Source organism: Alteromonas sp. ABH4_457, from assembly GCF_056160625.1.
This window is the reverse complement of the sequence record NZ_JBSWXN010000010.1, coordinates 1-115,343: the sequence shown is the minus strand read 5'-3', so window position 1 is coordinate 115,343 and position 115,343 is coordinate 1. Positions and strand designations below refer to the sequence as shown.

Annotated in this window: 106 protein-coding genes, 1 rRNA gene, 1 pseudogene and 1 other annotated feature (1 of these 109 running past the window's edge); of the genes and pseudogenes, 40 read left to right on the top strand and 68 right to left on the bottom strand. The window is 48.2% G+C overall.

Going from position 1 to position 115,343, the window contains the following annotated elements; translation table 11 throughout:
• Together ACXAGR_RS23195 and ACXAGR_RS23190 are read left to right on the top strand one after the other, a co-directional pair.
• On the top strand, positions 1–68 hold the 3' portion of the coding sequence (locus tag ACXAGR_RS23195) for a methanol/ethanol family PQQ-dependent dehydrogenase (RefSeq protein ID WP_474852797.1). 1,780 nt of this gene lie to the left of the window's left edge; only the last 68 of its 1,848 coding nucleotides appear in the window; the start codon falls outside the window, past its left edge; its stop codon occupies positions 66–68.
• A gap of 43 nt (positions 69–111) precedes the next feature.
• Positions 112–759 (top strand): pentapeptide repeat-containing protein, encoded by a 648-nt coding sequence (locus ACXAGR_RS23190; RefSeq protein WP_474852795.1) that lies wholly within the window; start codon positions 112–114, stop codon positions 757–759.
• Between the two features lie 38 nt (positions 760–797).
• On the opposite strand, the gene miaE is transcribed toward ACXAGR_RS23190, so the two are convergent.
• Together miaE and ACXAGR_RS23180 are read right to left on the bottom strand one after the other, a co-directional pair.
• Positions 798–1,550, bottom strand: a complete 753-nt coding sequence (gene miaE, locus ACXAGR_RS23185; RefSeq protein ID WP_474846632.1) for a tRNA isopentenyl-2-thiomethyl-A-37 hydroxylase MiaE — start codon at positions 1,548–1,550, stop codon at positions 798–800.
• A gap of 107 nt (positions 1,551–1,657) precedes the next feature.
• Positions 1,658–2,227, bottom strand: a complete 570-nt coding sequence (locus tag ACXAGR_RS23180) for a histidine phosphatase family protein (protein ID WP_474846634.1) — start codon at positions 2,225–2,227, stop codon at positions 1,658–1,660.
• 149 nt (positions 2,228–2,376) lie between these two features.
• On the opposite strand from ACXAGR_RS23180, the gene ACXAGR_RS23175 reads away from it, so the two are divergent.
• Positions 2,377–3,054, top strand: a complete 678-nt coding sequence (locus ACXAGR_RS23175; RefSeq protein WP_474852793.1) for a 2'-5' RNA ligase family protein — start codon at positions 2,377–2,379, stop codon at positions 3,052–3,054.
• 250 nt (positions 3,055–3,304) lie between these two features.
• Positions 3,305–3,904 carry a Yip1 family protein gene (locus tag ACXAGR_RS23170; protein WP_349587618.1) on the top strand — a complete coding sequence of 200 codons (600 nt, stop codon included), beginning with the start codon at positions 3,305–3,307 and terminating at the stop codon, positions 3,902–3,904.
• 78 nt (positions 3,905–3,982) lie between these two features.
• Here the strand turns inward: ACXAGR_RS23170 and purF are convergent, their stop codons facing one another.
• The 11 genes from purF to fabB form a co-directional block, all read right to left on the bottom strand.
• On the bottom strand, positions 3,983–5,506 hold the full coding sequence (purF, locus tag ACXAGR_RS23165; protein ID WP_474846638.1) for an amidophosphoribosyltransferase: 1,524 nt from the start codon (positions 5,504–5,506) through the stop codon (positions 3,983–3,985).
• Between the two features lie 14 nt (positions 5,507–5,520).
• The gene (locus ACXAGR_RS23160; RefSeq protein WP_119501821.1) at positions 5,521–6,009 is read right to left on the bottom strand and encodes a CvpA family protein; all 489 of its coding nucleotides are present in this window, start codon (positions 6,007–6,009) and stop codon (positions 5,521–5,523) included.
• A gap of 165 nt (positions 6,010–6,174) precedes the next feature.
• A complete protein-coding gene (locus ACXAGR_RS23155) occupies positions 6,175–6,756 on the bottom strand; it encodes an SPOR domain-containing protein (RefSeq protein WP_119501822.1) in 582 nt (193 codons plus the stop codon).
• 9 nt (positions 6,757–6,765) lie between these two features.
• A complete protein-coding gene (folC, locus tag ACXAGR_RS23150; protein ID WP_474852791.1) occupies positions 6,766–8,049 on the bottom strand; it encodes a bifunctional tetrahydrofolate synthase/dihydrofolate synthase in 1,284 nt (427 codons plus the stop codon).
• On the bottom strand, positions 8,050–8,895 hold the full coding sequence (accD, locus tag ACXAGR_RS23145) for an acetyl-CoA carboxylase, carboxyltransferase subunit beta (protein WP_417507931.1): 846 nt from the start codon (positions 8,893–8,895) through the stop codon (positions 8,050–8,052). It abuts the gene before it with no gap.
• Between the two features lie 165 nt (positions 8,896–9,060).
• The gene (gene truA, locus ACXAGR_RS23140) at positions 9,061–9,852 is read right to left on the bottom strand and encodes a tRNA pseudouridine(38-40) synthase TruA (RefSeq protein ID WP_119501825.1); all 792 of its coding nucleotides are present in this window, start codon (positions 9,850–9,852) and stop codon (positions 9,061–9,063) included.
• A 77-nt stretch (positions 9,853–9,929) separates the two neighbouring features.
• Entirely contained in the window at positions 9,930–13,958 is a 4,029-nt protein-coding gene (locus ACXAGR_RS23135) for a FimV/HubP family polar landmark protein (protein ID WP_474852788.1), read from the bottom strand.
• 17 nt (positions 13,959–13,975) lie between these two features.
• Positions 13,976–14,134 (bottom strand): hypothetical protein, encoded by a 159-nt coding sequence (locus ACXAGR_RS23130; RefSeq protein ID WP_161599157.1) that lies wholly within the window; start codon positions 14,132–14,134, stop codon positions 13,976–13,978.
• Positions 14,135–14,339: 205 nt separating this feature from the next.
• Positions 14,340–15,356 (bottom strand): aspartate-semialdehyde dehydrogenase, encoded by a 1,017-nt coding sequence (locus ACXAGR_RS23125; protein WP_474852786.1) that lies wholly within the window; start codon positions 15,354–15,356, stop codon positions 14,340–14,342.
• 32 nt (positions 15,357–15,388) lie between these two features.
• On the bottom strand, positions 15,389–16,540 hold the full coding sequence (locus ACXAGR_RS23120) for a 4-phosphoerythronate dehydrogenase (RefSeq protein ID WP_474852784.1): 1,152 nt from the start codon (positions 16,538–16,540) through the stop codon (positions 15,389–15,391).
• Between the two features lie 137 nt (positions 16,541–16,677).
• A complete protein-coding gene (gene fabB / locus ACXAGR_RS23115; protein WP_474852782.1) occupies positions 16,678–17,892 on the bottom strand; it encodes a beta-ketoacyl-ACP synthase I in 1,215 nt (404 codons plus the stop codon).
• 270 nt (positions 17,893–18,162) lie between these two features.
• Between fabB and mnmC the strand changes: the two genes are divergently transcribed.
• Entirely contained in the window at positions 18,163–20,151 is a 1,989-nt protein-coding gene (gene mnmC, locus ACXAGR_RS23110) for a bifunctional tRNA (5-methylaminomethyl-2-thiouridine)(34)-methyltransferase MnmC2/FAD-dependent 5-carboxymethylaminomethyl-2-thiouridine(34) oxidoreductase MnmC1 (RefSeq protein WP_474852781.1), read from the top strand.
• Positions 20,152–20,313: 162 nt separating this feature from the next.
• Here the strand turns inward: mnmC and ACXAGR_RS23105 are convergent, their stop codons facing one another.
• From ACXAGR_RS23105 to ACXAGR_RS23080, 6 genes are all read right to left on the bottom strand, one after another.
• A complete protein-coding gene (locus ACXAGR_RS23105) occupies positions 20,314–21,186 on the bottom strand; it encodes a FlgO family outer membrane protein (RefSeq protein WP_474852779.1) in 873 nt (290 codons plus the stop codon).
• Between the two features lie 4 nt (positions 21,187–21,190).
• A complete protein-coding gene (locus ACXAGR_RS23100; RefSeq protein ID WP_474852777.1) occupies positions 21,191–21,943 on the bottom strand; it encodes a FlgO family outer membrane protein in 753 nt (250 codons plus the stop codon).
• The gene (locus tag ACXAGR_RS23095; protein WP_119501833.1) at positions 21,943–22,566 is read right to left on the bottom strand and encodes a FlgO family outer membrane protein; all 624 of its coding nucleotides are present in this window, start codon (positions 22,564–22,566) and stop codon (positions 21,943–21,945) included. Before ACXAGR_RS23095 ends, ACXAGR_RS23100 begins: the two co-directional genes overlap by 1 nt.
• A gap of 190 nt (positions 22,567–22,756) precedes the next feature.
• Positions 22,757–23,056: a YfcL family protein gene (locus tag ACXAGR_RS23090; RefSeq protein ID WP_119501834.1), complete on the bottom strand. Its 300-nt coding sequence runs from the start codon at positions 23,054–23,056 to the stop codon at positions 22,757–22,759.
• A gap of 9 nt (positions 23,057–23,065) precedes the next feature.
• On the bottom strand, positions 23,066–24,193 hold the full coding sequence (locus tag ACXAGR_RS23085) for an ATP-NAD kinase family protein (RefSeq protein ID WP_474852774.1): 1,128 nt from the start codon (positions 24,191–24,193) through the stop codon (positions 23,066–23,068).
• Positions 24,190–24,756, bottom strand: a complete 567-nt coding sequence (locus ACXAGR_RS23080; protein ID WP_474852831.1) for an elongation factor P hydroxylase — start codon at positions 24,754–24,756, stop codon at positions 24,190–24,192. The genes ACXAGR_RS23085 and ACXAGR_RS23080 overlap by 4 nt, the downstream gene beginning before the upstream one ends.
• A gap of 141 nt (positions 24,757–24,897) precedes the next feature.
• Here ACXAGR_RS23080 and ACXAGR_RS23075 point away from each other — a divergent pair, with 141 nt between their 5' ends.
• From ACXAGR_RS23075 to ACXAGR_RS23065, 3 genes are read left to right on the top strand one after another with little or no spacing between them, the layout of a single operon-like run.
• Positions 24,898–25,608: a DUF8198 family protein gene (locus ACXAGR_RS23075; RefSeq protein ID WP_474852772.1), complete on the top strand. Its 711-nt coding sequence runs from the start codon at positions 24,898–24,900 to the stop codon at positions 25,606–25,608.
• Positions 25,592–26,050, top strand: coding sequence for an acyl-CoA thioesterase (locus ACXAGR_RS23070; protein WP_474852771.1), 459 nt, complete (start codon positions 25,592–25,594; stop codon positions 26,048–26,050). The genes ACXAGR_RS23075 and ACXAGR_RS23070 overlap by 17 nt, the downstream gene beginning before the upstream one ends.
• Positions 26,047–27,153: a retropepsin-like aspartic protease family protein gene (locus ACXAGR_RS23065; protein ID WP_474852769.1), complete on the top strand. Its 1,107-nt coding sequence runs from the start codon at positions 26,047–26,049 to the stop codon at positions 27,151–27,153. Before ACXAGR_RS23070 ends, ACXAGR_RS23065 begins: the two co-directional genes overlap by 4 nt.
• A gap of 40 nt (positions 27,154–27,193) precedes the next feature.
• On the opposite strand, the gene ACXAGR_RS23060 is transcribed toward ACXAGR_RS23065, so the two are convergent.
• Positions 27,194–29,218 (bottom strand): oxidoreductase, encoded by a 2,025-nt coding sequence (locus tag ACXAGR_RS23060; RefSeq protein ID WP_474852767.1) that lies wholly within the window; start codon positions 29,216–29,218, stop codon positions 27,194–27,196.
• Between the two features lie 143 nt (positions 29,219–29,361).
• Here ACXAGR_RS23060 and ACXAGR_RS23055 point away from each other — a divergent pair, with 143 nt between their 5' ends.
• A complete protein-coding gene (locus tag ACXAGR_RS23055; protein WP_474852765.1) occupies positions 29,362–29,970 on the top strand; it encodes a TetR/AcrR family transcriptional regulator in 609 nt (202 codons plus the stop codon).
• Positions 29,971–30,010: 40 nt separating this feature from the next.
• Here ACXAGR_RS23055 and ACXAGR_RS23050 read toward each other — a convergent pair whose 3' ends face one another.
• Complete coding sequence (locus ACXAGR_RS23050; RefSeq protein WP_474852764.1) at positions 30,011–31,627, bottom strand: GMC family oxidoreductase; 1,617 nt, start codon at positions 31,625–31,627, stop codon at positions 30,011–30,013.
• 113 nt (positions 31,628–31,740) lie between these two features.
• Between ACXAGR_RS23050 and ACXAGR_RS23045 the strand changes: the two genes are divergently transcribed.
• Positions 31,741–32,469 carry a DUF4403 family protein gene (locus ACXAGR_RS23045; protein WP_474852762.1) on the top strand — a complete coding sequence of 243 codons (729 nt, stop codon included), beginning with the start codon at positions 31,741–31,743 and terminating at the stop codon, positions 32,467–32,469.
• Between the two features lie 19 nt (positions 32,470–32,488).
• Here ACXAGR_RS23045 and ACXAGR_RS23040 read toward each other — a convergent pair whose 3' ends face one another.
• The 3 genes from ACXAGR_RS23040 to ACXAGR_RS23030 are packed head-to-tail and all read right to left on the bottom strand — an operon-like array spanning position 32,489 to position 35,801.
• A complete protein-coding gene (locus ACXAGR_RS23040; protein ID WP_474846476.1) occupies positions 32,489–33,925 on the bottom strand; it encodes a wax ester/triacylglycerol synthase domain-containing protein in 1,437 nt (478 codons plus the stop codon).
• The gene (locus ACXAGR_RS23035; protein ID WP_474852760.1) at positions 33,925–34,590 is read right to left on the bottom strand and encodes a TetR/AcrR family transcriptional regulator; all 666 of its coding nucleotides are present in this window, start codon (positions 34,588–34,590) and stop codon (positions 33,925–33,927) included. Before ACXAGR_RS23035 ends, ACXAGR_RS23040 begins: the two co-directional genes overlap by 1 nt.
• 2 nt (positions 34,591–34,592) lie before the next feature.
• Complete coding sequence (locus ACXAGR_RS23030) at positions 34,593–35,801, bottom strand: DUF445 domain-containing protein (RefSeq protein WP_474852758.1); 1,209 nt, start codon at positions 35,799–35,801, stop codon at positions 34,593–34,595.
• Between the two features lie 195 nt (positions 35,802–35,996).
• On the opposite strand from ACXAGR_RS23030, the gene ACXAGR_RS23025 reads away from it, so the two are divergent.
• Together ACXAGR_RS23025 and ACXAGR_RS23020 are read left to right on the top strand one after the other, a co-directional pair.
• Positions 35,997–37,448, top strand: a complete 1,452-nt coding sequence (locus tag ACXAGR_RS23025; protein WP_474852829.1) for a DUF3336 domain-containing protein — start codon at positions 35,997–35,999, stop codon at positions 37,446–37,448.
• A gap of 49 nt (positions 37,449–37,497) precedes the next feature.
• Entirely contained in the window at positions 37,498–38,883 is a 1,386-nt protein-coding gene (locus ACXAGR_RS23020; RefSeq protein WP_474846482.1) for a hypothetical protein, read from the top strand.
• 81 nt (positions 38,884–38,964) lie between these two features.
• Here the strand turns inward: ACXAGR_RS23020 and ACXAGR_RS23015 are convergent, their stop codons facing one another.
• The 5 genes from ACXAGR_RS23015 to fadR form a co-directional block, all read right to left on the bottom strand.
• The gene (locus ACXAGR_RS23015) at positions 38,965–40,707 is read right to left on the bottom strand and encodes a PAS domain S-box protein (RefSeq protein WP_474852756.1); all 1,743 of its coding nucleotides are present in this window, start codon (positions 40,705–40,707) and stop codon (positions 38,965–38,967) included.
• A gap of 130 nt (positions 40,708–40,837) precedes the next feature.
• On the bottom strand, positions 40,838–41,419 hold the full coding sequence (locus ACXAGR_RS23010) for a hypothetical protein (RefSeq protein WP_474852754.1): 582 nt from the start codon (positions 41,417–41,419) through the stop codon (positions 40,838–40,840).
• Between the two features lie 78 nt (positions 41,420–41,497).
• Positions 41,498–41,857 (bottom strand): phasin-related domain-containing protein, encoded by a 360-nt coding sequence (locus ACXAGR_RS23005; RefSeq protein WP_119501850.1) that lies wholly within the window; start codon positions 41,855–41,857, stop codon positions 41,498–41,500.
• A gap of 78 nt (positions 41,858–41,935) precedes the next feature.
• Positions 41,936–42,316: a VOC family protein gene (locus ACXAGR_RS23000; protein WP_119501851.1), complete on the bottom strand. Its 381-nt coding sequence runs from the start codon at positions 42,314–42,316 to the stop codon at positions 41,936–41,938.
• A gap of 225 nt (positions 42,317–42,541) precedes the next feature.
• On the bottom strand, positions 42,542–43,252 hold the full coding sequence (gene fadR / locus ACXAGR_RS22995; RefSeq protein ID WP_474852752.1) for a fatty acid metabolism transcriptional regulator FadR: 711 nt from the start codon (positions 43,250–43,252) through the stop codon (positions 42,542–42,544).
• Positions 43,253–43,537: 285 nt separating this feature from the next.
• Here fadR and nhaB point away from each other — a divergent pair, with 285 nt between their 5' ends.
• Genes nhaB through ACXAGR_RS22980 form a run of 3 tightly spaced genes read left to right on the top strand, consistent with a single transcriptional unit; the run spans position 43,538 to position 46,207 of the window.
• Positions 43,538–45,121, top strand: a complete 1,584-nt coding sequence (nhaB, locus tag ACXAGR_RS22990; protein WP_474846491.1) for a sodium/proton antiporter NhaB — start codon at positions 43,538–43,540, stop codon at positions 45,119–45,121.
• Between the two features lie 16 nt (positions 45,122–45,137).
• Entirely contained in the window at positions 45,138–45,659 is a 522-nt protein-coding gene (dsbB, locus tag ACXAGR_RS22985; RefSeq protein ID WP_119501854.1) for a disulfide bond formation protein DsbB, read from the top strand.
• On the top strand, positions 45,656–46,207 hold the full coding sequence (locus tag ACXAGR_RS22980) for a GNAT family N-acetyltransferase (protein WP_474846494.1): 552 nt from the start codon (positions 45,656–45,658) through the stop codon (positions 46,205–46,207). The genes dsbB and ACXAGR_RS22980 overlap by 4 nt, the downstream gene beginning before the upstream one ends.
• A gap of 7 nt (positions 46,208–46,214) precedes the next feature.
• On the opposite strand, the gene ACXAGR_RS22975 is transcribed toward ACXAGR_RS22980, so the two are convergent.
• From ACXAGR_RS22975 to ACXAGR_RS22915, 13 genes are all read right to left on the bottom strand, one after another.
• Positions 46,215–46,706, bottom strand: a complete 492-nt coding sequence (locus tag ACXAGR_RS22975; protein WP_474846496.1) for a YcgN family cysteine cluster protein — start codon at positions 46,704–46,706, stop codon at positions 46,215–46,217.
• The gene (locus ACXAGR_RS22970; protein ID WP_119501857.1) at positions 46,706–47,368 is read right to left on the bottom strand and encodes a fumarylacetoacetate hydrolase family protein; all 663 of its coding nucleotides are present in this window, start codon (positions 47,366–47,368) and stop codon (positions 46,706–46,708) included. The genes ACXAGR_RS22975 and ACXAGR_RS22970 overlap by 1 nt, the downstream gene beginning before the upstream one ends.
• Position 47,369: 1 nt before the next feature.
• On the bottom strand, positions 47,370–48,368 hold the full coding sequence (locus ACXAGR_RS22965) for a lytic murein transglycosylase (protein WP_474846498.1): 999 nt from the start codon (positions 48,366–48,368) through the stop codon (positions 47,370–47,372).
• On the bottom strand, positions 48,368–48,664 hold the full coding sequence (locus tag ACXAGR_RS22960; protein WP_303575399.1) for a YcgL domain-containing protein: 297 nt from the start codon (positions 48,662–48,664) through the stop codon (positions 48,368–48,370). The genes ACXAGR_RS22965 and ACXAGR_RS22960 overlap by 1 nt, the downstream gene beginning before the upstream one ends.
• Before the next feature lie 20 nt (positions 48,665–48,684).
• Positions 48,685–49,845 (bottom strand): ribonuclease D, encoded by a 1,161-nt coding sequence (gene rnd / locus ACXAGR_RS22955; RefSeq protein WP_474852827.1) that lies wholly within the window; start codon positions 49,843–49,845, stop codon positions 48,685–48,687.
• 63 nt (positions 49,846–49,908) lie between these two features.
• On the bottom strand, positions 49,909–51,561 hold the full coding sequence (fadD, locus tag ACXAGR_RS22950; RefSeq protein ID WP_119501860.1) for a long-chain-fatty-acid--CoA ligase FadD: 1,653 nt from the start codon (positions 51,559–51,561) through the stop codon (positions 49,909–49,911).
• A gap of 123 nt (positions 51,562–51,684) precedes the next feature.
• On the bottom strand, positions 51,685–52,524 hold the full coding sequence (locus ACXAGR_RS22945) for an alpha/beta hydrolase (protein WP_474852750.1): 840 nt from the start codon (positions 52,522–52,524) through the stop codon (positions 51,685–51,687).
• 82 nt (positions 52,525–52,606) lie between these two features.
• Positions 52,607–53,335 carry a Slp family lipoprotein gene (locus ACXAGR_RS22940; RefSeq protein WP_232373368.1) on the bottom strand — a complete coding sequence of 243 codons (729 nt, stop codon included), beginning with the start codon at positions 53,333–53,335 and terminating at the stop codon, positions 52,607–52,609.
• 126 nt (positions 53,336–53,461) lie between these two features.
• The gene (locus ACXAGR_RS22935) at positions 53,462–53,767 is read right to left on the bottom strand and encodes a hypothetical protein (RefSeq protein WP_303575407.1); all 306 of its coding nucleotides are present in this window, start codon (positions 53,765–53,767) and stop codon (positions 53,462–53,464) included.
• 138 nt (positions 53,768–53,905) lie between these two features.
• Positions 53,906–54,580, bottom strand: a complete 675-nt coding sequence (tsaB, locus tag ACXAGR_RS22930) for a tRNA (adenosine(37)-N6)-threonylcarbamoyltransferase complex dimerization subunit type 1 TsaB (RefSeq protein ID WP_474852748.1) — start codon at positions 54,578–54,580, stop codon at positions 53,906–53,908.
• 11 nt (positions 54,581–54,591) lie between these two features.
• Positions 54,592–56,505 carry a DNA repair helicase YoaA gene (locus ACXAGR_RS22925; RefSeq protein ID WP_303575410.1) on the bottom strand — a complete coding sequence of 638 codons (1,914 nt, stop codon included), beginning with the start codon at positions 56,503–56,505 and terminating at the stop codon, positions 54,592–54,594.
• 95 nt (positions 56,506–56,600) lie between these two features.
• Complete coding sequence (locus tag ACXAGR_RS22920; RefSeq protein WP_474852746.1) at positions 56,601–57,908, bottom strand: alpha-amylase family glycosyl hydrolase; 1,308 nt, start codon at positions 57,906–57,908, stop codon at positions 56,601–56,603.
• 69 nt (positions 57,909–57,977) lie between these two features.
• Positions 57,978–58,877 carry a sulfite exporter TauE/SafE family protein gene (locus ACXAGR_RS22915; RefSeq protein WP_474846508.1) on the bottom strand — a complete coding sequence of 300 codons (900 nt, stop codon included), beginning with the start codon at positions 58,875–58,877 and terminating at the stop codon, positions 57,978–57,980.
• Between the two features lie 139 nt (positions 58,878–59,016).
• On the opposite strand from ACXAGR_RS22915, the gene ACXAGR_RS22910 reads away from it, so the two are divergent.
• The 8 genes from ACXAGR_RS22910 (at position 59,017) to arsB (ending at position 66,094) form a co-directional block, all read left to right on the top strand.
• Complete coding sequence (locus tag ACXAGR_RS22910) at positions 59,017–59,907, top strand: TraB/GumN family protein (RefSeq protein ID WP_474852744.1); 891 nt, start codon at positions 59,017–59,019, stop codon at positions 59,905–59,907.
• A 189-nt stretch (positions 59,908–60,096) separates the two neighbouring features.
• Positions 60,097–62,016: a methyl-accepting chemotaxis protein gene (locus ACXAGR_RS22905; RefSeq protein WP_474846512.1), complete on the top strand. Its 1,920-nt coding sequence runs from the start codon at positions 60,097–60,099 to the stop codon at positions 62,014–62,016.
• Between the two features lie 227 nt (positions 62,017–62,243).
• Positions 62,244–62,810, top strand: a complete 567-nt coding sequence (locus tag ACXAGR_RS22900) for a lipid-binding SYLF domain-containing protein (RefSeq protein WP_303575479.1) — start codon at positions 62,244–62,246, stop codon at positions 62,808–62,810.
• A 50-nt stretch (positions 62,811–62,860) separates the two neighbouring features.
• Complete coding sequence (locus tag ACXAGR_RS22895) at positions 62,861–63,373, top strand: nucleotidyltransferase family protein (RefSeq protein WP_474852742.1); 513 nt, start codon at positions 62,861–62,863, stop codon at positions 63,371–63,373.
• A 125-nt stretch (positions 63,374–63,498) separates the two neighbouring features.
• Entirely contained in the window at positions 63,499–63,837 is a 339-nt protein-coding gene (locus ACXAGR_RS22890; RefSeq protein WP_474846516.1) for a metalloregulator ArsR/SmtB family transcription factor, read from the top strand.
• A gap of 21 nt (positions 63,838–63,858) precedes the next feature.
• The gene (locus ACXAGR_RS22885) at positions 63,859–64,332 is read left to right on the top strand and encodes an arsenate reductase ArsC (protein ID WP_474846518.1); all 474 of its coding nucleotides are present in this window, start codon (positions 63,859–63,861) and stop codon (positions 64,330–64,332) included.
• Entirely contained in the window at positions 64,332–65,066 is a 735-nt protein-coding gene (arsH, locus tag ACXAGR_RS22880; RefSeq protein ID WP_474852740.1) for an arsenical resistance protein ArsH, read from the top strand. The genes ACXAGR_RS22885 and arsH overlap by 1 nt, the downstream gene beginning before the upstream one ends.
• 11 nt (positions 65,067–65,077) lie before the next feature.
• On the top strand, positions 65,078–66,094 hold the full coding sequence (gene arsB / locus ACXAGR_RS22875; protein ID WP_474852738.1) for an ACR3 family arsenite efflux transporter: 1,017 nt from the start codon (positions 65,078–65,080) through the stop codon (positions 66,092–66,094).
• A 151-nt stretch (positions 66,095–66,245) separates the two neighbouring features.
• On the opposite strand, the gene ACXAGR_RS22870 is transcribed toward arsB, so the two are convergent.
• Positions 66,246–68,963 (bottom strand): M16 family metallopeptidase, encoded by a 2,718-nt coding sequence (locus tag ACXAGR_RS22870; RefSeq protein ID WP_474852736.1) that lies wholly within the window; start codon positions 68,961–68,963, stop codon positions 66,246–66,248.
• A gap of 109 nt (positions 68,964–69,072) precedes the next feature.
• Positions 69,073–69,396, bottom strand: a complete 324-nt coding sequence (locus ACXAGR_RS22865; RefSeq protein ID WP_474852734.1) for a hypothetical protein — start codon at positions 69,394–69,396, stop codon at positions 69,073–69,075.
• Positions 69,397–69,630: 234 nt separating this feature from the next.
• Positions 69,631–69,747, top strand: a sequence feature (His leader region).
• Positions 69,748–69,793: 46 nt separating this feature from the next.
• Between ACXAGR_RS22865 and hisG the strand changes: the two genes are divergently transcribed.
• The 8 genes from hisG to hisIE are packed head-to-tail and all read left to right on the top strand — an operon-like array spanning position 69,794 to position 76,894.
• Positions 69,794–70,696, top strand: coding sequence for an ATP phosphoribosyltransferase (gene hisG, locus ACXAGR_RS22860; protein ID WP_474852732.1), 903 nt, complete (start codon positions 69,794–69,796; stop codon positions 70,694–70,696).
• Positions 70,697–70,702: 6 nt separating this feature from the next.
• Positions 70,703–72,010, top strand: coding sequence for a histidinol dehydrogenase (gene hisD / locus ACXAGR_RS22855; protein ID WP_474846529.1), 1,308 nt, complete (start codon positions 70,703–70,705; stop codon positions 72,008–72,010).
• Entirely contained in the window at positions 72,007–73,089 is a 1,083-nt protein-coding gene (hisC, locus tag ACXAGR_RS22850) for a histidinol-phosphate transaminase (RefSeq protein ID WP_474846531.1), read from the top strand. The genes hisD and hisC overlap by 4 nt, the downstream gene beginning before the upstream one ends.
• On the top strand, positions 73,086–74,156 hold the full coding sequence (gene hisB / locus ACXAGR_RS22845) for a bifunctional histidinol-phosphatase/imidazoleglycerol-phosphate dehydratase HisB (protein ID WP_474852730.1): 1,071 nt from the start codon (positions 73,086–73,088) through the stop codon (positions 74,154–74,156). The genes hisC and hisB overlap by 4 nt, the downstream gene beginning before the upstream one ends.
• The gene (gene hisH, locus ACXAGR_RS22840; protein ID WP_474852728.1) at positions 74,156–74,758 is read left to right on the top strand and encodes an imidazole glycerol phosphate synthase subunit HisH; all 603 of its coding nucleotides are present in this window, start codon (positions 74,156–74,158) and stop codon (positions 74,756–74,758) included. Before hisB ends, hisH begins: the two co-directional genes overlap by 1 nt.
• Positions 74,758–75,495: a 1-(5-phosphoribosyl)-5-[(5-phosphoribosylamino)methylideneamino]imidazole-4-carboxamide isomerase gene (hisA, locus tag ACXAGR_RS22835; RefSeq protein ID WP_474846537.1), complete on the top strand. Its 738-nt coding sequence runs from the start codon at positions 74,758–74,760 to the stop codon at positions 75,493–75,495. The genes hisH and hisA overlap by 1 nt, the downstream gene beginning before the upstream one ends.
• On the top strand, positions 75,477–76,262 hold the full coding sequence (gene hisF, locus ACXAGR_RS22830; RefSeq protein ID WP_474852726.1) for an imidazole glycerol phosphate synthase subunit HisF: 786 nt from the start codon (positions 75,477–75,479) through the stop codon (positions 76,260–76,262). The genes hisA and hisF overlap by 19 nt, the downstream gene beginning before the upstream one ends.
• A gap of 11 nt (positions 76,263–76,273) precedes the next feature.
• Positions 76,274–76,894, top strand: a complete 621-nt coding sequence (hisIE, locus tag ACXAGR_RS22825; RefSeq protein ID WP_474852724.1) for a bifunctional phosphoribosyl-AMP cyclohydrolase/phosphoribosyl-ATP diphosphatase HisIE — start codon at positions 76,274–76,276, stop codon at positions 76,892–76,894.
• On the opposite strand, the gene ACXAGR_RS22820 is transcribed toward hisIE, so the two are convergent.
• Positions 76,860–77,606 (bottom strand): substrate-binding periplasmic protein, encoded by a 747-nt coding sequence (locus ACXAGR_RS22820; RefSeq protein WP_474852722.1) that lies wholly within the window; start codon positions 77,604–77,606, stop codon positions 76,860–76,862. The genes hisIE and ACXAGR_RS22820 overlap by 35 nt on opposite strands.
• Before the next feature lie 180 nt (positions 77,607–77,786).
• Here ACXAGR_RS22820 and lepB point away from each other — a divergent pair, with 180 nt between their 5' ends.
• The 3 genes from lepB to ACXAGR_RS22805 all read left to right on the top strand — a co-directional run bounded on the left by lepB (position 77,787) and on the right by ACXAGR_RS22805 (position 79,632).
• A complete protein-coding gene (lepB, locus tag ACXAGR_RS22815; protein ID WP_474852720.1) occupies positions 77,787–78,434 on the top strand; it encodes a signal peptidase I in 648 nt (215 codons plus the stop codon).
• 152 nt (positions 78,435–78,586) lie between these two features.
• Positions 78,587–79,036 carry an Hsp20 family protein gene (locus ACXAGR_RS22810; protein WP_474852718.1) on the top strand — a complete coding sequence of 150 codons (450 nt, stop codon included), beginning with the start codon at positions 78,587–78,589 and terminating at the stop codon, positions 79,034–79,036.
• A gap of 140 nt (positions 79,037–79,176) precedes the next feature.
• The gene (locus ACXAGR_RS22805; protein ID WP_474852716.1) at positions 79,177–79,632 is read left to right on the top strand and encodes an Hsp20 family protein; all 456 of its coding nucleotides are present in this window, start codon (positions 79,177–79,179) and stop codon (positions 79,630–79,632) included.
• A gap of 60 nt (positions 79,633–79,692) precedes the next feature.
• On the opposite strand, the gene ACXAGR_RS22800 is transcribed toward ACXAGR_RS22805, so the two are convergent.
• On the bottom strand, positions 79,693–80,589 hold the full coding sequence (locus ACXAGR_RS22800; protein WP_474852714.1) for a LysR family transcriptional regulator: 897 nt from the start codon (positions 80,587–80,589) through the stop codon (positions 79,693–79,695).
• A gap of 113 nt (positions 80,590–80,702) precedes the next feature.
• Between ACXAGR_RS22800 and ACXAGR_RS22795 the strand changes: the two genes are divergently transcribed.
• Complete coding sequence (locus ACXAGR_RS22795) at positions 80,703–81,554, top strand: SDR family oxidoreductase (protein ID WP_474852711.1); 852 nt, start codon at positions 80,703–80,705, stop codon at positions 81,552–81,554.
• Between the two features lie 4 nt (positions 81,555–81,558).
• Here ACXAGR_RS22795 and ACXAGR_RS22790 read toward each other — a convergent pair whose 3' ends face one another.
• From ACXAGR_RS22790 to ACXAGR_RS22745, 10 genes are all read right to left on the bottom strand, one after another.
• Positions 81,559–82,692: an alanine racemase gene (locus ACXAGR_RS22790; RefSeq protein WP_474852709.1), complete on the bottom strand. Its 1,134-nt coding sequence runs from the start codon at positions 82,690–82,692 to the stop codon at positions 81,559–81,561.
• Positions 82,693–82,695: 3 nt separating this feature from the next.
• Positions 82,696–83,091, bottom strand: a complete 396-nt coding sequence (locus ACXAGR_RS22785) for an MAPEG family protein (RefSeq protein ID WP_119501890.1) — start codon at positions 83,089–83,091, stop codon at positions 82,696–82,698.
• Between the two features lie 131 nt (positions 83,092–83,222).
• A complete protein-coding gene (gene adk, locus ACXAGR_RS22780; protein ID WP_303575456.1) occupies positions 83,223–83,867 on the bottom strand; it encodes an adenylate kinase in 645 nt (214 codons plus the stop codon).
• 310 nt (positions 83,868–84,177) lie between these two features.
• On the bottom strand, positions 84,178–86,100 hold the full coding sequence (gene htpG, locus ACXAGR_RS22775) for a molecular chaperone HtpG (protein WP_474852707.1): 1,923 nt from the start codon (positions 86,098–86,100) through the stop codon (positions 84,178–84,180).
• 160 nt (positions 86,101–86,260) lie between these two features.
• Positions 86,261–86,860: a recombination mediator RecR gene (gene recR, locus ACXAGR_RS22770; RefSeq protein WP_474852705.1), complete on the bottom strand. Its 600-nt coding sequence runs from the start codon at positions 86,858–86,860 to the stop codon at positions 86,261–86,263.
• Positions 86,861–87,026: 166 nt separating this feature from the next.
• Complete coding sequence (locus ACXAGR_RS22765) at positions 87,027–87,887, bottom strand: DUF3037 domain-containing protein (RefSeq protein ID WP_474852703.1); 861 nt, start codon at positions 87,885–87,887, stop codon at positions 87,027–87,029.
• Positions 87,884–88,615, bottom strand: a complete 732-nt coding sequence (locus tag ACXAGR_RS22760; RefSeq protein ID WP_474852701.1) for a HipA family kinase — start codon at positions 88,613–88,615, stop codon at positions 87,884–87,886. Before ACXAGR_RS22760 ends, ACXAGR_RS22765 begins: the two co-directional genes overlap by 4 nt.
• A gap of 127 nt (positions 88,616–88,742) precedes the next feature.
• Positions 88,743–90,587: a hypothetical protein gene (locus tag ACXAGR_RS22755; protein WP_474852699.1), complete on the bottom strand. Its 1,845-nt coding sequence runs from the start codon at positions 90,585–90,587 to the stop codon at positions 88,743–88,745.
• 569 nt (positions 90,588–91,156) lie between these two features.
• On the bottom strand, positions 91,157–97,051 hold the full coding sequence (locus ACXAGR_RS22750; RefSeq protein WP_474852697.1) for a DUF4011 domain-containing protein: 5,895 nt from the start codon (positions 97,049–97,051) through the stop codon (positions 91,157–91,159).
• A gap of 414 nt (positions 97,052–97,465) precedes the next feature.
• Positions 97,466–97,612, bottom strand: coding sequence for a hypothetical protein (locus tag ACXAGR_RS22745; protein WP_474852695.1), 147 nt, complete (start codon positions 97,610–97,612; stop codon positions 97,466–97,468).
• A gap of 117 nt (positions 97,613–97,729) precedes the next feature.
• On the opposite strand from ACXAGR_RS22745, the gene ACXAGR_RS22740 reads away from it, so the two are divergent.
• Both ACXAGR_RS22740 and ACXAGR_RS22735 read left to right on the top strand, forming a co-directional pair.
• Positions 97,730–98,704: a hypothetical protein gene (locus ACXAGR_RS22740; protein WP_474852693.1), complete on the top strand. Its 975-nt coding sequence runs from the start codon at positions 97,730–97,732 to the stop codon at positions 98,702–98,704.
• A gap of 1,289 nt (positions 98,705–99,993) precedes the next feature.
• Positions 99,994–100,287 carry a hypothetical protein gene (locus ACXAGR_RS22735; RefSeq protein WP_474852691.1) on the top strand — a complete coding sequence of 98 codons (294 nt, stop codon included), beginning with the start codon at positions 99,994–99,996 and terminating at the stop codon, positions 100,285–100,287.
• Between the two features lie 410 nt (positions 100,288–100,697).
• Here ACXAGR_RS22735 and ACXAGR_RS22730 read toward each other — a convergent pair whose 3' ends face one another.
• The 3 genes and pseudogenes from ACXAGR_RS22730 to ACXAGR_RS22720 form a co-directional block, all read right to left on the bottom strand.
• Entirely contained in the window at positions 100,698–101,546 is an 849-nt protein-coding gene (locus ACXAGR_RS22730) for an esterase/lipase family protein (protein WP_474852689.1), read from the bottom strand.
• A 238-nt stretch (positions 101,547–101,784) separates the two neighbouring features.
• Positions 101,785–103,371, bottom strand: a pseudogene (rpsA, locus tag ACXAGR_RS22725) (30S ribosomal protein S1); the annotation flags it as partial.
• Positions 103,372–103,744: 373 nt separating this feature from the next.
• Positions 103,745–104,146: a hypothetical protein gene (locus ACXAGR_RS22720; protein ID WP_474852687.1), complete on the bottom strand. Its 402-nt coding sequence runs from the start codon at positions 104,144–104,146 to the stop codon at positions 103,745–103,747.
• Positions 104,147–104,398: 252 nt separating this feature from the next.
• Here ACXAGR_RS22720 and ACXAGR_RS22715 point away from each other — a divergent pair, with 252 nt between their 5' ends.
• Together ACXAGR_RS22715 and ACXAGR_RS22710 are read left to right on the top strand one after the other, a co-directional pair.
• Positions 104,399–104,740 carry a hypothetical protein gene (locus ACXAGR_RS22715; RefSeq protein ID WP_474852685.1) on the top strand — a complete coding sequence of 114 codons (342 nt, stop codon included), beginning with the start codon at positions 104,399–104,401 and terminating at the stop codon, positions 104,738–104,740.
• 349 nt (positions 104,741–105,089) lie between these two features.
• The gene (locus ACXAGR_RS22710) at positions 105,090–106,454 is read left to right on the top strand and encodes a tyrosine-type recombinase/integrase (protein WP_474852683.1); all 1,365 of its coding nucleotides are present in this window, start codon (positions 105,090–105,092) and stop codon (positions 106,452–106,454) included.
• Between the two features lie 123 nt (positions 106,455–106,577).
• Here the strand turns inward: ACXAGR_RS22710 and ACXAGR_RS22705 are convergent, their stop codons facing one another.
• From ACXAGR_RS22705 to ACXAGR_RS22670, 8 genes are all read right to left on the bottom strand, one after another.
• Positions 106,578–106,904: a YbaB/EbfC family nucleoid-associated protein gene (locus ACXAGR_RS22705; RefSeq protein ID WP_119501895.1), complete on the bottom strand. Its 327-nt coding sequence runs from the start codon at positions 106,902–106,904 to the stop codon at positions 106,578–106,580.
• Between the two features lie 35 nt (positions 106,905–106,939).
• A complete protein-coding gene (dnaX, locus tag ACXAGR_RS22700; protein ID WP_474852681.1) occupies positions 106,940–109,576 on the bottom strand; it encodes a DNA polymerase III subunit gamma/tau in 2,637 nt (878 codons plus the stop codon).
• Positions 109,577–109,591: 15 nt separating this feature from the next.
• A complete protein-coding gene (gene apt / locus ACXAGR_RS22695) occupies positions 109,592–110,128 on the bottom strand; it encodes an adenine phosphoribosyltransferase (protein WP_119501897.1) in 537 nt (178 codons plus the stop codon).
• Between the two features lie 15 nt (positions 110,129–110,143).
• Positions 110,144–110,266 carry a hypothetical protein gene (locus tag ACXAGR_RS22690; protein WP_269748644.1) on the bottom strand — a complete coding sequence of 41 codons (123 nt, stop codon included), beginning with the start codon at positions 110,264–110,266 and terminating at the stop codon, positions 110,144–110,146.
• A gap of 116 nt (positions 110,267–110,382) precedes the next feature.
• Positions 110,383–111,123: an HvfC family RiPP maturation protein gene (locus ACXAGR_RS22685; protein WP_474852679.1), complete on the bottom strand. Its 741-nt coding sequence runs from the start codon at positions 111,121–111,123 to the stop codon at positions 110,383–110,385.
• Positions 111,120–111,977 carry an HvfB family MNIO-type RiPP peptide maturase gene (locus ACXAGR_RS22680; RefSeq protein WP_474852677.1) on the bottom strand — a complete coding sequence of 286 codons (858 nt, stop codon included), beginning with the start codon at positions 111,975–111,977 and terminating at the stop codon, positions 111,120–111,122. The genes ACXAGR_RS22685 and ACXAGR_RS22680 overlap by 4 nt, the downstream gene beginning before the upstream one ends.
• Before the next feature lie 69 nt (positions 111,978–112,046).
• Positions 112,047–112,490 (bottom strand): HvfA family oxazolone/thioamide-modified RiPP metallophore, encoded by a 444-nt coding sequence (locus tag ACXAGR_RS22675; protein WP_474852675.1) that lies wholly within the window; start codon positions 112,488–112,490, stop codon positions 112,047–112,049.
• A 110-nt stretch (positions 112,491–112,600) separates the two neighbouring features.
• On the bottom strand, positions 112,601–114,145 hold the full coding sequence (locus ACXAGR_RS22670) for a methyl-accepting chemotaxis protein (protein ID WP_474852673.1): 1,545 nt from the start codon (positions 114,143–114,145) through the stop codon (positions 112,601–112,603).
• A 319-nt stretch (positions 114,146–114,464) separates the two neighbouring features.
• On the opposite strand from ACXAGR_RS22670, the gene ACXAGR_RS22665 reads away from it, so the two are divergent.
• Positions 114,465–115,067, top strand: coding sequence for a hypothetical protein (locus ACXAGR_RS22665; RefSeq protein ID WP_474852672.1), 603 nt, complete (start codon positions 114,465–114,467; stop codon positions 115,065–115,067).
• A 193-nt stretch (positions 115,068–115,260) separates the two neighbouring features.
• Here the strand turns inward: ACXAGR_RS22665 and rrf are convergent.
• A 5S ribosomal RNA gene (rrf, locus tag ACXAGR_RS22660) occupies positions 115,261–115,343 on the bottom strand; the annotation flags it as partial.

The window sequence follows — 115,343 nt, the reverse complement described above, 5'->3', positions numbered from 1 at the left end:
CTGTCGCACAAGGCGGTTCATTCTGGGTATTCAAATTACCAAATTTCGACAAAGTCGCTAAACGTTAATCATACACGGCGGGGCTGCCGCCCCGCTTCCATGGAGTGACTTATGAAACCCTTGTATTTTCTGTTCTGCTTTGCTGCCACACTGAGCCACGCAGAGCCTTTGCCTTTTGATGATGACGTGGCCGAAATTGACGGTTGCAAACTGACTCAGGGAACACAATGCAATAATGCTGATTTGTCCGGTGCTGATTTGCGCCACATGGATTTGTCCGGCTCCGTGTTCACAAATGTCAACTTCAGCGGTGCAGATCTGCGCCATGCTGATCTCAGCTACGTAACCTTCAAAAAGAGTAAACTGGACAAAGCAAACCTGGCGATGGTGTCGTTGAATCACAGTGATCTACGTACTTCCACCTTAACTGAGGCCAATCTTGAAGGAGCCACCGGCTTCTCCCTGTTCGCTCAGGGCGTTAATTTCAACGGCGCAGACCTGACAGGCGTCAATTTCGACCAGGCGAGAATGTCAGGCGCAAAACTCAACGGAGTGACTCTGCGGAATGCCCGCATGGAAAGGGTCTGGATGAATAAAATTCAACTCGCAGGCGCCGATCTGACGAACGCAAACATTCAGGAAGCCAAGCTGAATGACGCCAATTTGTCCCGTGCTGACTTAACCGGTACACGTATTCATTACGCCACTTTTCAGGGAACATACATGGCAGACTGCACAAATTGCCCCGTAGACTGGTGAAGGTATTCTTGCTGCCGAAGCCTGCAGCCGGGGTTTCTCTATACGGGCAAACCGCTGTGGAATTTAAAATCCTCATCCGGTGAGGTTATCAGTTCACCTTCTACCTCACCGAAAAAAGCAATACGTTCAGCAATATCCTCACCGGCAATCTCTTCTGCCAGTGTCAGATAATCCTGATAATGTCGGGCTTCCGAGCGAAGTAACGAAATATAGAAATCGCCCAGACGCTTATCAACATGGGGGGCCAATTTAGCAAAACGCTCACAGGAACGGGCTTCAATGTACGCGCCGCAAATGAGTTTATCTGTGAGGGCAGCCGGCTCATGAGTACGCACGTGACGCAGCAGTCCTTTTGCATAGCGGCTTGAAGCGATATTTTCATAAGGAATGTCGTACTCATTCATGATTTCCAGTACCTGGAAAAAATGATGCAGTTCCTCTTTGATAAGCAGCACCATTTTATCAATGAGATCCTGGCCGTAAGGTGTGCCGGACTTGGGAATAATCGATTTCGACAATTTGTTATGTTTAAGCAGTGACTGCCAGTCACCTTCTTTCCGGTAAGCAAAGTCTTCAAAAGGCTTCAGCCATGCCAGTAAGGCATCACCACTTTCCTTATCCACCGCATAGCGACGGATAAGAAACATGGCGCTTTGCGCAGCTTTAAGCTCGCAAATTAAATGATCAGTCAGTACCACCGCCAGATTGTCTTTTTCCGCGGCTTTTTCAACCCAGGGATCAGGGGTTTCACACTGTAAAAATGAATGGATAGGTGTGAGTAATTCGTTCATCTGCGGCCAGCACTGCTTTTTCAGGTTAATTCATATCAGTTAAATAAAGACAACGCCCTTAAGGGCGCCGCCGGGCGCGGATCCTATCACAAATCCGCTGAGTATATTTAGTCGATCCACTGCTGCCAGTGCAGTTTACCGTTTTGCCAACCCAGCAACATGCCGCCACAATTATCAATAGTACGGCCTTCACCGAAACTGCGGGCGATACAGGCCATCGCATCACCATGACTGACAATAAGAATACGGGAAGCCGTTTCGCTGTTCACCAGTGAGTGAAAGGTTGTCATAAAACGTTCGGTTACCATGTTGGCACTTTCACCGCCGTTGTCAGGCATAAGATCAGGACGGGTATACCGGTGTTCTTTAAACGCCTGATAGGCTGCAAGTCCGCTGGTTTCCTTTCCCTGCCATTCACCAAAGTTACGTTCGCAGAAACCTTGGTACACTTTATGGGACTGCCCCAGCGAGCTGGCACAAATTGCAGCGGTATCTTTCGCGCGGCCAAGGTGTGAGCTGACCACAAGATCAATATCCCAGTTCCCGGCCTTCGCTGCCAGCTCAGCCGCCTGTGCCCGTCCTTTTTCTGTCAGCGGACTGTCCAGCTGACCCTGCAATTTCTTGTCACGGTTCCACTCAGTCTGACCATGACGGCACAAGAAAATGTGTTTTTCCATGTTTATCCTTAGCATTCATTGAAGTATCAGACTTGTGGGAAAGCGCTGTTTCAAGTAGCGTTGATGCCTGCCACTCCCTGCTGATCACCAACAGATTGACTGCCGGTATTTGAAAGGGTTTTCGTTATTCTACATCATGAGATAAGCCGTTGAAATTAAGTGCGTCCATTATTGCAATCTTGTCAGGTTGTTTACTGTCTTTTGCTGCGCTGGCAAAAAGTGTGTCTGTTAATGTTTTTGCTGTACCTTCGGCAGACATAGAGCAGACGGTTGCCTCGGTAAGCGATAAACTGAAGCAGAACGGTATAGAGAGCTTTTACGAACAGGGATTTCCTGTTCATATTACGTTGTACCTCACCACTTACGACGAAGCCGCGATTCCCGGTTTACTGGCGAAAGTGGAAATGCTCACAACCACACAACCGGCAGTGCCCCTGAAAGCTGAGGGATTTACGGTAACCGCAGGGAACTGGGTATTTGTCGATGCGGTGAAAGAAACTGAACTACAACATCTGGCAGATAAACTGACAAATGCCTTGTCCCCGTTAAGAGATCTTTCAGCGCCACTGCCTGCGTGGGTTAATGCCTATCCGCAAAAGAAAGTGGTGTTCGAACAATATGGCAGCCCTAATGTATTTGCACAATTTGAGCCGCATATGACATTGCTGGCCGCAGAAGCATCACCCGCCCTGCCAGCAATGAAAAAGTATTTTGCTGCCTCTCCCCCCTCTGCTACCGGTTATGTAAAAGCTGTGGGCGTGGGACTGGCGAATGAAAAAGGCCAGATAACCAAAGTTCTCGGACATTTTCCGCTCAAGCAGCCGTAAACAACGTCTGTTTCTTCCCATCTAACCAATTCGGGCCGGATGATTCCTTACGGCCCCGATTTTCTGCGCTTTAATATCTTCAGCAAATTCAACCACTCACAAAGCTGAACATTTTTTAAGCAAAAAATATTTGACCCTGCACCAAACATGATCAACACTCATTGTAAAATTAATGTTAATTATATTAACCATAAACAAACATCAATATGATCAACGCTGCACGCAGCGCCGGTAACAATAAGGTGAAAATATGATATTGAATCACTTGCTCGGCATATACACTCATCCCCGTGAAGAATGGCAGGACATAGACAGACGACATGAAAGTTGCGTTTATGCCCTTAGTCATATCGGGGTTATTGCGTTGATCCCTTCACTGGTCACGTATTATTCCGGCGCACACCTTGGCTGGAGTATCGGTGCCGGTGATCTAATAAAACTGACCGAACAAAGCGCAGCGATGCTGGCTGTAGGTATGTATTTTGGCCTGATAGCCGGTGTGCTTATTCTTACCTACATGATTCATGAGCTTGCGAATGCGTTTGACGCCAAGCCCAATTATACCGAGTCTTTAGATCTTGCCGCGTACACTGCGACACCGTTATTTATGACGGGGTTTGCTGGTCTTTATCCGGAACTCTGGTTCGTGATGGCTGTAGGTCTGGTCGGACTCGCCTACTCTGTATACCTGCTTTATTCAGGTACGCCAATTATGATGCATATACCTGATGGCAAAGGGTTCATTTATGCCAGTTCTGTAGTGACGTGCGGACTGGTACTTCTGGCTATTTTAATGGCCAGCACCGTGATCATGTGGAGTATGGGCTTCGGTCCGGTATACGTGCACTGATCACTAAATTTCATCCATATCCGAAAGCAAAAGACCGCTCTGAGAGCGGTCTTTTTATTTGATGCGCGGATTTCCGGCTTAGTTGTCAGAATCCATATTGTGCATTTCCAGATTAGACAATTCTGCCTGCACCACAGGACCGCTCTTTGACGCTTCACCACGGGCAATATCGATACGCTCAAGATAATCCTGGTCAATATCAGCAGTAATGTAATTACCGTCGAATACTGACGTCTCAAAGCGCTGAATTTCAGGGTTCTCTTCCCGTACCGCTTCAACCAGATCTTCAATGTCCTGGAAAATCAATCCGTCAGCCTGAATAAGATCAGCAATCTGGTCAATCTCACGGCCGTAGGCAATCAGTTCGTTGGCAGACGGCATATCGATACCGTACACATTCGGGAAACGGATCTCAGGAGCAGCGGAAGCAAAGTAAACTTTCTTCGCACCGGACTCACGGGCCATTTCGATGATTTGACCGGACGTGGTGCCCCGCACAATAGAGTCATCTACCAGCAGTACGTTTTTGCCTTTAAATTCTGAAGAAATTGCGTTCAGTTTACGGCGTACAGACTGCTTACGCATGGTCTGTCCCGGCATAATGAAGGTACGGCCGATATAACGGTTTTTCACGAAGCCCTGACGGTACGGTAACTCAAGGGTATTGGCGATTTGCAGCGCCACATCCATGGAGGTTTCCGGAATAGGAATGACCACATCGATATCGAGGTCGGCCCACTCGCGGGCAATTTTCTCACCCAGCTTACGCCCCATGTTGACGCGGGAAGCATAAACAGAAATACCATCGATGAATGAATCAGGACGGGCAAAGTAAACAAATTCAAAAATACACGGGGAAGTGGCCGGTACTTCAGCACACTGCCGGGTATGCAGTTCACCTTTTTCGGTGATGTATACACATTCGCCCGGCGCTACGTCACGGATGAAAGTAAAACCTACTGCATCCAGAGCCACGCTTTCAGAAGCAACCATGTATTCTTCGCCCATTTCTGTAATGCGCTTGCCCAGCGCCAGAGGACGGATACCGTTAGGGTCACGGAAAGCTACCAGGCCCTGTCCGATAATCGCAGCAACCACGGCATAGGCACCGCGGATCTTCTTATGGACGGTTGTGACCACTTTGAAAATATCTTTTGCAGTTACGGTTAAGTCGGCAACCTGCTGCAGTTCATGAGCCAGAATGTTTAATAACAGTTCAGAATCTGAAGAGGTATTAATGTGACGGCGGGCAATACGGAACACTTCGTCCTGCAGTTCGTGTGCATTGGTAAGGTTACCGTTATGCGCAAACGCGATACCGAAAGGTGAGTTCACGTAGAAAGGCTGTGCCTCAGCAGAGCTTGATGTGCCTGCGGTGGGATAACGGCAGTGACCGATACCCATATTTCCTGACAGACGCTTCATATGGCGTGTGTGGAAAACATCCCGCACCAGGCCATTTGCTTTTCTCAGATTAAATCGATTCTGTTCGATCGTAATGATACCAGCAGCGTCCTGTCCGCGATGCTGTAACACTGTCAGTCCATCATAGAGTGACTGAGCAACAGGTGTTTTACCAACAATTCCGACAATACCACACATTTGCTTTACCTATATCAAGCGGGTTTTAGAAAACTGGAGCTGCCTTTCACGAAGGTGAAAAACCACTCTATGATGACACCAAATTCCGGTATCAGCAGAGACTGGCTCCACCAAACGGCTTTTGCTGCATCGGTAAACGTATCCATAAAGAACAATAGTGCGCTTACAATCAGTACGCCACGTAAAGCGCCGAAAATTGCGCCTAACGCCCGGTCTGTGCCGGATAATCCTGAAGCTTGTACTAACTGGCCGACAACGTGGTTAAATAAACCACCCAGTACCAGCGTAACAATAAAGAGAACAACGATTGCAGCACCATTGCGCAGCACCTCGTCGTCTATTTGCGTGAAATAGACAGCAAGATCGGCATGAAATTCACTGGCAATAAAAAGTGCACCGAACCAGACAACCAGGGAAATGGCTTCTTTCACAAAGCCACGCATCAGACTTATCAGCGTTGAAACCGCGATAATACCGAGAATGGAAAAATCAACCCAATTCATGAAGCGTTATACTATCCGTCTGTCGTTAAGCACGCAGTGTGACTGCCCCGCTGCGAGATGGCGCGCATTCTAACAGAAGCCCCGGAGATTACCAATGTGTAATCTTAACGCGGACCGGGTAACTTCCCGCCTGAGTAAGAAAAACTTGCCACCTGCCGCCGGAAGCTATTCGGCGTTGAATGTAGCCACCTTCCCTTTCAGTCCGGTGATCTCCTGCAAATGCGGCACTGCTTTTTGTAATTTTGCTTTGTCGGTATCTGGTCCGACGAACACTTTCGTCAGCGGACCGGAACGGGTTTCCACAGGGCGGCTGAAGGCACGGTAGCCGGCCTGTTCAAGTTTTACGAGTAATTGCTTTACGTTTTTCTGGTGGCGGAAGCTGCCAAGCTGCACCACCCAGCTGCCTTCGACGGCTTCCGGCGCAGGCTGCTCCACCACTGTCTGACGGGCCAGGTCGTCTTCAATAGCTTGCTGTGCTTTTTCTGACGATGCAGCAACCTGTGCAGCTTCATCATCAACCGCAGGCTCATCGACCACCTCCAGCGGTCGTTGGGTGACGCCCGCAACGCGGTCTACAGGAAACGGTTCGGGATCCACAATAGGCTTTTTCGCCGGCGTAGCCGGCACACTGACAAATTCGTCCTGATTCGTTTCTTTTTTTCTGTCGAGAAAATCTGGCAGGAAAATGACTGCCAGCGCGACCAGAATAACGGTGCCGACCAGTCTGTTATGTAACGCCGGGGTCACTGTTTACTCCTATTGGATACTACTGTCCTTGTGAAACGTTAATACATCCGCAACGGTAAGAAAAGAACCAAATACCAGGATGCGGTCGTTCTCAATTGCTGCTTCACGGGCTGCTTTATAAGCGGCGGTTACCGAATCAAATGCATTGGCATGTGCCCGCTGATGTGGCTGTAAGTGAGACATTAAAGTACTGCCACTTAAGCCTCTTGGCCCGCTGGTATTACCAAGGTACCACTTCGCCTTTACGCCCGCCAGTTCATCCAGCGTGGCGGCCAGTGATTTATCTGCCAGCATACCGGCAACAATATGCAGTTCACCGTCTAATCCGCTGTCAGCCCAGTCGCGCATTAATGCACAGGCTTGTGGATTATGGGCCACATCAACCAGCACTTCAGGGGATTGGGACAAGATTTGTCTGCGTCCGGGCACATTCACAGTACTGACAAGCTCTTGCAGTGCGGTGTTGTCAGGAAACAACCCCAGCCGCTTCAATGTTGCCAGTGCTGTCGCCACGTTTTGCAGCGGAATTTGCGGCATGGGCAACCAGGCTGTCTGCTCAACTTCATGATACCAGCGCCACATGTCACCCTGCTGCTCTGTACCGAAAGTCCGGCCGGCCCACCAGGTATCAACCTGATGTTCACTGACGTACTCATCCAGCGTTGAAGGCGGCTCGCGCTCTCCTACTACCGCAATGCCGTTATTGCGCATGATACCGGCTTTCTCAATGGCGATGGCTTCACGGGTATCTCCCAGCCAGTCCATATGATCCAGACCGATGGTCGTGATAACAGCAACAGACGGTTCAACGATATTGGTTGCATCCAGCCGGCCACCAAGACCTACTTCAAGAATAGCGATGTCGACACCGGCATTCACCATCATGAGCATGGCGGCAAGCGTACCAAATTCGAAATAGGTCAGGCTGATATCACCTCTGGCCTGTTCAATTGCAGCGAAGGCTTCACAGTACAAGCGTTCTGCTTCAATGTCGCCATTTATGCGTACACGCTCACGGTAATCCAGCAGATGTGGAGAGGAATACACACCTGTGGTTTTACCCTGCGCCAGGCAGGCTTGTTCGATGAAGCGGCAAGTAGTGCCTTTGCCGTTTGTACCGGCAACGGTGATGACAGTCTGGTTTGAAAAACCTAAGGCGAGTTTGTCAGCGACCTGCTTCACCCGCGTCAGCCCCATATCGATGGCTGTGGGATGAATGGACTCAAGGTAGGCCAACCACTGCGTCAGAGAGTTATCCGCTGACGCAGTAAAAGAAGGTGATTGTTTATTCACTTAATTCGGGCGATGCATCTTTTCTAACAGGCCGTGTAATTTATCACGCATTTTACGACGGTCAACAATCATATCGATGGCACCTTTTTCCAGCAGGAATTCACTGCGCTGGAAACCTTCAGGCAAGGTTTCACGAACGGTCTGTTCGATAACCCGCGGGCCTGCGAAACCGATAAGTGCTTTCGGCTCGGCAACGTTGACGTCACCCAGCATAGCCAGACTGGCCGAAACACCACCCATTGTAGGGTCGGTAAGCACAGAAATGTAAGGTAAACCCTTTTCGCTCATTTTTGCCAGAGCAGCAGAGGTTTTCGCCATCTGCATTAATGACATCAACGCTTCCTGCATACGGGCACCGCCGGAAGCAGAGAAACAAATCAGTGGCATGTTGTGTTCAAGGCAGGCATTAACAGCAGCCACGAAACGGGCACCGACAACAGAAGCCATAGAACCGCCCATGAAGGCAAATTCAAAGCTGGCAACCACAACCGGCATGCCTTTCAGTTTGCCCTGCATCACGATTAATGCGTCTTTCTCGTTAGTGCTTTTTTGTGCTGCAACGATGCGATCTTTATAGCGCTTGGAATCTTTGAATTTCAGAACGTCCTGAGGTTCTAAATCTCCGCCCAGTTCTTTACGGTCGCCGGTATCCAGAAACGCATCAATACGCTTACGGGCGCTGATACGCATATGGTTGTCACACTTGGGACACACTTCCAGCAGCTTTTCCAGTTCCTGCTTGTACAGCACAGCCTGACAGCTTGAACATTTCGTCCACACACCTTCCGGTACGTTACCTTTCGTGGACGTTTGAGTTTTAGGCAGAATTTTTTGAATCCAGCTCATAGTAAGGAGAATCCTTGTTATCTGTAACTATGCTTCGTTGGTCTTTATTTGTGCACAGTGTTAAAAGAACGCGATTTAGCCATGTATTAGACCACATATCCGCACCCGGTAAAAAGTAAAACTGGTCTAAGAAGTCAAGCCACTCACCGACTGCTCATCAGGCTTTCAGGTTTCCGGCAGAAACAACGGCCCGGCCGGTTGGCGGGGAATGCCGAATGTGTCCGGGTAAGTCACATCGACCAGGTACAGTCCGTTCGGTTTTGCTGTTGCAGCCGCCTGTGTACGGTCTTTCGCGGCTAACAGTTCTGCAATCCAGCTTACCGGCTGTTCGCCACACCCTACTTTAATGAGTGAACCGACAATATTGCGCACCATATGATGCAAAAATGCATTTGCACGTATTTCGACAATTACATAGCGCCCCTGACGAAACACAGATACACCGGTAACATTACGAAACGGCGTTTTTGACTGGCAGTGAGCAGCACGGAATGAGGTGAAATCCTGTTCGCCGATCACTGCCTGAGCAGCCTCGTGCATCAGTGATGCATCCAGTTCCTGATATTCGTGGGTGACGCCGTTCAGCAGAATCGCCGGGCGCAGCGGCGAATTATAAATCACATAGCGGTAGCGACGGTGGGTTGCAGAGAAGCGGGCGTGAAAGTCATCACTGACGGTTTTTACCCAGCTCACAGCGACAGAATCAGGAAGGTTGGTATTCACACCCATTGTCCAGGCACGGTCCGGACGTTCACCGTCGAAGTCGAAATGCACCACCTGACCGGTGGCATGCACGCCGGCATCAGTACGACCGGCGCATTGCACATCAATGGGTTGATTGGCTACCACAGACAGTGCTTTTTCCAGATATCCCTGCACACTGGGTAATTCACGCTGACGCTGCCAGCCATAGTGTGCTGCGCCATCATACTCGACGCCCAGGGCGATTCTTGCCATGAAAATTCTGCTCCCGCTAAAAAACCGGCTAAGTGTAGTCAGCCACTTAGCCAGATGCAAGCGTTAGCGCGCAGACACTAACTTAAACCGGCGAGGATTGTTTTGGCTTCTTCAATCTGATCTTCGCTACCCTTTTCAAGGACTTCGTTCAACAGTTCTCTGGCAGCGGTAAAGTCATCCATTTCGACATAAACACGGGCGAGGTCAAGATTTGCACTCTGACCGGCATCCTTGTCGATATCGATAACATCATCATCTTCGCCAATCCCGGAGAAGTCAGACAGGCTGACATCCAGGTCCAGCGGGGCATCATCATCAATGGCACTGTCGTCATCACTGTCATTGATGAGGGTTTCCACATCAAGAAAGTCATTTTCTTCGGTGTCATCGTCGATGCTTTGTTGCGGATCAGACAACAACGCTTCAAGGTCAAGATCCGGGTTGCCCAGCGACATGTCCGGCTTTTCCTGAGGTGCCGGTTCACTGTCTGCGGCTGTGTCCGGAGCTATCGGCGAAGTGCCGGCCTGTGCTTCTTCGTCATCGCCCAGTCCACCCAGCAGGTCATCAAAATCAGCTTGTTCAAGCTCATCCAGTAACTTGTGATCTTCACTGTGATCCTGTGACAGCCAGTCATCCAGACCCGGCAAGTCAGACAATTCATTGTATTCTTCTGACACAGGTTTTTGTGGCAGTTCACCGTCCTGCTCCTGCTCGAGGCTGAAGTCATCGATACTGTCGTCTGTGTCACCGGCAGGTTCCTCCGGAGCTGAACGCTCAGAAGACGCAGGCGTGTCCATACTGGCGAAAGAAGGAATATCGTCCATCATCTGCCGGTCGAACTCTGCCAGTGCCTCATCAAGTGCACTGCCGTCATTCGACTCTTCCGGCTCCGGCTCTGGCTCTGGCTCTGGCTCTGGCTCTGGCTCTGGCTCTGGCTCTGGCTCTGGCTCTGGCTCTGGCTCTGGCTCTGGCTCTGGCTCTGGCACAAGGCTATCGTCATCGTCGATGCCGGCAAGTAATTCTTCTACATCCGCAGGCGTGGACTCTGCTTCTGCTTCTGCTTCTGCTTCTGCTTCTGCTTCTGCTTCTGCTTCTGCTTCTGCTTCTGCTTCTGCTTCTGCTTCTGCTTCTGCTTCTGCAGACACATCGTCGTCAGTGCCTTCCAGTTCGGCAAGTAATTCGTCAGCTAATGCATCAACTTCTTCAGGCTGATATTTCTCTGCCTGTGCATCTTCCTGACCTGCTTCAGTGGACTCAAAAGCAGGCTCTTCTTCTAGGTCATCTTCTGAAGGCTGAGGTTCTGCCTCATCGTCGTTATCGATTTCAGCTTCTGCTTCCTGCTCATATTGCGCATTTTCAATTTCAGCAATAAGTGCGTCAGCATCTGACGATAAAGAATTCTCTTCTTCAGCAGGTTCCGGCTCTTCTGAGATTTCATCATCAGATAAAGTTACATCTTCAACAGAATCTTCGTTGTCTGGCAACTCATCGTCCTGTGAAGGTGCTTCTTCAGCGGCTAGTTCATCACCGGTAAATTCACCGGATGCAGAATGTTCTTCAGCATCCGGTAGATTTTCTTCCGGTGCAGACCCGTCTTCTCCGGTAACGGCTGCTTCTGCGAATTCTTCATCAACAGGCAGCTCTTCCGAATCTGCAGTCTCTTCTCCAAAAGGTTCATCCAACTCCGGCAGCGTATCAGAATCGTTTGTTTCAACGTCTGAAGTCAGTTCGCTTTCCGGCTCAGCCTCATCAGCGACGTCGTCTTCAACGGTTGTGTCTTCGTTCTCAACGGCTTCTTCTGGAAGGTTTTGCTCTTCCGCACTTTCATCTGTCAGGCTCTCTTCTGCCAAGTCATCTTCAGCTACGTCACCTTCTGCTGTGATATCTTCTGCAGGGTCCTCTGTTTCGCCCTCAGACTCCAGTTCTGCCAGCAGGTCATTGGTCAGGTCGTCATCAATATCTGCCTCAAATTCACTGTCTTCGGAGTCTTCCTGCAATAATGTCTCATCAGCAAGCGCATCTTGCTCACCGGATAATTCTTCGGCTTCCAGTTCGGCCAGTAATTCATCTGATAAGGTATCTACTTCATCATCTTCAGCTTCAAGCTCAGCCAGCAGTTCATCGGCAAGTGCGTCGTTTGCATCGTCAACGCCGGTGTCATCCTCGTCACTGTCCTGTTCGCCCTGGAGCTCTGCGATGAGGTCATCAGAAAGCGGGTCAGTAAACTCGCCGGCATTCTCCATATCCTCAACGTCAATTTCGTCCAGGTCTTCGCTGAATGCGTCAAGATCCTGAATAGCCTGAGGTGAAGGCGCTGATTCTGTAGTGATCTCGTCTTCTTCATCCTCATCGTCGCCCAGCATATCCGCCATCTGGTCGAGTTGGTCCATTTCCGTAATGATGTTGTCTGTGAGACGGTCCAGCTCCTGATTCTGATCATTGATTTCACGGTCAATTTTGCCCAGCATGTCGTCATCAACTTCGCCGTTATCACTGCCCATGACAGAATCAGGCTGATGTTCGTCGAGCAAATCGTCGATATCAATTTCCGGCTTGTCTTCTTCGTCCGCTGACGGCGCTTCAAATTCAGCCAGAATGTCGTCCGGGTCGATATCCCCGTCATTTTCCTCTTCTGTTGCAGGCTCTTCAGCTGTGCCTGAATTTGCATCCAGCAATGCATCGATATCAAAATCATCAACGTCTGCTGCGCTGTCAGCAGCATCTGTTTCTGCACTACTTTCTTCTGCCGCATTATTGTCAACAGAGTTTTGTGCCAGCAGCGCATCAATGTCATCGTCAGCAACCATTTCAGCAGCCGGCTCCGCAGGTGCTTCCTCTGTGGAAGCGTCTGCACTGTCATCGTCATCACCGGACAGATCAATGCCGTCCAGATCGTCCACATCAGGCACCAGTGAATCATCAGATAACGGCTCATCATCGAACAAACTGTCCAGTTCATCCTGACCTAACTCGGAATCACCGTCTTCGAAAGCAAAATCGTCATCCGGCACCAGCATGTCATCATCAAGGTCAGCGAAGCTTTCGAGATCATCGTCCAGTGATTCTTCCAGTTCGTTGGATAACACATCATCTAACAATTCATCATCGTTAAAGAGTTCGTCATCTGACAATTCCGGCGTGTCATCCAGCTCAGGCACAATCGCTGCCGGGGCGGCAGCAACAACCGGTGCGGTGTCGGCGGTAGAGACCTGCGCCACAGGCTGCATGGGATCATCTTCTTCTTTCTTACCCCGTTTGAGGAACCAGGCAACCAGTCCGCCCACCAGTAATAACGTGAGGATACCCGAGCCGATGATGAGGCTCATGGGTTGCATCAGTGTATTCATAAACGACGCGTCTTTTTCAGCCTGACGCTCCGCCTGTTCCTGCTGCATCATTTGCAATAACTGCTTTTGTAACGCAGTTTGCTCGTCCATCTGATTCTGCACGTCCCCTTCCACCTGGGTACGCAGAGACGCTAAATCATCGTTAACCTGTTCAACACGGGTATATAGTTTGCGGTTTTCATCCAGAATGGCCTGCACGTTTTCCAGCGAGGCAGCAAATTGCTGCCGTAATTCATCAAATTGCTGAGTTTGCTGACTGTCCAGACGGGTAATTTTGTCTTCAATTGCGGAGCGGGTAGAACTGAGATCCTGCTGGTTTACCAGCGGCACCGGCGGTTTAAGATTATTCAGGCTGCTGCCGGGCTTGCTTTCCATACGGGCAAAGCTGTCATCATCCTGCTCGGCACGTTGTTTCGCTCTCACAGGATCAATGCGGGCAACATAACGCTCAGACGGCAGTTTCAGAACAGCGCCGTCAACCAGTAAATTAAGGTTTTGCTGCTCAAAAGAATCAGGGTTCAGTTCATAAATAGCTACCATCACCTGGTAGACAGAAAGGTTCTTATTTTGACGGTAGCGGTCGGCTATACGCCAGAGGGTATCGTTGTCGTCTATAGGACCATAAACATTGCCGGAGAACTGACTGGTGGCACCTTTCGGCCCGCGGATGGCAGTTTCCCGTTCCTGAGCCTCACCGGAATCAGGGATTGCCGTCAGCAGCAATAAAAAAATAAGCAAGCCCGTAACATGCGATTTCATAGCGTTCCTATATGCCCTCAAGCGTCTACCATGACGGTGTCATGGTGGCCAGGCCATGTGGTGTAGCCAGTACACGGACAAGCCGGCACACCGCTGCCTGTTATTCTTATAATGCCGGAGCCTGATGCTCCGGGCGTGCCGGATTGCTTCCGGCGAGTCAGAAAACCGTCACTCACAGAATAAAACCTGTGGTTTCACGGGGTTATGCAAGCTTTAATCCATGATGACAAGCCCGCACAGGTTACTTACCAAAACTATAAACCAGTTAACGGTAACTATCTAGAAAAAGGCCGTTTTCTTCTGCCGATGACAGTCTGTAAAACAGCCTTTTCATTGTTTTATCGGCACAAAGGCGCAGAAGTTTACCTCTGCGCCGGGTGTTTACAGATAGTCTTTAATCAGGGTTTCAGCAATCTGAATGCTGTTCGTTGCCGCCCCTTTACGTACGTTATCAGACACCACCCACATATTCAGGCCGTTGGGATGAGAAATATCATCACGGATGCGGCCCACGTGCACCCAGTCATTGCCACTTGCACTGCTCACCTGAGTGGGGAACGCTTCTCTTTCTTCGTACACCTTCACGCCGGGCGCCTGTGCCAGCAACCCTTTCACTTGCAGGGCATCCACCGGCATGCGGGTTTCCAGATGGATGGCTTCACCGTGACCGTAAAAAACCGGCACGCGCACAGCAGTAGCATTCACCAGCACACTGTCGTCACCGAGGATTTTTTGCGTTTCCCACACCATTTTCATTTCTTCTTTGGTGTAATCGTTGTCCATGAAGGCGTCGATTTGCGGGATGGCATTAAAAGCAATCTGACGGCTGAATGCTTCCGGCGTAACCGGCCGTGTGTTCAGCAGGTTGGCGGTTTGCAGTGCCAGCTCTTCCATTGCACTTTTTCCGCCACCGGAAACAGACTGGTAAGTGCACACATTAATACGTTCAATGCCGGCGATTTCATGGATGGGCTTCAGGGCCACCATCATCTGAATGGTTGAGCAATTCGGATTGGCAATAATATTCCGGTTGCGGAAGTCTGCCAACGCATGGGGGTTCACTTCAGGCACAACCAGCGGTACATCCGGCTCGTACCGGAAATGTGAGGTATTATCGATAACGATACAACCGGCATCTGCCGCAACCGGAGCAATACGGGCAGAAATATCGCCGCCTGCAGAGAAGAAACCAAACTGTACCAGCGTCCAGTCAAAATCATCGGCATTCAGTACTTCAATTTCTTTGCCTTTGAAGTTAATGGTTGTACCGGCAGAACGTTCACTGGCCAGCGGATACAGGGTTCCTACCGGAAATTTACGCTCTTCGAGCAACTCAATCATGGTTTGTCCGACCAGGCCTGTTGCGCCCAGTACCGCCACATCAAAAACTTGTGACATTATTCTTTTCTCCTGTCGGTACGCTGAAAGTTTCAGCGCACAAAATTAAATTGAAAACCCAGGCCACTCAGTTGCTCTGTTATGCCTTCTGAAACCGGTGCTGCAAGTCGCAGAAAACCGGCACTGCATTCCCTTCTGGCAGGATAATGCTTACGTAAATTAAGAAACCCTTCTTTACCGGTATCACGGCGAAACAGCCCGTCGTCTTTGTTGACGTCGTATACAGACAAGATCAGGTCAGACAACGTATCCCAGTCCAGCGCTTCGGCTGTGGCATCCGGCACGTCAAAATGACGGGCTTCCGGCGCGGTTAGAAAATCTTCCATTGTGAGTTCAGGTGTTACCCCCATGGCTTCACACACATGTTCATATGCCATTTGCGTTCCCCGCAGCTTACCTTCAACGGAGTGACCGGCAATGTGAGGCGTGGCAAACCACAAATACGGCAACAATGCCTGATTGATCTCAGGTTCATTGCGAAACACATCGAGGACCACCAGCGGTGCCTCAGGTTGTTGTAAACGTGTCAGCAACGCCGGTTCATCAATGACTTCACCGCGACAGGCGTTAATCAGTAACTGCCCTGCCCGCAAACCGCTTATACGTTCTGCATTAAGCAAATCAACGGTGGGATGAGGTCCGTCTTTGACAAAAGGCACATGCAGGGTAATGACATCACAGGTCATGATGGTGTCCATACCGGTAAAATGCCGGTTGTCACCGGCGGCCTCAAGAGGCGGATCGCACAGTACATGGGCAATGTTAAGTGCATGCAGTCTTTCTGCCAGAGCACTGCCTACATGTCCGGCGCCGACTACGCCAACAGTAATACGGCTTAAATCCAGCTTGCCCTGACGGTGAGCGTTCATCAGTACACTCACCACATACTCGGCAACGGCTACTGCATTGCATCCACCGGCAGAGCGCCATGGCACCCCCGCCTGTTCAAGGGCGGTTTTATCCAGATGATTTGTGCCCGCCGTCGCCGTAGTTACCAGCTTTAACTGCCCGGCACCGGACAGCAGCGCTTCGTTCACTTTGGTGGTGGATCTGACCGCCAGATAGTCAGTACCAAAAAGCGCTTTTGCATCCAGCGATGGACCATGAAACGGTGAAGCATCGCCGAGCGCTGAAAAATAGGCCATTCCCTGAGGGATACTTTCTTCGAACAAAATGCGGGTCATATCAAACACTGTCAGACTTGCTAAGGCCGGTATAATACTGGAACGTAACGTAATTCACAAAACGAAACGCCCGCAGCGGTTAACCGGTGCGGGCGTTTATCATTTATAGTGATATAAACAGTCTTCTGACTGATTGCTTATCCGTTGTAACGCTGCATAACCAGCGTAGCGTTTGTACCGCCGAAACCAAAGCTGTTAGACATAATGGTATTCAGGGTTGCTTCACGGGTGGCTGTCACAATGTCCAGGCCCGCCGCTGCATCGTCCAGCGTATCAATGTTGATAGACGGCGCGATGAAGTTGTTCTTCATCATCAGCAAGCTGTAAATCGCTTCATTCACACCGGCAGCACCCAGAGCATGACCAGTCAGAGACTTGGTTGCACTGATTGGCACACCGGACTGACCGAAGACTTCCTGAATAGCAGCCAGTTCTTTCACATCACCCACCGGCGTAGATGTACCGTGAGTGTTCAGATAATCGATAGGTGCATTAACATTCTGCATCGCCATCTTCATACAACGTACCGCACCTTCACCGGAAGGCGCGACCATGTCGTAGCCGTCTGACGTGGCGCCGTAACCGACCACTTCACCGTAGATGGTTGCACCACGGGCCAGAGCATGTTCCAGCTCTTCTACAACAACCATACCGCCACCAGCGGAGCTGACGAAACCATCGCGGTTAGCATCATAAGTACGGGAAGCAACAGACGGGTTGTCATTGTATTTCGACGACAACGCTCCCATGGCATCAAACTGGCTGGACAGTGACCAGTGCAGTTCTTCACCGCCACCGGCGAATACCACATCCTGTTTACCCAGCTGGATCAGTTCCAGGGCATTACCAATACAGTGAGCACTGGTCGCACACGCTGAAGCGATAGAATAGTTCACACCTTTAATTTTAAACGGTGTTGCCAGACAGGCTGAAACTGTAGAGGCCATACAACGGGGAACCATGTAAGGACCCATACGTTTTACGCCCTTCTCACGAAGAATGTCTGCTGAAGCAACCTGATTTAATGATGACGCACCGCCGGAGCCGGCGATAATACCAGTGCGTTCATTTGAAATATCTTTTTCTTCCAAACCGGAATCAGCGATTGCCTGTTGCATTGCCACATAAGCATAAGCAGCGGCATCACCCATAAAGCGCATAACTTTACGGTCGATGTGCTCTGATAAATCAATGTCCACGTTACCCCATACCTGGCTGCGCAGACCCATTTCAGCGAATTGCTCTGAAAAAGTGATACCTGATTTGCCTGCTTTCAATGAAGCCAGCACTTCGTCCTGATTTACACCAATGCTGGACACGATGCCCAAGCCGGTAATAACTGCTCTTCTCATAACTAACCCTTTATTTTGATGGGGCATATGGTAACGATTTTCATCCGTAAACTGGTCTGCTCTTTTTACTTAACGTTTTTCCCATACCGTTTACACGTACCCTGCCCCGTCATTTGTGTCTTATCTGCCCCTGCTATGATTACCAAAAGCCGAAAACGTTCAGCTTTTCATCAACACAGAGAAAACAGGCTTCAACCCCGCGTGTTTGCTTTGCTCAATGTATCATGCAAGGTATGATCACCCAATGTTTGTCTTGCAGAATATCAAAACGTGAAATCCCGCACTGCGCAAGTTTATTTTAATGACAGCGGCACTCCGGTTGCTGACGACTTCGATGACGTCTATTTTTCCAACGACAGTGGCATTGATGAAACCCATCATGTGTTTATTGCCGGTAACGATATTCCGGCGCGCTGGCTGGCACATACCCGCCGCGACTTTGTTATTGCTGAAACCGGCTTTGGCACCGGCCTGAATTGCCTGGTGGCGATGCAGGCCTTCGCTGCGTTCAGAACGGAGCATCCTGAGCACCCGCTGAAACAACTTTTTATCCTCTCAACAGAAAAATTCCCCATGGCCAGAGACGATCTGGCCCGCGCACTGACCGCATTTCCGGTATTAGAGGGGGCAGCAAAGGCGCTGTTGAATAACTATCCCCTATCCATTCAGGGTTGCCACAGACTTCACTTCGATGAATTTCACACCACGCTGGATTTATGGATTGGCGATGTGCATGAATTGCTGCCCCAATGGCACGTACCGCCCCGCGGGTTGATTGATGCCTGGTTTCTGGACGGTTTTGCGCCCGGTAAAAACCCGGACATGTGGACGGAGGCTTTGTTTTCACAAATGGCCAGAGTGTCCAGACAAGGCGCGACCTTCGGCACGTTTACCGCAGCAGGGATTGTGAAACGGGGCCTGAGAGACGCCGGTTTTGTTGTTGAAAAACGTAAAGGTTTTGGCCGCAAGCGCGACATGCTGGGCGGATATTTTGATGGCCAGCACTCTGCTCCGGCTGCACCGCCTTACTCCCGTTTTAATAACGAAGCAGTCACGGCAAACCACCGCCTGGCAATTATCGGCGGCGGACTGGCAGCAGCAACTCTGGCCCGGAGCCTGAGCCGTACAGGGATATCTGCCACTGTCTTGTGTGCAGATGAAACCCTTGCTCAGGGCGCATCGGGTAATCCTCAGGGTGGTTTTTATCCGCAGCTTCACAGTGAGGCGAGTATTGCCAGTCAAATTCAGGCTCACGGTTTTTTATACGCCAGCCGGGTGTACCGGCAGTTACCGGAACCGTTCACACATGAATGGTGTGGCGTACTGCAACTTAATTTCAGCGAAACGGTAGGTGAGCGGCAGGCTAAATTGCTGGACAGCGAAGTCTGGCCAGAAGCGCTTGTATGCGCCATATCTCAGCAGGATGCCAGTGATTTTGCCGGTGTTCCGTTGCCCGCCGGCGGACTGCACATACCGTTGGGTGGCTGGGTTTGCCCGCCGGAACTGGTCAGTGCGTTAATTGGCGGCTGCGACGAAAATATCCGGGTTCAAACCGGCGCAACGGTCACTGCTGTTACTGAACAGGAAGATGGCGTCACCCTTTGTGTTAACGGAAAAGAACAGCACTTTGATTACGCGGTCATTGCCACCGGTGCTGACAGTATCCATATTCCGCAGATGACGGCATTGCCACTTCGTCCCGTGCGGGGCCAGGTAGAAGCTATTCCCGGCCAGCCTTTAGTCAGTGCATTGCGAACCGTACTTTGTCATAAAGGCTACATGACACCACAAATGGACAACCGCCATGCTCTGGGGTCTACCTATGGAAAAGATGATACCCGGTGTGATGTGCGTGAAAGCGACACACAGACAAATCTGGCGACACATAAAAAAGCAATGGGGGCAGACAGCTGGGTAGCGCAGCTTCAACACGACGGACAAGCCAGAGCAGCAATCCGTCTGACATTGCCGGATCACCAGCCCGCCAGCGGACAACTGTTGAGTAATGACGCGTTGTACGAACAATACCGCGCCCTGAGCACCGGAAAGCCACTCAGCAGCCAGACACAGCCGCCTGCCGGCAGACTGTTCACTTTAACCGGACTCGGCTCAAGAGGGTTAACTACGGCGCCGTTAATGGCGCAAATTTTGACAGGCCAGTTAACCCATACACCGCTGCCGGCACCGGAGTCTTTACTTCAGGCAACCGCACCGCAAAGGTTTGCTATCAGAAATTCAATCAGAGGAGTGGCGCCCTGAGCCGGGCAGAGTGCTATGGAGATGGTTGAGTCATAACACCATGCCGGCGCAGAGCGGCAATTTGAATGTGGCATTCAAACGCCAGTATGAATAATAATCCAGCCTGCCCCGATAGGAAAGTATTTATCGGTGGCCGGCGGGAAATCTCATACTAAAAGATGACTATTTTCCGGTTTGGCTGCCGCTGTTCAGCGCAGTAACCATAAAAGACGGAATAAGCAGACTGGTACTGGCGACAACCTGATGCTTATCAACGGACACAATACGTGCATTGACCCGCACGCCTCTGGGCTCTTCGATAAGGGTACCGGTGAGAATATGATCCATCTGCATTGAGCGGCTCTGTATTTCGCCGGTCCGTGTCATGGCCAGATCGCCAAAAGGCGTGACTGTCAACGCATCAGCCATTTTAAAATCGACAATACCCACACCAAAACTCTGCAATTCTGCGATGAGCAGTTCAGCCAGCTGATTTCCCATCACTGTGGTTTCCTGCAGCGTCCGGTTGAGTCTTACGAAGCTTGCCACACCGATTAAATCGTTGCTGCTAAGCTCTGTCGCAGAGTCCATCAGTTGCATCGCCAGTTGAGATGCATAGTCAGCCAGCGCTTTGTGTGTTCTGTCCGGCTGATAGCCGGTTACAAGAGGATCGTGCCACTCAACCGCTACCGGCCCTGTCTGTTTACTGGCCTTTAGGTTACGGTCACGGGAATCAGGCCGGTATTGCCATTGTGCTGTCTCCGGCACCGCTGCCATGTCCACCGGTGCCTTGCTCTCAGATGCAATGACCTCTGGTGCAGCATGTGTCACTACATCAGCCTGCGGATAGGAAGTCGCTTCTGACGTTGAAGATGAAGCCGCACTGTCACCCGACGGTTGCGCAGGCTGCGTGTGAGCATCACCCTCACCATCCATGTAAGCATGGTAGTGTTCATCAATGGTGGTACAGGCGGAGAGCCCGGCTACCAGCATAACAGCCAGTAAACGGCCTGATATTACTGTGATAGCCGGAACTGAAGGTTTGGCAAACGTCATCGTCTTAACCCCGTGTCAGCTTCACACCATCCCGGATGCCACTTTTACCGTTGCTGTCGCTGGGAATAAGCGCATCCACGACATAAAACGGTATAAGTAACTGGGCTGTCGCCACCACAGCGCGGCTTTCTATGCCGAGAATACGCGCGTTTACCAGTACCCCGCCCTGATGCTTCGCCATCGTGCCGGTGAGAACGTAATCAATGGGCAGGCTGCTGTTTAAGTCGAGATAGTCACGGCTCAGCAGAAAATCACCGCTGTCTGTTACTCTGATGTAATCTGTTGCTTTAAAATCCACTACCGGAATGCGATATTTATGCAGTTCGTGCATAAACGATTCAGCCATCTGATGACCCAGTAAATTGGTGTGCTGGAGATCAGAGTCCAGCATAGCGAAATTGGTTACCGCCACCGGCGTTTTATTGGTGACGTACTCCATGTTGGAAACCAGATCCTGAGTCATGTTCTTGACATAATCGCCAACATGACGGTTCAGAGGACGACCCTGATACGCCCCCTGCACACTGCTGTACAGAGGCGGCTGGCCAATAGCACCGAAACTGTCAGCTTCGTCTTCAGGCTCTGCGGCGACAACTTCAGCGCGATCTTCAGCACGCACATCAATGACATTCATCACCGGCTCAGCTGCACCCGGCTGCGCTTCTGCGGTCTCTTCATCGCTGAGCAGAGAGCAACCTGAAATACTGACCAGCATTGCTGCCATGGCAATCATATTGCGTTGAAAAGTCATTGGCATTACCCCTTATCCTCAGTTCTGTACAGCCGCCCATTCCGGGTCGTGATCTTTTCTTCTTCCCAGAACAAGCCTTCAGGAAAGAAACGTGTCGCAGCAGCCACGACATCTTTTGTTCTGGCGTTTATCACTCTGGCGTTAACCATAGCACCGGCCTGCTGGCGGACAATGGTGCCGGTGATATAAAAATCCACCCGTTCGATGCCGGGAAGTTGTTCGATATCCCGGGTGAGTACGCGGTCTGCATACTCTCCCATTATTATATCGTCCGTGAGCTTAAACTCTTGAGTGGTAAAGCCCCGTTTTGCGGCTTCAGTGATCAACCCCTCTTCAAGTTGATGGCCAAGCATCATCAGCGGGTCCTGCTGTTTGCTGTTCCAGCTCATGGTATCTGCCGGCACAAAACCGGTAACGGCATATTTCGCCTGACGTGAAGGACGCAGCTGCGCAAACAGCTCATTCGCCAGTACGTAAGTGTGGTACTCCATATTGCCTAATGCAGGTAACGCCATATTTTCTTCCTGCATCACCACCGAAGGACTCTCTCCGGCACAGCCTCCGAGCATCAAACTGCCTGCTGCCAGCCATGCTGCAGGGACTGTCTTTTTCAGATATTTAGTACTCATTACTCCGGCCCGTTAACCCGCCATATATTGTCTGCTGAGGTATTCGCAATTTTCGTACCATGTGGGAACGTCAAAGATGTGGCGGCGCAGAGGGGAATTCAGTAACCGGTAAGCGGGTTTTAAGGCGGCGGGAAAGAGGTGAAGCGGCAAGAGTCTGCCGCTTCAGGGAAAAGTTGTCAGCAGGGAGTCGCTATTTTGCACTGGCAAGAAGACGTTGCCAGAGCGCCATAACCAGCCGCTGATCCTCTTCTTCCAGTTCTTTATTATCAAAGGCGGCTTGTAAACTGCCCTGCATGGCTTCGTCCAGGGTGGCCAGGCTCGCATCAGGCTGCATTTCCTGTTGTCTGGCAATCACCGCAAAATGACCTTGCAGGTAGCTGGCAATAAACAGTTCATCGTCACTACCATGATCAACAACACCATCCAGCGCGTCTTCGATGTGTCCGGATTGCCCGATAAATTCAGTGGGGGCGGCGGCGGGAAATTCCATAAAGTCTCCTTATTTTGCAGGATACAGCACTTTGTCCCGGTATCCGGTGATCACCGGAAAATAGCCGGCAAGTGCGGTATCTAATTCAGCGTCACCGGTATCGAGCCGCAGAGGGCGGCCATCCAGAGACTGTAATTTGGTTTTTGTAGCGGTGATCAGCACATTTTCCTTCCCTGTATGGCGGATAAATGACGGTGAGAGTTGCTGGTTCCCACGGCCAAAAATATGCCCCTGACCACCAATCACTGTAATGACCAGTTTAACCGGCTGACCGTCAGTAAGTTCAAGCAGCTGTGCCGCTGTCACATCCGACGCCACCAGTTCTCCGTCTTTCACGACGTCGACGCCCAGCAGCGTATTATCCAGACCCATTGAATCCATAATTGCGGCCACGGTGGAACCCGATCCCATCACAAAAAACGTGTCCGGCTCATCTTCAATGGCTTCACGGATAAAGGCTGCGATATCTTCCAAAACCAGTTCATCACTTTCCTTGCCGCCGGCTTTGACGGCCTGAACGTAGGTGAGTGAATCCGGTACTCTCATTTCGCCGAAATGCTTTGCCAGTACTTTGCCCTGACGAAATGCCTCTTCGTCAATGTCACGGACTTCCGCCGGGGCTTCACTCACCAGCTCCCCGCGAACCATCATAGCCACCACTTCACCGGCGGCTACGGGGGTTACTGCATATACACCGGAGTGGATTTTACACCCGGCCGGTACGCCCAGCACAGGCGTTTGCAGCTCTGCAATCTGACACACATTTCGTGCAGTGCCGTCACCGCCGGCAAATAACAGTAAGTCGATCCCCTCAGCAAGTATGGCTTCCACCGCAGCTTCTGTATCTTCAGCTTCAGTCTGTGCCTGTGCGGGTGTGTATACCACCTTTGCTGTCAGACCGGCCTCACGGGCACTGTTTTCACCCATTTCAGCGGAGGCGGTTATCACAGTTATCTGACCGGCAAGCGAACTGAGTACATTCAGCGCGCGGGTCATTTTAATACCCGCAAGTTGTTCCGCTCCGGCCGCCAGCGCCTGTTCACGTACCGCAGCACCGTCGCTGCCTTTGAGTGCCACCGCACCGCCAATGCCGGCAAACGGATTAACCACCACGCCCAGACGAAATTTATCGCTCATGCTAATGCCTCTGCCCGTTCTGTAGTTACCGGCGCCGTTTTAAAATGCGCCTGCAGTACTGTCATCAACATACCGGCACGGGGTGGAAATCCAGTACGGGTATATTGCACCAGTTGCTCATGCACAGCAGCGGTGAACGCTTCACGGTCAGGCTCTGCCCCGTTCAGATTATCCGTACTGACCCGGAATTGGCGCCCGGCACTGAGCGTCAGAGCCCATTCCACTGCCTGCGGTTTAATTTCAACCTGTTCAAAAGCTTTCTGCTGACTGGCGTCACGGCCGTCAGGACAATACCAGTAACCATAATCTTCCAGCAGTCGCCGTTTATCACCGGCGATACACCAGTGCGCAATTTCATGCAACGCACTGGAGAAAAAACCGTGGGCAAAAACGATGCGGTGAAAAGGCACTTCATCCCCCGCGGGCAAATACACCGGCTCATCATCGCCGCGCACAAGACGGGTATTCCAGTTTTCAGCGAAGGTGGCGTCAAACAGGCGGATGAGTTCGTCCACTTGCGGATCGGTATCGTCCTGCAGGGTAAACTGCATTTTTGGTTGCATCGTATTTAAGGCTGAATTTTGTTGCTGCATCCAACTCACTGACAAGCCTGAAAAGAAGTTGCGCATAGTACCAAATGCCGGTCATTCCGCCAAATCTGAGGATGAATGTGATATGTTGATGTGAACATAAGGAGAGCAGATTTGAACACCACGTCCGGTATTGTCAGACACATCCACCGCGTGAATGCGTTGAAAAACATGGCAGAAAAGATGGGCCAGTTGCCGGCTATCCATGCCCTGCAACAATGGCAGTGTGAACGTTTGCTGGTGACTCACGCAGATCTGGCGGCTCAGCCACAGTACCGCCAGGCTATGGCCTTTTTCACTGAAGAGCTCTACGGACCGAAAGATTTTTCACAGCGGGATGCTGATATCGCGCGGGTGATCCCGAAACTGGCAAAAGTATTGCCAGACAAAGCCATGAAGGCGCTGGATGACGCTCTTGCACTGAATGCCCTCTCTTTTGAACTGGATCAAAAGGTTGTTGAGGCACTACAGTCCCAGCCGCTTAACAACAATACCTATGCACTGGCCTACCGTGAAGCGGGTGATAAAGCAGCAAGAATACAGCAAATTGACATCATCCGGCACTTGGGACAACAACTGGCCGCAATCATTAAAATACGGGGTATTGGTATGCTTATCTCGGTATCCCGCCGTCCGGCAAAACTTGCGGGACTTCTTTCTCTGCACGAATTTTTGCAGCGGGGATACGATACCTTCAGACAACTTGGCGATGTTGAGCGCTTTACCGGACCGGTTATTGCCCGTGAGCAACAATTAATGTTACAACTGTTTTCCGACGATTTTAGCCTTGGAAACAATCCTGTACCCCATGTACCCGAACGATGACTACCAGCCGGAATGGGCACTGCCTGCCCCTTTCGTTAAACCATGGCAAATAAACGACTCCCACATAGATCACTATCAGCACCTTAACAATGTGGCCTATCTGTCACAGCTGGAGTCGCTGGCCTGGTCACATTCAAATCATCTGGGACTGACATTCGATGATTACCGGGCATGCGGTAAAGGTATGGTGATCCACCGTCACGAACTGGACTATCTGTTACCCTGTCACGAAGGTGATACATTATTGTGTGCCACCTGGATTGTGGAATGCGACGGTAAGCTGAACCTTGAGCGACGCTTCCAGTTTGTTTGTCCCGTGCGCCGGAAAACGGTGTTTGCCGCCAGAACCCGTTTTGTTTGCGTCAATTTAAAAACCGGTGCCCCTGCGCGTATGCCTGCACTGTTTAAAAATACGTATACTGAAGCGGTGACAACGTCGTGAACAAATGGTTGCTGGCTGCCCTTGTGTTGTCTCTCACCCTTAACGGCATATTGCTGGTAACCCGCCGGGAAACCGTTACACAGCAGGTTGTCCCGCTGGCAGACAGTACTGAAGAAAGTATTCGCCCTGCTGTGCAAGCCCCCGCACCGACAAGCTTCCCCCTTTCAGTCTCAGATCTCATGCAGGAGGAAAGGCCTTCAGCGGCTACACTGCAAGCCTGGTTTAATAATGGCGATCCACGCTTTTTTCCTGCCCTCACTGCCGCCCTCAGAGATCAACCCTATAACTGGGAATTGTTACTGCTGGAAGCAATGTGGGTAAAACGTGAGGAACCGTTAAGCGAAGCTATCATCCAGTACTACAAAATTCTTGAGCGAAACCCTCCGCCGCAGGTAGAACAGGATATCTCCGCATTGATTACCCAAATGGCAGATACCGCAGCAGAAAAGCTCCGGCTCGCCGGCGACTGGGACACCCTTGCGGCTTTTGTGGAGCCACTTTACCAGTACCGGCCGGAAGATCGTTTTTATACCCTGCAACTGGCAGAGGCGTATGGCAGACAGCAAAAATTTACGCTGATGGAAAATGTACTGGCTTCGCTGCCATCTGAAGACCGGCAGGCTGAAGCGCTTCGGCGTGTACTGTATCCTCAGGCCGCAGACGCACAAAGTGAAGATATCCCGCCCGCCGAGGAAGAACGTGAGGTATCCGGTAACGCATTCACGATGCCGCTGGAACAAACCGGCGATCATTATCTCGCGCCACTGACACTTAACGGCCGCCACTCAAGATTGCTGGTAGATACCGGTGCATCGGTTACAACGGTGACGACGGAGGTATTCAGACAAGTAGCCAGACGGGGAAATTACCGGGACCTGGGAAATTTTGCAGTCAATACCGCAGGCGGCCGGGTAGACGCCCGCATGGTAACATTAAAAGAAGTAGAGTTTGGTCCGTGGCGACTGGCGGATGTATCGGTGCTGGTGCTGCCACCGGGTACGCTTGATGGCACTGAGGGACTGTTAGGCATGAATATTCTCAAGCGGTTTCATTTCCGCATTGACCAGGCCGGGAATGCGCTGCTGCTGGATCCCATTCACTAAGCCCGGTTTTATAAAACCGGGCTTAGTCTGCTTCGAACCGTTACAAAGCCGCTGCGACTTTTGTTCCTTGCTCAATGGCCCGTTTGGCATCGAGTTCACGGGCTTCATCTGCACCGCCGATAAGATGACACGGTTTCGTCAGGCCTTCCTGCAATGCCCGCAGCGGCTCCTGTCCGGCACAAATGATCACATTATCTACCGGTAGTACCATTGACTTGCCCTCTACTGTGCAGTGAAAACCTTCATCATCAATGCGGTCATAGGTTACGCCAGCGATCATTTTCACTCCTTTCATCATAAGATTGGCGCGGTGAGACCATCCGGTCGTTTTACCCAGACCCGCGCCCACTTTGGAAGTTTTCCGCTGGAGCAGGAAGATTTCTCTGGATGACGGCTCTGGTGCAGGTTTAACCCCTTCCACACCAGCCCTTGCTGTCAGTGTCATATCCACGCCCCACTCTTTCATGAAAACGGGAATATCCAGGCTTGGCGCATTCTTCCCGTGTGACAGATACTCAGACACATCAAAACCGATCCCACCGGCACCGATTACCGCTACACGTTTACCCACCGTTTTTTTATCTCTGATCACGTCCAGATAGGTGAGAACTTTACTGTGTTCAATGCCCTCAATGTCGGGCACTCTCGGGGTAATACCAGTCGCCAGAATAACGTCATCAAAGTTGCCGTTATTCAGCGTGTCTGCGGTCACTCTGGTGTTCAGCTGAACATCTACGCCGGTAAGCTCAAGCTGACGGGCAAAATAGCGCAGGGTTTCATTAAACTCTTCTTTGCCCGGGATCTGTCTGGCGATATTGAACTGACCGCCAATCTCAGATGCACTGTCAAACAGCGTGACTTTATGCCCCCGCCGTGCAGCGGTAGTCGCCGCCGCCAGCCCTGCAGGACCGGCCCCGACCACAGCAATATGCTTCACTGACTGCGCCGGCGCAATTTGCAGTTGCAGTTCATGACAGGCCCGCGGGTTAACCAGACAACTAGTGAGTTTCCCGTTAAAAATATGGTCCAGACACGCCTGATTGCAGCCAATACAAGTATTTATTTCATCACTGCGGTTTTGTTCAGCTTTAATAACGAAGTCAGCATCTGCCAGAAATGGCCGCGCCATGGAAACCATATCCGCATCTCCCCGCGCCAACACGGCTTCTGCGACCTCCGGTGTATTGATGCGGTTACAGGTGATCAGCGGCACATTGAGCGCCGCCTTAAACTTCGCAGTCACCCAGGTGAAAGCAGCCCGCGGCACCCGTGTTGAAATGGTAGGAATTCGCGCTTCATGCCAGCCGATCCCGGTATTGATAAGATTCGCGCCGGCTTCCTCAATAGCCAGCCCCAGCTTCACCACTTCATCGTATGTAGAGCCGCCTTCGACTAAGTCCAGCATGGAAAGCCGGTAAATAATGATGAAGTTATCACCGGTGGCTTCACGGACCCGGCGCACCACTTCAACCGGCAGACGCATTCTGTTCTCATAACTGCCTCCCCAGTCATCATCACGCTGATTCGTGCGGACTGCAATAAACTGATTCAGGAAATAACCTTCAGAACCCATGATTTCCACACCGTCATAACCGGCTTTCTGCGCCTGAGTGGCAGCAAAAATAAAGTCACTGATCTGTTGTTCGATTTCTTCTTCTGTCAGCGCTTTGGGTTTGTACGGATTAATCGGCGCCTGAATAGCCGATGGCGCCACCAGCTTCTCCGAGTAGGCATAACGGCCGGTATGCAGGATTTGCATACAAATTTTCCCGCCTTCGGCATGGACCGCATCCGTCACTTCAAGATGATGGGCAACGGCCTTATCTGAATCCAGGCGCCGTGTGGCAGGATGGGTAGAGCCTTCTTCATTCGGTCCGATCCCACCGGTCACAATCAACGCCACACCGCCCCGGGCTCGTTCGGCATAGAATGCGGCCATGTGTTTGTGCCCGCCCGGCATTTCTTCAAGCCCGGTGTGCATAGAGCCCATGATGACGCGGTTCTTTAACTGAGTGAATCCCAAATCAAGGGGGCGAAACAGATGCGGATACGTGGTGGTGCTCATGTTTAGTCCTGATGGTTGCCTGTCATTGAAGTTGTAGCCAGGTTTGGTGAACAACGCAAACTTGACACCGTCAAGATAACACCAATGTTGACAGTGTCAAGATTAAACGGGACACTCCGCTTACCGACTTATCAGGAAACGCTATGACTTCCGGTTCTTCTTACCATCACGGTGATTTACGCAGTGCGCTCATTGAAGCGGCCACCACTATCATTGAAGACAGTGGCATAGACGCTTTGTCGCTGAGAAAGCTGGCAGAGGTAACGGGCGTATCGAGAACCGCCCCGTATCACCATTTTAAAGATAAAAATGCATTACTCAGTGCTATTGCTGCTAAAGGGTTTGACGACTGGCACGCCTCCGCCAGAGCTATTTTTGAACAGGAAGATCTGACTCCGGCTACCCGTTTCCGCCGCTTTATCCACCAGTATGTCAATTATGCCGCGAACCACCCGCAGGTGTATGAACTGATGTTCGGGCGGACGTTATGGCACAACGATCAGGCAACAGCACAGTTGAAAGACATTGCTTATCCCTGTTTCCAATACCAGCTCACCATGACCCGCACCTGGCAGTCCAGTGGCCTGCTCCCTGAAGATCAGGATGCGCTGAGGCTGGCGCAGGTCACCTGGAGTACCCTGCACGGTATCGCAAGACTATTAATTGATGGTATTTACGCCGACGAGTCGCATATCAGCGAAATGTGCGACTGTGCCGCAGACGTGTTTATCCGCTCTGCCGGATTAAAGTAAGCCCTGAAGGCGAAGTACCTTTTACAGAAAACCGGCCGGTTCAGGGGTGGCCGGCACTGCGGATGATCAGGTCCGCCACCCGCTCGGCAATCATCACCACCGGCGCATTGGTATTGCCCCCGGGCAACACAGGCATGACCGACGCATCTGCTACCCGCAGGCCATTAACCCCTCTTACGCGACACTGATTGTCAGTCACCGCCATTTCATCGTCTGCCGCTCCCATTTTGCAGGTGCCCACAGGATGATAGATACTTTCCGCATGCTCACGGATAAATTCGTCCAGCAATGCCTCATCGTTATTCCCTTGTGGCGGTGACAATCGTTTTCCCCGCACGTCATCGAAAGCCGCGCTGTTTACCAGCTTGTCTGCCAGAGCAACCCCCTCGAGCAGCACTTTTTTATCGTCGGGATGGGTGAGATAAGTAGGCTCGATTAGCGGATGGTCAGCAGGATGACTGCTTTGCAAAGAGATACTGCCACGGCTTTTCGGATACAGGGCACAAACGTGGACCCCGAAACCGTATCCGTAAACCGAGCGGCGGCCATGTTCAGCCAGAATGGCCGGCAGGAAATGAAATTGCAGATCCGGCTGACCGGACTGCGCCAGAGAAGAAGAAGCGAAACCGCCGGCTTCAGCAATGTTAGAAGAAAGCAGGCCACCTGATGTGAACAAATACCGGAAACCGGCTGCTATGTAAGAGGGTATAGCAGAAAGGGCGACAGCATAGCCCTGACGGGACGTGCAACGGTATTGCACAATAGCGTCCAGATGATCTTGCAAGTTACGGCCTGTTCCCGGGGAGTCCGCGACCACATGCACGCCTTTTTCCATCAGCATGTCACGGGGTCCTACCCCGGAGAGCATCAGCAAATGCGGTGAATTAATTGCCCCCCCGCACAGAATGACTTCTTTACGTGCGCCGATCCGGCGACCTTTGCCTTTATACCGCACCTGCACGCCGCTGGCGGTTTTACCGGTAAAAAGTACTTTTTCAGTGAGCGTCCGGGTATGTACCGTCAGGTTGGGCCGGTTCAACGCAGGTTTAAGATACGCCTGCGCCGTGGACCAGCGCCGGCCGTGCTTTTGGGTGACATCATAAAAGCCAAGCCCTTCCCGCTGTTCACGGTTGAAGTCGGTTCTGACAGGCAAACCGGCAGCATCTGCAGAATTCACAAAACACCGGGAAAGCGGATCGGTATGACGAAGCTTTTCAACTCTGAGGGGACCGCCGGTGCCATGATAAGCATCTGCGCCGCCGTGATAATCTTCTGCCTTTTTAAACCATGGCAGCACTTCGTTGTAACTCCAGCCGGCAGCGCCGGATTCAGCCCAGCGATCATAGTCTTCCCGCTGGCCGCGAATGTAGCACATGGCATTGACTGAACTGCTGCCCCCCAGAGTTTTCCCTCTGGGCCAGAAAAGTTCGCGGTCATTCAGCTCACTTTGCGGTGCAGTGAAATATCCCCAGCCAATGCTGTCAAAACGACTGAGCAAAGACAATCCGAACGGCACATGGATGAACGGATTGTTGTCTTTACCACCGGCTTCCAGCAGACACACAGTAACAGACGGATTTTCTGACAAACGGGCCGCCAGCACTGCGCCGGCAGATCCCGCTCCGGCGATCACATAATCATACTGTTCTTCAACCATACGCCACCTGCAATGTGCTTATTCAACTGCTCTTACCAGTTTAACAAATTGTCGGCTATTGTCTGTGTTTTTTATGTTACTGTAGTGACAGACTGAACCACAGGGACAGAGGATTGACACTCAGCTGGCGGGAAAAATGGAAAGTCGCCGTTTGCGGCCTGATGATAAAAACAGGCAGACTGACGTATGATGACTACACCACACAAGAACTACAGGCGTTACTGACTCCCCTGTTCCCCCGCTCTTTTCCGTTTGATGTACCGGGAGGAAAGGCCCGCCTGACTATCACGGAAGCACAGGTTCACTGTCAGGAAGAATCAAACAGGCTGGCACTGCAATGTTTTGCAGAACTCAACATTACGGTCCTCGATACCCCGCTTTACCGTGCCCATGTCATTGTCGTGATAAGCGGAACGCCGGTTTACGATATTCAAAACCATGTGATCAGTATTGAGGATCTCAAATCCGACGCTATCCAACTGGTTAATGACAACTATGCGCTGCTCAATGACACCCGCTCACTGATCCGTCAGATTGTGCCCGGGTTACAACTGGGTAAGTCACTGACTGAGTTTATCAGTGCTCCTCTTCTGAATATTGCCAGTATCGCCACCACCGGCAAAACTGACCGTTTGCTGTCGTATCTGCGCCTGTATCTTGATCATAACAAACAGCGTATTCTGGACTATCACAAACCGGAAATTGATGCGGTGTTGCAGCGCCATGCTGAAACGCAGGATCTCAGCTATGCATTAGGCGGCCACTGGCGGGAAGTTGTTTTTCACCGCTGGGGAAAACAGGTATTCGTGGTCAACGGCGGGTTGAGATTCAGTTTCCGCTGAGGTTAATGAAACCTTCACACTATTCAGCAATGACCGAACGGGGATAACTTTCAATCTGCTCGCCGATATCTTCAATACCCACTCCGGGTTCATCCACCGACCGGGCAAGAATGGCTAAAGCTTCATGGACATAACCGGCCAGAGGGCTGATGTCTTTGACATGCCGGTTACAGCACACCATCCCCACGTTTGCTGTTCCGTTGTAGGTCATCAGTGTGATATTCACGCCGCCACCCGGCGTCATGGTGGACACCGGATAACAGGCCAGTAATTTGCTGTCCTTCAGATAACGGGCTTCTTTTGGTCCGGGCAGGTTTGAAATTAAGATATTCGCTATGGGCTTGACGAAGTCTGACAAGTGTAACCATTCAAACACCAGTGATACCGCCTGAATAGTGATGGTGTACGCTTTGAATGCCCCCGGTGTCGCTTTTTGTGCAGCATGTTTGACGATGCGGTGATTCACAATGATTTGCCTTAACCGCACATACGGGTCCCGCTCGCCGTGGGCCAGTTCAACAGGCACAATGGCAATCTTATTACCGGTGGTCTTCTCGCCCGGTTTACGCAAATTAACCGGCATATTGGTATACAGTGGACGGGTAAACCGCTGTCCGTGATCTTTCAGAAAACGGTGAACCGCAATATCAAATACGCACAGCAATATTTCGTTAGCAGATGCCCGCGTGCGTCTTGCCAGCGCTTTAATCTCTGCAAAATCGATGTCTGTTGTAGTTACCGCCCTGCCTGCTCTCACCTGACCGGTAAGAGGCGTTTGCGTACCACTGAAGGGCAACGGCATGTAATGGGTGTTAATACGCACCAGCTTCATCAGCAGCCGCAACATAATGATGAAAAACTGCCAGCTGGTTTTCAGTCCCTGCCAGACAGCGAACAACCTGTCGCGCCAGCGCACCAGATGCTTTCTTTTGTGGCGCAGCCGTTTAAGTGCCCAGACCGGAGTAAATCCCTGCTCAGCAGGTCCGGCGGTATATCCGGCCTGAAACCAGCGAACAAGCGTTGCGCCGTCACCGTAGAGATGATGCACCCGCGCATAAATCACAAACTGACGGCTGGTGTTGTCATGCAAAAAAATAAATTGCCAGAGTGGCTTTTCCGGGTCGAGCCGCGAAGCATGCAGTGTTTCGGTGAGTTTATCGAGCTGTCTGCGATCCTGAATGTTTTCAGTAATATGAAATTGCACGTGATAATCCATATCCATGTGCTTTACAGGCTGCAAACCCAGGGGGTAACCCAGCAGCGTTTTAATTTTGCAATTAAATGGCGGGGTAATTTTTGTGTGCGATTTTACTTCTTCGTAAAGCGCCCTGACGTACTCTGAAGCACATGCCTGCTCAGGCATTTCAAGGATCTGCACACAACCCACATGCTTGGGACTGGCGTCAGACTCCGCCAGCCAGAAAGACTTGTCCAGAAAAGACAGTGAGCGGCCCATCAGTCTTCCCCGTCTGTCCAGTCAGTATGTTTCAGGTTTGCCAGACTGTGACGGGCAATCCCCTGATTCAGTTCAGCCAGGGTGCCCTCCGGTAAGGTTAACCGCGGCAATAAACTCATCATTAATAAAGACAGGCAGTGATATCGTTGAGATTCACCGTCCAGGCTGCGGCCAAGCTGGTCATATTGAAACGACTGGGTCAACACCAGGGTTAACAGTTCAGTAAGCAGAGGTAACTCCGCTTTTTCCAGGGTCAGAGAACCGGAGGATTTAAGCGCATGCAATACATTGCTTATCTGTTTTTCCAGCGCACTCACCACCTGATTTCTCACCTTGTGGGCGTGAGGATACTTTTCGGCAAGATCTGCCGGACTCCGGTAAAGAAATTCAAACAGATGCAGTTTCTCAATGATCATGTAGAAATAATAGAACACATCTTCCGCACTGATGCGGGCGGCAATATCACTTCGCAGTACATGCAGCATCTGATTTTTGTGAATGCTGATAAGGCGTTCAACAATCACTTCTTTGCCCTTGTAATGGTAGTACAGGTTACCCGGACTGATATCCAGTTCCATGGCAATATCTACACTGGTTACGCTGTTTTCGCCATGCTCATTGAACAGTGACAGCGCCGTGTAGAGTATTTTGTCTGCGGTTTTCATGTTCAGATAAACACCAGATAAAGCTGGGCAAACCCGGCTGCCAGGCCCAGTAATGCGCCTGTCAGAATAAGCTTCCATTCATCCTGCCGGTAAGCAGGACGCAATACGCCTTCAAATTCTTCCGGCGGGAGAGCCTGCATGCGGACCCGTAAATCATCTCCTACCCGTAAAGCAGAATGGGCGTAATCGTAAGCATAAAACAGGGCTTTATCTGAGTTTTCAAAAATACGCTGTACGGCCAGCGCTTTCATCTTGAAATAATTTTCAGAGCCGACACCCAACCCGAAATACGGCTGGGCAACGGCCACATAGCGCTCAATAGCATCATTGACGTGCAGCTCGATAAGCTCCAGTAACGATGCTGACCCGGAGCCGTGCAGGATCACATGGGTAATATTTTGCGGAGTGATAAGCTTGTTTTCGATGATTTCAGCATATACTCGTGACACTTCCGCCTGCCGTTTCAGAAACATGCCCTGAACAGTCACAGGACCAAACTTGCGGGGACGTTTAGGCTCGAAGATGATTTTAATAGCAATCCAGTTAGTGGCGTAGCCCACCAGCAATCCGCCCAGCGGCAATAACCACCAGGCCTGAAAATAGTGCCACAGAAACATGGTGGGTAAGCCGAAAAGAAAACCGAAATAAAAACCGGAACGGACGATGAACGGAAACTCTTTGGCACCGGCAGTAAGAAAAATTTCATTGATGAGTGAAGGCGAACCGACCAGTTGCTCGACTACCAGCTCTTTGATGTTCAGAATTTCATTTATATTTAACTGAAAATCTGTGACCAGCTTTTTTACAACCCGGGGCATGTCATTTTCAATCCGGCGGTAAACCAGATTCTTTCCCTGCACCGGCACTGCGGCCCATAAATCCGGTGCTGAAGCTTCCATCACCTCGTTGACCACACTTTTCAGCACCTGCTTTAAGCGCCGTTCGATGGCACAGGCCAGCTGTTCGCCGTCCAGGCGTTGGGCGAGTTCTTCAACACTGAGCAGTTTGCCCAGAACCAGCTCTACTTCAATTTCAGCCATTTCCCGCCGTTTTGCCGGGATCAGCCCCTGCCAGCCAAAAAATGGTCTGATCCCCTTAAATTCAATGGGATAAAACATCATTTTGACCGCCAGATAATTGGTCACCCAACCCACAATCGCGCTGATAAACGGGATAGACAGCAGGCTAAGCAGTTCCGGGTTCCATTCCATGCAAGCTATTGTTTTTGGCTATTTTACCGACATAGCTTCAGGCTAAAGGGAGATTGCATATTTAGCAAACCTTTTGCGGTGAAAGCTTGATCTGCGCCATACGTTCAAAATTAGGTAGAGCATTCAAATTATTCCTGCCAGGCTGGTTAATATCACTGCAAGTGATGCGTTTCCAAAGATCAGTAAGAGGCCGGTATTATGGTATTTTTCTCAAAATCGAATGCAATAGAGCAGGATATTGAACTGGCTTCTGATTATGCTGAATACCGTGAAGCCTGCCTGGCTCACGACGCCCTTACCGGCGCAGACGACTGGAAGCGAAAAGAAGCCAGCAGAGATTACGACTACCGGTTGATACGAAAACGTGTTCAACGCATGCAGTCAGCCAGAAAGTTACAGGATGTGACCGGCCTGATGTCGGTACTCCATGAAGGATTGCATGGTAATCTGGGTAATATCGCCAACCCTGCCCTGCTTACACACAGTAAAACGGGCACCAAGCAGCTTATCGAAACCTTTATCAGCGAAGTGGTCATGGCACTGGATGCCATTTACCGGGCTGATGAATCTGTGGTGGATTTTTTCCATAAAAAGCAGTTTTTTGAAGAGACGGCTCATGCATTCGGCCGTTCCTGTCTGATGCTGTCCGGTGGTGCCGGTCTGGGATTTTTTCACGCCGGTGTAGTGAAATCCCTCAATGAACACAACCTGTTGCCCACCGTGATATCAGGGGCCAGTGCCGGTGCTATTATCGCCGCTATGATTGGCACAAAAAACCAGCAGGAACTGCAGGAAGCCCTGTCTCCTGAGTTTATTCTGAGTAAGTTTCGTTACTGGAGAAAATGGTCAGGGTTTGGCAGGAAGTCGCTGCTGGATGCCACAGCGCTGGAAAATACCCTCATTGAACTGTTTGATCTGATGACTTTTGAAGAGGCTTTCAGTAAGACCGGGCGTCATATCAACATTTCCGTATCACCGATGGATTTACATCAACAATCACGGGTACTCAACGCCAAAACATCTCCGAATGCTATTATTACTCAGGCTGTGCGGGCCTCCACCGCCGTCCCGTTATTTTTCAGCCCCGTGCAACTACGCGCTAAAAATGCTGCCGGCGATATCATACCGTACATCCCTAACCGCCGGTTCGTGGACGGCTCACTCATGGCGGATTTGCCTTTCAGACAATTGTCACGGTTATACGGTGTTAACCACAGCATCGTCAGCCAGACAAATCCCCTGGCTGTGCCTTTTTTATCCTCAAACCGCGCCGGTGCTACTACACTGACCGGACTGACATTCCGCCACATCAGTCAACTGGCGAAGTCTAACAGCATTTTTGCGTTCGACATGCTTGAGAACCTCACCGGTAACAAGGCTGCCCGCCTCGCAATTCATAAAGTACGGTCGGTCATTGACCAGCAGTACGTAGGCAATATTAATATTCTTCCTCATAATCAGCTCAGGAGTCTCAGTCAGATCCTCGCCAACCCGACTTCAGAAAGTATTACATCGCTGATACGCAGCGGCGAGAAGGCTACCTGGGAGCACATTGATGTTATTGAAAGAAATACTAAAATTAGCGAGACGTTACGCTTATATTTAGCTAAGCTAAAAGAACGGGAAGCCAGGGAATCAGGGCACTGATAAAAAACCGGAAAGGAAGACCCGGAGTATTTTAACGCTCAGGAATGCCGTGAACCGCAATGCCACTCAGGCTGACAGCCAGTATGTCAGCAAAGTCAAAAAACTCATTGAACTTGTCGATCCTGTGGATACGGCAAAGCCCTCGGTGGTGACATATGCCAGACACTTTTATGCGGTTACCGCAGACCTGAAAAAGCGCATTCAGAGCCTGGCGCAGGAAGTCAAAGTTGTCAGCGAAACCAGGGCCAACATTGCCGTGCTGGAAGATCTGAAGAAGCAACATAAATCCGCGGTGCAGCAACTTGAGAAAGAACAGGCAGATCGCCAGCGCCTGATAATCACTATTGTGTCGCAGATAATTTCCCTGAGTGAAGGGGAAACTTATTATGAGACCCAGACCGCCAGCTCCCGCTTTCTGGGCACATTGCTTCTGCTCACGCGGGGTAAAGATGGCAATTACGCCCGCTATCATCAACGGCTTAAACCGCTTTACAAAGCAGTACTAGCTCTCAGATTAAGTGACAAAGTGCTGGCAGACAGCAGCGTAAAACATAGCTATTTATCAAAGTATGCCGGCGTACTTGAACGGTTTACCGATGAAGTAAAAATGCGGGAATGGGCAAACTTCATCGCCACCCCTGTCATCGCAGCGGCTATTTTTCAGGACATCGGACTTTATCACGAAGAGGCTGTGCGCATTCTGTACGGGGAAGACGGCGAAGATGATCCGTTCAGAGAACTGGATGAATCTTTCCGCAAGCAACTGTTAAAGATTAACTATCAGCAAACACTGACCTTTATCAGAGACGGTGTTTCCTTTATCGGTTGTGAACAGAACAAAGGCCCCCACGGCTTTCTTATGGAACTGATGCAGGACACATTCACCGGTAAATCCGGAATCGGCGATATTTTAAAAATCCCGCAGGTCTATTCCTCCATTGTTCTGTCAACCAAGCCCGGCTATAACCGCTCTATGCTGCCGAAGGGTTATATGCTGATTGAACAAATGGCGAAACAAAAAAGTGTTAACAGCCGGCTCGCTGAGCACTTCATCAATATTGTGGGTTATTTCCCTCAGGGATTCGGCGTGTGCTTCATTCCGGTGAATGAAAAAGGTCAGGAAAAAGACCAGTATGAATATGCCATTGTGTCCCGGTTAAACCCGGAGCATCCTGCTGAACCGGTTTGCAAAATTGTGTCCAGAAACCTGACCTTTTTTGCTGCCGGCAAAGAAGAACGGGTAGCGAAAGACAGAAATCTGTTCTTTAACGCCACCAAACAAAAACTGATGAAAATTGACCGCGCACGCATGACAGAAATCATGAGTCAGTTGAAAAAGAACTTCACCATCGCCGATGTGGACGAACACATTCCGGCATTCTGGGAACCCCACGACTTCTTTGCCGACCGCAAAAACCAATCTATCTGGCGGTGATAATGATGAGTCAGTACAGTTGATAACAATGGCCTGCGTATTTGTTTTGAAATCCGCAGGCATCGCCAGCCAGCCAGCCATTTAACTGTCAATTTTCTGAATCAGTTCATCCAGCTTTTCAATATTGCTGACGGTAGTTTTTACCAGGTTATCGATTTCGTCGGAAGACTGTTTTGAATTCCCGGCAAGGGTTCGCACTTCATCGGCAACAACGGCAAATCCCCGCCCAGTTTCTCCGGCCCTCGCAGCTTCAATGGCTGCGTTGAGAGCCAGTAAGTTGGTTTGTTCAGAGATACTATTAATTGTGCCGACGATAGAGCTGATCGTCTGACTGGTTGTTAATAACTCTTTCATAGCAACCAGCGTCTGGTTAACCGCCTGTTTGCGGGTGCTCACATCAATGGCGAAGAACACGTAGCGTGTGATATCGCCATTAAAACTCTTCAGCGCACTAATCCGCGCATCAAAAGCGAGATATTTGTCACTTTCATGGATTTCGATAACTTTCGATACAAACCCATTCTGATTGAGCTGTTCTTTATCTTCCGCACTCAGGGCCTGCAGAATACGCTGCGCAAATACGTCCTGATTAACTACACCGGTCAGCGTGGTTCTGAGCAATTTATTCACGTCCACCACTTTGCCGCCGGGCTCCATTTCCATCAGTACCAGTGCACTTCCGATTGCTTTCAGTTTATTCGTGAAATCCAGCGCCATCTGTTTCACCCGGGTAATATCAGCCTGTACTGCAATGAAATTAACCAGCTTTCCGTCCTGAAACACCGGGTTTATTGAAAGCGACGTCCAGTAAGGCGCACCATCTTTCCGGTAATTCAGAATTTCATCGTAAAAGGCTTCCCGGTTCTTAATTTTCTGACGGATAACATCGACAGTCCTGGGGTCGGTCTCTTCCCCCTGCAGAAAGGAGCCCGGCTTCCGCCCCTTCACTTCAGTCAGTGTCCAGCCGGTTAACCCCTCAAAGCCATTATTCACGTACTCAATCAGACCTTCTGCATCAGAGATAATCACTGCATTGTCAGTTTCATTCGCCACCAGCGACAGCATACGTTGCAGCTCACGTTGCTCAACTTCATCCGTAACATCTTTAACAAACGCGGTGTAAAGCGTCCGCTCATCAAGACGTACTTTAGAAAGAGACAACTTTCCCCACAATGTATCGCCGTGCTTTGTTTCAATTTTCACTTCGCGGCTGGTGCCGACAATTTTGTCCTGTCCGGTACGGCGGTTTGCATTCACATATTCGTCATGGTTAGCCTGAATGGCGTGGGGCACCAGCATCTTAACGTTTTGCCCGATCACTTCGTCCCGGCTGTACCCCCACATTTTTTCAGCAGAGGCATTAAACAGCGTCACCAGATTGTTGTGGTCGATGCATACTACCGCATCCAGAGCCTGCTCAAGGGTTTGCTCAACAATTTCCCGCGACTCACGCTCCTCCGTGACATCCCGGACAAAAGCCGTGTAATGCTTCTTGCCGTTAACGATCACCTGAGACAGCGCCAGTTGAACCCAGATACGCTTACCAGATTTTGTTTCCAGCTCAACTTCCCTGGCGCTGCCCACTATCTTATTCACACCGGTCTGACGGTGAGCATTGACGTAGCTGTCATGATTACTCTGATGTTCGCGGGGAACCAGCATCTGAATATTGCGACCTAGCACTTCCTGAGGCGAATACCCCCAGAGCTGTTGTGCGGCGTCATTATAAAAGGTGACCTTGTTGTGTTCATTAATGGTCACTACGGCGAGTATGGATTGTTGAAGTGCTTGTTCTGCTGCGTCGTTGCGTGAAAAAAACGGCATGCCCTGTCCTCCTTTTAAAGAAGGTATAGAAGCACCCGGCCACTTTTTCCAATATAAGAGAAATTAAATCTTTATAAAACCGGAGCCTGCCATTACCCGGCAGACTCTGATAACAGGCAGACTGTGAGCGTTACCTTGCTTTAGGACGAACTGAAGATATTGTGCGGGGTCTCGCTCCGGGAGTGGAAGTCACCGTTTTCTTCCGGGTTGAAGGTCTCCGTGAAGGCTTCTCCGGCGTCTCCACACTGGCAGACTTTGCTGCTGTAACAGCGGGATCAACTTTTTCAGCTACTTCTTTCGTTTCCACTCTGGCAGAAGCTTCAGCTTCCTGTTTTGCCTGAGCTTTTTCCTGTGCCTGCTTTGCCGCCAGTAACGCAACCTGTTCTACCAGCACATCCACTTTCGCCGACAACACATCAAGTTGTTGCTCACGTTTATCACGCTTTGCCGTGAAAGACGGCACAAATGACCAGAGCGGACTGGTTTTGACTAACTGTTCCATATTGGCAAAAACAGCCGAAGGCGATAAAGATGACCGGAGATGTGCATCCATCCTGGCACCCCGTTGCTGCAGCTCATCAAAGGATTTTTTTTGCGCATCAAGCTGACGGTTAATCTGTTCAGTCACACCGGACAACTGCTCAGCGATAAGTTCGGAGCCGGCTTCAATCCAGCCGGTCAACGGACCGTTTGGCTTATTTTTCTGTACCATCACTTTTCCTTTATACTGAAGAAATCGTAGCGGCGAAAACACCGTGTGCCCGTCGTGCCGGACACACGGCAATCTGCATTATTTATTTGCTGCCAGCTTGGCAACCGCTTCTGTTAATGCGTCAATTTTTGCTGAAAGCTCTTCGATACGATGATCAGTATTGTCCGTATCAAGTCCCAGCTTCTGACGTACATCACTTACACGGCTTTCAACATCGTCAGTGGTTTCTTTGAATTTAGTACGGGCGTCATCTTCTAAAGTTTCCCCCTTTTTCACTAATTCATCGAACATTTTAGATGCTTCAGTGCTCAGCTTTTCGTAACGGCCCTGTGCTTCTTCAACACTTTTACCGTAAGCACCCAGACCGGCAAGCCAGACTTTGCGGGCAAAATCTTCAGCATCGTTCAATTTGCTTTTAATGGTATCTGATTTGGTCATTTTCGGATCTCCTAGTGGAATTCGCTTCATCTGACACAACCATAAAATGAAAAGTTAGAAAGCGCATACTAATCCCGTTTATTTTTGGGAATGCAGACCAATCATATTGCCTTCACTATCCTGCAGCAGTGCGACAAAGCCATATTCGCCAATCGGAAATTTTTCCTTAATGACCGTGCCGCCCGCTTTGGGTACGCGGGCACATTCAATGGCACAGTCATCGCAGGAGAAGTAGACCAGTGTGCCCGTACCGCCCGGTGTCATTCCTTCCATACTGACCAGCGCACCGCTGGCTCCGTAAGCCGTCATGTCAGAGCCAAATCCCTTCATGACCAGCGATTCATCCGCTGGTACAGAGATTGTCTCTAACTCACACATAAAAACAGATTCATAGAAGGTTTGCGCCCGGGACATATCACTGACGTAAATTTCAAACCAGCCAACGGGATTGAGGTTCATTGTGTTTCCTTACTGTCTGAGAGGTTGATTCAGGGCCGGCTGACCCGTTCTGAACACCACCGGCATTGACTTCACCGGCGTGCGGTGACAGCAAGAAAACAACATGACGGGTAAAACGGATCCCAGCATAAAGGAAGTAAAGGCTTTACCGCAACCCCGGGAGATTCGAAAAGCAGATAGCAAAAAGCCCGGCGGATACCGGGCTTTCAGGATAAAACAGAATGATTAGTCGACGAGATCTTTAGGCATATCTTCGCGGATTTGTGCCCACACTTTACCAGACGCGATACCATACTGACGGATCAGGCCGGGTACACTCTCGTGGTCTCCGGAATTCGCTGCCGCTAACAATTTACCGTAGAAATCTTTCGCTACATCACGGGCGGATTGCTGGGCAAAAAAGTAACCACCGATGCGGGAATACAATCCGCGGAAACCGTTCATCATCAGAACAAACACTTTATTGCCGGATGCCAGCGCAAGATCATGGTTTAACTGATAATCAAAATGCGCAAATTCTTTGCCGTCTTCTTCAATATTCAGATACCGGGCGATAATTTCTGCAGAGTCTTCAGGGTTATTCCGGATTGCCATACGAATAAACACTGCGCTTAAATTCGTACGGGCGGCCAGCAGGTTATCCACCAGCTCGGGAATACCGTCCTGATCGAGACGGGCCAGGGTTTCCAGAATATTCAGACCACAAGTTTCCCAAAAGTTGTTCACTTTTGTGGGTTTACCGTGCTGAATCGTCAACCAGCCGTCTCTGGCGAGTCGTTGTAATACTTCGCGTAACGTGGTGCGTGTTACACCAATAAGCTCGGACAGCTCCCGTTCTGCCGGAAGAATGGTCCCCGGAGGGAAACGACCACTCCAGATAGACTCAACAATATACTCTTCAGCAAAACCTGCCGGGCTCTGGGCTTTATAAATCATAGGTGACTCGCCTGAATCTCTTTTTATTGTCAAACTCATTGTACCAGAGGAATTTTCTTTAACACAATCAATTAATCAGTCATAAAACTGATATAAGTTATACTAACTGAGGCCTGCGGCAGCTTTCTCAAGCTGTTTTTTTCAGGTAGAGTTTGGTTATGAGTGTACCAGATGTGATAAAAGCCACTAAAAACCATAACTTGGCTAATGTCCAACATTCGCTGGACAAGATTTACGATAATAATTACATTCACATCGCAACAAGTTGTTAAAGGAAAATTAACTATGCAAACATCGCTACCTATGGCGCTTTATAAGAACTTTCTCGGGCATGCGCCGGACTGGTACAAAAAAACAATTGTAGCGTTCCTTATTCTCAATCCTTTCCTTTTCATGGTAGATCCATACCTCGCGGGCTGGACACTGGTCATCGAGTTTATCTTCACGCTGGCGATGGCACTGAAATGTTATCCTTTACAACCGGGTGGTCTTTTGCTGATTGAAGCGATGTTCATTGGCATGACCTCGCCCGAACACATGATGCATGAAATTGAAGTGAACCTTGAGGTACTGCTGTTACTAGTCTTCATGGTCGCCGGTATTCACTTCATGAAAGATCTGCTGCTGTTCCTGTTTACCAAGCTGGTCATACGGGTGAAAAACAAGATGGTTTTGTCGCTGTCTTTTATTGCAGCGTCCGCGTTTTTATCTGCTTTCCTTGACGCATTAACGGTTGTCGCGGTCATTATTGCGGTAGGTCTGGGTTTCTACACGATTTACCACAAGGTCGCCTCCGGCAAAGAATTTCACCACGACCATGATCATACAGACGATGACGGTGTGTCGAACCTGGGTCGTGATGATTTGGAGAACTTCCGTGCGTTCCTGCGTAACCTGATGATGCACTCAGCGGTAGGCACTGCACTGGGTGGCGTAATGACCATGGTAGGTGAACCGCAAAACCTGATTATTGCTGATAAAGCGAGTTGGGACTTCGTAGAGTTCTTCACCCGTATGGCACCGATCACCTTACCCGTATTCGTATGCGGTCTGGCCACTACAGTGATTCTGGAGAAAACGAAACTGTTCAGCTACGGTGCTCAGCTACCGGCGGCAGTAAGAGACATTCTCGTATCCTACGACAAACATATGGATGAAGGCCGCACCAACCGCGATAAAGCCCGCCTGGCCGTTCAGGCGTTAATTGGTGTCTGGCTGGTTGTGGGACTTGCGGGTCACTTTGCTTCTGTTGGTCTTATCGGTTTGTCAGTTATTGTTCTGGCAACATCTGCCAGCGGTATCATTGAAGAGCATGCGTTAGGTAAAGCGTTTGAAGAAGCCCTGCCCTTCACAGCATTGCTATGTGTTTTCTTCGGTGTGGTTGCGGTAATTATCGATCAGGGCCTGTTCCAGCCGGTTATCCACTGGGTACTGTCTTTCGAAGGCGAAACCCAGCTGGTGATGTTCTATCTTGCTAACGGTGTGCTGTCGATGGTCAGTGACAACGTGTTTGTAGGCTCTGTGTACATTACGGAAGTGATGGCAGCGCTGCAGGAAGGCCAGATCACCCGTGACCAGTTCGACTTACTGGCTGTTGCTATTAATACAGGTACGAACCTGCCTTCTGTAGCGACACCTAACGGCCAGGCAGCATTTTTATTCCTGTTAACGTCGGCCATTGCCCCGCTGTTGCGCTTGTCCTACGGAAAAATGGTAGTGATGGCGCTGCCTTACACCGTGGTACTCACCTTAGTAGGACTGGCAGCCACCTATTTTGGCTTGGCAGATGCCACACAAGCGCTATACGATATGCACCTTATTGAGCACCATTCAGCTACGATGCCAGTATCAGGCGCTGAACCGCACTAAGGTTTTTATTGCAACAATGAATCTCATTCAATGGATTAGTCGCCAGGCGGAGTATAAACCCGCCTGGCTTCTTTTATTTTTATCTGCCGCAGGACTGTTGTCTGCAGCATTGTATTTTCAGCATGTTAATGGCCTGCAACCCTGTGTAATGTGTATTTATCAGCGTACAGCGGTTATCGGTATTTTGTTGTCCGGTTTACTGGTTGTTATTGTGAATCATGGCCTGACGCGGATGCTGGCTTTCGCCGGCTGGGCGGTTTCCTCGGTATGGGGCTTCATGATCGCCCGTGAACAATACGACATCATTCACAGTACTTCTCTGTTTGCCAGTTGCGAAATAGTGCCGAATTTCCCTTCATTTATGCCCCTTTATGACTGGTTACCGGCCATATTTGAAGCAAAAGGGGATTGCCTGGATGACGGCTGGCGTGTTGCCGGACTGGGCATGCCTGAGTGGATGATGGTGATCTTCGGGATTTACGCTGCCGTATTCGTTATCGTGTTTGGCTGTCGTTTACTGGACAAGAAACCCTTTTGATTGACTTAAGTACCCTGCCATCGCGGCTTCCTGCTATTGCAACCACAACCAGCCCCATCAGTATTGAACGGGCCGGGCAAAAACATGCCGATATGTTATGCGAAGCGTCCCAGCAATCAGTCAGTCATGTTCGGCCATGGATGGGTACAGATCTGTGCCCTGTCACCCCCGCGCAGGCCCGTCAGTGTCTGACCACCCTGGAAAATCAGCGTGAGCAGGGTTACGGTATCACCTACCTGCTGGTGATGGACAACCGTTGCCTCGGCATGGGACTGATAAACTATATCCATCCTTTGCACCGTAACGCCAACCTGGGTTTCTGGATCCGGCCTGAGGCATGCGGACAAGGTCTGGCTGTTCAGCTTTGTCAGGCTATGAAAAAACTGGCTTTTAATCAGATGGATTTATTTCGTCTGGAGTTGTTTATTGAACCCAATAACAAAGCCAGTTTGCGTGTTGCAGAAAAGTTGGGGGCAGAAAAGGAAGGTTACTGCCGCAAACGTATTTGCGGCAGACATGCATTGCTTTACGCGTTAACGAACGAATAGCCGGATATCAGTCTGCGTCGTGCAAGGGCCAACTGGCGATATAATCTTCAAACGCGTCTAAATCCACATCCGTTTCAAATACAGTCTTCCCTCTTACAGACATACCGGCCTGATGCATTTTGGCTTTCTTACCTTTATTCAGCAGCGGATGCCAGGACGGCAGCCCGCGACCTTCATGCAACCGCCGGTAGCTGCAACTTGGCGGCATAAAGAAAATATCCTTGAGATTCTCTTTAGTCAGCTTTACACAATCAGGAACCAGCTTTGTGCGCTCTGCATAGCGGGTACAGCCACAGGTTTTGGTATTCAGAAGCGAACAGGCAATGTTGGTATAGTGAATTTCCTCTCCCTGATTCAGGGTATCCGTTGGCGCGGCTTCTTCAGCATCGTCATCCTCAATGAACTTATGCAGACAACATTTTGCACAACCGTCACACAGTGATTCCCACTCAGCAAGAGTCATTTCATCAAGCGTCTTCGTTTCCCAGAACGGTGTCATCACATCACCACATTCGTTTCGACAGACATTAATTCGCCCAGCTCTGCGCGGATCCTGTCACCGGCATTTAGCGGGCCTACGCCTTTTGGCGTTCCGGTGAGAATAATATCGCCGGGTTGCAGGGTGAAGATGTGAGACATTTCTGCGATAAGCTCCGCTACCGGCCGTATCATCATTGCTGTATGCCCCTGCTGACGCACGGTATCATTCACGGTCAGGGTGAAATGAATGTCAGTAAGATCTCCGGTTTGCGTCAACGGAGCGAAAGCGGAAACCGGGCAGCTGCGATCAAAGGCTTTGGCACGCTCCCAGGGATAGCCCTGCGCTTTGAGTTCACTTTGTACATCACGTAAGGTCAGGTCAAGAGCGAGCCCTGCACCCCAAATAGCAGCCAGCGCGTCATCAGGCGTCGCTTTGCACAGTGACTGACTGAGCAATATTGCCACTTCAAGTTCGTTATGGCATTCGCCTTTGTCTGAAGGGATCACCACCGGTTCAGACAAATGACAAAGTGCCGGAGCCGGCTTCATAAACAACAAGGCTTCGTCCGGCACGGTGTTGTTAAGCTCCTGAATATGATCAAGATAGTTGCGGCCGATACACAGGGCACGTGTCACAGGCAAGGGAACAGGCTGGCCCTGAATATTGAGATGTTGATACATGTTATTCCCCTTTGCGGATCCGGTCTGCCAGATAACTGACCGAGACGCCGAAATATGATGAACGGTTCCACTTCATCAGCGTATGAAAATTATTATAGACAAGGTATAAACGGCCATCGATGCCGTCCGGCATGATAAGAGAGGCTTTGATGCCGGCAGCAGGTAAGTCTGTTAAATCAAATTTACGCACTCCCCTTTCCTGCCATACCGTTAACGGCACGAAATCATCTTTTGCAAAGCCTGCATGTGCACCGTCATAACCATCAACGAACTTCACCTGGCGGCCCCAGGTGTAGTCATCATTCCACCCCTCGCTGGACAGAAAGTTAGCGATAGAGGCAAACACATCTGCCGGCGTGGTCCAGATGTCTTTTCTGCCGTCACCATCATAATCCACGGCATAATTTAAAAAAGAAACGGGCATAAACTGACTCTGGCCCATCGCACCGGCCCAGGAACCTTTCAGCGCTTCAATATCAATATGACCATCACGGATGATATCCAGTGCAGCATAGAACTGCTTTTTGAACATCGCTTCACGACGCCCTTCATAGGCTAAAGACAGCACTGCAGAGAACACCGGATAGTTGCCCTGGATTTTACCGAAGTTAGACTCATTACCCCATAAAGCGACAATAAAGCGGGGCTGAACACCATATTTGCTGCCGATTTCATCCAGCAGAGACTGATGCTCACGATACAGGGTAATTGCCTGCCTGACCTTCCAGTCCGGCACGCGGGTCGCCAGATAATCATCCAGCGTGATTTTTTTCTCCGGCTGATTTTTATCTGCCTTTACAACGGTGGGACGAAATGTGGCAGTATCCAGCGCTTTGTCCACCAGTTCTGCCGTATAGCCTTTTTCCACTGCTTCCTGCTTCAGAGACTGTAACCAGACTTTAAATCCTGCTTCGTTTTTTTCTTCCGCTGAAACCGGCAAAGCCAGCATTAAAAAAACGGTGAGCAATACAACAGGGCTGACTGAAAACAATGCCTTCATCACCGTTTTTCATCCACATGGGGCGTCAGACCAAGCTCTGTGCGGTGAGCAGCCAGCATGTCTTCCGCTTTTGGCGGCATTTGCAGATAAAAGCCTTTTTCTTTCAGCGCTACTTCCAGATCAGCTTTGCTGACACCGGCAAGCTGAGGCCGTTTATCAAGGGAAATCAACATCACCAGTTCCGGCGTGCCAAATTTCTCCATCAGTATTTCCGGTACATCACCGAAAGCATTTTTGCCGGGCACGTATAAGTACATGCCTTCTTTCCGGCGGGTTTTATAAATTGCACACAGCATATTCAGTCCTGCATTATTTCTTAACGGGTGAAAGCCAGCGGCCCTAATAATGAGGCCAGCCCCTTTTCCAGCAGAGGACGGCGCCAGCCACTCAGCAGATCAGGCAGAAGCCCCTGCACGCGGGTTTCATCCAGTTCAAACCATTGCCATTTTAACAGCTGATTGATTTGTTTTTTAGAGGCTACAACTTCCTCTGACACGCCCTGCTCTGCGGCAACCATTGCACAGAGACGCTTAATAGCCGCCAGATGCTTTTTATATTCGGGATAGTCAATCAGCCGGCGCATACGGGGTAATTGTTTGTCTGCGGGGGTATCTTCATAAAGGGATTTCGCTTCAGCCACCAGGGCGGTAAGGGTTTCACCGTAACGACGGAGGGTTTGTGGCTGCAATCCCTCGATACGACTCAGCGCAGTGCGGCTTAACGGCATTTTTACTGCCATATCGAACAGCTGACTTTCTCTGACCACAAAGTTGAGGGCCAGATTTTTTTCACGGGCAACCTTAAGCCGCCAGCCTGCAAGATGGCGAAACACGGTGAGCTGTTCAGGATTAAGCCGCCAGGTATTTTTCAGCACAAGGTAAGCCTGCTCCAGAGGAATTTGTGCGGCCTTCTTTTCTCCCAGTGCAGCAATTTCCTGCGTTACCCAATCAAATTTACCGGCATCTTCGATTTGTTCTTTCAGTTGTAAGTACACAGGTAAAAGATACAGCACATCATTGGCGGCATACACCAGCTGACTTTCCCGTAGCGGTCTGGCCAGCCAGTCAGTGCGGGACTCCCCTTTATCCAGCACCACGTCACTCATCAGTTCCACCAGTCGTGCATAACCCAGGGTCGCGCCCATGCCAAGCACACTTGCTGCAAATTGAGTATCGAATACCGGCGCAGGTATTACACCGAATGCTGCCAGAAATGTTTCCAGATCTTCTGAGCAGGAATGCAGCACTTTGATCACATCCGGATTCGTCATTAATGCCACAAACGGGCTTAAATCATTAATCGCCAGCGGATCGATAAGTGCCAGTTGCTCACCGTCGAACAACTGCAATAGTCCCAGCTGCGGCGTCAGGGTACGGGTACGTACGAATTCAGTATCAATGGCAACTGCTTCAGCGGCAGAGGCCTTCTCACACACCGCTTTCAGCGCAATTTCGTCGGTTATTAAGGTATATTTCATCATAAAAAAACAGCCGGCAATGATGCCGGCTGTCCCAATTAGTTGCGTAAAGTCACGGTGAACTCAGTCCCTCAGTTCTCTACGCAGAATTTTGCCTACATTGGTTTTTGGCAGTTCGTCTTTAAAGACAACGTGTTTCGGCACTTTATAGCCGGTGAGGTGCTTACGACAATGTGCAATAACCGTTTCAGCGGTCAGGCTCTTGTCCTTAGCAACTACAAATAACTTCACGACTTCACCACTGACTTCGTGAGGCACACCGATAGCAGCCGCTTCCACCACATCATCATGCATGGCAGCCACTTCTTCAATCTCATTCGGGAACACATTGAAGCCGGAGACCAGGATCATATCTTTTTTACGGTCAACAATATAGAAGTAACCTTCATTGTCTGACTTCGCAATATCGCCAGTTGCCAGCCAGCCATCTTTAAGAATTTCTTCTGTAGCTTCGGGACGGTTCAGATACCCCTTCATGACCTGCGGCCCTTTCACCCACATTTCACCGGCTTCACCTAAGGGCACATCATTGCCATTATCGTCCAGCAGACGAATTTCTGTAGAAGGTACCGGCATACCGATAGCGCCTTTATAAGCCTTAATGGTAGGTGAATTAACCGCTACCACCGGCGAACACTCAGTCAGGCCGTAACCCTCAAGCAGTACCGTGCCGGTGACTTTTTGCCAGCGTTCAGCCACAGGGCGCTGCACGGCCATACCGCCACCCAGACCGAACTTAAATCCGGAGAAATCAAGTTCGCTGAATCCCGGCGTATTAAGCAGACCGTTAAACAGGGTGTTCACCCCGGGCAAAATGGCAAATTTGTGTTTCGACAGTTCTTTCACAAAGCCCGGCATGTCTCTCGGGTTAGTAATAAGCAGGTTCGGACAACCAAATTTAAGGAACAACAGGCAGTTCGCCAGTAATGCAAAGATGTGATAAAGCGGTAACGCAGTGACAACGACATCTTCACCGGGCTCAATGACAATTTCGAGAATACCCGATACCTGTTCCAGGTTTGCAATCATATTACGATGTGTCAGCATCGCACCTTTCGATACGCCTGTTGTACCACCGGTATATTGTAAAAATGCCAAGTCGTCCCCTGTTATCTCAGGACGCTGATAAGTGTAATTCGCGCCGGCTTTCACTGCTGACATGAACGACTCAGCTTGTGGCAGAGAAAACTCCGGCACCATCTTTTTCACGTGCTTCACCGCCAGGTTTACTATCCAGCGCTTAGGAGCCGGTAACATATCCCCTAACGCCGTGCGTAGTACTTTTTTCACCGGTGTATCAGCAATCACACTTTCCAGCGTGGCGGCAAAGTTATCGACAATAACAATGGCTTTGGCATTGGCATCGTTTAACTGGTGCTTTAATTCGCGGGCGGTATAGAGCGGGTTCACGTTAATGACGGTGAGTCCGGCCCGTAATACGCCGAACATAGCAACAGGGTATTGCAACAAATTTGGCATCATGATGGCGACAGCATCGCCACGCTCTAAACCACTATTTTGCAGATAAGCCGCAAACTGAGCAGACAACACGTCCAGCTCATTGAAAGTCATGCTGTGACCCATATTCATGTAAGCGGTTTTATCGCCCCAGGTCGTCACAGACTGTTCAAAAATATCTACGATAGAGGCATAACGATCAGGGTTAATTTCTGCCGAAACACTTGGGTCGTAATGCTCAAGCCAAATTTTTTCCACACACCCTCCGGTAACTTTTATTTTTATATTTGCAAAAAAACACAAACTTTAACCAATATTTCACAACTGGTCTGATTTCTTCCGTATATTATAGGATGATAAAGAAAAGATAAACGCCACTATTTACAATTGCTCAACAAATTGACGAATTTCGCAGCCAATTTCGTCTGTTTTTTCCATATGAATGTGGTGGCCGCCTGTAAAAGTTTTACACTGACTGTAACTAAACCAGTTGTGCCTTTTCGCATAAACCTGCTCAACCTTTTTAAAGCTGCTGTCCGCTGCCAGAAACAATACCGGACATTCTATGCTTCGCATAAATGCCTCTGCCTGAGACTCAGTCAGCCGCAGGGTAGATTTTGTGCGCACGCGGGGGTCGCTCGCCCAGAAAAAATGGCCGGATGCATCCTGCGTCAGATTGCGGGAAAGAATTGCCCGGGCATGTTCAGGCCGGATATCAGCAACAGCGCAACGGGCTTTCACCGCAGCATCCAAATCCACGATATTCAATTTATTTCGCCGCTTTTTATCACGACTGATGACAGACTCCCTGACCTGTTCAGCGCTTGTTTGCGGATCCAGAGTAAGCGGTCCGCAGGCATCTATGGAAATCACTGCTTTCACCTGTTCAGGAAACACAGCGGCATAGAGTGTCGCAAGGATACCACCCAGTGAGTGGCCCAGCAGGATCACATTTTCAAACTGATTCTCTTTGATGAGCGCGTATAAATCCTGCAGGAAATCAAACTGGTGGTAATGGGCACCGGCCGGCCGGTGGGCTGACTGACCGTGTCCCGGTAAATCCAGTGCAATGAAGCGGCAGGATTGCAGATATGGCGCCAGCGGCGCCAGTGATACAGCATTATCGAGATAGCCGTGCAAACCGATAACAACAGTTCCAGCTCCCTGATTGTCCAGTGCAGCCAGTTTGAGTTCACCGGCCTGAAATTCAGTTTCTAACATGTTTACGCCCTCCGGATGCGGCAAAAATAAGAAAAAAGCGGCAATGAATTGCCGCTTTATAAGGAATAAACCTGCCGCCGGATTACTTCAGATTTTGTCTTGCGCCGCCATTAGCCGGCGTGGAAGTTCTGGTAACCGGTCTGCTTACGCTGCTGCGGGTCGATGTTGAAGGCCGGCTGATCGTCCCCTTGTTGCCACTGCGGGTAACTGAAACCCGTACCGGCGAGACATTGGGATAAGCACTTCTGTAATACCCGCGGGAGAAACCGACGCCGAACGTATAGGGCGAATAATACGGACGGTAAAACGAATAGTAGAACGGTGAGTACCAGCCCATACGATAATCAAAGAACATGGGGTGTACGTAGTTCAGCGAGTCCTGACGCCACATATGGAAATTTTCACCCTTGATACGCGGATACATGTAAGGCTGTTCGCCGACCATGCCGGCAACAGGACGTTCCACAGCACCGATGAAAGTGACGGAGCGGCCTTCTTCGAAATTAATCGGATCAACAAAACCATCAAGTTCCACTTTGAAGCGGCCAATGGTTTCTTCAAACGTATTCGGACGCCCGTAGTGATTCAGAGGAAAATTGACCACTTCAACCCAGGTCTTGTTCTCCTTGTTCTCCACGCCAACGATCACACCACCCCAACGGGCCATTTTGCCCTTCACGCCGTCACCGCCAGTAACAGCTTTGTTGTAGGAGACCAGATTGGTGTCGTCCGGTACGCGGATATCTTCAGGAATAATGGTACAACCGGTTGCTAAGACTACCGCCACCAGCAGAAAAATTTTACGCAACATAAACGCCCCGGAATGCTAAAAGATAAACTTTATTAATTATGACGTTGCAAACTGAATGCAACCTGAACAATGGCCTGAAAAACGAAACTAATCGGGGTGAGCAGACCAGATTCAAGAATAAGGAGGTCAGGCGTAAATGTCTACACCGAGGAGCTGACGGATAGAATCCCGCTGCGCTTCCCGTTCAAGGCTCTGGTAGGCAGCAGTGGCCTGCTGACCTTTGCCTTCCGGCTGGTCGTAACCGGTTTGCTGCTGAAATTTCTTTGCAGAGTTCAGTACATCATCAGACTGGCTGCTGCGCACCGGTTCAGGTACAACGATACCTTCAACACTTTGAACAGGTTCTTTCTGTCTGGCATCCACTTTCTCAGGCTGCTCCCGGCGGGGCGCCTGATCAGGTCTGATAATACTGAAGCCGGACTGAATTTCCACGCTGTATGAGTTCCTGTTTTTGTGATTGACGGTTAGCTGATACTGGGTTTAAGTAAGCTGTAAAAAACGCTGAGTGGCGTTTACTGAGTATTTAAGCTTATTTTAGCCCGAATACAATGTCACGCAAAAAACGCACCACTATTCCCTGCCGGGAAGCTTTTTCCACGTCACTTTATCCCGCAGATAAACAGGTTCAATGTTATCCACACTGGTAGCCATGCCTCCGGCAAACATCCCTTCGCCGGGTTTCAGCATGTGCAATGCGTCGGGATAGAGTACTTTCGGTGGCTCATCACCAAACTGCTTAAGTTCATCATAGGCCATCCAGCCGGTACCGGCACGGGCAAAATCTCCGGAGAGCAGCGTTGCAGCGTGTTCAGGCGGGCATACCTGTTCTTCACCGTTTAACTCCGCCTGACCGTTTACATTTGTAAATTGTGCAAAGTACACTTCACCCATGCGCGCATCAATGGCGCAGGCGATACGGCCGGCACCCTGCGTATCAATTACCTGCTGTGCCATCGCGGTAAGGGTGCTGACACCTGCGACTTCCAGGCCCGTGCCCAGAGCCAGTCCCTGAATCATGCCGGTGGCAATGCGAACGCCGGTGAAACTGCCGGGCCCGCGACCGTAAACCAGCCCGCCGGTCTCTTTTAAGCTCACACCGGCTTCTTTCATTACCTCATCAACCATAGGTAACAATCGCTGACTATGTTGCTGCGGACAAATTTCGAAACGGTGAAAAATACCGTTTTCGGTTTTCACCGCAACAGAGCAGGCTTCAGTAGCGGTATCAATGGCAAGTAAAATCATAAAACTCCGGGCTATTTAATCGCTTGCAGAAACGATTCAACTTTGTCCAGCGAACGTGTTCTCTGCATATCAGGTAAACTTGATACAAATGTTTGTGCATAGGGTTTGGTCACCAGACGGTTATCACAAATAACCAGTACGCCTTTGTCGGTGGGATCACGGATAAGCCGTCCCGCCCCCTGCTTTAACGTGATGACTGCCTGCGGGATCTGAATTGCAGCGAAAGGATTCGCTCCCCGCTTTTTCACATCTTCCATGCGCGCCTGTAACAGCGGATCATCCGGTGAAGCAAATGGCAGTTTATCAATCATCACGCATATAAGGTCATTACCGCGAACATCAACCCCTTCCCAGAACGCACCGGTCCCGAGCAACACCGCACTTTCATCTGCCAGATAAGCATCCAGCAGTGCCTGCTTTGTCGTCGTTCCCTGCACCAGCAGCTTGTTAGGTACCTCAAACTCCAGCCTTTTGGCGATTTCACGGAGCATGGCGTGGCTGGTGAAAAGCAAGAAACAGCGGCCTTTACTGGCCTTAATCAGACGTTTTGCCGTTTCGAACAACGTATCTTTCATGGCAAAGCTGTTCGGCTCCGGCAGGAACCTCGGCACACAGAGCATTGCCTGGTCTTTGTAGTTAAACGGACTTTCCAGTTCCAGAGTTTTGGCATCGTCCAGTCCCATCCGTTTCTGGAAATGGGTAAAGCCGCCATCGACAGTCAGGGTTGCAGACGTGAAAACCCATCCCCTTGGCACGGCATTGATAAACCGGCGGAACTTAGCAGCTATGGATAACGGCGTGAGATGCAGGATAAGGTGTCTTTGCGTGGTTTCATACCACAAGCTCACACCCTGCTGTTCAGCATCACATAACGCGTCAAGCTGTTCCCGTGTCTGCACTACCCGCTCGTAAATATTATCCAGATCTTTGTCTCTGCCAAGGTGCAGTTTGATCACTTCATGAAGCACACCGATGCCGTCTTTTAATCTGGCGACCTGAGTTTGTATGTCATCTCTGTCCAGCGCTTCGGCCCAGTTGCCTCTTTCAGGATTTTCCGGAAACAGCAGGCGCAAATCGGCTGATGCAATCCGGCATTTTTCTGCGGCTTTATCCAACTGTTCTGCGTCTTTGAGCACTGTGCGGTAGAGCACGTTAATATCTTTTGCCAGTTCCTGTAACTGACGGCTGGACAAAGATTCACCAAAGTAATCGCTGGCGATATCGGGGATTTGGTGAGCCTCATCGAATATGATGGCATCCGCTTCAGGGATGAGTTCACCGAAGCCTGTGTCCTTAAGCGCCATGTCAGCAAAAAAAAGGTGATGATTGACCACAATGATATCGGCCTCCAACGCTTTGCGGCGGGCTTTTACCAGATAACATTCTTCATATTCGGGACAATCACGTCCCAGGCAGTTGTCTACTGTTGAGGTGATCAACGGCAGTACTTTGGCATCTTCCGGCAACGTTTTCAGTTCGCCGGTATCACCGGTTTTGGTGGTCTCGGCCCAGCTTCTCACCGTTGATAGCTGACCAAGTACTTCTTTTTCCACCAGCGTGGAATTACCACCATGCTGACCCATGCGGTGCAGACACAAATAATTCGAACGGCCCTTTAATAGCGCTGTTTTTCTGCGGGAGCCCAGCGCTTTTTTAACCACCGGCAAATCACGGTGGTAAAGCTGCTCCTGCAGATTTTTCGTTCCGGTAGAAATGATTGCTTTACCTTCAGCCAGCAATGCCGGACCGAGATAAGCGAAAGTTTTGCCTGTTCCTGTGCCGGCTTCAACAATCAGCGAATGCTGATTGTCCAGCGCTGACTTCACAGCCAGCGCCATGTCCGTCTGGGCGGCGCGGGGAGAAAACCCCGGAATGGCCTTAGCCAGCAATCCGTCAGCAGTAAACAGGGAAGATACAGAAGGCATAAACAAACACTAAAAATTCAAAGCGCGTAGTATGCCAGAATTATCAGCTAAATGGGGCAGGAATTCACTGACCGGCCGGCCAGTTTAATTCATGTTCATATCGCCTCGTAAACACGATAGGCCCAGGGGGCCAAAATAGGCGGCTGTGCAGCATCAAGCACGATGTCCTGACGGTTCAGCACGTCACGGTACTGACCGTTATACAGACCGGCATCAAAGGTGGGAGAAACGGTATCAGGGGATAAGTTAAGCAACACCAGAATTTTCTCCTTTCCCTGCATGCGCACGTAACTGAAAACCCGCTTCAGATCATTGCTGTTCACCTGCAACATGGTTGCACCGGCTTTTCCGTTCCACAATGCCTTCACGCGCTTTTTCAAACTAATCAGTTCACGGTAAAGATCGCCGATGGCATGGTCCTGCCAGTCGATGGGATCCCGTTCAAAAAAGGCCAGACGTTTGTTTTCACCCGCTTCCTGACCATTGTGAATAAGCGGCATACCTTCGCCGGTGACAGACAACACAATAGCAGCCTCCAGAGCCTGTCCGAATTGTTCATGCTGCGTGCCATCCCAGGCATTTTTGTCATGATTGCTGACGAATGTCATCCGGTAGGCTGACTCCGGCCAGCTGCGCTCGTTCCAGGAATAGTATTTTCTCAACCTGTCCAGCGGTGCCCTGCCCTGAGCAATATCGTGCATAGCCTCGTTCCAGCTCCAGGCATAGGTCATATTGAATGCCTGTTCGTGAAGGTCGCGGTTCTCCCATTCAGCCAGCATGAAAACCGGTTTAATAGCATCCAGCGCGGCTCTGGCCTGAGCCCAGAAATCATTGGGTACGTAACCGGCAACATCGCAGCGAAAACCGTCAATATCAAACCGTTCTACCCAGTAACACATTGCCTCAGTCATGTAACGGCGCAACGCCGGCACACTGTAATCAAACTCAATAATATCGTCCCAGTCCCACCACGGTGACGGTCTGAAATTACCCTGATAATCTTTTGCATACCAGTCAGGATGGGACACGGTGAGGGGATTATCCCAGGCACTGTGATTAGGGATCCAGTCGAGAATCACCTTCATATCAAGCCGGTGAATTTCACTGACAAGTGCGGCGAAACTGTTCTCGTCTCCGAACTCGGGATTAATGGCAAAGTAATCTTTTACAGAATAGGGACTGCCCAGTGACCCCTTGCGGTTTTTGATACCGATGGGCTGTACCGGCATGAGATAAATGATGTCTGCGCCCAGCGCTTTGATATGCTCAAGACCTTTAATTACGCCCTGAAAATTTCCTTCAGCACTGAACTGGCGGGTATTGACCTGATAGATGACCGCGTTTTCAGACCACGCAGGTTGCGCAACCTGATAGCGGTTTTGCGGTAAAAAATCTGCAGCCATAATGTTCTCCGGGCGTTAAAAATCAATCTCATAGCATTGATACGTCATTCCCGATGAAAAGTTTTCCGTTCAGAATACCGGCAATCCGCTGATCCCCAGCAGTAATACCCATAAACCGAAAAACAATTTTAATTTCTGTACGGAAAATGCCAGCACAACATATTTCGCCAGTCTGCCGCCAATGATTGCACCTGCTCCGGCAAACAATACCACCGGCCAGACAATGGCTAAGGATTCAGTGACATGGTAAATCACCCCGCCCCATACTGAAAACGCAGTCAGCATCACAGCGACAGCAATTGCCATGGTAACGTGAAAGCCTCTCAGAATAAGAAATACAGCAACAAGCTCACCGACGCCGACAGACAACCATGCGGTTACAGCTCCGCCAACAAACGCCACCACGGGCAACAGCGCAGTTTCAGCCATGGAGAGGCTACTTCTGAACCGGGTTTTCTTTAATAACGGGATACTGGCAAAAATGACCAGAGCCAGAAAAATAGAGAAAATACCGAAGCCCAGGTGCAAATCATTCACGTTACCCTGAATGAAAGACAACAACGGAATGCTGCCGGCAGCAAACTGTGCCATCAGAATACCGCACACCGAAGCCGGCACTGTAAGTGCCACCACCTGCGGTAACATTTGCCAGTGTTCGTTGTGCTTTTCTTTGTTTCGAAAAAACGCCCACCAGCTCAATGCACCGGCCGTCATACCGCAGCACTGAATGGCAAAACTGGTTGCCACAATGTTCTGAGGGGAAAAATCCAGATGGTGGAACACCGGCACAAAAACAACGCCGCCACCGGCCCCGGTTGCGTTCGCAAACACAGCACCGATAACACCGAGTAACGCAAAAGCACCATTTTCTGCCACGATACCAGCCGGATCCGGTTGCATAAACAACACAATAAACCAGAGGATGATCAGCGCAGAGGGAACGGAAAACTGACGGATGATACTTAACACAGACAGACTACTTATCCAGAAATTACACCGCGATGGCTTTCGCAGGTGAAAACAAACATTTGAGAATTGTACTTTTACAGCTTTAACAGTAAATTGCATAGCACATTATAAGAGGAATCGTAGCAAAGGACTCAGTATTATGCGAACAGCCTACACCGGATTAAAAAAGGGTTTTATAGCCGCAGTGGCTTTATGGGGTATGGCTACGCCGCTCACTGCTTTCTCAGCATCAGTCTGGGAGGTGAGCAAGAACGGGAATACCGTCTATCTCGGTGGCACTCTGCATATCCTCAGCCCGCAGGACTACCCGTTGCCGGCAGAATATGACATCGCCTACAAAGCATCCGGTAAAGTCATATTCGAAACCGATCTGGGTGCGCTGGATACGCCGGATTTCACACGTAAAACACTGCAACTGATGACTTATCAGGGCGGACGTACAATCAGAGATGACTTATCTGAAGAGACTTTCAGTATGCTGTCTGACTGGCTTTCTGAAAGAGGTATTCCGGTAGCTCAGGTCAGTAAGATGAAAGCATCATTTCTTGGCATTTCGCTGTCTATGCTGGAAATGCAGCGGGCAGGTTTAACCAGTCAGGGCGTCGATAAATACTTCTTCGCCCGCGCGACGGAAGACCAGAAGTCTGTAGGCTGGTTTGAAACGCCTGAGCAGCAATTAATGATGCTGGCCGGACTGAGTGAAGGTGACGAAGATGCCTACATCCGCTACACCCTGGAAGAGTTAGAAACCATGAATGACTCACTGGAACCGATGAAGGAAAACTGGCTGACCGGTGACATGCAGGCTCTGTATAACGACAGCATGGAAAGCTTCAAAACAGACTATCCTGAGGTGTACGATGAAATGCTGACGAACAGAAATAAAGCGTGGCTCCCGCACATTGAAGAGTACCTGACCACGCCGGAAACAGAGTTTGTACTGGTTGGCACCATGCATATGGCCGGTGCCGAAGGCGTTATCGCTATGCTTGAAAGTGAAGGTTATTCCGTCATTAAAGTTAATAAATAAGTATTACCCGCCGATATATGTAAGCGTAAAGACGATTTCAGACAAAATAATCATTACTGTTCTGAAATTTTAAACTACGCTTAAATCAACGAAAAATGCCAGTTAACCAGAGCGACCTGTCATCCGGTCGCTTCTGCTGCCTGCGCTGTCCGGAAAGCTTAAGCGTCTGATTGTTTTAACGGAGTTTGCATGTCCATAAAGCGAAGATTTCTCATCGCCATTTCCATTGTGATAGCGGTATTTACTGTCATTGTAGGCATAGTAACTTCCGTATCCATCAAGTCTGATATTGACCATCAGATCCAGACACAAATAGATCAGACATCTAAGCGCTTGCTGGATATTTTTGCAGTCACCGATTCACTGATGAGTGAACGGGTAAAAAGCAGTATGGCGTTATTAAAGCAACGGGGCGCAGCATTGGGAACACCCTCACAGGCTGGTGATGTGATGGTGAAAGAAACGCTTTCCACGCAGCTTTTACTGGGCGGAAAACCACAGGCGAATGATTTTACCCTGGTTGACGGGCTAACCAGCATTATGGGCGGCACGGCAACATTATTCAGTCGCCGGGGTGATGACTACATCCGCGTCAGTACAAATGTGATTAAAGACGGTCAGCGCGCAATTGGAACCAAACTCGCCCCTCAGGGCAAAGCCATGGCGAAAATCAAAAATGGTGAAGCCTATTACGGTGAAGTTGATATTCTCGGCAATCCTTATCTGACCGGTTATGAACCCATGTTCAATAGCGCCAGTCAGGTTGTCGGCATCTGGTATGTGGGATACTCCGCTGATTTAAAACTGCTGGAAGAAGCCATTGCCCGCAGTCATATACTGGAAAAAGGATTCGTTGCCCTGCGTGATGCAAAAGGCAATGTCCGTATGCATTCTTCTCATGTGAACGAAAGTGACGTCAAAGCCGCCCTCTCCGGAGACGACAAATGGAATCTGACCGTTGTGCCATTCAGCCGATGGGGCTACGACATCTTGCTGGCGGAATCGAACAGTGAGAAAACGTCCATGCTCAGCACAGCGCTTTTCGTTTTGCTGATTAAAGTACTGGTGGCGAGTGGCATTGTTCTTATCAGTCTGGTTATCCTGGTGAAACGTTATGTGGGTCAGCCTCTGGATGAGTTTAATCAGGTTGTCAACAGTTTGTCCGGCGGTGAAGGCGATCTGACTTTCCGCTTCGAAAACAAAAAGAATGATGAATTTGGCCGCATGGCACAGGCCTTCAATAAATTACTGGCACAACTGCAGTCCACGTTACAAAACGTCGACAGTGCCACTCAGGCTATGCAGTCCAAATCACAGGTGCTGAACAGAACAGCCTCCAGCGCACAGAAAACCGTGAAATCCTTATCTGACGAAACCAGTGCGATCACCAGTGCCATCACTGAGCTGCAACAAAGCGCGGAAGCGGTCTCAGTAAATATTCATCATGCCAGCGATGCTGCAAATGCGGCCGACGCTGACACCCGTAACAGCGTTAATGTACTGAAAGCGACTATCAAAGACATAGAGAAGCAGGCCCGGGAAGTGGATGCCTCTGTACAGGTAATTACCGATCTGGCCCGCTCCAGTGAGGAAATCAGTGGTGTCATGGATGTTATCCGCAATATTGCCGAACAAACCAATTTGCTGGCTCTGAATGCTGCCATTGAGGCCGCCCGTGCCGGAGAACAGGGCCGGGGCTTTGCGGTGGTCGCAGATGAAGTTCGCTCACTGGCAAGCCGTACCCAAAGCTCTACTGAAGAAATCCGCGTCATGATTGAACGCCTGCAACAAGGCAGCCGCGATGCGTCTGAGCGCATGCAGTCGAATAAAGACAATGCATTTGCAACCGTGGAAGTGACACAAAAAGCCGGAGAGACGTTGCAAAAAGCACTGTCCGCCGTCGCAACCATTACTTCCCTGAATCAGGAAACCGCATCAATGGCCACACAGCAGGCCGCAGTATCGCAGGATGTATCCAAACGACTCAACAGCATTCAGCAGGTTGGTAGTGAAAATGAGCAACATGCCCGCGAGGTATCTGATAACTGTGAAGCGCTGGTTGAGCAGATTGAACAAATGCGGGAGCAACTGAGACGCTACCGCTTTTGATGATCAGGTTTGGCGCAATTTGCGGACGAGTGTCTGTAAATTGCGCCATCGCCCCCTTTCCTTTCCGGCTACACCCTTCCCGAATCACACATAACACATTGAATAAAAAGACTTTATAAAACTAAGCACGCTAATTGCTTTGTTCTGTCAGATCTGAAGTTGCTTATTGCCTCGTCTGCATTCAGACAGGTTCTTACAGGAGTAATAGCATGATAAATCTGATTAGAATGATAAAAACCAAACGTATTGTGTTCGCTGCCGGTGTACTGATGCTGGTATCAGGCTGCGCTTCCATGGGCAGTGGCACCGTTGCTGAAAAGCGGGACGCCATACTAACCATGCAGGATGTGGCGCTGGCGAAACTCTACAAAGAAAAACCCGATGTAAAAGCGCAAATAGAAACAGCGCCCGGCTATGCCGTTTTCAGCAATGCGAATGTGAATATTATCTTTGTTTCAGCCGGCACCGGTTACGGTGTAGTTAACAACAACACAACCGGCCATCAGACATACATGAATATGGCCGAGGGCGGCGTGGGACTGGGGATCGGAGCAAAAGATTACCGCATTGTGCTGGTGTTTCATTCTCAAAAAGCCATTAACTACTTTATTGAGAACGGCTGGACCGCAGGGGGTAACGCAGATGCCACTGCAAAGGCTGGTCAAAAAGGTATGTCGGTTGAAGGTGAAGGGTATTTAGGTGATATTACCGTTTACACAATGACGGAATCCGGTCTTGCTCTGCAGGCTTCGGTAAAAGGCACCAAATTCTGGCCAGACAAACAACTCAACTAAATGAAACAGCGTTGCGCGATTTAACCGTGCAGCTTTTAAAGGATGATCCGTTGCGGTATGCAGCTCTGCAAGCCGTAGCGGCCTTATCGTTACCGGACTGCTGGATTGGCGCCGGATTCATCAGAAACCTCATCTGGGATCACACTCACCGGCGCAGCATTCCCACTCCCCTTAATGACGTGGATGTGGTGTACTTCGATAGTAACAACATTTCTGTTGAAGCCGAAACTGTGCACACAGGCCGGTTGAACACCGTCATGCCGGCGCTGAACTGGGAAGTCCGTAACCAGGCACGTATGCATGATAAACATGAACGTCCGCCATTCAGCAGTACCCCGGATGCGGTTTCACACTGGATTGAAATTGAAACTACTGTCGCAGCCAGACTTCACAACGGAAATATCGAAGTATTCAGTGCTTATGGATTAAATCACAACTACAACAATACCATCACCCGCAATCCGCTGGCAGCAAAGGCAACCTTTGATTCACGGGTAAAAAATAAATCGTGGTTGGCTGAGTGGCCGGAGCTGAAAGTGCAACACGGGCAGATTCAGCGGTAACGTCTTTTCGCGCCCTTGCCCTTCCTTTCTTTCTTATCCCGGTGAAAACTTCACAAAACTGTCATTGACTCTCACCTCAAAACATGTGAAATTCCACATATGTACTATTTCACATGTATTAGCTTATGAATGCGCTGCAACTGTTTAAATGTCTGGCCGACGACACACGGCTGAAATCCGTTGTGCTTATCCATACGTTTGGTGAAGCCTGCGTGTGCGAGCTGATGGAAACCCTGAAATTGGATCAACCCAAGACATCCCGTCACCTGGCATCACTACGTAAATGCAACATTTTGCTGGATGAACGCCGTGGCAAATGGGTGTACTACCGCCTTCATCCCGAACTGCCGGCATGGGCAAAATCTGTGATTGCCAGCGCCAGTGAAAGTAACAGCGAAGACTTCGAGGCGTTATTGGCGACTTTTAAGCAATGCCAGCTTAACGGCAAGGATTGTTGTAATTAAATTTTTAACAGGAATACACTTATGAAAATTCTGTTTATCTGCACCCACAACCGGTGCCGGAGTATCCTTAGCGAAGCCATCACCAACCAGATTGGCCGCGGCATCATTGAAGCTCGCAGCGCCGGCAGCCAGCCGGTGGGTGAAGTACACCCGCTGTCTGTGAAATATCTGGAAGAATCCGGCTACAGTACAGCAGGCTTGCAAAGCCAGTCATGGGACGAATTCGAAGACTTCAGCGCTGATGTTGTCATTACGGTATGTGACTCAGCAGCGGGTGAGACCTGCCCGGTCTGGTTCGGTAACAGTGTAAAAGTTCACTGGGGCCTGTCAGATCCATCGAAAGAAAGTGGCACCACTGAAGAGATCCGCGCAGCCTTTTTAAGCTGCATCCGCATTATTGAAGAAAGAGCAAAACAGTTGCTGACCATTGCTGAAAAAGCAGGTGATACTGAAGCTCTGCGCAAGGCTCTCACAGATTTAGGAGTGCAACACTGATGTCAAAAGAGTCCGGGACATCCCCAGCTTCTGATTTGCCCAATATCGATACTTCACACTGGCAAACACCGGTTTTTGATGCCTGTTTGCCGGGCGCCTCTGAACATAAGCCGCGAATATTACTTCTATACGGTTCCCTGCGTGATCGTTCGTTCAGCCGCCTTGCTGTAGAAGAAGCCGCCCGTTTGCTTACCGCCATGGGGGCGGAAACACGTATTTTTAATCCGGAAGGTTTACCGCAAGCCGACACCGGTGATGAACATCATCCGAAAGTGAAAGAACTTCGTGAATTAATGATGTGGTCAGAAGGTCAGGTGTGGTGCTCGCCGGAGCGTCACGGTGGCATGACCAGCATTTTCAAAAGTCAGATAGACTGGGTGCCGTTAAATATCGGCGGTGTCCGCCCTACTCAGGGTAAAACGCTGGCGCTGATGCAGGTCTGCGGTGGTTCGCAGTCATTTAATACGGTCAATCAGATGCGAATTCTGGGTCGCTGGATGCGTATGGTTACCATACCTAATCAGTCGTCGGTACCCAAAGCCTTCCTCGAATTTGAAGAAGACGGCCGCATGAAACCTTCCCCGTTCTACAACCGCATCGTGGATGTGATGGAAGAGTTAATGAAATTCACCCTGCTGCTTCGTGGCAATAAAGACTTTTTTGTCGATCGCTATTCTGAGCGGGTGGAAAGTGCAGAGGCACTGAGCAAACGCGTTAATCAAAAATCGATTTAGGATATTGAACCATGGGATTATTTGAACGCTTCCTCTCGGTCTGGGTTGCACTTGCGATTGTTACAGGCTTGCTTGCAGGCAGTTTGTTTCCGGACTTGTTTGCTACTGTAGCAGGGCTTGAATATGCACATGTTAATCTGGTTATCGCCGTACTTATCTGGCTGATGATTTACCCGATGATGGTACAGGTAGATTTCACCTCAGTTAAAGATGTAGGAAAGAAACCCAAAGGCCTGGTTCTGACCCTTATCATCAACTGGTTGTTTAAGCCTTTTTCTATGGCTTTTCTGGGCTGGCTGTTCTTTAAAGGCATCTTTGCAGACTGGGTCGACCCGCAAACAGCGGGCGAATACATAGCCGGTATGATCTTACTGGGTGTGGCCCCCTGCACCGCCATGGTGTTTGTATGGAGTCAGCTCACAAAGGGTGATGCCAACTATACCCTCGTGCAGGTGTCCGTGAACGATATCATCATGATTTTCGCCTTTGCGCCGTTAGCGGCATTTCTGCTGGGCGTTACCGATATTACTGTTCCCTGGAACACGTTGCTGTTATCTGTCGTGCTGTACGTTGTGATCCCTCTTGTGGCCGGTGTGATTACACGGAAAGTACTGGACAGTAAGGACAACCACCAGCGCCTGACACAATTTCTTGCCACCATGAAGCCCTGGTCAATTATCGGGTTGCTGGCTACCGTTGTACTGCTATTCGGCTTTCAGTCTGAAACTATCATTGCAGATCCGCAGGCCATTGTATTAATTGCCATACCGCTGCTTATTCAGACCTACGGCATTTTCTTTCTGGCTTACTGGCTGGCTAAGCGCATGGGATTGCCCCACGATGTTGCCGCCCCGGCATGCATGATAGGCACGTCAAACTTTTTTGAACTGGCTGTTGCCGTGGCAATTTCTTTGTTTGGTCTCCACTCGGGAGCCGCACTGGCTACTGTAGTCGGCGTGCTGGTAGAGGTGCCTGTGATGCTGTCGTTGGTAGGTTTTGCAAACAGAACGCGGCACTGGTTTAACTAACTAATACGTGGCGCTACCCGCTATTGTGAATAATAAAAAGGCCCGCTCTTTACAGAGCGGGCCTTTCGTTTTTAATTCAGAGCGTTAACGTTCGGAGCGTTTACGTTCATAGCGCTTCCGGGGCACCACTCATTTGCTGCCGGACAGGAGCTTACTCTATTTCCAGCATCACCACTTTACCCATTGTCTCCAGTTTGTCCTTGTAAAGTGCAGCGTCACCCACAATCAGATAAATGACATTATCAGTAGTGAACAAACCGGACTGCGCCCTGACGTCTTCCAGGGTGAGCTTGTCATACTCCTGCTGTAATAACATAGGATAGTTGAGCGGCTTACCCTCTTTCAGACTGGACTCAATTTCTGACAGCACGCTACCGTTTGTTTCAAATAAGCCCGGTAACTTACGGATTTCAGTCGTAACGGTTTCGGTCAGCTCCGTTTCCGTTGCCGGATTATCACCATTGTATTCTTTCATCTCGCGGTCTATTTCGTTGACCGATTCGACGGTTTTGTCACTCTGTACCGGCGCGTACACAAACCACGGACGCTGGCCCAATGTTGTCATCGCAAGGCTGCGTGCACCGTAAGCCCAGCCTTTATCTTCCCGCAAATTCATATTCAGGCGGGCGGTAAATTTACCGCCTACTATGGCATTAGCCGTTTCGATAGCCAGCGTGTTTTTATCTGATACAGGCGGGATGAGTTTACCGGCCAGTATAAGCGACTGGGGAGAATCAGGACGGTTGGCCAGGTAGAATGTACGGCCTTTCACTTGGGGTACATCAGCAATGCGCTTTTCTCCGGATTGGCCACTCACAGTCCAGTCACCCAGACTGTCATTCAACATGGACTTGAGTGCTGATTTTTCGATGTCACCCACTACAATGATTTTCGCATTGTCCGGGCGTATCCAGGTGCTATGAAAGTCCTTGAGTATTTTGGTGGAAATTTCACTGACCGACTCATTGGTACCGGAACCTGTCAGCGGCATACCGTATGGATGATCTTTTCCATACAGCAAGGGCGGCAATTCCCGGAACGCCAGTTGTACCGGCTGAGATTTTTCCTGAGCAATATCCGACAGCCAGATCGGCTTCAGTTTTTCCAGATCGCTTTCCCGCATGGCCGGATTTTTTACCACGCTGCTGAAAAGTGACAATGCAGGTTTTAAGTTCGCGGTAAGAGATTGTAAATGTGCATAAGAGCTGTCCAGCGAGCCGCCAAAATAGCTGGCAGCGCCCAGCATGTCCATTTTCGTTTTGTAAGCTTCACCATTAATTTTACCGGAGCCTTCTTCCAGCATGCGCATGGTCATTGATGATGAACCCAATGGATAGCCATACGCGTCGGCGGCATAACCACTGTCGAACACAATACGCAGAGAAACATCAGGCACGGCATCACGCTTAACAAAATAGACCGGTAACCCGTTATCCAGGGTAAATTCCTCTGCCTCAGGAAACGACAGCACGGGCATGTCTGTCACCTCCGGTAATGCAGATCGGTCAGCGCCTTCTGTACTTGCTGCATAATTCGGAAACGGGCGGACAATCAACTGATGATAAGGAAGATCGAGCCATTTTTTAGCGACAGTATTGAGCTGCTTTGGTGTTGCCTCTGAATAGCGCTTCAGGCTTTTCATATAGTGGTCTGAATCACCGGCATATAACTCGCCTTCGGCCAGAACATTAGCCTTTCCGCCAAAGCCACCAATCTTCTCCATACCGCGTATAGTGCGGGAAAGCGTGCGCATCCGCGCACCTTCCAGTTCCTGCTTACTTACCGGTTTGGCAAGCAGAGCGGCAATTTCTTCATCAATAATCGCAGACACTTTATCTTCATCAGCATTTGCACCGAGCGTCACTTCGAGGGTGAAGATACTTGCCAGCGTATGCTCTTCTAAATACGCATCAATACCGGTTGCCAGCTTTTCTTTTTCCACCAGGCGCTGATACAGGCGTGAGGTTTTGCCTTCTCCCATCACTTTGGCCAGCAAATTCAGTGCTTCAGTATCATCATCTACCCTTCCGGCTACTGGCCAGACCCGGTAGATGCGTTCAGCCGCCACTTTGTCGAACAATTCCTCATAGCTGTTGGAGTCTTTAACCGGCACATAGGATTTCAGACGTTTTAAAGGCGGTCCGGGAGGAATATCACCAAAGTAATGCTCCACTTTCTGCTTTGCCACTTCGGGCGTAATGTCACCGGCGAGGACAATGACAGTATTGGCAGCACCGTAGTACTGCTCAAACCAGGCTTTTACATCATCCAGACTGGCCGCATTCAAATCTTCCATGGAGCCGATGGTACTCCAGCGATACGGGTGTCCTTCAGGAAAAATCCCCTCCAGCAAACTGTATTCAGCTTTACGGTAAGGCGTGTTGTCGCCCTGACGTTTTTCGTTCTGTACCACGCCACGCTGGTTATCCAGCTTTTCCTGTGTGATGGCACCAAGCAGATGCCCCATGCGATCAGATTCCATCCACAACGCAAGGTCGACGGCGGTAGACGGAACATTCTGGAAGTAGTTGGTGCGGTCAAACCAGGTGGTACCGTTCATATCGGTGGCGCCCACCTGGTCAAAGGGCTTGAAGTATTCGCCGTCGTAGTTTTCCGAGCCGTTAAACATAAGGTGTTCAAACAGGTGAGCGAAACCGGTTTTACCGGGTTTCTCATCTTTAGACCCCACGTTGTACCAAACAGAGACCGCGACAATGGGCGCTTTGTGATCTTCGTGGACCAGTAACGTCAGGCCATTGTCCAGTTGATAACGGGTATGAGGGATAGCCAGATCGTCAACGTTTAAAGACGCAGCATTCAGGCAGGTATGCGTAATTGCCATCGCAATCAGCAGCAGTGATTTCTTCATAATATCTGTCCGTAGTATTTATTGTTAGTTGTCCTGTATCACCGGTGCAAGCCCTACAGGTTAATTTTCATACTAGCGGATATTTACCGGAACACCAGACAAAATTGGATCAGATATAGATATCTAAATGCTTTATTTTACTGTCTTTATTGTCTGGAGAGGGCTCCTGACTGCTGTCTGCCTCGTGTCCGGAACTGACCGGCTGACTTTCTTTAGCATTTTCAGCTTGTTGACCTCCTTTATTATCCTGATGATGCCCGCTGTCACGTTGTTGCTTTTCAGCCACACGACGCTCCTCGTCGTGCTCATAACGCTCATCTTCACCAAGGCCTTTGGTTTCCGCTTCCTTACTGACTTTCTTTACGCGGTCATCCGGTTTAACCGGCACCTTGCCCTCTCTCGGCAGAATAGGAAAAATAAGGTCGTTGCTCACCCTCACCTCCACGTAAATAAAAACACGCGATTATTCGCATTTTTGATGACATTTATTTCACAGTCGCAGGTTTTAACCCGTTTCGAACAGTAAGATATAACTTATGACCAAACATTTAGTATAATAATTCCCTTATTATGGCTTTTGGGGGTTGATTTAGATCACTCAATTAGCTACTGTTTGCCGCGTCAAAAAGATTGGAAACGAATTTTACATGTTTAATTGCGCTGCTAACCATCACCACCATCATAAAGCATAACCTTTCAGGTTCGTGCTGGAAGGTCTATTGTTCCTTCCAGTGGCGCAGATAAAAAATTCTCGACCCCCGGAAGGAAACTTCCGGGGGTTTTTCGTTTAAGCAGCTTCAAATCAGGTTCACACAAAGAGGAATGTTCACATGGGTGACAGCAAACGTCTGCGTATTGCAGTTCAGAAATCAGGCCGTCTCAGCGATGACAGCATCGCGCTGCTAAAAGCGATTGGTATTAAATTATACATCCGTGACCGCCTTCTCATCGCCCATTCCACTAATGAGCCTATCGATTTACTGCGCGTACGTGACGACGATATTCCGGGTCTGGTCATGGACGGCATTGTCGACCTGGGTTTTATCGGCGAAAACGAATTAGAAGAGAAAATGCTGGAACGTCAGGCGGCCGGCAAAGCGTATGATTTTGAAGTACTGCGTCGTCTGGATTACGGTGGTTGCCGTTTGTCTATTGCGGTACCGCAGGAAATGAAATACGAAGGTATTCAGTCACTGGAAGGTAAAAAAGTAGCAACGACCTACCCTTACCTGCTTGAGCGTTATTTCAAAGAAAATAATATCAATGCCCGCGCTGTGATGCTGACCGGCTCAGTAGAAGTTGCTCCCCGCGCCGGTGTGGCCGATGCGATTTGTGACCTGGTTTCAACCGGTGCCACACTGGAAGCTAACGGTCTTGTGGAAGAAGACGTTATTTTCCGTTCAAAAGCAGTACTGATCCAACGTGCTGACGGTGCGCTTTCAGAACAGAAACAAGCTCTGGTAAATCGTCTTGTGCCCCGTATCGATGGCGTCATTCAGGCCAAAGAAAGTAAATACATTATGCTGCACGCGCCGAAAGCCTACCTGGAGCAGGTAAAAAGTTTACTGCCCGGTGCTGAGAACCCTACCGTACTGCCTCTTGCCGGTTCTGATGATGCGGTAGCGGTACACGTGGTCAGCCCTGAAGACTTATTCTGGGAAACCATGGAAAAGCTTAAATCCTTAGGTTGTCGTTCTATTCTGGTTATGCCAATTGAAAAAATGATGGGTTAATCTGCCATGATCAACTGGTCCTCACTTACACCTGCCGGGCAGACAGAAGCCCTCGCCCGGCCGGTTATGAAAAACTCAGACAGTCTGCGGGTGACCGTTGCAGACATACTCGCTGCGATACGCCAACAGGGCGATGCAGCGGTGCTGGAATACACCCGTAAATTCGACTGTACTTCACTGAACAGCCTGCCCCTTTCTGTTGCAAAGCGGGACGAACTGGCAGCACGGGTATCTGCTGACGTTAAAGACGCCCTGCTGGTTGCGTTCAACAACGTGAAACAATTCCACGAAGCGCAGAAACCTCAGGATATCACCCTGACGACTACGCCGGGCGTAGTATGCGAGCAACGTTTTACCGCGCTGGATGCTGTCGGTCTTTATATACCCGGCGGCAGTGCGCCGCTACCGTCGACCGTGATGATGCTGGGCGTACCGGCGCTGGTTGCCGGATGCGAACGCAAAGTGCTGTGCACACCACCCAACCAGGCCGGTGAAATCGCCCCGGAAATCGCTCTTGCGGCTTCACTGTGTGGCATTGAAGAAATTTATCTGTGTGGCGGAGCCCAAGCCATAGCCGCCATGGCGTTCGGTACCGAAAGTATTGCTAAAGTGGACAAGATCTTTGGCCCCGGCAACAGCTTTGTGACAGAAGCCAAACAGCAAGTCAGTCAGCGCGCCGACGGTGCCGCTATCGATATGCCGGCCGGCCCTTCAGAAGTGCTGGTGCTGGCAGATGGCAATGCTAACGCGGCGTTTGTGGCCTCGGATTTATTGTCGCAGGCAGAACACGGTCCGGATTCCCAGGCCATTCTGGTTTCAGACAGTGAAGCGCTTATTGAAGCCACTAAAGCGCAGGTAGAAGCTCAACTGGCGAAACTGTCGCGCAACAGCATTGCTTCTCAGGCCATGGAAAATGCCCGTTATATTCTGACTGGCTCGGTAGCCGAAGCGGTGCAGGTAAGCAACGCGTACGCGCCGGAGCACTTAATTGTGCAAACTGACAACGCCCGCGAATTGCTCATCGACATTAAATACGCCGGTTCTATTTTTGTTGGCCAGTGGTCACCGGAATCTGCAGGCGATTACGCTTCGGGTACCAACCACGTGCTGCCAACCTACGGCTATGCACGTAACTATTCCAGTTTAGGTCTGCTTGATTTTATGCGTCGTTTCACCGTGCAGGAACTGTCTGCCGACGGCATGCGTAATCTTGGACCAGCCATTATGAAGCTTGCCAGTGCTGAAGGGCTCGATGCCCACGAGCAGGCCGTTGCACTGCGTATGGCAGAGCTTGAAAAGGGGAATGACCAATGAGCAGTCTGGTCGACCAACTGATTAATGATAACCTGATCCCGCTGAAACCGTATGAGTCGGCGCGCCGTCTTTACGCCGGTGGTCAGGACTGGCTTAATGCCAACGAATCACCATTTGCTAACCACTACGACGTGGACAGCAGCCACTTTAACCGTTATCCGTCCTGTCAGCCCGACGGCGTGATTAACGGTTACGCAGCTTACGCTGGTGTTGCGAAAAGCCATTTGATGGTGACCCGTGGTGCTGACGAAGGCATAGAACTGCTCATCCGCACCTTCTGTACGCCGGGTAAAGACAGTATTCTGATCTGTCCGCCAACCTATGGCATGTACGCCATCAGTGCAGAGACCTGCGATATTGGCGTGAAAAAAGTGCCACTGAAAGCCGACTTCAATCTGGATGTGGAAGGCATTTGCAGCAATGACGACGTCAATGTGGTGTTTATCTGTGCGCCGAATAATCCTACCGGTACACAAGTCGCCAAACAGGATTTAGACACCGTACTTCGCCACTTCACCGATAAAGCGCTGGTGGTTGTAGATGAAGCCTATATCGAGTTTGACGCAGAGAACACTTGGGCGAACAAGCTGGCAGATTACCCGAATCTGGTTATTCTGCGAACCCTGTCCAAAGCCTTTGCGCTGGCGGGTCTGCGCTGCGGTTTCACCATTGCCAATGACGCTGTGATTGCTGCGCTGATGAAAGTAATTGCACCCTATCCTATTCCGGATCCGGTGGCGCAGATTGCTGCAGAGGCGTTAAGTGAAGAAAACATTGGCCGCCTGCAAGCGCAGGTGGACATTCTCAACGCAGAGAAAGCCCGTCTCACAGAAGCACTGAATGCGTTTGAAGAATTCGAAATGGTGGGCGACACCAAAGCCAACTATGTGCTGTTCCGTTACGCGCGCTGCAAAGCACTGATGGTATACCTGGTTGAGCGCGGCATGCTTATTCGCGACCAGTCCAAACAGCTGAACCTGGAAAACTGCCTGCGTGTAACCATCGGCAGCCCGGAGCAGGACGACCGCCTGCTACAGCTGATTAATGATTATTTTTCCCAGACAGGAGCTTCCAAGTGAGTCAGCAAGCTATTTTATTTATCGATCGAGACGGTACGCTGGTTGAAGAGCCGCCCGTAGATAAGCAATTAGACAGCCTGGAAAAGCTGGTATTTGAGCCAAACGTTATTCCTGTTTTACTAAAATTAAAAGCTGCCGGTTTCTCACTGGTGATGGTGTCGAATCAGGACGGTTTAGGCACTGACAGCTTCCCGCAGGAAGATTTCGACAAGCCGCACAATGCGATGATGGCGATTTTCGAATCTCAGGGCGTCACGTTTGATGATGTGCTGATTTGTCCGCACTTCGACCACGAAAATTGTGCTTGCCGCAAGCCTAACCTCGGGCTGGTTAAAGACTACCTGCAACAGGGCCGCATCGATTTCACACGCTCCTTCGTGATTGGCGATCGCATCACTGATGTGCAGTTGGCCGAAAACATGGGCATCAAATCGTTCCAGTACAATCCGGAAACCAACAACTGGAAAGACATTGAGAAAGCCCTGCTGGCGTCTTCCCGAATTGCCGAGGTAGTGCGTAAAACCTCAGAAACCGATATCCGTGTGCGGGTTGATTTAGACTCGACGGCAAAATCACAAATCCACACCGGGATGGGCTTCTTCGACCACATGCTGGATCAGATTGCCACCCATGGCGGTTTTGAAATGCAGGTGTCGGTGGACGGCGATCTGCACATCGACGACCACCACAGCGTAGAAGACACGGCACTGGCCCTGGGCGACGCGCTGAAAAAGGCGTTGGGCGATAAGCGCGGCATTGGTCGCTTTGGTTTCGCACTGCCTATGGATGAATGTCGTGCCGAGTGCATCATGGACATTTCTAACCGCCCTTACCTGAAAATGGATGCCGAGTTCAGCCGCGATCAGGTTGGCGAAATGGCCACCGAAATGGTACCGCACTTTTTCTATTCACTGGCGCAGAGCATGGGCCTGTCCCTGCACCTGTCCACCAGCGAAGGAAACGCGCACCATCAGGTAGAAAGCCTGTTTAAAGTGTTTGGTCGTGCATTACGTCAGGCCATTACCCGTCAGGGCGATGCCTTGCCGAGCAGTAAAGGAGCCCTGTAATGGCGCAGAAGATTGTCATTGTAAACACCGGCTGTGCGAATATCTCGTCGGTAAAGTTTGCCCTTGAGCGCCTGGGCGTTACTGTCGATGTGTCTGATGATTTCGACATTATCAAAGCCGCCGACAAAGTGTTTCTGCCCGGCGTGGGCAGTGCCTATGCCGCCATGCGCAGCATTAGCGGCAAGAACCTTACCGACACCATTCGTTCACTGGAACAACCGGTGCTCGGCGTGTGTCTGGGTATGCAGCTAATGGTGGGAACTTCGGATGAAACCAGCAGTGGGCAGATTGACTGTTTAGGCCTGATGCCAGGTCATGTTGCCCGCCTGCAAGCGGGTGATTTACGCCTGCCTCACATGGGCTGGAACACGGTAACGCCGCTTGAGGGCAACACGCTGTTCAAAGGCATTCCGGCAGATACCTATTTCTATTTTGTGCACAGCTTTGCGGTGCCGGTTTACGATAAAACCCTGGCCACCTGTGAATACGGCCAAACGTTCTCTGCCGCCCTGCACAGCAACAACTTCTTCGGCGTGCAGTTTCACCCCGAGCGTAGCGGCGAAGCCGGCGCACAACTTCTGACTAATTTTGTGGAAATGTAATGATTATTCCAGCAATTGATTTAATCGACGGCGCCGTGGTGCGTCTATTCCAGGGCGACTACAACCAGAAAACCCAATACCAGAAAGATCCGGTAGACGTGGTACATGACTATGCCGATCAGGGTGCGCAGTGGCTACACATCGTTGACCTTACCGGAGCCAAAGACACCAGCAAGCGACAGCTTACGCTTATCCGCAAAATGGTCGATACCCAACGCATGAAGTTTCAGGCTGGCGGCGGTATTCGCAGCGAAGAAGACGTGGCCCAACTGTTAGATTCTGGTGTAAGCCGTGTAGTCATCGGTTCTCTGGCAGTAAAGCAGCCTGAACTGGTGAAAGGCTGGATGCAGAAATACGGCGCAGAGAAAATTGTGCTGGCGCTGGATGTAAACATCAACGACGCCGGTGAACGAATGATTGCCACCCACGGCTGGCAGGAAGACTCCGGCGTGGCGCTGGAAGGCTTATTGAAAGATTTTCAGGAAGTGGGCGTGAAACACGTGCTGTGCACTGATATCAGCCGTGACGGCACCCTGCAAGGCAGCAATGTAGATTTATACACCGACGTATGTGCCCAATTCCCGCAAGTGAGCTGGCAAGCTTCCGGCGGCATTGGCGGCCTGGATGACATTCGTGCCCTGCGTCCTGCCAATGTAGGCGGCGTGATTTTAGGCCGCGCCCTGCTGGAAGGTAAATTTACCGTTGAGGAGGCTATTGCATGTTGGCAAAACGGATAATTCCCTGTCTCGACGTACGCGACGGTAAGGTTGTTAAAGGCGTTCAGTTCCGCAACCACGAAATCATTGGCGACATTGTGCCACTGGCAGAACAGTATGCCAAAGCCGGTGCCGACGAACTGGTGTTTTATGATATTACCGCGTCGTCTGATCAACGGGTTGTCGATAAAAGCTGGGTGAGCCGTATTGCTCAGGTCATCGACATTCCGTTCTGCGTTGCCGGTGGTATTAAATCGGTGGAAGACGCAGGACGCATTTTAGAAATGGGCGCGGATAAAATTTCCATTAACTCCCCTGCGCTTTCTAATCCGGACCTCATTAACGAGCTGCATGACATTTATGGTCAGCAGTGCGTGGTCATTGGTATCGACAGTTTCTACAACGAGGCGAATGGTCGTTACGATGTGTACAAGTTTACCGGTGACGAAAGCCGCACTCAGCAAACTCAGTGGCACACCATCGACTGGATTAAAGAAATACAGTCACGCGGTGCGGGTGAAATCGTACTGAACTGCATGAATCAGGACGGCGTGCGTAAGGGCTACGACATCGAACAGCTGAAAGCCGTGCGTGAAGTATGCAAGGTACCACTCATCGCCTCTGGCGGTGCCGGTGCCATTGAACACTTTACTGACGTATTTAAGCAGGCAGACGTCGACGGCGCACTGGCAGCGTCAGTCTTCCACAAAGGCATCATTGATATGCACGAACTGAAAGATACATTGGCTTCTCAGGCTATTCCCATGTGTATCCGTCACGGCCGTTAAGGAACAATTTAATGATTATTACTAAAGACAATCTGACGCAATTGGCGTGGGATAAAATGGATAACCTGCTTCCGGCTATCGTACAGGATGCCGTAACCGGTAAAGTACTGATGCAGGGTTACATGACCCCGGAAGCGCTGGAAGCCACACTGGACTCGAAAAAAGTCACTTTTTTCAGCCGCTCCAAGCAGCGTTTGTGGATGAAGGGCGAGGAGTCTGGCAACGTATTAAACTTGGTAGAAGTAGGCAGCGATTGTGATAACGACAGCCTGCTTATTCTGGCCCGTCCGAAAGGCCCGACCTGCCACACCGGCACGGAAAGCTGCTGGTTCGATAATCAGGCGCCGGCTTATACGTTCCTGGGTGATTTGGAACGGGTTCTGGCAGAGCGTAAATATGCGGACCCTGAGTCAAGTTACACCGCTTCACTGTACAGCAAAGGCATTAAACGCATCGCTCAGAAAGTGGGTGAAGAAGGCGTCGAAACTGCACTTGCTGCAACGGTGCAGGATAAAGAAGAGCTGAAGAACGAAGCAGCTGACTTGCTTTATCACCTGACAGTTCTGCTGCAGGCCAGCGACATGTCAATGAAAGATGTTATTGCGGTGCTACGCGCCCGTCACCAGAAGTAATCCCCATGCCCAGCTGTTGTGCCGCTTCTTTGAGTTGCGACACAACAGCGGGATCCGTGTCTTTACTGGCGGCCAGATAGCCGGTCACGGCTAGCTCGGGAATATCCATTACCGGATTGAGCTGCTCCCCGTCCACGTTTAATTTCTTCGCCGTAGCAGGAATCAGGGCAGGATCTTCGATGATAAAATCGACCATTCCCCTCAACAGATAATCCCACGAGCACTGAATATCTGCACATACCAGCATGTTCTGTCCTTCCCTGAACCCCTGTTGCTGTAGCCAGTGATAGCTGATGTCGTCCCGTTGCACGGCAAATGTATAGTTGGTGAGATAACCCTGTTTAAGTTCCCCGTTTGCAACGGGCTGGCTTTTGAGGCCAACAACGGCAAGATGAAAAGCCGACACTTCAGCCAGCCAGTGAAACTGTTTTTCACGCTCCGGTGTCCGTGCAATGGAATAGATAAGTGTGCCAGCCTGACGTTCTGCCATTGTGATACTTCTGGCCCAGGGATATAACGCAAACTCTCCTTTTACCCCGGCGGCCTCAAGGATAGCCTTTACTTTGTGCGTAGTCTCGCCGTCTACCCTGCCATATTTATTGAGGTAGTGATAAGGAGGCGATGACTCTGTCACCACCTGCAGAACTGTACTTTGAGCAGGCAGAGGGTGGCTGATAATCAAAAACAAAAGTAATACAAAAGAGATACGCATCCCTGAACCGTACCAATAGTGATTATAAAACGTACGATATCATGCTTTATCATCAATAAAAATGACACCTGACTGATTCCTTCCGTTTTCATACCTTGTTACATCTGTGGATGAACTATTTCTCCGGACAACAGCTCTGACATTCAGACCTGCAATTTCTTCAACGATCAGAGGACGACTATGAAAGACAAGCCAACCGGACTGAAGCGAATTTGGAAAGACAATCAATCCTTTTTTATATTTATCGGCCTGATGTTGTTTGTGCGTGCCGGTGTGGCAGACTGGTATTACATCCCTTCCGGTTCTATGGAACCTACCATTCAGGTTGGCGATCGCATATTTGTGAATAAGCTGGCTTATGAAATCAAAGTGCCGTTCACTGACATCAGTCTGGCTGAAACAGGCTCCCCTGCCCGCGGAGATATTATCGTGTTCGACAGTAAGGCGGCAGATAATCGTCTGATTAAACGTGTTGTGGGCTTACCCGGTGACAGAATTGCCATGCGCAATAACATCTTGTATCTGAACAATCAGCCCTTATTGTATTCCGGCGATGATGAAGATCAGCAGGAGCTATTGGGTAAAGTGCTTCATCAGATCCATCTGGATAAGAATGGCTCACCACTGTCTTCTTTTAATACGGTGACTGTTCCGGAAAATCACGTGCTGGTGCTTGGCGACAACCGTAATAACTCGGCCGATTCCAGAGTGCATGGCTTTATTCCTAAGGATGAAATCATCGGTAAGGCGTCGCATATCGCTTATTCACTGGATAATGACAACGCTTATATGCCAAGGCTTGAACGTACGTTTCAGGCACTGGAATAAAAAAATTTAATTTTTTTGCTTTGGGGTGTTGAAAAGACTTTTTCAGCACCTACATAGTAATTGTCGGCGCTTGATAGCAAGGTCGACAGAACCGCCGCCGCAATGTCGGGGCAAACATTTTAAACATATTGCTTTATAAAAAGGATATGACTATGCGTACTATCGATCTATCTCCACTTTACCGTTCTTTCATTGGCTCTGACCGTTTGGCATCACTTGTAGATGCAGCTTCACGTTCTGAGAGCCAGACTGCTTATCCCCCTTATAATATTGAATTGCTTGGCGACGATAAATATCGTGTGTCCATGGCGATTGCCGGATTTACAACTGAAGAAGTTAGCATTGTCTCCGAAGACAACACGTTAACGGTAACGGGCAAAAAAGCCCCTGCTGAAAATGACGAAGCCGGCAAAAAACAATACCTGCACAAAGGAATTTCAGAGCGCAGCTTTGAGCGTAAATTCCAGCTCGGTGATCATGTAAAAGTGACCGGCGCAGATATGCAGCACGGCCTGTTACATATTGACCTTGAGCGTGTTGTGCCTGAGGCGAAGAAACCCCGTCGTATTGAAATCGGCAATACACCGGCCAGCCACGGGTAAGCCATTCTGGTCTGCATACACAGACCTCATTTAATTAACGATTATATTTTTACGTGCCTGCAGGTGCAGGCACGGAATAACCTGAGTCGCCGGATACGGGGCTCTGCATTTACATATTGCTTAATTGGAAGGATATGACTATGAGAACTATTGATTTATCACCACTTTACCGTTCATTTATTGGCTCAGACCGTCTGGCTTCATTCATTGATAATGCTACCCGGTTTGAAAATCAGAGCGCTTTTCCTCCGTATAACATTGAATTGCTGGAGGAAAATAAATATCGCATCGCAATGGCAGTAGCCGGATTTGCAGAAAGCGAAATCACTATTGAAGTACAGGAAAATACGCTGACCGTGACAGGCAGCAAGGCTGCTGATGACAAAGAGTCATCGCGTAAATTCCTTCACAAAGGTATTTCAGAGCGCAATTTTGAACGCAAATTCCAGCTTGGTGACCATGTAAACGTATTAAGCGCGAATCTCGAAAATGGTTTGCTGAGTGTGGATCTTGAAAGAGTTATCCCTGAAGCCAAAAAGCCTAAACAGATCGCTATCGGCTCTGCGGCCCTTGAGCACAAAAGCACCGGTGAATAATCCGGAAGGGTTTTACTGCAATTAAACATAAAAACGGCACCTGCTCCCGGTGCCGTTTTTTTATTTGAATATATTGGCAGACACAAGGTAGTCAATCAGCACACGTGTGCGCTGCGGTAAGTTTTTCCGCGACGGATACACCAGTGAGAAAGCCGTGCGTTCCCCATGCCACCCGGGCAATATCTGAACCAGCTCTCCCCGCTCTGCTTCTTCTTTCACCGTAGATGGCAACAGTAAGGCCACTCCCGTTCCCATAGCCGCCATCTTGTGGATCAAATGGGGCGAGTTACTTCTGTAATATCTGGAAGGTGTTATGGTTCTGCTGCTGTCTTTACTTTGCAACCGCACATTATTGTTCCAGTGAGGTAAATCCAGCAACACCCAGGGCAATGCTTCCAATGCGTCGAGGCTCTCCGGTTCACCAAGTCTGTCCAGCATTGCAGGCTGCGCAAATATCGCAAATGTTTCCTCATGCAATACCCTGGCAATCAGCGAGGCATCGCGGGGTAATCCAATCCTGATAGCCAGATCAATTTTCTCTGAGATTAAATCAACCCGCTCGTCATCCAGTACAAAATCAATCTGAACCTCAGGAAACTGCCGGATGAACCCATCCAGTGCAGGCAGCACAAACTTGTGGGCAATATCATGATTCATGGTTATAGCGACGCGGCCGGCAGGAACAGGCATATTCGTAATGCTGTCTATATCTTCAAGTACTTCCTGCAGGATAGTTGCACGGCTGAAAACACGCTGGCCTTCCTCTGTCAGCATTAATTTTCTGGTTGAACGCTGAAGCAGCCTGCTGCCCAGAGCAGTTTCCAGATCTGCAACCTGCTCACTGACTCTCGAACGGCTGGAATGCAACACTCTGGCTGCAGCAGCAAAACTCCCCTGCTCTGCCACCACACAAAATATTGCCAGATGCCTGAGATAGGCAAAATCTATTGTACTCATTTCCCGAACACTACATTCACTTTTGTCCTACTTATCATAGCAACGACAAAGCACCATAATCTAGCCATCCGTCCAATACGGCACGGCAAAAAAGTATTAACAGGAGAATAATCATGATTGGAATTACCGGTGCAACAGGTCAGTTAGGTCAATTGACAATTAAACACCTGCTAACGAAAGAATCCGCAGACTCTTTGATCACGCTGGTCAGAGACACCGGCAAGTCGCAAGCTATGTTTGCTGATGTTGCCTCACGGCACTTCGACTACAGTAAACCTGACACGTTGACAGATGCGCTGACCGGTATCACGACACTGTTTCTTATTTCAGGCAGTGAAATCGGACAGCGTATTGAACAACATGCCAATGTAATTGATGCGGCTAAACGCGCCGGTGTGAAAACCCTGGTGTATTCAAGCTTGTTACGGGCAGACACTTCATCTCTGATGCTGGCAGAAGAGCACAAAGCCACAGAGCAACGCATTCAGGCTTCCGGCATGGACTATGTGATCTTACGGAACGGCTGGTACACAGAGAACTACACGCAGGGTCTTCAGGCTGTTCTAGACGCCGGCGTGCTGGCTGGCGCGGCCGGTTATGGCCGCATTGATTCAGCGACCCGCAATGATTACGCAGAGGCAGCAGCGAATGTGCTGACAGATATATCTGCGCACAAAGGAAACGTGTATGAGCTGGCCGGTGATGCATCGTTTACTCTGCAGGGATATGCAGACGCTGTCAGCGCTGTAACCGGTAAGCCCGTTCATTTTGAATCCATGAATTATGAGGGTTACAAACAATTCCTGCAGGATGTTGCCGGTCTGCCGGAAGGTTTTGCTCATGTGCTGGCAGATTCAGAGCATCATGCAAAAGATGGCGACCTTTCCGGCTCAAGCGATGAATTACACCGTCTGTTGGGAAGAGCGACGCCTTCTCTTATTGAAGTAATTAAGCAGTCACTGTAACGTGTCACCAGCCGTCAGCACTATGCCAGATAGCGCTGACGGTGCGGTTGTCACGGGTAACGTGGTAACTCCGGTACTGACCCGCCGTCGCGCAGGCATGATTTGGCAGGATCCGGAGTTGACGGCCGAATCCGAAACCTTGATCCGGTACCGGTAAACCATCTTTATGCTCAATGATACCGTGTTCCTGGTTTGTCTGACTGACATACCAGCCATCCAGTATATTGCCCCCGGCATCAGCAACCAGACCATATCCGTGGGAGTCAGAGCCTTTATCTCTCGACAGTCCCATCCAGCCTGCGTCCACCAGTACCTGATTCTTCTTCATCTGATGACCAATGACTGTCGTCAACACACTCATTGCAATGTCAGATACTGAACAAACCCCCAGACCTGCCATCACCAGATCAAACGTTGCGTACACACCGGCGCGGATCTCGGTAACGCCTCCGGGCTTATAATCAGACAACGCTGTTGGCGTGGATCCCACAGAAATGATGTCAGCAGGTAATCCCGCAGCTTTGAGTCTGTTCGCCGCCAGTACCGTACGGCTGCATTCCTGTTCTGCCATAGCATATTGCGCCCCGGGCGTATTACACCCGTAAGATGCACCTGCATGGGCCATCACGCCGGAAAAACGAATATGCGCAGTGTTGTGCAACTGCTCAGCCATAGAGATCAATTGTATGCTCTCAGGCCCGGCACCGGCACGGTGATCATCAACATCCAGTTCTATCATCACCCGCAGCGGCACAATGAAAGTACGACGGGCTTTTACCAGCGCCTCCACTGCCGCTTCATTATCAACGACAACAATCAGATCAACACCACGTTCCAAAAGCTCATTAACAGCAGAGAATTTATTCGGGGTTATACCCACCGCATAGAGAATATCTTTGTAACCGGCCTGCCCAAAATAGCGGGCCTCTTCCAGTGTGGAAACGGTGACAGGCCCGGGCCGCGGCGCATAAATTTCCGCAGCTTCACGGCTCTTCAGTGTTTTAACATGAGGCCGCAGTGTCACGCCGTCCCGACGACATTTCTCCTGCATGCGTTCGCTGTTCGCCCGCAACTTATTCTCGTCAATGAGGCAGACTGGGGTCACCAGAGCAGAAAAATCAGATAATAACTCAGACATAAACTAAATCAGGTAGTGGATCATAAACAGGTTCGAGCAGGCAAGAAACAGCATAGACAAGAACGTCAGGAGCATCCCTGATAAACGTTGCCAGCTTGTTCCTTCACTGTGACGCAAGCCGTAAGCATGGAGAATGCGGCCAAATAATATAGCGCAGCCACCCGCGTGCAATACCCAGTGCTGGGGATGCAAGCTTTCCAGGCACGCCAGCAGAATAAGAGTGATTGGCACATATTCGCTGAAATTGCCGTGTACACGAATGGCACGGGTAAGTTCATCATTGCCTCCGTCACCGACACCGATCCGGGCGCTGCGGCGGACATTAATAACGGCGAATGACAGGTAGATATAACACAAGGCTAACAGACTTGCGTAAAACGCAGTAATCGGGAAACTCATAATCGTCAGGTTTAATAATGGGTTATTGGTGTCTATTCTGGCAATTAAGCGGCACGCTGGCAAAGCCTTTTACCCGCTTTGACAGTGAAGTATAAAAAAAGGCCGCTTGATGCGGCCTTTAGTAAGAATTTTTAACCGAGAAGCTCAGCCAGCTCTTTGCTGACCTGCTCTACCGGTTTGGTGCCGTCCAGCTTGTGGTACTGGCAGTTTCCGGCTTCAGCTTCTGCAGAGTAGTAGTTGACCAGAGGCTTAGTTTGCTCGTGGTACACGCCCAAACGCTTACGTACTGTTTCTTCTTTGTCGTCATCACGGATGATCAGTTCTTCACCGGTTTCATCATCTTTACCTTCCACTTTCGGTGGATTGTAAACAACGTGATAAACACGACCTGAGGCAGGATGTACACGACGGCCGCCCATACGCTCAACGATAACATCATCAGGTACGTCAAACTCAATGCAATGATCTACAGATACGCCTGCTTCTTTCATTGCATCAGCCTGAGGGATGGTACGGGGAAAACCGTCAAGCAGGAAACCTTGCTTGCAGTCATCCTGGGCAATACGCTCTTTAACCAGACCAATAATGATGTCATCAGACACCAGTTTACCTTCGTCCATTACACGTTTGGCCGCAAGACCAAGTTCAGTGCCGGCCTTGATGGCCGAACGCAACATGTCACCAGTAGAGATTTGAGGAATACCGTATTTCCCCATCAGAAATTGTGCCTGAGTTCCCTTACCGGCGCCCGGTGCGCCCAGAAGAATGATTCGCATTTTGCGCTCTCCGCTTTATTTTCTCAACTGTTGGGCACTTTACACACTAAGCATCAGCGAAACAAGCCCATAGCAAGTACAGAGTCAGATTATACGACCTATGTCGCATGGTTTATGAACAATAGTCGTAAGGGCATTCGAAGGCGTGAAGACATACATTTCTTTAACAGCCAGTCGTTAAAGGTTAAGCAGCAGGAATAGTGTATTGATTTGTAAAGAAATATCTCACCTAAATAAATTTAAGTGATAGTTAAAATAAAAACGGGCCATAAAGACCCGTTTTCATATGTTTACAGTCGGTGAACCGGCTTTATTTTGCCATACTCATTAACAGACTGTTTAAATTGCGTACAAAGCTGGACGGGTCTTTCAGACTGCCCTGCTCAGACAATGCTGCCTGATCGTACAATACGCCTACCCACTGATTAAACAGGGCTTCATCCTGTACATCAGCCAGCTTTTTCACTAACTGGTGCTCAGGGTTCAGTTCGAAGTGATATTTCACATCCGGTACTGTCTGACCGGCAGCCTGCATCAGCTTCATCATCTGCGTGGTCATGCCGTTTTCATCAGCCGTGATCACCGCAGGTGATTCTGTCAGACGGTGAGTAAATTTCACGTCGACAACTTTGTCACCCAATGCAGTTTTCGCGCGCTCAAGCACACCTTCCACTTCTTTTTCTGCTTCTTCCTGCGCCTTTTTGGTTTCCTCGTCGTCAAGGTCACCTAAATCTAAATCACCTTTAGCAATAGACTGGAAAGACTTCTCATTGTACTCAGTCAGGTGAGACATTAACCATTCGTCAATGCGCTCGCCCATCAGCAACACTTCGATACCTTTCTTGCGGAAGAACTCCAGGTGCGGGCTGCTTTTCGCTGCTTGCAGACTGTCAGCGGTGACAAAGTAAATTTTGTCCTGACCTTCCTTCATGCGGCCAATGTAATCATCCAGAGACACAGTTTGCGCATCGGAATCACCATGAGTTGACGAGAAGCGAAGGAGGCCGGCAATTTTATCTTTGTTGCTGAAGTCTTCGGCAGGACCTTCTTTCAGCACGTTACCAAATTCACCCCAGAACGACTGATACTTTTCGCTGTCGTTTTTCGCCATTTTCTCCAGCATCTGCAATACACGTTTAGTACAACCCTGACGCAATGTCTGGGTGACTTTGTTGTCCTGCAGAATTTCACGGGATACGTTCAGCGGCAGATCGTTAGAATCAAGCAGACCTTTTACGAAACGCAGGTACGTTGGCATGAACTGCTCAGCGTCATCCATAATGAATACACGCTGGACATAGAGCTTCAGGCCATGATTTTGATCACGGTTCCACATATCAAACGGCGCTTTAGAAGGAATGTAAAGTAAACTGGTGTACTCACTCTTACCTTCTACTTTGTTGTGCGCCCATGCCAATGGATCAGCAAAGTCATGAGAAATGTGCTTATAGAATTCTTTATATTCTTCTTCAGAGATATCTGACTTATCCCGTGTCCACAATGCCGTAGCTTTGTTGACACTCTCCCATTCGCCGGGAACAGCCGGTGTTTTTTCACCGTCAGGACCTTCACTTTCAGGGATCTCATCTTTCCACATTTGCACCGGAATGCTGATGTGGTCGGAATATTTGCTGATAATAGAGCGCAGACGCCAGTTATCAACAAACTCTTTTTCTTCTTCACGAATGTGCAGAACGATTTCAGTGCCGCGGGCAGGCTTGTTAATTTCTGCTACAGTGAATTCACCTTCACCGTCAGAAATCCACTCAACGCCCTGACTGGCGTCGGTGCCGGCAGCACGGGTTCTTACAGTCACTTTATCAGCCACGATGAATGCTGAGTAAAAGCCCACACCAAACTGACCTATCAGTTGTGAGTCTTTTGCCGCATCACCGGAAAGCTTACTGAAGAAATCTTTGGTACCGGATTTTGCAATGGTACCCAGATTCGCAATAACTTCTTCTTTCGTCATACCAATGCCGTTATCAGCAATGGTAATGGTACCTGCATCTGCATCGGTACTGATCTTCACGTTCAGTTCGCCGTCGCCTTCGTACAGACTGTTATTTTCCAGTGCACGGAAGCGTAACTTATCGGCAGCATCAGCTGCGTTCGATACCAGTTCACGAAGGAAGATTTCTTTGTTGGAATACAAAGAATGAATCATCAGTTGCAGAAGCTGTTTTACTTCAGTCTGAAAACCATGTTTTTCTTGTTGGGCTGCTTCAGCCATAAACCAGAGTCTCCTAGCTATTTGAATCAATTTCAGTCTAGGAAGTAAGGTCGGGCCGGAATAATTTCAACCTGAAAAGTGGGGTTTTTATCAGATTTGATAAAATTGAGTGAAATGATGCTCTGCCAACGGTAATGACAGAGCAGAAAAATGCTGAAGCTTAAAGCGTGCGGCGACCGGAGAACGCGTGAGTCAGCGTGCTGCCGTCGATATATTCTAATTCGCCACCTACCGGTACACCATGCGCTATACGGCTTGCCGTGATATCAAGCCCGCTACACATTTGCGCAATATAATGTGCCGTGGCTTCGCCCTCTACCGTAGGGTTCGTTGCCAGAATGACTTCAGATACCGGAGAGGCTTTAAGTCGCGTTTCGAGTTCGGTCAGCCCGATATCAGCCGGCCCGATGCCGTCGATGGGCGACAAATGTCCCATCAAGACAAAGTATGTACCGGTAAATGTCATGGTTTGCTCGATGGCCAGCACATCCTGCGGACTTTCGACAATGCACAATACACCCGCTTCCTGACGTTTCGGCGAACGGCAGATTTCGCACACATCATCTTCGGTAAACGTGCGGCATTGCTGGCAATGCTGAATGTGCTCCATGGCATTATGCAGCACGGTGCCCAACTTCATGGCACCATCCCTGTTTCGTTCGAGCAGGTGAAACGCCATACGCTGGGCACTTTTATTGCCCACACCGGGCAAACAGGTGAGCGCTTCGATTAGCTCACCCAGAAGCGGACTGAATTTCATTGATTAAAACGGCATTTTGAAGCCAAATGAGGCTTCGTTGATGATTTGTGATGCTATGCGATATTTCGCGGCTTGTAGCGGTGTTTTCATTCTTTCCATCACTGAATATAACTCAATATCACTCTCAATTTGGCCCCTATTTGGCCCCCTGAATTAGGGGCCTAAACTATTGCCACGAAGTTGAAGAATCGATGTAATCCCCAGAATCACGAGCAAAAGAGACGATATTACTTATGTTCTCAAATTGCTCTAAATTAATGCCGAGGTCTTCCACCGAGCTTGTGACTTCGTCATAAACCTCTTTGAAGTCATTATGTGGCTTTAGGGGAGGCTCCACTGCAATGAGCGCCTGTTCCGGCATAACAATGTTCTTCTCAACTAAAGCCTTCATCCGATTCACCCACATAAGTCCATGCTCAGCAGCACTCATTGCGGTCTTCTGATCGAAAGCCAACGGTTTAATAATACGTTTGCCTTGACTAGTATTCCTTACAAAAGGAAGTGTGAATTCGTAAATCCCAGCTTTTAACTTTCGTTCGCTGTACTTGTGAGCCAGTTCATTAGCAAAAGTCTCGCGTAGAGCTTTGACCATTTGTTGCTCTCGGTACTTTTGATTTACAAAATCACGGGCAACAAATTTTTGATACAACTTATCCAACATTTTTTCAGCTCTTTCATTAGCTAAAACCCTGCTGACATTACCAAAATGCATTACAGATTCACGCTGACGGGTAAGTTCTCTAAAAACGCCGATTAATTCTTTATTTCTTAGATGGTTTGCTCGACAAAAGCTCTGTAGCCTCGTTAATTCATCGGTAAATGATTCAACCGCTTGTTTGTAAAGCTGTTTATCCATTTCTTCGAAGAAATTCGTCACTCTGCCAAAACGTTTTGGAGATACCTTGAAGATAAGCCGTCCTTCTTTAGGCTCGATCAAGACAATACCTACGTTTGCAAACTCTCTTGTCTCAATGAAAGGCATAAAGCGTACTACTGCATACTCGTATACAGAATTGCTGTTAATCATGCTAAAGCCTCCCAAAAGTTTTCGTTTACAAAGTCGTTCAATAGTACCCGTATTCTATCTATTTCTCCATCGGCATCTTTAAGTCCATCGAGCCATTCTTGAGGTATGATATTAATGACTGCATCAAAGTCTAACATAGCTTCTTCAAATTTAGCTTGATAGTGTGCTTTATCAATCACATCTGTAAATAGATCAGTTTGCCCCTTAATTACCGAACTCGCTGCATGAATACTTTTGTGATCAAGACTGGAAAAGTCATGCTCAAAGGCCAAGTTGTGGTCAAATACCACCAAATCGCCAGTAACGATGTTATAGTAGAGATTAGGGTTGCCCCCCTTATCAGTCAGCGTTCTATCACTGTTTTTTATCCAGTAATCAAACATAAAAAGATCCAATAACAGAGATTTTTTTACTTCCCTAAGCCTATCTAAATTCACTTCCTGCAAGCTATCTTTCAACTCTGAAGCGAACGCGATTCCACATCCCAAATCGTTAGTTAACTCATCGTCGCCTTCAACTAGAAGATCATCGATATACACTAGTTGAGAATCTGGTACAGGCAGGCCAAATCGAGTACCCAACTGGGCTGCAATCCATTCATAGATACATCCGAGATATGCGGCATTCAACCTCTTAACGACGTAAAGTTTTCCATCATCTCCACGGCACAGCCAGGGTTTGGTGACCCCCTGGGTCATCCGTTGTTGAATTTCGATTATGTTTATCAAGTGGTTAGCCTTTTAACTCTCTAAAAACTTCCGTTTGTATTCAATAAACAAAAGACCTCCAATAACTTCGAGGGCTGATTACCTAAATTGGAAAAGTTCGTGGCGGCATAATTTTAGCCCCTTTTTGCTAAATATTTTTTGCTATAAGATCGGCTTTAAGAAGACCACCTTTGGTAAACAACTTCGCAGAAAACTTGGGGTTACGACGCGCTTTATATGCATCAAGAATTTTCTTCAGTCCATCTGCCTCAAGAAGTGAGATATTAACTTCTGTATCCATTTCTGCACTTTCTACGAAGTCATCAGAAAACGTTGGAGCGACAATAAGCACCTGAGCAACTCGCTTTCCTGCCTGCTCACATCGATTTACATAAGCCTTAACCTGTCGTGAAGTAGTAGAGTATTTTGCAAAATCACCGTTTTTGCAGGTTTTAGCTTCCCCAACAATTACATCGTCTTCACTGAGTGAAATGAGTACATCAGCTTTGTCTTTAGCTGTGTTTATGGCTCTGCGGAGGTCTTCATCGACCAACAATCCAAGCTGTTCAAATATAGCTTTGGTAACCTCTTCGAACTTAACGCCCAAGTCAGCCTCAGCTATCTCGATATTGTCAGCTTTTAATGTTGCAAGGTCTCTCCGTGCCAAGGCCCCATAATTGTCTATGAGCTTATCTGTCGCGTCCGCAAAACTCGCAAGAATATTAAGGCGAAGATTACCGCGTTTCTTGATACCCATACTTTCGACAACAGCTTTGACTTCATCATTCGTAAGCATATAGAGGATGTCGTAAGGAGTAATACTCAAAGCCCTGAGCTTTTCTACATCAAGCTCTTCTTGCTCTTCCAGTTCAAACTCCTGTTTAAGAACTGTACTCAGAGATGGGAAGTGATTCTGAAGGGCGGCAAATAATTCTTTAAAGCCTGTTGCGCTAAGAGCATTGAACTCTTTCTCTGTGCTGGTATTCAACGCATATAGAATTAGCGACGTTCTTTCATCGAGCGTGGTTCCCAACTTGTCCAATTCAAGATCTAAATCCTGTATAAGCAGCTTGAGTCGCTCTTTTTTGTCATTAACGTTAGAGTCTTCATTAAACAAGTCATCCTGTAATAATTGTGATGCTGGGACGCCAAGCTTCATTATGTTTTCAATTTTCTCTTTCCGCTCTACGCCACGTATTTTCTTGCGATGATTCTTCAGAATGTTAGAAAGTTCTGCGTCACCGAGAGTTCGTAATATTCTAAGTAAATGCTTATCTGCGAGTTCTTTACCTTGTAACCGATGTAACAGATTAACTATTTCATCAGGTACATACACAGTTTGTAGCTTTCTACTAATAAAGACTAAGCCGATTTCTCGCAACTCGTTTAAAGCATCCTGAACACCATTTCTCGGGATGCCGTCAATCAGGTGCTCGACTCCTGCCTGGTCATCAGCTGTAACATCCAATTGTTTGGCAAGAACGTTAAGAATGCCACGTTCGTCATCCGTAATTTTAGCTTCACGGTTAATACGCTCGTCATTCGAATATGCCTCTTTAAGGCAAGCATAATAAATACCCAGCCTTTTACCATCGGTAAACGTCTCACCATCATCGACCGCCTCAATTTCAGACTTGAGTTCGTTTGCTCTGTCGTTGATAACATCCCACTCTTTTGTGTACAACGTTTCAACCCAAGTCACACGAGCTATGCAGTTACCATCTCTGCTCATAATATTTGTTAAAAGCGTCGCTTGTGCACCAAGCATTGCAAGCTGTTCCCTGACTGACTTTTCGAAGTAAGGAAGCACGATTTTAAAAAGTTGAGTAATATCGGTACTGGAAGCGTTTTTAATCTGTCCGTCTAACTTGTCGAGTTGAGCCGCAATTTTTTTATCGTGCTTTACAGCATCACCACATATTCTGTCTATAGCATTGATAAACTTAGACTTTTCAACTTGGTTAACAATAGACAACACGTTAGACAATTTCATAACAGATCCTTGTTTTTATTTGTAATTTATTAATAACTTGCTCGCCTTACAATACACCTATCTCTTTGATACTTAAAGTGTATAACGACACAAGTATTAATTTTACTATCGCCATTTGTAATTTAAGCAAACAATGATTGAGCTTTCACATATATGTGTAAATGCTCTTAGATTACAAAATAAATATCATTCCGTAGATTTTTATAAAGTCATTGCCCTCCCTGAAAATCCTCTAGTCCTAAACCTAATTAACTTCGAGGTCATTCAGATAGAAAGGAAAAATATGATTGTAAGAAATCTTTTAAAAGAAAGAACCCTCAGGTGGATTGTTGAGGAGTGTATAGTAATTGGTGATATTTTATTCGCAGTTTGGTTTGTTCAACTTATCACACAATTTGTTCCTCACCCTTATTATCCGTTCGTAGGACTGAAAGGTTGGGTGTACATTATTTCAATATACACCATCGGATTGTTTGTTCACTTGCTCAAAGAACGAGTATATGGCAAATCTCTCTGACTATTAGAGCACCGTTTCGGTGCTCTATTTTCTTTGAGAGCTTAATTTGGCGTTACTCTGACAATTTATGATTATTAATGTTTGAAACCCACTCTTCGAACTTTTGCAATGTAGTCTCATGTCGCCTCTTCAAAGCAAATTCTTGGCACATAACATCGACAGGATCACCAGAATCTTTGCCAATAGCATATTTTGCAAGCCCCAAAGCCTCTTCAAATGCTAGTTCGTTCCACTTTCTTTCATACCCAAATGGTTCAAGACCTCGCCATTCAATAAGTTCTACAATCTCTTCAGGAGAACTCCATATTGTCGGAGAGTAACCTGCGTTTTCTCTAATTCCTGCAAAGTTCTCGACAACCTGTCTTAGATAATCAAGTTGCTTTTTACTGGTGCGGGTTAATCCATGTAAATTGGCAACTTCGAGGGCTAATGAATGCAGTGTTATACCAGGCCTCTCAGTTAACAATTCTTTTGCTAATTGAGTAAGTCGTTCTTGATATTCTAGCTTAAAATAATCCGCAGCATTAAGCAGCTTGGTCGCCCCTTCATGGCTTTGCTCTTCATCTTCTATTGATTCTATTGAATTATTACTAACTATATTGAGTGATGAGCCTTTAGCTAAGACTGCTGAATCAGAGTTAAATTCTGCTTCTGCTTCTGCTTCTGCTTCTGCTTCTGCTTCTGCTTCTGCTTCTGCTTCTGCTTCTGCTTCTTGCAGACTATCTTTCTCCCTCTCCAAATCAAGAATTTCACGTAATTTTGAATCTACCTTATCAATGGCCGATTCAGGGTCGACGAAGTAATCAGTCGACCACAACCTAACAATGCTCCATCCAAGGCTTTCCAAAATTATCTGTCTTACTCTGTCCCTGTCCCTAGCAGCTGGAGAGCCATGATAAGTAGCTCCGTCACACTCCACACCAGCGATATACCTTCCAGGTTTATCTGGGTGAAGTATTCCTAAGTCGACTCTGAATTTGCTAACACCAACCTGGGTTTGAATTTTCCAGCCCTTTAAGCGAAGTGCCTGGGCAACCGCCTGCTCAAATTCACTATCGAACTGGTCTACACCATGTTCAGCGTAGGCAATTTCTGCCAATGCAATGGGGCCTTTTTCGGCGAATTCTAAGAAATGTTTGAGATGCTCTATGGCAACAGAATTGGTTCTGCTCAGGTCTATCATCGATGAGTCAAAACTACTAAATACAACAACTTCCGTTGTTGCTCTCGTGATAGCTACATTCAGTCTTCTCTCGCCACCACTCTTATTAAGCGGCCCGAAATTCATGCTCATGGTCTTGGCGCCAGGCTCGGTTGGGCCATATGCCAAGCTAAGCATAATTATGTCCCTCTCATCGCCTTGAACTGACTCCAGGTTCTTCACGAATACAGGTTCTTTATCAGGCCCGTCCTGAAAATATTGCTCTATGTTTGGATGCTGTCTTCTTGCATCGTCGAGTAAGTCTTCTATGGTTCTTTGCTGGTCAGTGTTCAGTGTTACAACACCGATTGATTTCTCACATTCGTTCTTGTCGAGGAGCCTGCGTACAATTTCTGCGACAACGGCTTTTGCTTCAACTGTATTGTTGCGCCCTTTACCTTTGGCATAGATGCCATTGACACGGTGTAGCGACACAGCGGATTCTTTCGTTTCCGCAGATGGGTAAGTAACGAGTGAATTTTCATAATACTTATTGTTAGAGAAAGCGATGAGGGTTTCATGCTTACTGCGGTAGTGCCCCATTAATCTCTTCAGAGGTAACCTAGCCGCAAGAGCCTGATCCAATATTGATTCAAGATCTTCTTCATCAGGGTCATCTGAACCAGCTCCAGCGGAAAAAAAGTTGGTAGGAGGCATTTGCTTAGGATCACCAACGATGATGACGTTCTTACCCCTAGCAATTGCGCCAACAGAATCCCAGGTCGTCATCTGAGAGGCTTCATCAAAAACAACTAAATCGAACCCCTTAAAATCAGAAGGTAAGAATTGTGCGACTGATAGCGGTGACATCATCAGACAAGGAGTAAGCTCAAGTAAGGATTCACCTAACTCCGTAATCAGTGAGCGAATAGGTATATGTCGAGTTTTCTTCTGAAGTTCTTTGGAAAGTACACCGAATTCTTTAGGGTTTCCCTCTCCGTCTTTAACGGGTTTCTCTTGAGAAGCGAGCGCAATGATGTAATCACTTGTAATCTGAGCAACCCTTTCATCAAGCTTTTTGAAGGCTTCGATTGTCTGCTCATGCGTTGATGGTTTGAATTGCCTTAACTCATTACTCTCATCGATCAGTAATGGGGCTAGCCAAGCGCAAAACCCACGCCGGAACTGTTCACTTAACTCACTGTGGTCAACTTCCCCATTTTCTAACTTGCTAGCAAGGATTTGAAGGTTCAATTCAGCAACTTTTTGCTTTGCTGACTGCCATTCACACCAATTTTTTAATTTATTTGCGTTTGAAGCTATGTCTGTGAAATTTTCGTCAACGCTTAAAAGTGACTTATTAGCCTCAATATCCAGCCCCATTAAAGAGATATCGTCGTTTTGAATACTGAATTCATTCATCGCGACAAGGTACGCTTCAGACGTAGCATAGAGCTTCGATTCTGCTAAAAACTCTCTACCATCAACAAACCATTTTTTGGCGGGTATTAGGATTTCAGCAGGTTCATCCGTTAAGCTGATCAATGCAGACAGGCACTGTCGAACCTTTAACCCTATTTCAGCCTTCTCATCAATAGCATGTGGTTCAGTGCTCCACCCCATCCAAATAGGATAATCTTCAAGTTGGACTATCTTTTGTTCAATAACTTTCTTCAGCTTCTGACATTCTTCGATCTGATCAAAAATTGAATAGTCGTCAATTTTGGATATGCCTATCGAAGCAGCCTCACTATTTATTCTACGTTTATTGAAAAATGATTTTAACCAACCAGTCTCTGCTTCTTCCGCTAATAGCCGCCACTGTTTCACAGGAACAGAGTCAAGATTGTCACATGTAACACCATGAGCAACCGAATTGATGCTCTCATCGAACTGAGCCTTAGCAGTAGACAAGTCTTTAATTATTTCAATTCTGTCTTTAGCACCTGTATCAATTGCAAATGCGATGTCATTCTTTAACGCAATATTTGCCAGAACACTTATGTTGGTTAATTTATCGAGATTACAAAGAGTTCTCTCTATCCTTTCTAGCGAAAATATGGGAAGTATTTCATCAACCTTCTCATTTAGGATGCTGAACTTTGCTTGCCAGTTTTGAATCGCAGAAAGAAGATTTGATTGCCAGAGGTTTGACCATTCTGTTGCTGATACGACTTGAAACGCGCTTATATCTAAATCACGGACGTCTGCAAATGCAATAGCTACCTGTTCAACTAAGCCTTCTGTGGCAAGGAGTTCGTCTTTAGTTGAGATTGGGGCAGCTTGAATATCCTGCGGCCAATCTAGTTTTACCTTTGAAGTTTCGTTGTTTAGTGCAATAACAGAAATTGTATCTCGTGCAGATAAACCAAATTGAGACTTGTGATGCAGTGCTCTCACATAGTTATTTAACTTTTCTTTCTTCCCCTTTAGTTCTGAAACCGTCATATCCCAGGTTCTGGGATTCAGACCTTCTCGCTTTTGCCATGCGATATTCAGTTGATCTAAGACTGCTCTCTTGTTGGCCTTATTACTATGTAGTTCAAGGCATAAATGGTCTAGGGCTACTTTTTGTAGACGACGGTAAACCACATTTAATGCCGCCATTTTTTCTGCAACAAATAAAACTTTTCGGCCTAGTCCGAGATTGTGAGCAATGATGTTTGCGATTGTCTCCGACTTTCCTGTGCCAGGAGGGCCTTCTAAAACGAAGTCCTGACTGCGTGCCGAGGCATCGACAGCAACCAACTGCGAACTGTCACAATTGAGAGGTGTATATATTTTGGCGGGGTCGAGCTTATCGTCTATTTCTTCCCTTTCAATAAACTGACTTTCTTGTGGATAAGGCTCGCGGGGGTTATCAACTAGATGCTTGACGAACATATTTTCTTTTAAATCGTCCAGCCGATTTCGAAGATCACGCCACATCAAATATTTAGCAAATGAAAATGAACCTAATACGAGTTCTTCTACCAACTCAAAACCAGCCTGCTCCCTGACTGCATCTCTTACACGCTGCCAGATATACGGCACGTCTATCCCGCTATCGTCTTCCGGCAATTCATCTTTGAACTCACTAAGGTTTATATCCTGCTCGGATTGCAAGAATTCTATTAACGTTAAGTTGAAAATAGGTTCTTCTTCCTGCAATTGTTCAACATATACGGGCGCTCTGGCACTTCGTCTTGTTAATTTAACGGGGATGAGGATCAATGGGGCTTTATAACTTCTCGAATCTTCAGGGTTTTCCTTCCACTTCAGAAACCCTAAAGCCAAGAACAGAGTATTTGAACCACCTTCTTCTAAATCATTCTTAGCCTTTCTGAACAGCTCTACTGAATTTTTCTCAAGTCTCTTACTTGGCTGATTAGCAATAAGCACATTGTTTTTCAACTGATTCAGAGCATAGTCCCGATGAACATCTGACCCAGTTTGGAGTCTGAACATCTCACTATCTCTGCTCGGGTCAAAATGCGGACTTTCCTGAGCTGACAAGAATTTAAACTTTGTACCATCAGCGAGCATATCTTCCATAGCTGCAATATCTGGACAATATAATTTTATTGATATTGCCCTATCACTGAAATTAAGCAGGCTATTTTTCTTCGTGAGATCCAATAACTTTCTAGACCATGTATCTATTCTGGTCTCTGGTGTTTCAACTACAATTTGCTCATCTTTTCTCACAGGAGGCAATGGAGGAATCACAGGTAAATCCAGTTCATCAGCCCCCTCTAACGATGTAGATTCTTCCTTTTTTTCCTCTACAGTGGACATTGGCTTTATTGACTGCGCCCTGGCCTGCGCAATGTCGATTACCATTACAAAATCTTTTTCTTTATCCTCTGAAAGCAAATCCCTTGCATGATCTTTGGCTTGTTCGAATGTTACAGGCGAATCATTGGTGACCAGAGTCGTCTCAAACAAGACTAAATCTCTGTTATCAATTCTTTTCCGAATATCCTGAGGATCATCATTGGTTAGAATCGGAAGCTTTTCATCTATTAACCATGCCCCTGCAAATGCATGACCTTTCGTAACAGCCACTACAGGATTAAGTCCCATCGCTTCTATACAACTGGCAAATAATAAAGATGAATCTAAGCAAGCAGCCATTCGCGAATGACTAATATCGGCAGCCAACCTGATACGCTGGCCTGAAGTCGCAAAACCTTGTGGTGGACTTACGTATGCAAGTTTTTCTTTGAATACTACATTCCACAATGCAGCAAGCATAACGTATGGTTTTTCTCGGGTATTAGATTGATATCCATCTACAGAGCGACCAAACCCTCCTTGTTCGAGTACGATTGCCACTTGTCTGATAAGTGATTCTACGTAAAGTCCGTTGGGCTTAACAAAAGCAGCTAACAAAGCTGGCTGCCTTTCTTCACCTCCCCAATAGTTTGCTGGTAACACATGAATTTTTTTATGTTTTTCAGCTAAGATTTTCTGACCTTCATCAAGGACAATAAAAGAAAGATCGTGAGAAACCTCTTCTGTAATTCCGAACAGTTTTTCAAAAGGAAATCTCAGTTCCTTGATCTTCAAACTAATAGATTGGCCTGGCTCTAATCTGTCTATATACCAGATTTCTTCTTCGACCCATCCGTCAATTGCTTTCAATTTGACAGTAAGTGAATTAAACGATGTAAGCTCCTGTTCATCATCCTTAGGGAAGCTTATTCGAATGGATTTCAAAACAGGATAAGCATTTTGCTGGGCAGCTAGAGAAAATGTCGAGGTGTTTTCGACGTGGATATCAATTTTCGTTTGGCTTATGTTTTTAACAACTACATCGTTCATCTTTCGGCTCCTTCCGAACATTATCCCTTCTATCTGAGGGATTATTGTTCATTAATACCCTTTCATTCTACTTAAGTCTAATCAGAATTAGAAAAGCACTTGTCGTTTTCACGACTATTGCTGTCGCATTGGCGCTTTGAAAAAGCATTAAGTACAAACTCTGTAAGAGTTTGTTAAAACACTTGAGCGAAGCTCAACAACTGCTGCGTAGTTGATTGCTTTGTGAAACACAGTAATCGACGAAGCCGGAGTCAGCATCGCAGATTTACCACGATTTTCGTTTGCCATAGCAAACTTGCTGAATTTTTTGCGGAGCAAGAATCAGCAACCTTCACAACTACGTTGTGAACACTGCGAGCGGGGTATCCCTGGCAACGCTTTCCCCGAGCAGAGGAAGGGGAAAATTGTGGTAAATCAGCGGTAGCTGACTCCGAGCAACTCTTCTGTCGCCGTCGCAAAGCGACAAGTGCCAGAGTAGCGACGAGTCGCGCCCACTCTGGCTTGCAGAAGTGTTGCTACAACGAAGTTGTTTGTATTTTTTGCCACAAAAAATATGGGCATTACGCAGTATGCCTAGCAGAGCGAAGCTCGGGCAGAATGCAGAGCATACTGCCCTGCCCCGCTGATTTCTCATTGTTGGTTTCTATGTACTGTTGTAACTAAATCAAGGAGAAAAAAATGAACTACATAGAAAGAGCGATCGAATCATCGATACGCCATATAAAAAGCACAGCAGCTTCTGATCCTGCGCCCCTGGGTATGCTGAGAGAGAATGCAGTGTTAGCAATACTGGGAACATTTCGGGTATCCAGCAAAAGCGTTATTCAACAACACCTAGGCTTACGCCGCGAGGCGGTAAACAAGCTCATCAATCGCATGAAAAAGAAGCAACTCATTGTAGTTCATCCTTCTTTTGCTAACACGGACAACAGCTATATTCTGCTGACGTCCCACGGCATCAGAGAAGCAGAATTATTGCTAAACCGTGAACTGCATATGCGCTCCGATGCGAGCAGAGTCAACGAACGGAACCTGATCCATGACCTTTCAGTACAATTGGTTGTTCTTAATCTGGCGAAGCATCAAAAAATCTCAGGATTTGCGTCAGAAGCAGACCTGGCAGTAATGTTAGAGCACAGAGCTAATGACCCACGACTAGTAGACGCTGTCGTCATTGACGCCGTCACAGGATGCAAAATTGCTATTGAAATGGAAACTTCTAACGCGAAGAATAAATCCAACGCTGACTTACGAAAGAGAATTCTACAGAAGTATTTGCAAGAGCTGGAAAGTAATGATGGGCTATATGAATTTGTCTTCATGTACAGTCATCGCCAACGATTTCTGACCCAAATTGAAAAAGCGCATTCCAGAATATTCGCCAGCAATCAATCATACTTCAGTGAAGCACAGCAAAGACTGCTGTCGACCAGCATAAAGTTCAAGGCTTCTGAGTGTGACCTCATCTATGAGTTAATGTTTAACAGCAAACGGCAACTCGGAGACGACAAGTCAGAAGTGATTCAAAAGGACGAATTCCTCAAGCAACTAGCAGAACTGGAAAAGCTTGCTAAAAACACTCAGGACAGGGTCGTTGAAATAAGGTTGGATGGATTTCGTGAAGCAGGAAAAGTATTGGGACTGTTAAATTAAAACGGAACAAGTGACCTCAGGGAGCCAACAGGCTCCCTTCTTGCTATGCCCACTTAACTTAGCTTCAAGATACATTGAATATCGTGTTGATAGACAAAGCATCTTTAACACATGTACCTCTACATGTGTCGAGTCAGGAAGGAAAGCACAGTCGAGGTTTACCGCACTTTCAATAGCGTGCCCGCCTAGTTTCATGAACCCCCAAGCAGAATGAGAAAAGGATTGGCTGACTCCACTACCACTACATAGTCACCGATGAAGGAAATTTTTTAGCCAAATTCAAGTTTAAGTGACTTTGGAAATTTTAGATGGAGTAAAATTTTTCGTGTTGAGAGTTCACGTGATCGCGACACATGAACAATCAGCACTTTTGACGGTACGCCTAGCTTCTTTTACGAACGGGAACAATGATATGACTTAGAAAAGATTAATTTGGGTGCTGGCCCTTTCCCAAGATTAGCGGGCTAGACTTCGCAGAGCGTCTGTAAACCTCGGCACACAGATGAAGTTTTAGCTTCATCCAACAAGGCGTACCGTCCTTTTTACTTAAAATTGCCAGCCTAATACTAATGAAAGTGCATCGACATCCGTCGAGGCACGCTTTCGCCTGCTCGTTTTTTAGAAAACCATCCAGATCGACATTTTTCTCTGACGTTAGACCTACTTACAGGCAGGACTAACAATGGGAGATAAATGTGAACATCAATTACGAAAGACTTTTCAACTTCTGCATCAAAATGAGCAACCGCTGGATTTCGATGAGTAATACAGTCGTAGCTGTAGCACTGCTTAATACGCTTTGGAATCTTGCATTTCTGTTCTCGGGTCATACAGATTTCATTAACGGGCATCAATGTTTCGATCGGCTCTAACTGGTGGCGTTTGGCATGATAGCGATAGCTTTAGTCTTCGCTATAACTTCATTTATTGCAGCAAGAAAATTGAGAAGTGAATGATATTAGCTCCCCGTGGGGAGCTATTTTTGTATCGTCACAATGGGGCAAGATCTACTTGCTACGCTTCCACCTCAGACAGCTTTAAGCGCACAGAAGTAGAACTGAACACTTCAGATTTTAATGTTGCTTCTCCTTATACATCTAACGACATGTTACCTCACCCTTACGGTAGACGCTGCCTGAAATAACGACTTCTCCTGGCAGTAACTACGGAAGCTTGATCTTGCTACATACTGTCCGAGCTTCAAGAATTTCCAAAAGCACCTAAATTTTCAGAATAAAAATTTTTTTTAGTAACCTGCTTCCAATTCGTAAAAAAATGAGGCAATAAATTTGAACGCACTACCTACCATCGATCTGCAAACACTAATGGAAGCTAACGAGAAAATTGAGTGGCTCTCTGAGAAGATCGCCCAGCTTGAAGATGAGATAAGGAAAGTAAAAAGTGGGAAATCTGGTTGGGTCACCCTTGATGAAGCCGCCGCTGAGTTAAAGAAGACTCCCAGCGCAGTAAGGCAACGTCTCCATCACAAAACGCGACCGATGCCAGAGGGCAAAGCCTGGCGACAAGCTGGAAAAGGTTGTGCTATATCGATTCACTTACCCACTTATAGAAAGCTGATGTAGCTTCAGATGTGATACTTAAGTGGATGAGTCCTAACTTAATTAGGTTAAAAAAGTAGGACTCTATCTGTACTAGCTCAGACCTGATCCGACAGTTACCTAGTTTTTCTGGTGCCAGCGTCAGATTAGATTTAAGCTAAATTCTTCTCAGCTGTGATCACCAAGCGATCTTGTCGTACTTTAATTACCACGCGATTCTGTCGTAGTCGTTAATTCCCAAGCTCAATTGACTGTTGATGTCTTCGCGAAAGTGGCTGAGCGTAAAATTACGATAGCCAATGCAACTAAGCTCCTCAATAAGTCCAAGCGTACTGTTGAACATTATTTACAGCATTACCGATGCCAAGGGTTTGTAAGCCTCTCGTTATTCAACTTATACCGTCAGTATCCCTTGGTAATCACACTTGTACAGCTTATAGTTTATTTAACCATGAACATATTTTAAGTGAAATTCTATGATTGTTAGTAATAAACGAATGGTTTAGGTTGTCATAGTCAACGTAATTGTTAAAGTGCTCTGCATCGCATGATGTGCCAGTCAAATTATTCGTGCAGTCGCTCGAATTCTCACACACAAGTCCATCATTTTTTGTGCCAGCAAAGATTTTCTGAATTTTATTATTTGCAATATATTCAAATACCTTACTTTTGAATTTTAAATTTGGCTTGCCTCCAGATATTGACAAAACCTTTATTCCTAGCAGTTTGGAAGTATCATTATTCATTGCATTAATGATGCTTAGTTGATCTTTTCCTGTTAATTCTTTTGCAGAGTCGCAGTCAGGAGTGAAGTGAGGCATAACAGTGGATACATATTCGCCCCAACGAATCAAAACATCAACGAGTTCAGAACTTTTTAGTGTACCGTCATGGGGACTACCAAGCGTCACCAAAGCGTTAACATACTTTTTGCCATTGCATAATTGTACAAGCGCTCTACCAACTAGTCCTCCCATACTATGGCAGATAAGAGATACCCTCATTTGTTGAATAGCACCTTTAGAAATATCGTCGAGTTCATCCAGTATTTCTAAGAGACTTGATGCGGCCTTCCCGATGCCCCTGTAAGAATTGTAATTAAATTGAAAAACGTTGTAGTTATTGTCTGATATGTCTGAAGATAACTGGGTCAAATACTCTGCCGATGAAGTAAACCCATGGATGATAATTACATTTCGTCCATGGTTGAAATCTTTAAAGGACGCGTTTTTTCCAGATTTGAAGTTTAACAGTTGATCTCCTTTCAACAGAGTGCTCGCCATACCGCTCCCTTTAAACTATTGCCGCAAAAATATAAAAATCGGATTCATATCTGTTTAAGGTCATGCTCACCTCATCAAGATCGTATTCCATGTTGTTTGAATCAAGATAATCAAGACTTTTTGGTAAAAACCTTATTCTTCCATCCTCTTTTTCAATATTTTTTCCAAACGTGTTTAGTGTTTTTGAATTTTTGAAAAATATAAAAACTCGGATATTTGAAATATCATTATTTGACGATTTGAAATCTAAATTTACAGACTTTGATTGCAAAGCTTCCATACACATTTCTAAGTTAGAAAGTGAGACGGCCTTATTTAACTTAATTTTTTTGTAAATAATATTTGATACAATTCTGGAAATATCCGAATTATCAGTAAGATATTTTGATAGTTCTGACAGCTCTTCGTGTCCAGCAGCTCTGTCTTCAATTGATATGGAGTCGTCAAAGTCTCCTACACCGCTCTTAGACTCTCCTTTTTTCCCAATTTTAATATGGGTATTAGAAGGATATTCTTGTTTCAAACTGAGTGAGATACGTTCTCTTTCAACGTCGACTTCAAGAACGGCAACAGAAATCTCGTCGCCTTTTTTGTAATCACGAACAGCACCTTCGCCAGTCTTGTTCCAAGAATTGTCAGACAGGTGAACCAGACCGTCAATGCCGCCATCCAGCTCGATGTAGATACCGAAGTCAGTGATTGACTTGATCTTACCAGATACTTTGTCACCTTTTTCGTGTGACTTAGCGAAGGTTTCCCAAGGATTATCGATGCATTGTTTAAGACCCAGAGAAATACGACGACGCTCTTCGTCGATTTCAAGAACCATAACTTCAACAGAATCGCCCAGGTTAACAACCTTTGACGGGTGGATATTCTTGTTTGTCCAATCCATTTCAGCAACGTGAACCAGACCTTCAACACCGTCTTCGATCTCTACGAAACAACCATAGTCAGTCAAATTAGTTACCTGGCCAGTGACCTTGGTGCCATCTGGGTAACGTTGAGCAATTTCTTGCCATGGATCGTTACCCATTTGCTTCATACCCAGAGATACACGTTGCTTGTCTTTGTCGAATTTAAGCACTATAGCGTTGATTTCGTCACCAACGTTCACGATTTCACTTGGGTGCTTAACGCGCTTCCAAGCCATATCAGTGATGTGCAGCAGGCCGTCTACACCACCCAGATCTACAAATGCACCGTAGTCAGTAAGGCTCTTAATAATACCTTTAACTTCGTGACCTTCTTCGAGGTTAACCAGCGGCGATTGACGCTTTGCACTGCTTTCTGCTTCGATAACAGCACGTCGAGAAACAACAACATTGTTACGCTTGGCGTCTAATTTGATTATTTTAAATTCAAGCTCTTTGCCTTCAAGGCACGATGTGTCTCTGACTGGAAGAACGTCAACCAATGAACTTGGCAGGAACGCGCGTACACTGTTAACTTCAACAGTGAAACCACCTTTAACTTTACCGTTGATAACGCCTTTGATAGTGGCTTTATCTTTGTAAGCTTTTTCCAGCTCAACCAACGCTTCATGGCGCTTAGCTTTCTCACGAGACAGGATAGTTTTACCGAAACCATCTTCAACAGCTTCTAACGCAACATCGACGGTATCACCAACGGAAACTTCTAGTTCACCGTCTGCGTTTCTAAATTGATCGGCAGGGATAGCTCTTCCCAACCTTGAACCAGCATCAACGAGAATAATCTCTTTATGAATATCAATAGATACAACCGTACCTTTGACAGTAGAGCCTGGTCGCGATTCTGATTCCTCTAGACTTTGTTCCGATAACTCTGCAAACTTTTCAAACATTGGCGGTTCTCGTTGGTTTAGAAACTAAACATAGCATAGAAGAGCTGAGCATTTCACCTTTTGACATAAGTTATTAGACATGTTATGGCGTAAAAAAATACAAACTAATGGCTAATATCCTTTGCTTGATTTTCCTCTATCACCTAAAACGCGAGTTATTTATAAGACCAGTATAGTAGAATCAATTGCGACAATGCTATAAAGATAAATTATCGCTCCTTGTCTTTAGCTGACGATTCTAAGTTGTCCTTCTGATGACCGCTTTTCGCTCTTTTCGGCCGTCAACCAGTTGCGGACAGTCAGGACGTATATGGGTCACTACAGCTTAAAAGCGATTATCGGCTAACTCGAAAAAAGGGCTGCAAAGCAGCCCTCAGAGTTGGTCGATCTGTTCAGTCCATTCATCAATCGCTTCTTCAGAAAAGTAACGTCGCTTACTCACTCCGAAAACTCGCTCAAACTCCAATTCATCAACTAAGTTTGAATTGATGAATTGGGTTATCTGAAATTCAAAAAGCAAGAACAGCAAACAGCGCTCAGACGCCAAGAAATACTTTTTCTTAAACTCACTGGGCAATTGTTCAACAAGTCGGTCTGACAATACAAAGCCATTAGTTCTAAACTTCTCATCTTTGTGCTCATAGATGTAATCAAGAGTGTCTGAATTGAAGTACCAGGCAATCCGAAATTTGTCATCCCAGTCTGTTCTTGTAGCTCGCTTAAATTGATGGATGAATGTGATTTGTAGATCGTGTTTATTTGTCTTTTTGCTCATGCTAAGTCCTGGTTAGTAAACCTCAGGATTAACTAAGCGCGGACACGGGGAAATCTATTTGCAAGAGTAAAGCAAAGTGCCAAAAAATACATAAGCTACTGATTTGTATGATTTTAATAATTTAAAAAATCAAAACAGAAAGAAGATTGGCAATTACATTGCTGCTGAGCTATCGCAGTCAATGTAATTGAAACTAGCAGTTTTTTCATTAAATTTCTAGTGTGAAAAGAGGATTTTTAAAGAGGAAAAACTATGAGCTTACTATCTAAAATTTTATTTGGTTTTTGCGATTCTGGTACGGATTACACGAATCGTGAAGAGGCATCTGAAACGCTTTCTATCAACCCTGTCACAGGACTACCGTTGCTCAAAAACTCAGGCATTGATGTTGCGGGAAACCCTATTGGAACTGATTTGTCTGAAACAGCGCATAGTGCGCAGTCGGGATTATATTCTGCGATTAACTCAGAAAACTGTTTGAGCGACTCAGGTAACATTATTACAGATGAACATCAATTCGACTCCGACTCCTTCGATGATTCGTTCTCAGATTCTTACAACAGTTTCGATTCTTTTAGCGACGACTTCGGCTAGGGTGAAAATCGCCACAAAGCGATAATGATTCTCAATCGCGATACACAAAAGCACCTAAACTCATTGAAAAAAAATTTTATTTAGTAACCTGTCTCCAGTTCTTTACCGATGAGGCAAAAAAATTGAACACAGCAGGAAACTTCGACTTAAACGCAATTATGCAAATACCTGAAAAAATCCAGTGGCTGACTGAGAAGCTCGCTCTACTCGAAGAGGAGCTTACAAAACAAACGAGTAAGAGGACGGGTTGGGTTACGCTTGGAGAAGCGGCGGACGAATTAGCAAAGACGCCTAGCGCTATCAGGCAGCGACTCCATCACAAAGAGAGACCGATGCCAGAGGGGAAAGCATGGAGACAAGCAGCAAAAGGCTGCGCAATCTCGATTCATATGCCCACTTTCAGGAAATTGATGTAATGAATAATACAGCTTCAACAACGGAAACACCTCTGCAGGATGACTTAGAGAAGGCCTTAAGTTCCGCTAAGGGGATTACCGAACACAATGGCTCCTTGCGGGTTCAGTTTAAAGTTCCAGGTAAGGCTCGCGCTATCCGAAAATCGCTGGGCTATGGACTTACTGAGAAAAATCTTATAAATGCCAAGCTGACGCTAGACAGCATCAAACGAGATATAGCGAACGGCCTCTTCGCATTTGATGAGGAACGCTTCTGGTCAACGCACTTCCCTACCAGTTCTTCAAATGGTGGTTCAACAGTTACTGTGGAACGCTGTTTCAATAACTATATAGATGAGCATAACTCAACACTCTCCGACTCTGTTCGAGACAAACTAAATACAGCGTTGAATTGGCTATCCCACCATAAACTTGCTAACAAACCTTTGCGGGAATTGACGAAAACTATCCTCAAAAATGTAAGAAAGAAAACTGTTGAAGGTAACAAGAGTCAGAAATTCGCTGGTTGTGCGGTTAGTACAGTCAATGAATATAGTCAGACAGTCAGCAAAGTTCTGAATTACGCTGTTGAAGAGGGGTATATCAAAACTAATCCGATGAAAGACGTTCCTAAACTAGTAAAGGACAACTTTAGCTTAGTCTATGAAGATCGATATTTACGACCTTTTACTCTTCAGGAATTACAATCTCTCTTGGACGTAATACATATCCATGAAACAAAGTTGATGGTTAAACTGCTAGCTTGGACTGGCATTCGACATGGTGAGTTAAAAGCTCTGGCTTGGGAAGACGTTGACTTTGAGAACAATAGGATATTTGTGAGATTCAACATTACACGAAAAGCAAATCTAAAGGGTACCAAAACCGACAATTATCGAGTTGTGGAATTGCTACCCGCTGCACGAGAAGTCCTTGAGGAGATGTTTGAAATAACAGCGTCTGTTCCTGCCAAAGATGAGAAGATTAACTACAAACACGGTAAGTATGAATTCGTAAGTAGAAGGAGAGTATTCTTGTCGAGAGGTAATCAACCCTACCGGAGACCAGAACTCACCACTTCTCCAAAACAGTGGGAAAAATGGTTGAGACAGGCAAAAGTACCTTACAGACAGCCTTACCAACTGAGACACACATACGCTAGTAGATTACTTACGGCGGGATGCGACAAAACATGGTTAGCTGGTCAAATGGGTCACAGAAACACAAATATGATAGGGAAAATTTATGGCAAATGGATACCCGAGGATAACCCTGATTACATCAACCAACTTGCTGCGAAGCTTGGACAAAGCTTCTAAAAAGAGAAAAAGCTCTAGTCAAAAACTAGAGCTTTTTTTTGCTATTCTCGTTGCCCCCAATTTGACCCCATCGACAAAACAGTAAATTTATCCTCTACAGGCCAGTAAATACGAGGGCATTAATTAAAACGGCATTTTGAAGCCGGGTGGTAATGGCATACCACCGGTTACGTCGCCCATTTTCTCTTTACTGGTTTCCTGTACACGACGCACAGCGTCGTTGCAGGCTGCAGCCACCAGATCTTCTATCATGTCTTTGTCGTCGTCCATCAGCGACTCATCAATGTCGACACGGCGCACATTGTGATTGCACGTCATGGTAACTTTCACCATGCCCGCTCCGGCTTCACCGGTCACTTCAATTTTCGCCAGGTCTTCCTGTGCTTTTTGCATGCGCTCCTGCATCTGTTGCGCCTGCTTCATGATATTTCCCATTCCACCTTTAAACATGGTCGACTCTCTCACTATTTATTGATTGTGTGTCATTACCGGGGCTGAACAGTATCTTCGAGCACTGTTGCAGCAAAAAGATCCCGTAATGTCGTAAATTTTTCATCGTTGCTTACCACCTGATGCGCATAAGCACGACGCATTTCATCGATACGTGCCTGTAACGTCAGTGGTGTTTGTGCTGGCTGTCCGTAAACAATGTTCACATTGACCGGATGCGCCAGCGCGTTAGATAACGCCTCATTCAGTTGTGCAACAGCATTGTCATTTATGAGATGGCTCTGACTCTCATCTAATTCAAGCGTCACGTCCTGATCTTTTATCGAAAAAGCAGCATTTAGTACGATTTGTTTGGTTAAACCGGCCAGTCCCAGTTCTGCAACCCGTTCGCTCCAGCTGTCTATCTGACGGCCGAGTAATAATTTTGAGCCATCAGGTAAATAAGCGGGTAAAGCATCGCTATCGACACGTTGAACACGGTTTGCGGGTGCAGTGGCAACGGCATTATCAGAAGGTATGTCAGCTTGTTGATAGCCTTGCGCCTGATTTTCATCCTTCTGCGGGGTAACATTGCCGGTATGATCATGTCCATCATCAACAAAAGCCATTCCGGCATCAGCCTGCACTTCAATTTCCTGAGCAAATGCCTCCTGCCCGGACGAGGGTTGTGAAGCAGGAGCATCATCAACTTCAGACTGACCATTATCAGCAAAGTCGTCAGTTTCAGGTGCAGTCGTTACTGAGTGGTTTTCCCAGGGCGGCGACGAGGCATCATCCTCTGACGGTGCAGATGCCGCCGTTTCAGCAGGTTCGTTATCTGCCGCCGGCGGGGCTGACGTTACACCCCGTTGACTCAGCTTGCGGACACGCTCACTGGTATCACTCTGGTTCTCAGACTTTTTTGCGGGTGCTTCTGCAGCCTCCTTACGTCCAGTTTTTAATTGCTGGCGCAGGGCTAACATTTCTTCGATAGACGTCAATGAATCAGTACTACCGGCCTGAGTCACATTATTTGACTGATGCCCGGGCGCGGCGTGTTCTGCCGGTACTTCATAATGCTCATCTTCGTAAGCCGGAGGCGGCATATCATCATAATCCGCAGGAGGAATATCATCCCACTGGGGCGGACCATTCTGTGCTGAAGGCTCAGCCTGTTGTCCGGACTCAAGCTGTTGCGAATGTTCCGGCTGTGCAGGTTCATCTCGTACAGACTCAGGCTCAGCAGAAGGCGGTTCAACGGGCGCACGCTCAGAAATAGCAGGCTGGCGATATTCCGCCGCTGCTTTTTCAATTTCAGCCTGTTCAGCATTCAGCGCATGTACATCTTCTGAAGTATCTGTATCTGCCGGCCCGGAAGTTGTTCCGGTAACAATTCCTTCAGTAACAATTCCGTGCTCAGCCGGTTGAGGGGCATGAGCAGCTTCGGGTTCCGGCGTTTCTTTTTCTTGCGCCGGCTGATGAACCGGTGCAGCTTGTGTTTCCGGCGCTGAGGCTACAGAAGGGACAGGTTGTGCAGACGCTTGTGACACCGGCGTTTCTGTACTGCCCTGCGCATCCACGATCAGCTCAAGGTTGTCGTCACCGGACGGAACCGGTGCAAAAGACATCATTCGTAACAGTGTCATTTCCAGCGCTGAGCGACCATCTGCAGCATGGGGCAAATCTTTTCTGCCCTGCAAGGCAATCTGATAAAACAGCTGCACCTGCTCTGCCGGTAACGCTTTTGCCAATTGATATATGGCTTTGGCAGAGGTCGTTTCCAGTTTACAGGTTTCAGGCACCCACTGGGTTAAAGCTATCTGGTGTAACAAACTGGACAGTTCAGCCAGTACCTGACCGAAATCCGGCGCTTGCTCAGCCATTGATGCCACAATATCAAGCAGACCCGGGGCATCCTTTTTCACCAGTGCGAAAAGCAGCTTCAGAATTTGATGTCTGTCCATCAAACCGAGCATGTCGGTGACGATGGCAGCCGCTACCTGATTGTCGCCCTGTGCAATAGCCTGATCAGTGAGACTGAGCGCATCCCGCATACTGCCCTGGGCTGCACGGGCCAGTAAAGCCAGTGCCGGTGCCTCAAAAGGAATGGATTCCTGTTGCAATATGTGGGTCAGTTGCCCTGAAATTTGCTCACGGGACAGCGCTTTTAAATTAAATTGCAGGCAGCGTGACAGAATTGTAATGGGCAGCTTTTGCGGATCAGTGGTTGCCAGCAGAAACTTCACATGAGGTGGCGGCTCTTCAAGGGTTTTTAACAGCGCATTAAAACTGTGCTTAGACAGCATGTGCACTTCATCGATGAGGTACACTTTGTAGCGGCCTCGGGTGGGCTTGTACTGTACGTTATCCAGCAGTTCGCGGGTATCTTCCACTTTTGTACGTGACGCCGCATCGATTTCGAGCAGATCAACGTAATTACCCTGCTCGATTTCACGACAGGTATCACAAACACCACAAGGGTTAGCGCCCTGACCTTCTTCACAGTTCAAACTCTTTGAAAAGATACGTGCGATTGTGGTTTTACCGACCCCGCGGGTACCTGTAAATAAATAAGCGTGATGTAAGCGGTCGTTATCTAATGCATTGGCGATGGCGGTAACAACATGTTCCTGACCAACGAGTTCACTAAACTTTCGTGGTCGCCACTTCCTTGCCAGAACCTGATAACTCATAAAACCGCTTGTTCCTTATTCACCATCAAAATCACAAATTGAATAGCATTCAATGTTAAGCGCCGCTAATTTCTCATAGCCACCAAGGTCCGGCAGGCCGATAACAAAACCGGCATGTTCAACAATACCACCTAATGAACGGATCAATTTTGCTGATGCGCCGATGGTACCGCCGGTAGCCAGCAGATCGTCAATTAACAGCACCCGCTCACCTTCTTTGATGGCATCTTTGTGGATCTCAAGTGTATCCATACCATACTCAAGTTCGTAGGATTCACTTACCACTTCTCTGGGTAATTTATTGGGTTTTCTCACCGGTACGAAACCCACGCCCATTTCAAGGGCCAGCGGTGCACCAAACAAGAAACCACGGGCTTCAGTGCCGGCTACTTTATCAAACTGCATGCCCTGAAATTTCTCAAGCAACAACGTGATACACGCAGTAAATGCCTTATGATCTTCCAGCACGCTGGTGACATCACGGAACATGATGCCGGGTTTAGGGTAGTCGGGTACGGTTTTTATTACGGATTTTATATATTCAGCAGTCACTTCTTTGCCTTTTGATTACAGCCAGAAAGTGAACCAGCCAGCTATGATATGCAACAGAGGAAAAGCTACTAACGTGGCAACGATTGCCAGAAAGTACCACCAGTTAAACACTTCTTTAAACTCGCCGTTATCAGCCATAATCAATACCTGAAAGTTCTAAGTCAAAATGGTCGTAAATGTTAATCGAAACACAGTCTGAATGACAGTGCTATTCTCCATTATAGCGAATATTGTTAATAAGGTGAGGCAAGCGGTCAGGCTTTAACCACAATCCCCATTTCTGTAAGTGCGGAGAGTGTTTGCGGCAAATAATGTTCAACCGCTTCAACCTGAGTGGGGGGAATGACAGCTTTAAGCTGACTGACGATACCGGGAACGGGCAAAGCCTCTTCGCTGATAATCGTCAGCAATAAAGCGGTCAGAGGCTCGGTAACCATGAACTGAACGTCATCACTTTTGTCACGATACACCACGTAGTTATGTCGTTGCTCTGATACTTTTTCTGGCTGAAATTCACTGCTGATTTGATGTACCGGATAAGGGTAACTGGCAAGTGTTGCCAGGCCGGACAATGTATAACGCTCTGGTAAATCGCCTGAGCGGGATTTATGAGGCAGGTCTTCGTCGCGTACGCTGACATCAATCTCCAGCCATTCATAATGCGCGAGCTCGTATAAAAAAGCCGGATAACCACGGGCTGTACAATCTAAGTGACTCAGAAAACGGACAAACTCGCGGCTGATTTCAACAAAGTAAGGGGTCTCACAAACATGCTCAAGCATGAATTCCCGCACGAGAGTAAGCCACTGCTCTTCGCCCAAGACTTCTTTGACCACAGGAAACCCGCCGGCGATAAAATTCTTTATATTATTAAAAAATAGTGAGCGATAGACAGACAGCCTTTCTTCGCCGTCCTCTTCAAGGGTAGCAAAGCCGGATTGAGGATCCCGCATGGCTTGTGCAAGTTCAGCCTGCCTTGCGCGGAAACCTGTCATCCCGCACATCCGGCTAGCTGGTTATCCTTAATTTCCTGCTCATTGCATACCCGTTGCTGAATAGATTTAATCCGGCCAACCTCTTCAAGTAATTCACCTAACGGAGGGATATTGAAATCCCGTTCAAGCAAGGTAGGGAACACACCGTGCTTGCGGTAGGCTTTTTCCAGCAATGCCCACACAGGTTCAATGACGCTACTGCCATGGGTATCGACTTTAAGGTTGTCACTCTCGTCATAATGACCGGCGATATGACCATAAACAATGCGCTTTGATGGCAGTGCATTGAGGAAATCAACGGCATCATACTGATGATTGATACTGTTTACGTAGAGGTTGTTTACATCAAGCAGCATCTGACAGTCAGACTCTTCCAGTGTATAAAGCAGGAATTCCAGCTCAGTCATGTCCTGCTCTGGTGCGAGGTAATAAGAGACATTTTCCAGCACCAGCGGACGCTCTAAAATGTCCTGTACAATTTTGATTCTTTCCACAACATGTTTTGCAGCCTGCTCACAAAAAGGTATTGGCAGCAAATCATAAAGGTGTCCGTTACCGGAACAAAAACTCAGATGTTCGCTGTACAAGCTGATGCTATGTTCCTGCAGGAACGATTTGATTTGTTTAATAAACGGGATATCAAGAGGATCCGTACTGCCTACAGACAATGACAGTCCGTGAGTCGAAAAGGCGGCCTGCGATGTACAGGCCTGCAATTGCTTTTTGAACTTTCCGCCCATTGGGATCCAGTTCTCCGGCGCAACTTCCCAGAAATCGACACTGTCAGGAAGCTGTGGCAGTAAGTCAGGCAACATTTCACGCCGCAGACCCAACCCGGCACCGGATACAGACATCAGAACTCCAAATTACTAGTGACTTAGAACAAAGGTATTACTTCAAAAACGAGTTAAGCACATGCCGGTTTACATACTCCCGCATTTGCCCTCACCACATTTACCTTCTTCAGCCGCTTTCTCTTTAACCTTGTCCTTCATTTTGTCAGCGCCGCACTTTCCTTCACCACACTTACCTTCAGTCGCAGCTTTAGCTTTGTCCTTCATTTTATCGGCACCACATTTACCTTCACCGCATTTGCCCTCTGCTGCTTTCGCCTTGTCTTTCATCTTGTCGGCGCCACACTTGCCCTCACCGCATTTACCTTCTGCTGCCGCTTTGGCTTTATCTTTCATTTTATCGGCACCACATTTACCTTCACCGCATTTTCCTTCTGCCGCGATTTGCTTATATCCGGATTCCAGTGCATCCATACCGAACGGATTTGCCATTGCAGACGATGTAAATGCGCCGGCACTTAACACTGCAGCACCGATAGTACCTGCAACCAGATTACGTTTAGCTTCTTTCATAAATTCACTCCAGCACGATAATTTTTTAATTTACGTTCAAACGACCTCAGTGCATAAAGACCTGACGATGAGATGAAAAATTTCTTTTTAATGCATTTTTTCATTATGCTTCATACATCTTCTGCTTTATAGCCTATCCGAAAACCGCCCCAGTGTTTGCCGTTAACGTAAATCGGTGCAGACAAATCGTGCATCACTTCTCCGGTATCACGCTTGTAGGTTTGCAGCAGAAAACTCTCTGTATTCTTTCCGCAACGTGAACCGGTAGGATCATCGAAAATGCGTTTCGTCCGGCTGTTCGCCAGGTCAGTGTCGTAATCTCCGGTCATAGGTTTGCTGAATTTTTTATTGTGGGTCGGGAAGTATCCGTTAATGTCCACCGCCCCGGCATAAATAATAAAGTTATTTTCCTCAAGGACAGGTTCCTGTACCGGAGGAAGCAAAACATCAGTAAATGAATCAAACCGTGTGGTGAATTTTTGCGGATTGGTCCCCTTCACCGGTTCATAGTGAAAGTTGAACAAATCTGATTCAGAGATTTTTCCACTGGTAATAGCCTCTTCGAACATTTGACCAATCTTTTGGCCGGTCCTGGTGGCGATCCGTTGGACTTTTCCGTTACGGTCATTCACCCGCAATGCCTGTAATTGCCGGAAAATACCCTCGGTGTGGTAACTAAGTGCCAGTACTTTCTCTGAAACATCCGTCAGATCGCCTTCAAGATGCTTCGTATTCTGATGTAACCTTTCAGCATTTACACTTATTCCTCTGTTGGTATTGCCGTGCACTTCTACTGTACTGGCGACCTGGCCCATTGAGTTTGCCGCTTCTGTAGAAATAATGCTGGTTTCTTCAATCAGGGACGACATACGGTTCACAACGTCAGACATGGCTCCGTTGGCTGCTGAAACTTTTTCAATGGCATCTACAGAAGTTTGACTGTAGCGATTGATTTCATTAAGCACATCGTCAATGCCCTGGGTAGCATTTGTTGTCTTTTGAGCGAGATCTCGCACTTCATCGGCAACAACGGCAAATCCCCGCCCCTGCTCTCCGGCCCTTGCAGCTTCAATAGCAGCATTTAAAGCGAGCATATTAGTCTGGTCAGCCAGTTGATTAATGGTAGTGGTGATGCCGCTGATGGAATCGGCCTTACTCTTTAAAGTGGCGAGCATATCCGCTGAGGCTTCAATTTCACTACGAAGCTGACTTTGTTGTTCAACCAACTGACTGAGAGCTTGCTTACAATCCTTTGATTTATCATCTGCTGCCTGAATTTTTTGTTGAGCATCTGTGGAGAATCCCACAAGTTGAAGATTACCTTCTTCAAGGTGCTTAATACTGCCGGCGATTTCCTGAACACTATCGGCTTGCTCTTTAAATACTTCCGCAAGCTTATCCAGAAAGTGGGAAACCGTTGCTCCACCTATAGCAATCCGGCTGGCAGACTGGCTGATTGACTCACCTAATTTCGAGTCAACATCATCTTGCCCGTCAGTGCCGGCAACAACGTTGTTCTGCTGAGGAAATAACAGAGCAGGTATAAGTGCTACAAAGAACACGGCAACAGCGACCCACCAGAAGGCTATATCAAATAGACCACACACCGAAACGGTTACCAGTGCCAGTAACCCGGAGATAATTGAATTTTTCACGCCTGCTTACGTCCTCATTGTTGTTATGGTTAAACTATAGCCCATTAAAACAATTTATTAACATCAAAATAGATAAGACAACAGTCGATTAGAATTCAAGAAATGGGACTAATCAGAGATCTGTATTCCGCCAGCGGGATTTAATTACATTAGCTGAATATAAGAGATTTAAATGAAAACTATACTGGTGTATAAAAATTTATGCTGAACCGGGCCGACCCGATTAGATAGTGTTTACTTAGTCACACCTGAAGGTCATTTACCTCTTATCTCCGGCGCAAATAGACGCCACAACTATGGAATACTGATAAGGAAATTTATGAAAATGAAATCTCTTGTTGCTGCTTCTGTGTTTTCTGCCTTATGCCTTTCGACACCTGTACTGGCTAAACATGATAAAGACAGCTCTGACAGCCGTGTAGTAAAAGGAACTTACACAATTACCAAAGGTATTGTTGAGACTTTTGATGTTTCTACAGACCTGGTAAAACTTGAACAACTTGGACAATTTGAGATAGTTCTGAAAAGCACTGACTGGAAATCCTTTTCAAAAGAAGAACGCAAGTCCATTAAGAAACGGGAAAAAGTTAAAGGTGTACTGAAAGGCACTATCGATCTGACAAACTTCTTTACTGCCGGACCTGTAATTTCTCATGTCATGATTGACGATGACAGAACATTCTCACTTCATTCTGCATACGATGTGTTTATCCCGCTTCAGGGGGATTTATTCTGCTCAGGTGGTGAGCCGATGATCATTAAAGAATACGTGAACCTGGTGGGAGCAACCGGTGTATATGAGAACCTGCAATCAGGTACGATTGTACTTGAGGGTACTGTAAATAATTGTCCGGGTTTTGCTGATTACGGAAAATATGATTTCGATATCGTACCGGATGAAAGTGTACTCATCTTTCAATAATCTTACATTCAATGATACAAGCCCGCATCTGCGGGCTTTTTACTGCCCGCTTTACAGTGAATGAAGGCAACTATGAGAGCATATTCTATGTTTGAATCGAGCACTATAATGAATAGAGGCACAGGAAGATTTTGAACAGAGAACAGAAACGAAAAAAGCCCGCTCAGATGAGCGGGCTTCTTCGTAATTGGGAGCCTGACGGTGTGCTACTCTCACATGGGGAGACCCCACACTACCATCGCCGCTAACGCGTTTCACTTCTGAGTTCGGAATGGA

Excerpts from the sequence above, each read along its gene's own strand:
- ACXAGR_RS23190 (WP_474852795.1), top strand. The coding sequence starts at position 112 with ATGAAACCCTTGTATTTTCTGTTCTGCTTTGCTGCCACACTGAGCCAC.
- miaE (WP_474846632.1), bottom strand. The coding sequence starts at position 1,550 with ATGAACGAATTACTCACACCTATCCATTCATTTTTACAGTGTGAAACC.
- ACXAGR_RS23180 (WP_474846634.1), bottom strand. The coding sequence starts at position 2,227 with ATGGAAAAACACATTTTCTTGTGCCGTCATGGTCAGACTGAGTGGAAC.
- ACXAGR_RS23170 (WP_349587618.1), top strand. The coding sequence starts at position 3,305 with ATGATATTGAATCACTTGCTCGGCATATACACTCATCCCCGTGAAGAA.
- purF (WP_474846638.1), bottom strand. The coding sequence starts at position 5,506 with ATGTGTGGTATTGTCGGAATTGTTGGTAAAACACCTGTTGCTCAGTCA.
- ACXAGR_RS23160 (WP_119501821.1), bottom strand. The coding sequence starts at position 6,009 with ATGAATTGGGTTGATTTTTCCATTCTCGGTATTATCGCGGTTTCAACG.
- accD (WP_417507931.1), bottom strand. The coding sequence starts at position 8,895 with ATGAGCTGGATTCAAAAAATTCTGCCTAAAACTCAAACGTCCACGAAA.
- truA (WP_119501825.1), bottom strand. The coding sequence starts at position 9,852 with ATGGCAAGAATCGCCCTGGGCGTCGAGTATGATGGCGCAGCACACTAT.
- ACXAGR_RS23135 (WP_474852788.1), bottom strand. The coding sequence starts at position 13,958 with ATGAAATCGCATGTTACGGGCTTGCTTATTTTTTTATTGCTGCTGACG.
- ACXAGR_RS23125 (WP_474852786.1), bottom strand. The coding sequence starts at position 15,356 with ATGTCACAAGTTTTTGATGTGGCGGTACTGGGCGCAACAGGCCTGGTC.
- ACXAGR_RS23120 (WP_474852784.1), bottom strand. The coding sequence starts at position 16,540 with ATGACCCGCATTTTGTTCGAAGAAAGTATCCCTCAGGGAATGGCCTAT.
- fabB (WP_474852782.1), bottom strand. The coding sequence starts at position 17,892 with ATGAGAAGAGCAGTTATTACCGGCTTGGGCATCGTGTCCAGCATTGGT.
- ACXAGR_RS23105 (WP_474852779.1), bottom strand. The coding sequence starts at position 21,186 with ATGACGTTTGCCAAACCTTCAGTTCCGGCTATCACAGTAATATCAGGC.
- ACXAGR_RS23100 (WP_474852777.1), bottom strand. The coding sequence starts at position 21,943 with ATGCCAATGACTTTTCAACGCAATATGATTGCCATGGCAGCAATGCTG.
- ACXAGR_RS23095 (WP_119501833.1), bottom strand. The coding sequence starts at position 22,566 with ATGAGTACTAAATATCTGAAAAAGACAGTCCCTGCAGCATGGCTGGCA.
- ACXAGR_RS23090 (WP_119501834.1), bottom strand. The coding sequence starts at position 23,056 with ATGGAATTTCCCGCCGCCGCCCCCACTGAATTTATCGGGCAATCCGGA.
- ACXAGR_RS23085 (WP_474852774.1), bottom strand. The coding sequence starts at position 24,193 with ATGAGCGATAAATTTCGTCTGGGCGTGGTGGTTAATCCGTTTGCCGGC.
- ACXAGR_RS23080 (WP_474852831.1), bottom strand. The coding sequence starts at position 24,756 with ATGCAACCAAAAATGCAGTTTACCCTGCAGGACGATACCGATCCGCAA.
- ACXAGR_RS23070 (WP_474852771.1), top strand. The coding sequence starts at position 25,592 with ATGTACCCGAACGATGACTACCAGCCGGAATGGGCACTGCCTGCCCCT.
- ACXAGR_RS23060 (WP_474852767.1), bottom strand. The coding sequence starts at position 29,218 with ATGAGCACCACCACGTATCCGCATCTGTTTCGCCCCCTTGATTTGGGA.
- ACXAGR_RS23055 (WP_474852765.1), top strand. The coding sequence starts at position 29,362 with ATGACTTCCGGTTCTTCTTACCATCACGGTGATTTACGCAGTGCGCTC.
- ACXAGR_RS23050 (WP_474852764.1), bottom strand. The coding sequence starts at position 31,627 with ATGGTTGAAGAACAGTATGATTATGTGATCGCCGGAGCGGGATCTGCC.
- ACXAGR_RS23040 (WP_474846476.1), bottom strand. The coding sequence starts at position 33,925 with ATGGGCCGCTCACTGTCTTTTCTGGACAAGTCTTTCTGGCTGGCGGAG.
- ACXAGR_RS23035 (WP_474852760.1), bottom strand. The coding sequence starts at position 34,590 with ATGAAAACCGCAGACAAAATACTCTACACGGCGCTGTCACTGTTCAAT.
- ACXAGR_RS23030 (WP_474852758.1), bottom strand. The coding sequence starts at position 35,801 with ATGGAATGGAACCCGGAACTGCTTAGCCTGCTGTCTATCCCGTTTATC.
- ACXAGR_RS23015 (WP_474852756.1), bottom strand. The coding sequence starts at position 40,707 with ATGCCGTTTTTTTCACGCAACGACGCAGCAGAACAAGCACTTCAACAA.
- ACXAGR_RS23010 (WP_474852754.1), bottom strand. The coding sequence starts at position 41,419 with ATGGTACAGAAAAATAAGCCAAACGGTCCGTTGACCGGCTGGATTGAA.
- ACXAGR_RS23005 (WP_119501850.1), bottom strand. The coding sequence starts at position 41,857 with ATGACCAAATCAGATACCATTAAAAGCAAATTGAACGATGCTGAAGAT.
- ACXAGR_RS23000 (WP_119501851.1), bottom strand. The coding sequence starts at position 42,316 with ATGAACCTCAATCCCGTTGGCTGGTTTGAAATTTACGTCAGTGATATG.
- fadR (WP_474852752.1), bottom strand. The coding sequence starts at position 43,252 with ATGATTTATAAAGCCCAGAGCCCGGCAGGTTTTGCTGAAGAGTATATT.
- nhaB (WP_474846491.1), top strand. The coding sequence starts at position 43,538 with ATGCAAACATCGCTACCTATGGCGCTTTATAAGAACTTTCTCGGGCAT.
- dsbB (WP_119501854.1), top strand. The coding sequence starts at position 45,138 with ATGAATCTCATTCAATGGATTAGTCGCCAGGCGGAGTATAAACCCGCC.
- ACXAGR_RS22975 (WP_474846496.1), bottom strand. The coding sequence starts at position 46,706 with ATGACACCGTTCTGGGAAACGAAGACGCTTGATGAAATGACTCTTGCT.
- ACXAGR_RS22970 (WP_119501857.1), bottom strand. The coding sequence starts at position 47,368 with ATGTATCAACATCTCAATATTCAGGGCCAGCCTGTTCCCTTGCCTGTG.
- ACXAGR_RS22965 (WP_474846498.1), bottom strand. The coding sequence starts at position 48,368 with ATGAAGGCATTGTTTTCAGTCAGCCCTGTTGTATTGCTCACCGTTTTT.
- ACXAGR_RS22960 (WP_303575399.1), bottom strand. The coding sequence starts at position 48,664 with ATGCTGTGTGCAATTTATAAAACCCGCCGGAAAGAAGGCATGTACTTA.
- rnd (WP_474852827.1), bottom strand. The coding sequence starts at position 49,845 with ATGAAATATACCTTAATAACCGACGAAATTGCGCTGAAAGCGGTGTGT.
- ACXAGR_RS22945 (WP_474852750.1), bottom strand. The coding sequence starts at position 52,524 with ATGTTAGAAACTGAATTTCAGGCCGGTGAACTCAAACTGGCTGCACTG.
- ACXAGR_RS22940 (WP_232373368.1), bottom strand. The coding sequence starts at position 53,335 with ATGTTGCGTAAAATTTTTCTGCTGGTGGCGGTAGTCTTAGCAACCGGT.
- tsaB (WP_474852748.1), bottom strand. The coding sequence starts at position 54,580 with ATGATTTTACTTGCCATTGATACCGCTACTGAAGCCTGCTCTGTTGCG.
- ACXAGR_RS22925 (WP_303575410.1), bottom strand. The coding sequence starts at position 56,505 with ATGCCTTCTGTATCTTCCCTGTTTACTGCTGACGGATTGCTGGCTAAG.
- ACXAGR_RS22920 (WP_474852746.1), bottom strand. The coding sequence starts at position 57,908 with ATGGCTGCAGATTTTTTACCGCAAAACCGCTATCAGGTTGCGCAACCT.
- ACXAGR_RS22910 (WP_474852744.1), top strand. The coding sequence starts at position 59,017 with ATGCGAACAGCCTACACCGGATTAAAAAAGGGTTTTATAGCCGCAGTG.
- ACXAGR_RS22905 (WP_474846512.1), top strand. The coding sequence starts at position 60,097 with ATGTCCATAAAGCGAAGATTTCTCATCGCCATTTCCATTGTGATAGCG.
- ACXAGR_RS22900 (WP_303575479.1), top strand. The coding sequence starts at position 62,244 with ATGATAAAAACCAAACGTATTGTGTTCGCTGCCGGTGTACTGATGCTG.
- ACXAGR_RS22890 (WP_474846516.1), top strand. The coding sequence starts at position 63,499 with ATGAATGCGCTGCAACTGTTTAAATGTCTGGCCGACGACACACGGCTG.
- ACXAGR_RS22885 (WP_474846518.1), top strand. The coding sequence starts at position 63,859 with ATGAAAATTCTGTTTATCTGCACCCACAACCGGTGCCGGAGTATCCTT.
- arsH (WP_474852740.1), top strand. The coding sequence starts at position 64,332 with ATGTCAAAAGAGTCCGGGACATCCCCAGCTTCTGATTTGCCCAATATC.
- arsB (WP_474852738.1), top strand. The coding sequence starts at position 65,078 with ATGGGATTATTTGAACGCTTCCTCTCGGTCTGGGTTGCACTTGCGATT.
- ACXAGR_RS22870 (WP_474852736.1), bottom strand. The coding sequence starts at position 68,963 with ATGAAGAAATCACTGCTGCTGATTGCGATGGCAATTACGCATACCTGC.
- hisG (WP_474852732.1), top strand. The coding sequence starts at position 69,794 with ATGGGTGACAGCAAACGTCTGCGTATTGCAGTTCAGAAATCAGGCCGT.
- hisD (WP_474846529.1), top strand. The coding sequence starts at position 70,703 with ATGATCAACTGGTCCTCACTTACACCTGCCGGGCAGACAGAAGCCCTC.
- hisC (WP_474846531.1), top strand. The coding sequence starts at position 72,007 with ATGAGCAGTCTGGTCGACCAACTGATTAATGATAACCTGATCCCGCTG.
- hisH (WP_474852728.1), top strand. The coding sequence starts at position 74,156 with ATGGCGCAGAAGATTGTCATTGTAAACACCGGCTGTGCGAATATCTCG.
- hisA (WP_474846537.1), top strand. The coding sequence starts at position 74,758 with ATGATTATTCCAGCAATTGATTTAATCGACGGCGCCGTGGTGCGTCTA.
- hisF (WP_474852726.1), top strand. The coding sequence starts at position 75,477 with ATGTTGGCAAAACGGATAATTCCCTGTCTCGACGTACGCGACGGTAAG.
- hisIE (WP_474852724.1), top strand. The coding sequence starts at position 76,274 with ATGATTATTACTAAAGACAATCTGACGCAATTGGCGTGGGATAAAATG.
- ACXAGR_RS22820 (WP_474852722.1), bottom strand. The coding sequence starts at position 77,606 with ATGCGTATCTCTTTTGTATTACTTTTGTTTTTGATTATCAGCCACCCT.
- lepB (WP_474852720.1), top strand. The coding sequence starts at position 77,787 with ATGAAAGACAAGCCAACCGGACTGAAGCGAATTTGGAAAGACAATCAA.
- ACXAGR_RS22810 (WP_474852718.1), top strand. The coding sequence starts at position 78,587 with ATGCGTACTATCGATCTATCTCCACTTTACCGTTCTTTCATTGGCTCT.
- ACXAGR_RS22805 (WP_474852716.1), top strand. The coding sequence starts at position 79,177 with ATGAGAACTATTGATTTATCACCACTTTACCGTTCATTTATTGGCTCA.
- ACXAGR_RS22800 (WP_474852714.1), bottom strand. The coding sequence starts at position 80,589 with ATGAGTACAATAGATTTTGCCTATCTCAGGCATCTGGCAATATTTTGT.
- ACXAGR_RS22795 (WP_474852711.1), top strand. The coding sequence starts at position 80,703 with ATGATTGGAATTACCGGTGCAACAGGTCAGTTAGGTCAATTGACAATT.
- ACXAGR_RS22790 (WP_474852709.1), bottom strand. The coding sequence starts at position 82,692 with ATGTCTGAGTTATTATCTGATTTTTCTGCTCTGGTGACCCCAGTCTGC.
- ACXAGR_RS22785 (WP_119501890.1), bottom strand. The coding sequence starts at position 83,091 with ATGAGTTTCCCGATTACTGCGTTTTACGCAAGTCTGTTAGCCTTGTGT.
- adk (WP_303575456.1), bottom strand. The coding sequence starts at position 83,867 with ATGCGAATCATTCTTCTGGGCGCACCGGGCGCCGGTAAGGGAACTCAG.
- htpG (WP_474852707.1), bottom strand. The coding sequence starts at position 86,100 with ATGGCTGAAGCAGCCCAACAAGAAAAACATGGTTTTCAGACTGAAGTA.
- recR (WP_474852705.1), bottom strand. The coding sequence starts at position 86,860 with ATGAAATTCAGTCCGCTTCTGGGTGAGCTAATCGAAGCGCTCACCTGT.
- ACXAGR_RS22765 (WP_474852703.1), bottom strand. The coding sequence starts at position 87,887 with ATGATTAACAGCAATTCTGTATACGAGTATGCAGTAGTACGCTTTATG.
- ACXAGR_RS22755 (WP_474852699.1), bottom strand. The coding sequence starts at position 90,587 with ATGAAATTGTCTAACGTGTTGTCTATTGTTAACCAAGTTGAAAAGTCT.
- ACXAGR_RS22750 (WP_474852697.1), bottom strand. The coding sequence starts at position 97,051 with ATGAACGATGTAGTTGTTAAAAACATAAGCCAAACGAAAATTGATATC.
- ACXAGR_RS22745 (WP_474852695.1), bottom strand. The coding sequence starts at position 97,612 with ATGCCCATATTTTTTGTGGCAAAAAATACAAACAACTTCGTTGTAGCA.
- ACXAGR_RS22740 (WP_474852693.1), top strand. The coding sequence starts at position 97,730 with ATGAACTACATAGAAAGAGCGATCGAATCATCGATACGCCATATAAAA.
- ACXAGR_RS22730 (WP_474852689.1), bottom strand. The coding sequence starts at position 101,546 with ATGGCGAGCACTCTGTTGAAAGGAGATCAACTGTTAAACTTCAAATCT.
- ACXAGR_RS22720 (WP_474852687.1), bottom strand. The coding sequence starts at position 104,146 with ATGAGCAAAAAGACAAATAAACACGATCTACAAATCACATTCATCCAT.
- ACXAGR_RS22715 (WP_474852685.1), top strand. The coding sequence starts at position 104,399 with ATGAGCTTACTATCTAAAATTTTATTTGGTTTTTGCGATTCTGGTACG.
- ACXAGR_RS22710 (WP_474852683.1), top strand. The coding sequence starts at position 105,090 with ATGGAGACAAGCAGCAAAAGGCTGCGCAATCTCGATTCATATGCCCAC.
- ACXAGR_RS22705 (WP_119501895.1), bottom strand. The coding sequence starts at position 106,904 with ATGTTTAAAGGTGGAATGGGAAATATCATGAAGCAGGCGCAACAGATG.
- dnaX (WP_474852681.1), bottom strand. The coding sequence starts at position 109,576 with ATGAGTTATCAGGTTCTGGCAAGGAAGTGGCGACCACGAAAGTTTAGT.
- ACXAGR_RS22690 (WP_269748644.1), bottom strand. The coding sequence starts at position 110,266 with ATGGCTGATAACGGCGAGTTTAAAGAAGTGTTTAACTGGTGGTACTTT.
- ACXAGR_RS22685 (WP_474852679.1), bottom strand. The coding sequence starts at position 111,123 with ATGACAGGTTTCCGCGCAAGGCAGGCTGAACTTGCACAAGCCATGCGG.
- ACXAGR_RS22680 (WP_474852677.1), bottom strand. The coding sequence starts at position 111,977 with ATGTCTGTATCCGGTGCCGGGTTGGGTCTGCGGCGTGAAATGTTGCCT.
- ACXAGR_RS22675 (WP_474852675.1), bottom strand. The coding sequence starts at position 112,490 with ATGAAAGAAGCTAAACGTAATCTGGTTGCAGGTACTATCGGTGCTGCA.
- ACXAGR_RS22665 (WP_474852672.1), top strand. The coding sequence starts at position 114,465 with ATGAAAATGAAATCTCTTGTTGCTGCTTCTGTGTTTTCTGCCTTATGC.